108 protein-coding genes and 5 tRNA genes (1 of these 113 running past the window's edge) are annotated in these 115,343 nt (G+C 40.4%); 44 read left to right on the forward strand and 69 right to left on the reverse strand.

Annotation, left to right across the window (positions count from 1 at the left end; genetic code table 11):
* Nucleotides 1-73: 73 nt before the first annotated feature.
* The 4 genes from MKS91_RS00005 (at nucleotide 74) to MKS91_RS00020 (ending at nucleotide 5,342) form a co-directional block, all read left to right on the forward strand.
* Nucleotides 74-793 carry a leucine-rich repeat domain-containing protein gene (locus tag MKS91_RS00005; protein WP_272880527.1) on the forward strand — a complete coding sequence of 240 codons (720 nt, stop codon included), beginning with the start codon at nucleotides 74-76 and terminating at the stop codon, nucleotides 791-793.
* 249 nt (nucleotides 794-1,042) lie between these two features.
* Entirely contained in the window at nucleotides 1,043-2,689 is a 1,647-nt protein-coding gene (locus MKS91_RS00010) for a leucine-rich repeat domain-containing protein (protein ID WP_258568798.1), read from the forward strand.
* A gap of 275 nt (nucleotides 2,690-2,964) precedes the next feature.
* Nucleotides 2,965-3,813 (forward strand): leucine-rich repeat domain-containing protein, encoded by an 849-nt coding sequence (locus MKS91_RS00015; protein WP_258568799.1) that lies wholly within the window; start codon nucleotides 2,965-2,967, stop codon nucleotides 3,811-3,813.
* 80 nt (nucleotides 3,814-3,893) lie between these two features.
* Nucleotides 3,894-5,342 (forward strand): leucine-rich repeat domain-containing protein, encoded by a 1,449-nt coding sequence (locus MKS91_RS00020; protein ID WP_258568800.1) that lies wholly within the window; start codon nucleotides 3,894-3,896, stop codon nucleotides 5,340-5,342.
* Nucleotides 5,343-5,805: 463 nt separating this feature from the next.
* On the opposite strand, the gene MKS91_RS00025 is transcribed toward MKS91_RS00020, so the two are convergent.
* The 4 genes from MKS91_RS00025 to tilS all read right to left on the reverse strand — a co-directional run bounded on the left by MKS91_RS00025 (nucleotide 5,806) and on the right by tilS (nucleotide 10,014).
* On the reverse strand, nucleotides 5,806-6,168 hold the full coding sequence (locus MKS91_RS00025) for a hypothetical protein (RefSeq protein WP_258568801.1): 363 nt from the start codon (nucleotides 6,166-6,168) through the stop codon (nucleotides 5,806-5,808).
* Nucleotides 6,169-6,356: 188 nt separating this feature from the next.
* Nucleotides 6,357-7,721 (reverse strand): hypothetical protein, encoded by a 1,365-nt coding sequence (locus tag MKS91_RS00030; RefSeq protein ID WP_258568802.1) that lies wholly within the window; start codon nucleotides 7,719-7,721, stop codon nucleotides 6,357-6,359.
* A complete protein-coding gene (locus MKS91_RS00035) occupies nucleotides 7,714-8,403 on the reverse strand; it encodes a hypothetical protein (protein ID WP_258568803.1) in 690 nt (229 codons plus the stop codon). The genes MKS91_RS00030 and MKS91_RS00035 overlap by 8 nt, the downstream gene beginning before the upstream one ends.
* A gap of 429 nt (nucleotides 8,404-8,832) precedes the next feature.
* A complete protein-coding gene (gene tilS, locus MKS91_RS00040; RefSeq protein WP_258568804.1) occupies nucleotides 8,833-10,014 on the reverse strand; it encodes a tRNA lysidine(34) synthetase TilS in 1,182 nt (393 codons plus the stop codon).
* A gap of 187 nt (nucleotides 10,015-10,201) precedes the next feature.
* Here tilS and MKS91_RS00045 point away from each other — a divergent pair, with 187 nt between their 5' ends.
* Complete coding sequence (locus MKS91_RS00045) at nucleotides 10,202-11,389, forward strand: MFS transporter (RefSeq protein ID WP_258568805.1); 1,188 nt, start codon at nucleotides 10,202-10,204, stop codon at nucleotides 11,387-11,389.
* 65 nt (nucleotides 11,390-11,454) lie between these two features.
* On the opposite strand, the gene MKS91_RS00050 is transcribed toward MKS91_RS00045, so the two are convergent.
* From MKS91_RS00050 to mutM, 4 genes are read right to left on the reverse strand one after another with little or no spacing between them, the layout of a single operon-like run.
* Entirely contained in the window at nucleotides 11,455-11,874 is a 420-nt protein-coding gene (locus MKS91_RS00050) for a protein-export chaperone SecB (protein WP_258568806.1), read from the reverse strand.
* Nucleotides 11,875-11,889: 15 nt separating this feature from the next.
* A complete protein-coding gene (grxC, locus tag MKS91_RS00055) occupies nucleotides 11,890-12,141 on the reverse strand; it encodes a glutaredoxin 3 (RefSeq protein WP_258568807.1) in 252 nt (83 codons plus the stop codon).
* Nucleotides 12,134-12,547 (reverse strand): rhodanese-like domain-containing protein, encoded by a 414-nt coding sequence (locus tag MKS91_RS00060; RefSeq protein ID WP_258568808.1) that lies wholly within the window; start codon nucleotides 12,545-12,547, stop codon nucleotides 12,134-12,136. Before MKS91_RS00060 ends, grxC begins: the two co-directional genes overlap by 8 nt.
* Nucleotides 12,548-12,578: 31 nt before the next feature.
* Nucleotides 12,579-13,394 (reverse strand): bifunctional DNA-formamidopyrimidine glycosylase/DNA-(apurinic or apyrimidinic site) lyase, encoded by an 816-nt coding sequence (gene mutM, locus MKS91_RS00065; protein WP_258568809.1) that lies wholly within the window; start codon nucleotides 13,392-13,394, stop codon nucleotides 12,579-12,581.
* Between the two features lie 113 nt (nucleotides 13,395-13,507).
* On the opposite strand from mutM, the gene MKS91_RS00070 reads away from it, so the two are divergent.
* The 3 genes from MKS91_RS00070 to MKS91_RS00080 all read left to right on the forward strand — a co-directional run bounded on the left by MKS91_RS00070 (nucleotide 13,508) and on the right by MKS91_RS00080 (nucleotide 16,303).
* The gene (locus MKS91_RS00070) at nucleotides 13,508-15,265 is read left to right on the forward strand and encodes a hypothetical protein (protein WP_258568810.1); all 1,758 of its coding nucleotides are present in this window, start codon (nucleotides 13,508-13,510) and stop codon (nucleotides 15,263-15,265) included.
* Nucleotides 15,266-15,277: 12 nt separating this feature from the next.
* Nucleotides 15,278-15,772, forward strand: coding sequence for a hypothetical protein (locus MKS91_RS00075; protein ID WP_258568811.1), 495 nt, complete (start codon nucleotides 15,278-15,280; stop codon nucleotides 15,770-15,772).
* 162 nt (nucleotides 15,773-15,934) lie between these two features.
* Nucleotides 15,935-16,303: a hypothetical protein gene (locus MKS91_RS00080; RefSeq protein WP_258568812.1), complete on the forward strand. Its 369-nt coding sequence runs from the start codon at nucleotides 15,935-15,937 to the stop codon at nucleotides 16,301-16,303.
* 75 nt (nucleotides 16,304-16,378) lie between these two features.
* On the opposite strand, the gene csrA is transcribed toward MKS91_RS00080, so the two are convergent.
* From csrA to rpmI, 11 genes are all read right to left on the reverse strand, one after another.
* Complete coding sequence (gene csrA, locus MKS91_RS00085) at nucleotides 16,379-16,585, reverse strand: carbon storage regulator CsrA (RefSeq protein WP_258568813.1); 207 nt, start codon at nucleotides 16,583-16,585, stop codon at nucleotides 16,379-16,381.
* Between the two features lie 92 nt (nucleotides 16,586-16,677).
* Complete coding sequence (locus MKS91_RS00090; protein ID WP_258568814.1) at nucleotides 16,678-17,376, reverse strand: amino acid kinase family protein; 699 nt, start codon at nucleotides 17,374-17,376, stop codon at nucleotides 16,678-16,680.
* The gene (gene alaS, locus MKS91_RS00095; RefSeq protein WP_258568815.1) at nucleotides 17,376-19,934 is read right to left on the reverse strand and encodes an alanine--tRNA ligase; all 2,559 of its coding nucleotides are present in this window, start codon (nucleotides 19,932-19,934) and stop codon (nucleotides 17,376-17,378) included. The genes MKS91_RS00090 and alaS overlap by 1 nt, the downstream gene beginning before the upstream one ends.
* A gap of 62 nt (nucleotides 19,935-19,996) precedes the next feature.
* Nucleotides 19,997-20,932 carry an N-acetylmuramoyl-L-alanine amidase family protein gene (locus MKS91_RS00100; RefSeq protein ID WP_258568816.1) on the reverse strand — a complete coding sequence of 312 codons (936 nt, stop codon included), beginning with the start codon at nucleotides 20,930-20,932 and terminating at the stop codon, nucleotides 19,997-19,999.
* A complete protein-coding gene (locus MKS91_RS00105) occupies nucleotides 20,929-21,825 on the reverse strand; it encodes a hypothetical protein (protein ID WP_258568817.1) in 897 nt (298 codons plus the stop codon). The genes MKS91_RS00100 and MKS91_RS00105 overlap by 4 nt, the downstream gene beginning before the upstream one ends.
* A 14-nt stretch (nucleotides 21,826-21,839) precedes the next feature.
* Nucleotides 21,840-21,913: transfer RNA gene (locus MKS91_RS00110), tRNA-Pro, on the reverse strand.
* A gap of 72 nt (nucleotides 21,914-21,985) precedes the next feature.
* Entirely contained in the window at nucleotides 21,986-22,339 is a 354-nt protein-coding gene (locus tag MKS91_RS00115; protein WP_258568818.1) for an integration host factor subunit alpha, read from the reverse strand.
* 149 nt (nucleotides 22,340-22,488) lie between these two features.
* Nucleotides 22,489-24,807, reverse strand: coding sequence for a phenylalanine--tRNA ligase subunit beta (gene pheT, locus MKS91_RS00120; protein ID WP_258568819.1), 2,319 nt, complete (start codon nucleotides 24,805-24,807; stop codon nucleotides 22,489-22,491).
* A 1-nt stretch (nucleotide 24,808) separates the two neighbouring features.
* Nucleotides 24,809-25,792: a phenylalanine--tRNA ligase subunit alpha gene (gene pheS, locus MKS91_RS00125; protein ID WP_258568820.1), complete on the reverse strand. Its 984-nt coding sequence runs from the start codon at nucleotides 25,790-25,792 to the stop codon at nucleotides 24,809-24,811.
* 2 nt (nucleotides 25,793-25,794) lie between these two features.
* Entirely contained in the window at nucleotides 25,795-26,157 is a 363-nt protein-coding gene (gene rplT / locus MKS91_RS00130) for a 50S ribosomal protein L20 (protein ID WP_258568821.1), read from the reverse strand.
* 8 nt (nucleotides 26,158-26,165) lie between these two features.
* Nucleotides 26,166-26,396 carry a 50S ribosomal protein L35 gene (gene rpmI, locus MKS91_RS00135; protein WP_258568822.1) on the reverse strand — a complete coding sequence of 77 codons (231 nt, stop codon included), beginning with the start codon at nucleotides 26,394-26,396 and terminating at the stop codon, nucleotides 26,166-26,168.
* Between the two features lie 445 nt (nucleotides 26,397-26,841).
* On the opposite strand from rpmI, the gene MKS91_RS00140 reads away from it, so the two are divergent.
* Complete coding sequence (locus MKS91_RS00140) at nucleotides 26,842-27,153, forward strand: hypothetical protein (protein WP_258568823.1); 312 nt, start codon at nucleotides 26,842-26,844, stop codon at nucleotides 27,151-27,153.
* Nucleotides 27,154-27,188: 35 nt separating this feature from the next.
* Here the strand turns inward: MKS91_RS00140 and MKS91_RS00145 are convergent, their stop codons facing one another.
* The 7 genes from MKS91_RS00145 to MKS91_RS00175 all read right to left on the reverse strand — a co-directional run bounded on the left by MKS91_RS00145 (nucleotide 27,189) and on the right by MKS91_RS00175 (nucleotide 31,578).
* A complete protein-coding gene (locus MKS91_RS00145; protein ID WP_258568824.1) occupies nucleotides 27,189-27,563 on the reverse strand; it encodes a MazG nucleotide pyrophosphohydrolase domain-containing protein in 375 nt (124 codons plus the stop codon).
* A gap of 6 nt (nucleotides 27,564-27,569) precedes the next feature.
* On the reverse strand, nucleotides 27,570-28,091 hold the full coding sequence (infC, locus tag MKS91_RS00150) for a translation initiation factor IF-3 (protein ID WP_258568825.1): 522 nt from the start codon (nucleotides 28,089-28,091) through the stop codon (nucleotides 27,570-27,572).
* Between the two features lie 10 nt (nucleotides 28,092-28,101).
* Nucleotides 28,102-29,949 carry a threonine--tRNA ligase gene (gene thrS, locus MKS91_RS00155; RefSeq protein WP_258568826.1) on the reverse strand — a complete coding sequence of 616 codons (1,848 nt, stop codon included), beginning with the start codon at nucleotides 29,947-29,949 and terminating at the stop codon, nucleotides 28,102-28,104.
* Between the two features lie 27 nt (nucleotides 29,950-29,976).
* Nucleotides 29,977-30,048 (reverse strand) — tRNA-Val (locus tag MKS91_RS00160).
* A gap of 43 nt (nucleotides 30,049-30,091) precedes the next feature.
* Nucleotides 30,092-30,673, reverse strand: a complete 582-nt coding sequence (locus MKS91_RS00165; protein WP_258568827.1) for a hypothetical protein — start codon at nucleotides 30,671-30,673, stop codon at nucleotides 30,092-30,094.
* Nucleotides 30,658-31,194: an ABC transporter ATP-binding protein gene (locus tag MKS91_RS00170; protein ID WP_258568828.1), complete on the reverse strand. Its 537-nt coding sequence runs from the start codon at nucleotides 31,192-31,194 to the stop codon at nucleotides 30,658-30,660. The genes MKS91_RS00165 and MKS91_RS00170 overlap by 16 nt, the downstream gene beginning before the upstream one ends.
* A gap of 42 nt (nucleotides 31,195-31,236) precedes the next feature.
* Complete coding sequence (locus MKS91_RS00175; protein WP_258568829.1) at nucleotides 31,237-31,578, reverse strand: hypothetical protein; 342 nt, start codon at nucleotides 31,576-31,578, stop codon at nucleotides 31,237-31,239.
* Between the two features lie 170 nt (nucleotides 31,579-31,748).
* Here MKS91_RS00175 and MKS91_RS00180 point away from each other — a divergent pair, with 170 nt between their 5' ends.
* Complete coding sequence (locus MKS91_RS00180; protein WP_258568830.1) at nucleotides 31,749-31,892, forward strand: hypothetical protein; 144 nt, start codon at nucleotides 31,749-31,751, stop codon at nucleotides 31,890-31,892.
* A 66-nt stretch (nucleotides 31,893-31,958) separates the two neighbouring features.
* On the opposite strand, the gene MKS91_RS00185 is transcribed toward MKS91_RS00180, so the two are convergent.
* Entirely contained in the window at nucleotides 31,959-32,750 is a 792-nt protein-coding gene (locus MKS91_RS00185; RefSeq protein ID WP_258568831.1) for a hypothetical protein, read from the reverse strand.
* Between the two features lie 51 nt (nucleotides 32,751-32,801).
* Entirely contained in the window at nucleotides 32,802-33,761 is a 960-nt protein-coding gene (locus MKS91_RS00190) for a hypothetical protein (protein ID WP_258568832.1), read from the reverse strand.
* A gap of 441 nt (nucleotides 33,762-34,202) precedes the next feature.
* Between MKS91_RS00190 and MKS91_RS00195 the strand changes: the two genes are divergently transcribed.
* From MKS91_RS00195 to MKS91_RS00215, 5 genes are all read left to right on the forward strand, one after another.
* Nucleotides 34,203-39,434 carry a DEAD/DEAH box helicase gene (locus MKS91_RS00195; protein WP_258568833.1) on the forward strand — a complete coding sequence of 1,744 codons (5,232 nt, stop codon included), beginning with the start codon at nucleotides 34,203-34,205 and terminating at the stop codon, nucleotides 39,432-39,434.
* A gap of 63 nt (nucleotides 39,435-39,497) precedes the next feature.
* Nucleotides 39,498-40,829, forward strand: coding sequence for a hypothetical protein (locus MKS91_RS00200; protein ID WP_258568834.1), 1,332 nt, complete (start codon nucleotides 39,498-39,500; stop codon nucleotides 40,827-40,829).
* 166 nt (nucleotides 40,830-40,995) lie between these two features.
* A complete protein-coding gene (locus tag MKS91_RS00205; RefSeq protein ID WP_258568835.1) occupies nucleotides 40,996-41,682 on the forward strand; it encodes a hypothetical protein in 687 nt (228 codons plus the stop codon).
* 85 nt (nucleotides 41,683-41,767) lie between these two features.
* Nucleotides 41,768-42,160: a hypothetical protein gene (locus tag MKS91_RS00210; protein WP_258568836.1), complete on the forward strand. Its 393-nt coding sequence runs from the start codon at nucleotides 41,768-41,770 to the stop codon at nucleotides 42,158-42,160.
* Complete coding sequence (locus MKS91_RS00215) at nucleotides 42,157-43,104, forward strand: hypothetical protein (RefSeq protein ID WP_258568837.1); 948 nt, start codon at nucleotides 42,157-42,159, stop codon at nucleotides 43,102-43,104. The genes MKS91_RS00210 and MKS91_RS00215 overlap by 4 nt, the downstream gene beginning before the upstream one ends.
* A gap of 216 nt (nucleotides 43,105-43,320) precedes the next feature.
* Here the strand turns inward: MKS91_RS00215 and MKS91_RS00220 are convergent, their stop codons facing one another.
* The 7 genes from MKS91_RS00220 to MKS91_RS00250 form a co-directional block, all read right to left on the reverse strand.
* A complete protein-coding gene (locus tag MKS91_RS00220) occupies nucleotides 43,321-44,712 on the reverse strand; it encodes a DUF4116 domain-containing protein (protein WP_258568838.1) in 1,392 nt (463 codons plus the stop codon).
* 103 nt (nucleotides 44,713-44,815) lie between these two features.
* Nucleotides 44,816-44,905 (reverse strand) — tRNA-Ser (locus tag MKS91_RS00225).
* 159 nt (nucleotides 44,906-45,064) lie between these two features.
* On the reverse strand, nucleotides 45,065-46,156 hold the full coding sequence (locus MKS91_RS00230) for a ribonucleotide-diphosphate reductase subunit beta (RefSeq protein ID WP_258568839.1): 1,092 nt from the start codon (nucleotides 46,154-46,156) through the stop codon (nucleotides 45,065-45,067).
* Between the two features lie 19 nt (nucleotides 46,157-46,175).
* Complete coding sequence (locus MKS91_RS00235) at nucleotides 46,176-49,010, reverse strand: ribonucleoside-diphosphate reductase subunit alpha (protein WP_425248419.1); 2,835 nt, start codon at nucleotides 49,008-49,010, stop codon at nucleotides 46,176-46,178.
* Nucleotides 49,011-49,846: 836 nt separating this feature from the next.
* Nucleotides 49,847-50,332 carry a hypothetical protein gene (locus MKS91_RS00240; protein ID WP_258568841.1) on the reverse strand — a complete coding sequence of 162 codons (486 nt, stop codon included), beginning with the start codon at nucleotides 50,330-50,332 and terminating at the stop codon, nucleotides 49,847-49,849.
* A gap of 95 nt (nucleotides 50,333-50,427) precedes the next feature.
* Nucleotides 50,428-51,147, reverse strand: a complete 720-nt coding sequence (locus tag MKS91_RS00245; RefSeq protein ID WP_258568842.1) for a pseudouridine synthase — start codon at nucleotides 51,145-51,147, stop codon at nucleotides 50,428-50,430.
* Nucleotides 51,148-51,215: 68 nt separating this feature from the next.
* Nucleotides 51,216-52,061, reverse strand: coding sequence for an alpha/beta hydrolase (locus tag MKS91_RS00250; protein WP_258568843.1), 846 nt, complete (start codon nucleotides 52,059-52,061; stop codon nucleotides 51,216-51,218).
* A 102-nt stretch (nucleotides 52,062-52,163) separates the two neighbouring features.
* On the opposite strand from MKS91_RS00250, the gene MKS91_RS00255 reads away from it, so the two are divergent.
* The gene (locus MKS91_RS00255; RefSeq protein WP_258568844.1) at nucleotides 52,164-52,700 is read left to right on the forward strand and encodes an inner membrane-spanning protein YciB; all 537 of its coding nucleotides are present in this window, start codon (nucleotides 52,164-52,166) and stop codon (nucleotides 52,698-52,700) included.
* Nucleotides 52,687-52,956 (forward strand): BolA/IbaG family iron-sulfur metabolism protein, encoded by a 270-nt coding sequence (locus MKS91_RS05340; protein ID WP_425248416.1) that lies wholly within the window; start codon nucleotides 52,687-52,689, stop codon nucleotides 52,954-52,956. The genes MKS91_RS00255 and MKS91_RS05340 overlap by 14 nt, the downstream gene beginning before the upstream one ends.
* Here MKS91_RS05340 and MKS91_RS00260 read toward each other — a convergent pair.
* Both MKS91_RS00260 and MKS91_RS00265 read right to left on the reverse strand, forming a co-directional pair.
* On the reverse strand, nucleotides 52,903-54,585 hold the full coding sequence (locus MKS91_RS00260; RefSeq protein WP_258568845.1) for a hypothetical protein: 1,683 nt from the start codon (nucleotides 54,583-54,585) through the stop codon (nucleotides 52,903-52,905). The two genes, MKS91_RS05340 and MKS91_RS00260, sit on opposite strands and share 54 nt — an antisense overlap.
* 79 nt (nucleotides 54,586-54,664) lie before the next feature.
* Nucleotides 54,665-55,033, reverse strand: a complete 369-nt coding sequence (locus tag MKS91_RS00265; RefSeq protein WP_258568846.1) for a VOC family protein — start codon at nucleotides 55,031-55,033, stop codon at nucleotides 54,665-54,667.
* 109 nt (nucleotides 55,034-55,142) lie between these two features.
* Here MKS91_RS00265 and MKS91_RS00270 point away from each other — a divergent pair.
* Nucleotides 55,143-55,218, forward strand: a tRNA-Glu gene (locus tag MKS91_RS00270).
* On the opposite strand, the gene MKS91_RS00275 is transcribed toward MKS91_RS00270, so the two are convergent.
* Nucleotides 55,206-55,676 carry a glutathione peroxidase gene (locus tag MKS91_RS00275; RefSeq protein ID WP_258568847.1) on the reverse strand — a complete coding sequence of 157 codons (471 nt, stop codon included), beginning with the start codon at nucleotides 55,674-55,676 and terminating at the stop codon, nucleotides 55,206-55,208. The genes MKS91_RS00270 and MKS91_RS00275 overlap by 13 nt on opposite strands.
* Before the next feature lies 1 nt (nucleotide 55,677).
* Nucleotides 55,678-56,127, reverse strand: a complete 450-nt coding sequence (locus MKS91_RS00280) for a SixA phosphatase family protein (RefSeq protein ID WP_258568848.1) — start codon at nucleotides 56,125-56,127, stop codon at nucleotides 55,678-55,680.
* A gap of 115 nt (nucleotides 56,128-56,242) precedes the next feature.
* On the opposite strand from MKS91_RS00280, the gene MKS91_RS00285 reads away from it, so the two are divergent.
* Nucleotides 56,243-56,497, forward strand: a complete 255-nt coding sequence (locus tag MKS91_RS00285) for an ankyrin repeat domain-containing protein (protein WP_258568849.1) — start codon at nucleotides 56,243-56,245, stop codon at nucleotides 56,495-56,497.
* A gap of 216 nt (nucleotides 56,498-56,713) precedes the next feature.
* Here MKS91_RS00285 and rsmG read toward each other — a convergent pair whose 3' ends face one another.
* The 11 genes from rsmG to ccsA (MKS91_RS00340) all read right to left on the reverse strand — a co-directional run bounded on the left by rsmG (nucleotide 56,714) and on the right by ccsA (MKS91_RS00340) (nucleotide 69,729).
* Nucleotides 56,714-57,301 carry a 16S rRNA (guanine(527)-N(7))-methyltransferase RsmG gene (gene rsmG / locus MKS91_RS00290; protein WP_258568850.1) on the reverse strand — a complete coding sequence of 196 codons (588 nt, stop codon included), beginning with the start codon at nucleotides 57,299-57,301 and terminating at the stop codon, nucleotides 56,714-56,716.
* Nucleotides 57,298-57,834, reverse strand: coding sequence for a 16S rRNA (guanine(966)-N(2))-methyltransferase RsmD (gene rsmD / locus MKS91_RS00295; protein ID WP_258568851.1), 537 nt, complete (start codon nucleotides 57,832-57,834; stop codon nucleotides 57,298-57,300). Before rsmD ends, rsmG begins: the two co-directional genes overlap by 4 nt.
* Nucleotides 57,835-57,985: 151 nt before the next feature.
* A complete protein-coding gene (locus MKS91_RS00300) occupies nucleotides 57,986-59,518 on the reverse strand; it encodes a leucine-rich repeat domain-containing protein (protein ID WP_258568852.1) in 1,533 nt (510 codons plus the stop codon).
* Nucleotides 59,519-60,059: 541 nt separating this feature from the next.
* On the reverse strand, nucleotides 60,060-61,454 hold the full coding sequence (locus MKS91_RS00305; RefSeq protein WP_258568853.1) for a leucine-rich repeat domain-containing protein: 1,395 nt from the start codon (nucleotides 61,452-61,454) through the stop codon (nucleotides 60,060-60,062).
* A gap of 132 nt (nucleotides 61,455-61,586) precedes the next feature.
* Complete coding sequence (locus tag MKS91_RS00310) at nucleotides 61,587-62,855, reverse strand: leucine-rich repeat domain-containing protein (protein WP_258568854.1); 1,269 nt, start codon at nucleotides 62,853-62,855, stop codon at nucleotides 61,587-61,589.
* A gap of 147 nt (nucleotides 62,856-63,002) precedes the next feature.
* Nucleotides 63,003-64,517, reverse strand: coding sequence for a leucine-rich repeat domain-containing protein (locus MKS91_RS00315; RefSeq protein WP_258568855.1), 1,515 nt, complete (start codon nucleotides 64,515-64,517; stop codon nucleotides 63,003-63,005).
* 882 nt (nucleotides 64,518-65,399) lie between these two features.
* Nucleotides 65,400-66,440 (reverse strand): leucine-rich repeat domain-containing protein, encoded by a 1,041-nt coding sequence (locus MKS91_RS00320; RefSeq protein WP_258568856.1) that lies wholly within the window; start codon nucleotides 66,438-66,440, stop codon nucleotides 65,400-65,402.
* Between the two features lie 69 nt (nucleotides 66,441-66,509).
* The gene (locus MKS91_RS00325) at nucleotides 66,510-66,998 is read right to left on the reverse strand and encodes a TlpA family protein disulfide reductase (protein ID WP_258568857.1); all 489 of its coding nucleotides are present in this window, start codon (nucleotides 66,996-66,998) and stop codon (nucleotides 66,510-66,512) included.
* Nucleotides 66,995-68,701: a cytochrome c biogenesis protein CcsA gene (ccsA, locus tag MKS91_RS00330; protein ID WP_258568858.1), complete on the reverse strand. Its 1,707-nt coding sequence runs from the start codon at nucleotides 68,699-68,701 to the stop codon at nucleotides 66,995-66,997. The genes MKS91_RS00325 and ccsA (MKS91_RS00330) overlap by 4 nt, the downstream gene beginning before the upstream one ends.
* A complete protein-coding gene (locus MKS91_RS00335) occupies nucleotides 68,658-69,053 on the reverse strand; it encodes a cytochrome c maturation protein CcmE (RefSeq protein ID WP_258568859.1) in 396 nt (131 codons plus the stop codon). Before MKS91_RS00335 ends, ccsA (MKS91_RS00330) begins: the two co-directional genes overlap by 44 nt.
* Nucleotides 69,034-69,729, reverse strand: a complete 696-nt coding sequence (gene ccsA / locus MKS91_RS00340) for a cytochrome c biogenesis protein CcsA (protein ID WP_336604796.1) — start codon at nucleotides 69,727-69,729, stop codon at nucleotides 69,034-69,036. The genes MKS91_RS00335 and ccsA (MKS91_RS00340) overlap by 20 nt, the downstream gene beginning before the upstream one ends.
* A gap of 242 nt (nucleotides 69,730-69,971) precedes the next feature.
* On the opposite strand from ccsA (MKS91_RS00340), the gene rpsU reads away from it, so the two are divergent.
* The 4 genes from rpsU to rpoD (MKS91_RS00360) all read left to right on the forward strand — a co-directional run bounded on the left by rpsU (nucleotide 69,972) and on the right by rpoD (MKS91_RS00360) (nucleotide 75,445).
* Entirely contained in the window at nucleotides 69,972-70,241 is a 270-nt protein-coding gene (gene rpsU / locus MKS91_RS00345; RefSeq protein ID WP_258568861.1) for a 30S ribosomal protein S21, read from the forward strand.
* A gap of 6 nt (nucleotides 70,242-70,247) precedes the next feature.
* A complete protein-coding gene (dnaG, locus tag MKS91_RS00350) occupies nucleotides 70,248-71,918 on the forward strand; it encodes a DNA primase (RefSeq protein WP_258568862.1) in 1,671 nt (556 codons plus the stop codon).
* 33 nt (nucleotides 71,919-71,951) lie between these two features.
* The gene (rpoD, locus tag MKS91_RS00355) at nucleotides 71,952-73,607 is read left to right on the forward strand and encodes an RNA polymerase sigma factor RpoD (protein ID WP_258568863.1); all 1,656 of its coding nucleotides are present in this window, start codon (nucleotides 71,952-71,954) and stop codon (nucleotides 73,605-73,607) included.
* A gap of 158 nt (nucleotides 73,608-73,765) precedes the next feature.
* Nucleotides 73,766-75,445, forward strand: a complete 1,680-nt coding sequence (gene rpoD / locus MKS91_RS00360; protein WP_258568864.1) for an RNA polymerase sigma factor RpoD — start codon at nucleotides 73,766-73,768, stop codon at nucleotides 75,443-75,445.
* Between the two features lie 36 nt (nucleotides 75,446-75,481).
* On the opposite strand, the gene MKS91_RS00365 is transcribed toward rpoD (MKS91_RS00360), so the two are convergent.
* Nucleotides 75,482-76,093 carry a hypothetical protein gene (locus MKS91_RS00365; RefSeq protein ID WP_258568865.1) on the reverse strand — a complete coding sequence of 204 codons (612 nt, stop codon included), beginning with the start codon at nucleotides 76,091-76,093 and terminating at the stop codon, nucleotides 75,482-75,484.
* A 288-nt stretch (nucleotides 76,094-76,381) separates the two neighbouring features.
* On the opposite strand from MKS91_RS00365, the gene MKS91_RS00370 reads away from it, so the two are divergent.
* The 4 genes from MKS91_RS00370 (at nucleotide 76,382) to MKS91_RS00385 (ending at nucleotide 80,566) form a co-directional block, all read left to right on the forward strand.
* Nucleotides 76,382-76,465: transfer RNA gene (locus MKS91_RS00370), tRNA-Leu, on the forward strand.
* Nucleotides 76,466-76,505: 40 nt separating this feature from the next.
* The gene (secD, locus tag MKS91_RS00375; RefSeq protein WP_258568866.1) at nucleotides 76,506-79,160 is read left to right on the forward strand and encodes a protein translocase subunit SecD; all 2,655 of its coding nucleotides are present in this window, start codon (nucleotides 76,506-76,508) and stop codon (nucleotides 79,158-79,160) included.
* Nucleotides 79,157-79,903, forward strand: a complete 747-nt coding sequence (locus tag MKS91_RS00380) for an inositol monophosphatase family protein (RefSeq protein ID WP_258568867.1) — start codon at nucleotides 79,157-79,159, stop codon at nucleotides 79,901-79,903. The genes secD and MKS91_RS00380 overlap by 4 nt, the downstream gene beginning before the upstream one ends.
* Before the next feature lie 3 nt (nucleotides 79,904-79,906).
* The gene (locus MKS91_RS00385; RefSeq protein ID WP_258568868.1) at nucleotides 79,907-80,566 is read left to right on the forward strand and encodes an RNA methyltransferase; all 660 of its coding nucleotides are present in this window, start codon (nucleotides 79,907-79,909) and stop codon (nucleotides 80,564-80,566) included.
* A gap of 90 nt (nucleotides 80,567-80,656) precedes the next feature.
* Here MKS91_RS00385 and MKS91_RS05345 read toward each other — a convergent pair whose 3' ends face one another.
* Together MKS91_RS05345 and MKS91_RS00390 are read right to left on the reverse strand one after the other, a co-directional pair.
* Nucleotides 80,657-80,800: a hypothetical protein gene (locus tag MKS91_RS05345; RefSeq protein ID WP_425248417.1), complete on the reverse strand. Its 144-nt coding sequence runs from the start codon at nucleotides 80,798-80,800 to the stop codon at nucleotides 80,657-80,659.
* The gene (locus MKS91_RS00390) at nucleotides 80,801-81,004 is read right to left on the reverse strand and encodes an ankyrin repeat domain-containing protein (RefSeq protein ID WP_258568869.1); all 204 of its coding nucleotides are present in this window, start codon (nucleotides 81,002-81,004) and stop codon (nucleotides 80,801-80,803) included.
* Between the two features lie 250 nt (nucleotides 81,005-81,254).
* On the opposite strand from MKS91_RS00390, the gene MKS91_RS00395 reads away from it, so the two are divergent.
* Entirely contained in the window at nucleotides 81,255-82,334 is a 1,080-nt protein-coding gene (locus MKS91_RS00395; RefSeq protein ID WP_258568870.1) for a cysteine desulfurase family protein, read from the forward strand.
* A gap of 72 nt (nucleotides 82,335-82,406) precedes the next feature.
* On the forward strand, nucleotides 82,407-84,251 hold the full coding sequence (locus MKS91_RS00400; protein WP_258568871.1) for a hypothetical protein: 1,845 nt from the start codon (nucleotides 82,407-82,409) through the stop codon (nucleotides 84,249-84,251).
* Here MKS91_RS00400 and MKS91_RS00405 read toward each other — a convergent pair whose 3' ends face one another.
* A complete protein-coding gene (locus tag MKS91_RS00405; protein ID WP_258568872.1) occupies nucleotides 84,252-84,668 on the reverse strand; it encodes a hypothetical protein in 417 nt (138 codons plus the stop codon). It lies immediately after the preceding gene.
* A 4-nt stretch (nucleotides 84,669-84,672) separates the two neighbouring features.
* Complete coding sequence (locus tag MKS91_RS00410; protein ID WP_258569128.1) at nucleotides 84,673-85,716, reverse strand: rod shape-determining protein; 1,044 nt, start codon at nucleotides 85,714-85,716, stop codon at nucleotides 84,673-84,675.
* A gap of 131 nt (nucleotides 85,717-85,847) precedes the next feature.
* Between MKS91_RS00410 and MKS91_RS00415 the strand changes: the two genes are divergently transcribed.
* From MKS91_RS00415 to MKS91_RS00445, 7 genes are all read left to right on the forward strand, one after another.
* Entirely contained in the window at nucleotides 85,848-86,174 is a 327-nt protein-coding gene (locus MKS91_RS00415; protein WP_258568873.1) for an aspartyl/glutamyl-tRNA amidotransferase subunit C, read from the forward strand.
* Nucleotides 86,167-87,636, forward strand: a complete 1,470-nt coding sequence (gene gatA, locus MKS91_RS00420; RefSeq protein WP_258568874.1) for an Asp-tRNA(Asn)/Glu-tRNA(Gln) amidotransferase subunit GatA — start codon at nucleotides 86,167-86,169, stop codon at nucleotides 87,634-87,636. Before MKS91_RS00415 ends, gatA begins: the two co-directional genes overlap by 8 nt.
* Nucleotides 87,637-87,647: 11 nt before the next feature.
* Nucleotides 87,648-89,069, forward strand: coding sequence for an Asp-tRNA(Asn)/Glu-tRNA(Gln) amidotransferase subunit GatB (gene gatB / locus MKS91_RS00425; protein ID WP_258568875.1), 1,422 nt, complete (start codon nucleotides 87,648-87,650; stop codon nucleotides 89,067-89,069).
* The gene (locus MKS91_RS00430) at nucleotides 89,062-90,321 is read left to right on the forward strand and encodes an MFS transporter (protein ID WP_258568876.1); all 1,260 of its coding nucleotides are present in this window, start codon (nucleotides 89,062-89,064) and stop codon (nucleotides 90,319-90,321) included. The genes gatB and MKS91_RS00430 overlap by 8 nt, the downstream gene beginning before the upstream one ends.
* Nucleotides 90,314-91,567, forward strand: a complete 1,254-nt coding sequence (locus tag MKS91_RS00435; RefSeq protein ID WP_258568877.1) for an MFS transporter — start codon at nucleotides 90,314-90,316, stop codon at nucleotides 91,565-91,567. Before MKS91_RS00430 ends, MKS91_RS00435 begins: the two co-directional genes overlap by 8 nt.
* Nucleotides 91,560-92,879 (forward strand): tRNA (N6-isopentenyl adenosine(37)-C2)-methylthiotransferase MiaB, encoded by a 1,320-nt coding sequence (gene miaB, locus MKS91_RS00440; protein WP_258568878.1) that lies wholly within the window; start codon nucleotides 91,560-91,562, stop codon nucleotides 92,877-92,879. Before MKS91_RS00435 ends, miaB begins: the two co-directional genes overlap by 8 nt.
* Nucleotides 92,880-92,941: 62 nt before the next feature.
* A complete protein-coding gene (locus tag MKS91_RS00445; protein ID WP_258568879.1) occupies nucleotides 92,942-93,832 on the forward strand; it encodes a hypothetical protein in 891 nt (296 codons plus the stop codon).
* On the opposite strand, the gene MKS91_RS00450 is transcribed toward MKS91_RS00445, so the two are convergent.
* The 7 genes from MKS91_RS00450 to MKS91_RS00480 all read right to left on the reverse strand — a co-directional run bounded on the left by MKS91_RS00450 (nucleotide 93,829) and on the right by MKS91_RS00480 (nucleotide 98,322).
* Nucleotides 93,829-94,623, reverse strand: coding sequence for a hypothetical protein (locus MKS91_RS00450; RefSeq protein WP_258568880.1), 795 nt, complete (start codon nucleotides 94,621-94,623; stop codon nucleotides 93,829-93,831). The genes MKS91_RS00445 and MKS91_RS00450 overlap by 4 nt on opposite strands.
* Nucleotides 94,623-95,249: a dTMP kinase gene (gene tmk, locus MKS91_RS00455; RefSeq protein ID WP_258568881.1), complete on the reverse strand. Its 627-nt coding sequence runs from the start codon at nucleotides 95,247-95,249 to the stop codon at nucleotides 94,623-94,625. Before tmk ends, MKS91_RS00450 begins: the two co-directional genes overlap by 1 nt.
* 25 nt (nucleotides 95,250-95,274) lie before the next feature.
* Nucleotides 95,275-95,520 carry an acyl carrier protein gene (locus MKS91_RS00460; protein ID WP_258568882.1) on the reverse strand — a complete coding sequence of 82 codons (246 nt, stop codon included), beginning with the start codon at nucleotides 95,518-95,520 and terminating at the stop codon, nucleotides 95,275-95,277.
* Between the two features lie 64 nt (nucleotides 95,521-95,584).
* Complete coding sequence (locus MKS91_RS00465; RefSeq protein WP_258568883.1) at nucleotides 95,585-96,472, reverse strand: hypothetical protein; 888 nt, start codon at nucleotides 96,470-96,472, stop codon at nucleotides 95,585-95,587.
* Nucleotides 96,465-96,647: a 50S ribosomal protein L32 gene (rpmF, locus tag MKS91_RS00470; protein ID WP_258568884.1), complete on the reverse strand. Its 183-nt coding sequence runs from the start codon at nucleotides 96,645-96,647 to the stop codon at nucleotides 96,465-96,467. The genes MKS91_RS00465 and rpmF overlap by 8 nt, the downstream gene beginning before the upstream one ends.
* Nucleotides 96,648-96,728: 81 nt before the next feature.
* On the reverse strand, nucleotides 96,729-97,382 hold the full coding sequence (locus tag MKS91_RS00475; RefSeq protein WP_258568885.1) for an HAD family hydrolase: 654 nt from the start codon (nucleotides 97,380-97,382) through the stop codon (nucleotides 96,729-96,731).
* Nucleotides 97,383-97,440: 58 nt separating this feature from the next.
* On the reverse strand, nucleotides 97,441-98,322 hold the full coding sequence (locus MKS91_RS00480; protein ID WP_258568886.1) for a pseudouridine synthase: 882 nt from the start codon (nucleotides 98,320-98,322) through the stop codon (nucleotides 97,441-97,443).
* A 250-nt stretch (nucleotides 98,323-98,572) separates the two neighbouring features.
* On the opposite strand from MKS91_RS00480, the gene MKS91_RS00485 reads away from it, so the two are divergent.
* The gene (locus MKS91_RS00485; RefSeq protein WP_258568887.1) at nucleotides 98,573-100,450 is read left to right on the forward strand and encodes an Rne/Rng family ribonuclease; all 1,878 of its coding nucleotides are present in this window, start codon (nucleotides 98,573-98,575) and stop codon (nucleotides 100,448-100,450) included.
* Here the strand turns inward: MKS91_RS00485 and tsaE are convergent.
* Both tsaE and orn read right to left on the reverse strand, forming a co-directional pair.
* Nucleotides 100,447-100,872: a tRNA (adenosine(37)-N6)-threonylcarbamoyltransferase complex ATPase subunit type 1 TsaE gene (gene tsaE / locus MKS91_RS00490; RefSeq protein WP_258568888.1), complete on the reverse strand. Its 426-nt coding sequence runs from the start codon at nucleotides 100,870-100,872 to the stop codon at nucleotides 100,447-100,449. The genes MKS91_RS00485 and tsaE overlap by 4 nt on opposite strands.
* A complete protein-coding gene (gene orn / locus MKS91_RS00495; RefSeq protein WP_258568889.1) occupies nucleotides 100,869-101,408 on the reverse strand; it encodes an oligoribonuclease in 540 nt (179 codons plus the stop codon). Before orn ends, tsaE begins: the two co-directional genes overlap by 4 nt.
* 81 nt (nucleotides 101,409-101,489) lie before the next feature.
* Between orn and rsfS the strand changes: the two genes are divergently transcribed.
* From rsfS to MKS91_RS00510, 3 genes are read left to right on the forward strand one after another with little or no spacing between them, the layout of a single operon-like run.
* Nucleotides 101,490-101,795 (forward strand): ribosome silencing factor, encoded by a 306-nt coding sequence (gene rsfS, locus MKS91_RS00500; protein ID WP_258568890.1) that lies wholly within the window; start codon nucleotides 101,490-101,492, stop codon nucleotides 101,793-101,795.
* A complete protein-coding gene (locus MKS91_RS00505; RefSeq protein WP_258568891.1) occupies nucleotides 101,792-102,250 on the forward strand; it encodes a 23S rRNA (pseudouridine(1915)-N(3))-methyltransferase RlmH in 459 nt (152 codons plus the stop codon). Before rsfS ends, MKS91_RS00505 begins: the two co-directional genes overlap by 4 nt.
* Nucleotides 102,250-103,941, forward strand: coding sequence for a penicillin-binding transpeptidase domain-containing protein (locus MKS91_RS00510; RefSeq protein ID WP_258568892.1), 1,692 nt, complete (start codon nucleotides 102,250-102,252; stop codon nucleotides 103,939-103,941). Before MKS91_RS00505 ends, MKS91_RS00510 begins: the two co-directional genes overlap by 1 nt.
* On the opposite strand, the gene MKS91_RS00515 is transcribed toward MKS91_RS00510, so the two are convergent.
* A complete protein-coding gene (locus MKS91_RS00515; RefSeq protein WP_258568893.1) occupies nucleotides 103,938-104,522 on the reverse strand; it encodes a hypothetical protein in 585 nt (194 codons plus the stop codon). The two genes, MKS91_RS00510 and MKS91_RS00515, sit on opposite strands and share 4 nt — an antisense overlap.
* Nucleotides 104,523-104,672: 150 nt before the next feature.
* Here MKS91_RS00515 and rodA point away from each other — a divergent pair, with 150 nt between their 5' ends.
* From rodA to MKS91_RS00530, 3 genes are read left to right on the forward strand one after another with little or no spacing between them, the layout of a single operon-like run.
* Complete coding sequence (gene rodA, locus MKS91_RS00520; RefSeq protein WP_258568894.1) at nucleotides 104,673-105,761, forward strand: rod shape-determining protein RodA; 1,089 nt, start codon at nucleotides 104,673-104,675, stop codon at nucleotides 105,759-105,761.
* 3 nt (nucleotides 105,762-105,764) lie between these two features.
* Nucleotides 105,765-106,784, forward strand: coding sequence for a lytic murein transglycosylase (locus tag MKS91_RS00525; RefSeq protein WP_258568895.1), 1,020 nt, complete (start codon nucleotides 105,765-105,767; stop codon nucleotides 106,782-106,784).
* The gene (locus MKS91_RS00530; protein ID WP_258568896.1) at nucleotides 106,747-108,459 is read left to right on the forward strand and encodes a tetratricopeptide repeat protein; all 1,713 of its coding nucleotides are present in this window, start codon (nucleotides 106,747-106,749) and stop codon (nucleotides 108,457-108,459) included. Before MKS91_RS00525 ends, MKS91_RS00530 begins: the two co-directional genes overlap by 38 nt.
* Here the strand turns inward: MKS91_RS00530 and MKS91_RS00535 are convergent.
* Both MKS91_RS00535 and rnr read right to left on the reverse strand, forming a co-directional pair.
* Nucleotides 108,425-109,663 (reverse strand): hypothetical protein, encoded by a 1,239-nt coding sequence (locus MKS91_RS00535; protein ID WP_258568897.1) that lies wholly within the window; start codon nucleotides 109,661-109,663, stop codon nucleotides 108,425-108,427. The genes MKS91_RS00530 and MKS91_RS00535 overlap by 35 nt on opposite strands.
* Before the next feature lie 64 nt (nucleotides 109,664-109,727).
* Nucleotides 109,728-111,818 (reverse strand): ribonuclease R, encoded by a 2,091-nt coding sequence (rnr, locus tag MKS91_RS00540; RefSeq protein ID WP_258568898.1) that lies wholly within the window; start codon nucleotides 111,816-111,818, stop codon nucleotides 109,728-109,730.
* Nucleotides 111,819-111,910: 92 nt separating this feature from the next.
* Here rnr and MKS91_RS00545 point away from each other — a divergent pair, with 92 nt between their 5' ends.
* A complete protein-coding gene (locus MKS91_RS00545) occupies nucleotides 111,911-113,293 on the forward strand; it encodes a leucyl aminopeptidase (protein WP_258568899.1) in 1,383 nt (460 codons plus the stop codon).
* A 74-nt stretch (nucleotides 113,294-113,367) separates the two neighbouring features.
* On the opposite strand, the gene MKS91_RS00550 is transcribed toward MKS91_RS00545, so the two are convergent.
* Entirely contained in the window at nucleotides 113,368-114,816 is a 1,449-nt protein-coding gene (locus tag MKS91_RS00550; protein ID WP_258568900.1) for a hypothetical protein, read from the reverse strand.
* A gap of 84 nt (nucleotides 114,817-114,900) precedes the next feature.
* A protein-coding gene (locus MKS91_RS00555) for an ankyrin repeat domain-containing protein (protein WP_258568901.1) crosses the window boundary here: on the reverse strand, nucleotides 114,901-115,343 show its final stretch. It continues 511 nt past the right edge of the window; 443 of the gene's 954 nt are visible here — the last part of the coding sequence; its start codon lies off the right edge, out of view; it ends in the stop codon at nucleotides 114,901-114,903.

A 115,343-nucleotide genomic window follows, 5' to 3' on the forward strand; every position in this document is an offset into this window, starting at 1 on the left:
ATCTAGATTTGATTGTTTGTAAACTTCTATACAACATGTTGCTGTAATTGCATCATATATAATGATATAGGTTATGCCTGCATTTACAATAAGAGAAGGTCATCTAGAAAAATGTACTTTATTCGAAGGAGAGTCGCATGTGGAAATCCCAAATAGTGTGACGAGTATTGGAGATTCTGCTTTTTATGGCTGCATACGGCTAACTCAAGTTACGATTCCAGATAGTGTGACGAGTATTGATAAGGGGGCATTTAAGTGCTGCTCTTGGTTAAATGCACTAACATTATCTGGACAGGATCCTTTGCCTTCAGTAAAGCAAATGTTTTATATATGGGATATTGATACAGATGACTTTGTCGCGCCAACAGAAGAATATGATATTTTGCCATTGGCAGGGCTAAGCTTTAAAATGCGTATTCTTGCAATGGCTTTAAGTGAGTATTCAGCTAAAAACAATACTAATAGAAGGGTTAAGAGCTATGCTAAAGGGTTCTGTGCACCCCTTCTTTTGATACATAAGAGATCTTGTCTAACGAAGACTCCCTCAAATAAAAGCAATGAATCCTCTGAAGCAGAAGGTGTTGTGACTTTATCTAGCTTACCTTATATGCCTCCTGAAATGTGGTTGTTTATTGCAAAATTTTATTTTAGACGCTACGGTCTAGACGAGCTAGATTTAGGCTATGGGGTTGAGGGGGGAGCAGGTCCGATAAGCCAATATCAGGATCATATGACTAAACTTGATGCTCTGGGGTATGAAAATACTCTGCATTCTCTTAAATCATCTCAATGAAATAGAATACCTACAGTCTGCGAGTCTCCTACACTCTCATCTTATGCTGACAGCTTATGTAGGTATTATTTAGTGCTTCAAAGTAGTTGATCGAATTAGGCCGGAGTTGTGTGGATTTATTAAGTAAATACCAGGGTGGACGAAGAGGTTTTTAACCCTAAAGTGTAATAAAGTTTAGATATCGCATTTTGAGGGGGAATTGACTATAGTAATTGTATTGGGAAAAAATTTAAAAAACGGAGAAAAGTAATGACTATGTTTAATATTAATGAAGATGGTTTGCTAATAAAATGCACTTTAGAAGAGGGCGAAACAAGTGTTATTATTCCAGATAGTGTGACGAGTATTGGTGATGAGGCATTTAAGGAGTGCACAGGCTTAACATCAGTTACTATCCCAGATAGTGTGACAAGTATTGGTGAGAGGGCATTTGATGGTTGCACAGGCTTAACATCAGTTACTATCCCAGATAGTGTGACGCGTATTGGTGATGAGGTATTTTGGGGGTGCTCAGGGTTAACTTCAGTAGTGATCCCAAGTAGTGTGACAAGTATTGGTAAGGAGGCATTTGCTGACTGCGCAAGGTTAACTCAAGTCACTATCCCGGATAGTGTGACGAGTATTGGTAGAAGTGCATTTTATAGATGCAGAAGTTTAACTCAAATTACTATACCAGATAGTGTGGCGAGTATTGGTAATATGGCATTTTATGACTGCAGAGGCTTAACATCTGTTACTATCCCAAATAGTGTGAGGAGTATTGGTTGGTCGGCATTTATGTACTGCAGAGGCTTAATATCTGTGACTATCTTGAAGGGTGTGACGAGTATTGGTGAGAGGGCGTTTAATTTCTGCACAGGCTTAACTCAAGTTACGATTCCTGATAGTGTGAGGAGTATTGGTAATGGTGCCTTTGCGACCTGCGCAGACTTAACATCTGTTACTATCCCAGGTAGTGTGACGAGTATTGGTGAGAGGGCATTTTTGGGGTGCGGACGCTTAACTCAATTCACGATTCCAGATAGTGTGACAAGTATTGGTGAGAGGGCATTTTTGGCGTGCGGACGCTTAACTCAATTCACGATTCCAGATAGTGTGACAAGTATTGGTTTTTCGGCATTTAGAGGCTGCAAAAGTTTAGCATCAATTGTGATTCCAGAGGGTGTGACAAGTATTGGAGATGAGGCATTTAATGGCTGCACAGGCTTAACATCCGTAGATATCCCAGATAGTGTGACGAGTATTGGTAAAGGAGCCTTTGTGGGCTGCTCTCAGTTAAAAGCATTAACATTGTCTGGACAGGCTCCTTTGTCTTCAGTAAAAGAAATGTTTTATATATTGGATTATGTGGATGAAGAATATGTCGCGCCAACAGAATATGTCGCGCCAACAGAAGAAGATGATATTTGGCCATTGGCAGGGCTAAGCTTTACAAGGCGTATTCTTGAAATAGATTTAAATGTGGGTTCAGCTAGAAATAATACTAATAGAAGGATTAAGAGCTATGCTAAAGGGTTCTGTGCACTCCTTCTTTTGATAAATAAGAGATCATCTAGTCTAACGAAGACTCCCTCAAATGAAAGCAATGAATCCTCTGAAGTAGCAGGCGCTACCTCAAATAAAAGCAATGAATCCTCTGAAGCAGAAGGTGTTGTGACTTTATCTAGCTTACCTTATATGCCTCCTGAAATGTGGTTGTTTATTGCAAAATTTTATTTTAGACGCTACCGTCTAGAGCTGAAGCTTGAAACAACAAAGCCTGGTCTAGACGAGCTAGATTTAGGCTATGGGGTTGAGGGGGGAGCAGGTCCGATAAGCCAATATCAGGATCATATGACTAAACTTGATGCTCTGGGGTATGAAAATACTTTGCATTCTCTTAAATCATCTCAATGAAATAGAATACCTACAGTCGAGTCTCCTACACTCTCATCTTATGCTGACAGCTTATGTAGGTATTATTTAGTGCTTCAAAGTAGTTGATCGAATTAGGCGGGAGTTGTGTGGATTTATTAAGTAAATAGCAGGATGGACGAAGAGGGTTTTAACCCTAAAGTATAATAAAGTTTAGATATCGCATTTTGAGGAGGAATTGACTATAGCAATTGTATTGGGAAAAAATTTAAAAAACGGAGAAAAGTAATGACTATGTTTAGTATTAATGAAAATGGTTGCTAGTAAAGTGCACTTTAGAAGAAGGAGAAATATCCGTTACGATTCCAGAAAGTGTGACGAGTATTGGCACCTATGCATTTTATGACTGCAAAAGTTTAACATCTGTTATTATTCCAGATAGTGTGACGAGCATTGGTAATTGGGCATTTGATGGCTGCTCAAGTTTAGAGTCCATTGTTATTCCAAATAGTGTGACGAGTATTGGTGATGGTGCATTTAGGGGTTGTACTAATATTAGAGCAATACAAATTGCTGCTGGGCTTGACCTTTCTCGATTAAGGAGGGTATTACCAAGTGTTACTGAATTTCAAGTTGAGCCAAGAGTTACACGAGAGGAGTTATACCTTGATCTAGGACACTCTTCTAAAAGCATTAAGGGCAAAGGAACCATGCAATTTGCTAAACTATTGTTTCTTTGTGGCGAAAGGATAGCTAGAATTAATGGTGCTGAAGAAATATCCTCTCCTATGTCCACTAAAGGTACGTGGGGCATGCAAAGAGTATTTGCTAAATTATTTGGTGTGAGATCAGTAGCTAAACTTCCTACATTACCTCCTGAGATATGGCTTGAAATAATGAGTTGGGTCTATATTGAACCTGTGCCTAAAAAAGTAAAACCTATTAGTTCTGATGCCTTGCTGCTTACAGATGATGAGAGAAAGAGGGTAGATCAATATAAACAGTCATTTAAAATGGTTGATAGCGAAGATGCACAAGTTAGCTTAGAAAAAACAAAAGATATATCTATTGACTCAGTGATTATCCTTGGTGCTATAGCATTTGCTATCTCTGCTCTTGCATATCACTACATGATGGACGAAGAGGGTTTTAACCCTAAAGTGTAATAAAGTTTAGATATAGCATTTTGAGGAGGAATTGACTATAGTAATTGTATTGGGCAAAATTTAAAAAATGGAGAAAAATAATGGCTATGTTTAATGTGAACGAAGCTGGGTTGCTAATAACGTGTACTTTAGAAGAATGGGAAACTGACGTAGTTATCCCAAATAATGTGACCAGTATTGGTGATGAGGCATTTAAGGAGTGCACAGGCTTAACATCAGTTACTATCCCAGATAGTGTGACAAGTATTGGTGAGAGGGCATTTAAGGGCTGCACAGGCTTAACATCAGTTACTATTCCAGATAGTGTGACGAGTATTGGTTATGAAGTATTTAGGGGGTGTAGAGGCTTAACATCTGTTACTATCCCAGATAGTGTGACGCGTATTGGTTATATGGCATTTTTTGAGTGCTCAGGCTTAACTCAAGTCACGATTCCAGATAGTGTAAAGACTATTGGTGATGCGGCATTTGGGGGGTGCGCAGGTTTAACCTCAGTTACTATCCCAGAGAGTGTGACGAGTATTGGTGATGACGCATTTTGGAATTGCTCAGGCTTAACATCCGTTACTATTCCAGATAGTGTGACGAGTATTGGTAAGGAGGCCTTTCAGGGCTGCTCAGGCTTAACTCAGATTACGATTCCAGATAGTGTGACGAGTATTGGTAGTTGGGCATTTAGGGGGTGCACTGGCTTAACATCCGTTACTATCCCAAATAGTGTGACGAGTATTGAATATAGTACTTTTGAGGGCTGCTCAGGCTTAACATCAGTTACTATCCCAGGTAGTGTGACCAGTATTGGTGCTGGGGCATTTAATGGCTGCACAGGCTTAACATCCGCTATTATTCCAGATAGCGTGACAAGTATTGGTGATGGTGCATTTTTAGGCTGCACAGGCTTAACATCAGTTACTATTCCAGATAGTGTGACGAGTATTGAGGGAGCGGCATTTGCTCGCTGCGAAGGCTTAACATCCGTTACTATCCCAAATAGTGTGACGAGTATTGAATATAGTACTTTTGAGGGCTGCACAGGTATTACAGAGTTAACGATTGCAAAAGATGTAAGCATTGATGGTTATGCATTTGAATACTGCATAAGTCTTAAGGAAGTACGCATTACTGATGGATTGGATTTATATCAATTAAGACGGGCATTGCCAGGATTGAATCCTTTAGTGACACGGGAGAAAATATATTTTCATGGGGGATCTCCGAAAGCTATTCGAGCTAAAGAAGTAATGCACAGAGGTTTTGCTAAGTTGATTCACCTTTGCTTTGAAAGACTATTCAGTTTGAGTAAGGCTATAGAAGATCCTAATGAAGAAATGCTCCTTTTTTTACCTGTAGAGCTTCAGAGCTACATTTTGAGTTGGGTCTATGAGGTGTATGTAAGCAAAGAAGAAGCGCTTTTGGACTCTGATTCATTGATGCTTACACCAGCTGAGACTGCTCGGGTTAATGACTATAATAGACATAAAGAACTCTATTCAAGTTTTGTTCAATCTGCAGCATCATCTATACTATAACGGGATGATCAGAGGATATTTCCCTCACAAACAATATCGCCGGTAATATAAATTACTGGCGATATCAGGCATGGCTGCACACTCTTTCTAAATTATTAGATATTAGAATTTAACGATGCTACCTGAGTTACCTCCTGAGCTATGGTTCTATATACTCATAATCACAAGCACCCTATGGTTAAATGATCGAGGTGTCATCACATCACATTTTGGACAAATTAGCACCGTGACTTTTATAAACCCTAAACTAAAGGCTGTCATTGCATTGCCAACCACTCCTAAAGAATGGAAATTAAAGGTAAATGCTATGAGTGTTGGTACTATGCTATTTAAGGGATAACATTTGGTAGGCCAAAATAAATTGTCTTTATGTTTTTATAGATTATAGTTTTCCAAACTTTTTTTGATCGAACGTCTTCTGAGGCATCATCTTCAGGTATCCTATTATCAGCAGACATATGGTTTAACAAAACAATATACAGGTAGATCCTGGAGTCGCCTCTTTTGGATGCGATTCCAATCTTCTAAAATATTTAGATTTTCTTCTGAGGCTTTTTCCAGAACTCTGTAAACTATCCCACAATACTGATCGCTCATCACGTAACTCAAGTTTCTGGATGCCTGATAAGATTTCTTGCATACTTTCCACACAATCAAAATAACGGTTAGCTGCAGTGCATGTAAACTCCTGTAAATAATTAATCTTAACACAAGAATCTTCTTTGTTACTGAAAAACAATGATATTTTAAATATTGCACCTATATTTTGAGTTATATATAGCTTGGTGTTATCACCAGCCCCTAAGAGCTTTAGCCTGCTAACCATTAATTATTATAGTTAAAACCCTACTCTTGATCTTGACACTTTCACACTGGATCTTATCGACACTTCTTGCTCTTAAGACCACCTTCCAGTTCAGTACCTTAATGTAAATCACTATCTTGCTGAATTCTTAGGGATAGCATATTCACTCCATGCACCTATAAGACATGGAGCTGAACTTAATAAACGCACTATTTACTTGTACGATCCCTCTTAATTTCAGGACCTTCTTCCTCAGAACCTTGTTCTAATATAGCATCATCTTGATCACCATGCTCAGAGGGTACTTGGTTTAATATACTAAAACTAGCCATATCTGATTTAGCCCCTGCACCTGAATATTGCGTTATAAGGTCTTGATGATATCCAAATATGCTAATTCCACATAGGCTTATAGCTTCTCCTGGCACGCTTGGATATGTTAACGATTTTTCTATCAGGCTTGGATATGATGACAATAATGCCTCTCCTTCAGCAGACCTAACCAAGCGAGTGAACACGGATTGTTTTTGACATTGTGCATATAGCGACAACCCTGATGAAATCAAATAGTTTAAACCCTCAGGTGTAATCTTTTCTACCAAGCTTGGAGATTGTAGTAGCAACTGCCTGCCTTGTAGTGATTTAGCCAACAGATACAATGCTGAATACCCTAATGCTAATGGGCTAATATGATTTAAGCTTTCAGCACTAATCTTCTCAACCAATCCCGGAAACTGTAATAATAACTGCCGGCCTTCTGTACTCCCAGCCAACCAAAATAGTGCTGAAAATCCTTGCCTAGACCCTGATCGGATAATATGGTTTAAGCTTTCAGCGCTAATCTTCTCAACCAATCCTTCAAATTTTAATAATAACTCCCGGCCTTCTGTACTAATAGCCAACCAAAATAGTACTGAATCTCCTTGATTAGACCCTGATTGGATAATCTGGTTTAAACTTTCAGGAGTAATCTTATCAACCAATCCTGGACACTTTAATAATAACTCCCGGCCTTCTGTACTTCTAGCCAACCAATATAATGCTGAAGTTTCTTGATTAGACCCTGATTGGATAATATGGTTTAAACTTTCAGGAGTAATCTTATCAACCAATCCTGGACACTTTAATAATAACTCCCGGCCTTCTGTACTTCTAGCCAACCAATATAATGCTGACGATCCTGGATACTTTAATAATAACTCCGGGCCTTCATCACTTCTAGCCAACCAATATGACCAATATAATGCTGAAGTTTCTTGATTAGGTCCTGATGGGATAATCTGGTTTAAACTTTCAGGAGTAATCTTCTCAACCAATCCTGGATACTTTAATAATAACTTCCGGCCTTCATCACTTCTAGCCAACCAATATAATGCTGAAGTTTCTTGATTAGACCCTGATTGGATAATCTGGTTTAAACTTTCAGGAGTAATCTTATCAACCAATCCTGGACACTTTAATAATAACTCCCGGCCTTCTGTGCTTCTAGCCAACCAATATAATGCTGACGATCCTTGCTTAGGCCCTGATGGGATAATCTGGTTTAAGCTTTCAGCGCTAATCTTCTTAACCAATCCCGGAAACTTTGATAATAACTGCCGGCCTTGCTACATGCCCTGCCAACCAATATAGTGCTGACTCTCCTTGCTTAGGCCCTGATGGGATAAGATAGTTTAAGCTTTCAGCGCTAATCATCTCAACCAATTTTGCATCACTCACCAGTTTTTGTGCTACGTTGCCTTCATGAGCCTTAAGTAAATAATGTAGTAAAGGCGTTTCTTGATAAAAAGGACAAGCTTCTTGGATAATTGCCTCACCAAAAACATTACCGTCATTAAACATTGATAGGTCATAATTGTCATTTAATACAATTGATGCAATAACACTATATCCTGTGCTAAATCCTTTGCTAAGTTTATATTTAACAACACTGCTCACATCATCAAATACGGTTTGATCTTTTAATAATAACTCTGCCATAATATCAATGTCATAACGAGTAAAATCAAGCTTGCGAAGCAACTCAGCATTGGTGGATATTATATGTGAAAATATGACTGTTGCTTTATTGTTAATACGAATAATGGATGTAAGACTATAGCTTGTTTCCTCGAAGAACTTTTTTAAACTATCTTCCTCCCCTTCTTTAATCGCAGTAGCAATTGCCAAATGAATATTAGCAATCACTGCATAGAGATCATGATTAAATACAACCTTTTCCTCAGAAATATTTTTTCCCGCATCTGTAATAGACACAAGGGCTCCCTTCTCCGATACCTGGCAAAGATAGTTTCCTAACTCAACAGGCTACACTAATCCATCAATATTACACGGGGAATGACAAATTGGCTCATACGATATTGCGCATGTAATACGATCTACATCTTCTATATAATCTAATAGTGTTTTTTTCATTTTATCCTCAAGCATAAAGGCAACTTAAATTAATTCTACCCCACTTATCCTTAAAGTCAAACTAATTCAACACCTTATAGCACATCTGCTATCAGCAGGAATATGATAAAACAGAGACAACTCACGCCTAGATTTTGTAGCTATTTTTCCTAATCATTACCTTATGAGATATTGATGACACCACCATACGTTCCTATTCCTGCACTTTGTGTTTCAATAGGAACCACAAGTACACTCTTGTAGATAATGAATCTTAATATTGAATGGCTGCTACTGAATAAAGAACCGCCATTCCTTAGGAGGAACCCAGGATATAGATGCATCCTCAAAAATAGGGATCTCATTAACCAAAGGAATATGCTGTCGCAGCCATGCGGGGATCCCTAGCTGCTGAAACTTCTTTTTATACCGCCCTACTTTCCGCATCTTTTTAATAGATAATTTTTTACCTAAAGGATTGATGATCCGCCCGTGCTGGGGAATGATGACTTCGTGTTCAGATGACTCCAAATCAGCCATGACTGCGGGCAAGGCGATGATCACTGCAAAATCTCGGTAGCGTAAGATACTAAAACCATTGATAATATCTGATGGATATTTGTCTTGGTTGGCATGGATTAAACTGTGTAGTAATGACGCCACTCTGTCATGTGACACGGCACCTAACTGCTTTAGCCAATGATAAAACAGCTCTTGCTGTAATGCAGCTGAATGTTCTTTTAACTGGGCTACGTTTAAGATGTGAGGCTCTGGGGTCAGGGTTTTTAATGATTGTATGAGTAGCTCATCATAAGCAGATAACTGACGCTTGATGTGCGCCTGGGTTGTAAGAAACCCTGTCTCATGTTGTAAATGGGATAATGCAGATCGAATCGCATTGCGACTAAATTGTACGTTGGTGTTGCTAGAATCCTCTACCCATTGAATATTATGCTTTAGTGCATAGGCGTGTATCTGTTGTTGTGATACCGTTAATAAGGGCCTACCAACTTGATACCCATAAAGATAGGAATGTTCTGTCATGCACTTAAGGCCAGTAATCCCTGTCCCTCTTAAAGCCCGAAACATAAAAGTTTCTTTTTGGTCATCGAAATGGTGCGCCGTGAGCAATAAATCATCTTTGTCCATCAACTGAAATATTGCTTGGTAGCGCCTCTCTCTTGCGGTTTCTTCAATGGCTCTTTTGGCATCACATTGAATGGTTAAAACTTGAGCCGCCAACCCATAATTTTTTGCGGCTTCTAAAACATGCCTTCCCCAGGATTCAGAGTCTTTATGAAGATTGTGGTCAACATAAACCACATTAGCTGTTTCTAGCCCCTGATCTTTAGCCCGATGGGCATAAGCATGCATTAACACCATAGAATCAACCCCACCACTCACTGCAAGCCATAATTGCTTGTGAGGATTGCGGCGCTGAAAGCTATCAAGTAATGCTGTAATTTGATCCACTGCGGCTAAACCTTTTTGTTATTGATAATAAGACTAATTTATAGCTTTTGTCAAATATCTGTACGGCAAATATGCATATTGAGATTATATTTAAGTCTGTATCGTCAACAAGCCATAAAATACTGGCAATTATGTCCATATTAATATATTTTAGAGTGCTGCATTTATTTTATGTTAAGGATATATCGTGAGAGAATGGAAACCGTTACCCAGTGCAACTAAAAAAAGCTTATTATCGACAGCCTTTCTAACATTCTCTTGCCTCCTTGGCATAGACATCCACACGCCCTCATTACCCAGTATGGTCACATTTTTCCAGACAAACAATGACATGCTGCAATATGCCATCACACTTTTTGTATTTGGCGCAGGCCTTGGGATCTTTGTTTGGGGACCTGAAGCAGATCGATATGGCCGGAAGCCTATTATCACACTTGGCGCCAGTATTGTTATCTTATCCGCTATAGCAGCGACAACAACCACGTCCATTCATATATTTTTATTTTTAAGGTTATTACAAGGGATTGGTAGTGGTGCTTTGATGTGTTTATGCCGAGTGATCGCAGCAGACCTACTTAACCGAAAACAGCTCGCAAATATCGGGGCATCTGTTGGCTTGATCACTGGCATGGCGCCTATGCTTGCCCCCATAATTGGCGGCTATATCGAAGAGCACATCGGTTGGCATGGTTCCTTCATCGCCTATGCTTTCTTCTGTAGCATCGGTCTATGGGTGTTTTTGATCAACTATGAAGAATCGCTTAAAGAAAAGGTTGTCAACACCCACATTATCCAAAATTATATGCAGATATTCCGTAAGAAAAATTTTCTATTTTTAGCGCTGTTGCAAGGCGTCATTCTTAGCGTACTCAACTGCTACGCAGTCGTTGCGCCCTTCTTAGTACAAAATGAAATTGGACTGTCACCTGTTTGGTTTGGATGGCTCTGTGGATTATGTTCTGTATCACAACTCACCTCTAAAATTTGTTCACCCTCATTTATTCGCCGTTTTGGCGCATACCGGGTACACCGTATCGGGTGGGTACTGCTCCTAAGTTCTGCCCTACTCTTAATGTCCCGAACACAGGTTCCTGGGCATAATATTGCGCTATTTATTGGAAGTATTGCCCTGGCCTTTTTTAGCATCCATATGATCATCCCCTTTCTCTTCACTGAAGCCATGTCATTGTCTGCATCAGGAAAAGGTATTCTCGGTGCTGGATTCTCATCAACAGCCATGTTAATTAGTGCGCTTGTTAGTAAATCAATTTCAGCCATTCCCTATGAGGGATCTGGCTTATTGGCAAGTTGCTATTTTGTGCTCGCAATGATTGGCTTACTCATGTCTCGATCTCTAAAACCTGCTGAAGAGTAGATATCTATTATTCTTCTCCAATAAAAAAGCGGCCATGATGGCCGCTTTTTATATCAGGCAAAAAACTATGCTTTACCTTCTTTTGCTGCACGGTATCTTGCATCAAAATCTACTGGAGACAAATGTAATGGTGGGAATCCTGCACTGGATACCATCGCGGATACTTTCTCACGAGCATAAGGATAAATGATACTTGGGCAGAAACTTTCAGTAATTTGCTCTAACTCTTTATCATCATAACCTGTAACGTTGAAAACGCCTGTATGAACAGACTTAAGCTTAAAGATTTCTTTATCTTTAATGCTTACCGCAACATTGATCAACAAATTAACGACTCTCTTACCGTCTACTTCTGCAGTTTGAACATCTAAGTCTAAATTAGCAGAAGGCTGCCACTCATCTTTTAACAAGTGAACTGGTGTTGTTGCGCTAAAACTAGATTCAGTTGCCCAAATGCTTTCAATTAAAAATTCTTTATTAGCCATGTATTGCTCCTTAGATTATCTGTCAGTTAATATTTCGCTCAGCTTTCCTGAATCGACAATAGATTTCAAATCATCATACCCGCCAATTAACTTGTCTTCAACAAAAATTTGCGGTAATGTCCGCATTCCCGTTTTCTGCACCAATGCCATAATGGCTTCCTGGTCAGACTTTAAGTCTATTTCTTCAAAATCCAATCCTAAAGATCCCAACAGTCGCTTTGCCATACCGCAATATGGGCAATAATCTTTTGTATATATTTTAATCATCAAAAACTCTCCAAACACAATATTTAGCTATTTTACTCGCATTTTCTACAAGGCCTCCTGCCAACCAATATGCTTTTTGAGTACCCTGAACCCTTTGAAAATAACGATAGGACTGTTTCCCATCATTACAATAACAAAAGACAGGATACTTTTTTTCAATTTCCATCAGAAAAGCATCTGTATCAATATCTGTAATGTCAATTCTTTTTGCACCTTTAATATGACAATCCAAATACTCTTCTTCACTCTGGAATGAATAGATTTGAAGTCGCTTACGCATCACTGCAGGAACATCTTTTGGCGATAATGCGCCGGTTTGAGACTTAGAAAATTCAAGCAAATGCAGACTGACCACCACTAATAATGGCAACCATAATGCCCAATAATCGATAACATTGACCCACATAACTGTCTACACGTTTTATTAATGAGTATAACTAACTTTGGCAGTGTTCACAATAAAATGTTGAACGGCCTGTAATTTTCACATTTTGAATGGAAGAGCCGCACGCCTGACAACCCTTACCTTCTAAACCATATACATTCAGTGACTGTTGAAAATAACCAAGGCTATTGTTTGCGGTGCGATAGTCTTTCAATGTTGTCCCACCTTCAGAAATCGCCTGGTTCAGTACTTTTTTGATCATGGCAACCAGTTTTAAGCACTCATTCTTATTGATCACTTTTGCCTGTTTAAGCGGCGATATTCCTGCTAAAAATAGTGCTTCACAGGCATATATATTACCCACACCAACAACACACCGCTGATCCATAATTAACGCTTTAATGGTTGTTCGGCGATCACGACAATGTTGATATAAATAATCACTGCTAAAGGCATCCGACAATGGCTCTACCCCATAATGTGCCAAATAGTCCTGGTAGTTTGAATGCCATGACACCATACCAAACCTTCTAGGATCATGGTACACAAGCTTTTTACCATTAGATAAATGAATCTCCATATGATCATGCTTAACCCGCTGATAGGTATGATCTTTAATCAACAACTTCCCTGTCATTCCCAAATGAATCAATACATCACAATTGGTTTTAACCACGATATACTTAGCACGCCTAAATACCATTTGAATGACACTGCCCTCCAATCTATCAGACAAATCCGTTTGAATAGGCTGTCTAAGTTTTAGGCAATGGGTATGAACGCCTAGAATCTTCAATCCAACGACCTCTTGAATTCCATCAACAACTGTTTGTACCTCTGGAAGCTCCGGCATATCAACCCTTATCATGTAAATTCTATAGATTATATAAAGATTGAGCGAGTATGCAAGAATATCTCATTTTTACTTGTACTGGGATTGTATATTGTTTATAACAAAAGCCTCTAAAGCAATGATTAAAAATGAAAAAACCAAGACACCAAGCAACAACTGCTAGCCAATCAAACAATACGCTGTATCACTTTATTCAGCGTCACCCAGGTGGCGCATTTCGTCCATCTGCTTCATCAACGGGTGCTGGACTCATGATACATGATCTAGATCTCCCCAAAAGCAAAGCCCCCTTTTCTTTTTCTGCCAAACTTCTTCCTGCCGTCAGCATCATTGAGCACCATATTAGTGTTTTTAGCAATACTGAGATCAAAAACGGCCAGACAAGTGAGTATCATTATACAGCCATTCTTGCTGACGAACACCATCAATACAGACTTCATGTTTATTTCAACAAATTAGATCAAACTTGTTGTACGCTATTATCTTATGAAGGGAAAACCCTCCCTATCGATGAGCCAGCCTTTCAAGAAAGTGCTGCAGCGCTTGCCTATACTTACACCACAAACCTCATGAGCGCTGTTCGTTCAGGGCAACAGCATTGCTTTCAAGATTTAGAACAACAATTAAATGATCAGCTAATCGAGCTAGAGGCACTTGAAATAGTGTGTGAAACAAGTCAATCTGCCTGGTTGTCCAAAGCGTCTTCTTTGCTTAAGCACCTTGAGAGCCAAAGTGCTTGTAAGCTCTTCCCTGATTGCTTTAACAAATATATAAGCCTTTTAAACTCACTAAGCTCGTCTATTACATTATTAAATTTTGAAGCACCATTGCCAGTAGATGAAGCAGCCGACGAAGCAACAACATCAGAAAGCGCTGCTGTGAGTAAACCAAGCACCCCAATCGCTGTACCAACTGCACAAATTGATAAACTCAGAGTATTAAGCGCTGAAATAAAAAAAGCTCTCCATACGATGGAAACACAGCTATCAAAAAAGACAGTAGCAGAGCTCATTGAGATGTTTTCTAAGATCGATGGCCTTATCCACTCGGCTGAAATCATTGCTGAAGATGAAACCATTTCAAAACATGCCCCTACCTTAAGCTTTAGCATTTTTACCCATCGTCAAAAGTGCAACATGATTAGAATGACGCTTGAAGCCAAAACCCTAAGATCTACTCACTATAAAGAAGCAAGACGGATTAGTTCTTCTTATTTCAATGAAAGGGATTTGTTCAATATTACCCGAGACCGTATGGCAAACTGCGATGCTGAAGCTTTAGCCTTCGTATTACACCATTACCCAATATCACTAAGTGCAATTCTCATAAAAAAGAAAGCGCCTATTGCTTTCTATATGAAAAAAGCACAGGACTCTCCAGAAATGGCCAAGCGCATTGAGTCTTGTCTCGAACTCTTAGTAGCTCATGGCTACGATGTTACTTTAAGCGAACAAGATGGCATACCGCACTGTCACTTAATTATTGCAGACCCCAGCCATTCCCTTAGAGGCACTGTACTAAAATTAGTCACACACAATCAAAAAGCCTACTTGGCACACAAACTAACCGTCTTGCAAGGCAAAAAAGGAAAACCTGCGTCTTTAGCAAAATATATTTCTTTCTATCAGTTGCCACCAATAAAAACATCCAAGCATGAACAAAGACAACTTAACAATTTACATACTTGCATTACTGATAATCTTCAGATAAAGGTCGATCCAAGTGTTAAAGAAGAGGTTGAACAAGACCCAACGATTGTTGCATTAATCAATGAGCACCAAAAACTCAATGCTGAGTATTTCCGAAGTGTGCCAGAAAAAACAAGAATGCAGTTAAACCGTGCACTAAAAGAGCAAATAGAAGATCAAAAAATATCTTTCAAATAAATGGATGCCAAAATGTATCGGGACTATGTGATCGATTCTTATAAGCACTTCAATAAAACGATACCGCTGGCTATAGATATTACAAAGCTAAATAAGACAATAAGTACATCCGGACAATTAACTCGCGTTCAGGCTGCAAGGCTTAACAAACGTGCAGCATCCTTGCAGAAAGCGATTTCAGATGCAAATACCACGTTTGGGATGCTTGCTCTAGAAAAATATTGTGATCTGCTAACAGCTGACATACCAGCAAGCGAGTGCAAGCTCACGCAAGATATGGAAAGAATGCACAGCCATCTTGACAATTCCTGTAGTGCACTTCAAGATTTAGCATCTTGTTTGGAGGACTTTTCTTCTGCTGCTAAACTTTTGTGTCCAGAATCCCCAAACCCAATCGACAGTGACGACCTAAGAGACCCTCTAGAAGGAATACCTCAAGAGGCAATTCGCGATAATTTATCAAATGGACTCTCACCACTAGAAGGAATCATCAAACTTCTTCGCTAAATGCAGCTATCTAATGTCTCAAAATAGCAAGTTAACACTTTATAGACGACTGACTAAAGTGTATCGGGGGTTGTTAACTTATCAACCCTGATGACTGAGTATATTTTGTGATTGGCGGCTGTTATTAATGAGATTATAATATTAAAAACAAAGAGGAAAATCATGAATGCTTTTAGAAACTTCACAAAAAATGAATACTTATTAACTGGAATCTTATTTCCTATCTCAGTAGCTATCGGCTTGGTGAATCTCAACTTCGATACTGCAACACCATTTCTGATATTCATTCTGTGCGCACTCTATGCAACCAATATGATATCATCCATAATCTTTAATGGTATTCAAACCACTGCAAGAGTTGCATTCAAAAGGCTGTTCTTATTCATTCAGATCAGTGCTTTAGTCGGCATAGCATTGTATATCCCTAATGCACCTTATGACTCAACACTTATATATGCTTATAGCGCTTTCATCTTTGTGTTTTACACCTTCTTACAGGATGACATCAGCGCTGAAGAACTAGCCAAATAAATCTACTTTGATAGATATATTTAACGTATAAAAAAGGGGCAATATTTGCCCCTTTAATATTGATAACTATTTGAACTAGTCGTCCAAAACATCAGGCGCTTCACCAGTCGCATCTTCATCACCGAACTTAATCCGGTTATAAATTTCTTCTCGATGTACACTGACATCTTTAGGCGCGTCAATACCAATACGGACTTGGTGACCTTTAACACTCAAGACAGTAATGGTGACATCATCACCAATTTTAAGAGACTCACCTACTTTTCTTGTTAATATTAACATTTTCTTCTCCTACGTTCATCCTATACCTAAATAGTCCACAACCAGTATTATAATACAAAAAATCATTTTGTCATCTTTTTTTTGCAAAAAAATCAATTATTTTCGAAGATTTCTTCTATCATGCCGATCACCGTCCCTGAGGAATACCGGTTCCAATGCCCAAATGATAATGATAAACTGTGACGCTGGGCCATTAATATCGCCGATCGGCTCATTGGTGCTTCATCTTTGGTGATTAATGAAAGCAGCGAGTCATACGAAATTTTACGACAAGCCATGCCTTCCCCATTATAAATATATGGAATATTCGAATAGATGTGACACGGAACTTTTAGTGCAATGGCTAAAGCCACAGCTGTATCATCGGAAGATCCTCGATGCAAAATTGCCAATTGGCCATTGGGGCCTACAGCATGAAATCCTGGTACGATAACCACTTTGTTAACAGATAAGTTATTTATAATCATACTAGGATCAATCCGATCAATAAAACCACCGTGAGAACTTGTGCTTTGAATCCCTAGATCCTCATAACCGATGATAACGGAGTCACGGCCCGACAGTTTCAGCATTTTTTGCATCAAGCTGCAAGAGAACATTTCGCCTAACGCAATCAGCTCGTTTTTTTCTAAACCATCTGGAAATCTATCACTGGCCTGGTATAAGCAGTTTGTCATATCGCCTTGAGCTGAAAGAACAATAACCATAGGGACATCTGGAAGGTTGCTACAAATATCACGTATATTGTTTAATGACTGTAGAGAGCTACCACCGTATTTCCTTACGTGCATTACAAGCCTTGCAATATCTTTAAAAGCTCGTCAGCATGAATACTGGTTGCCTCAAGAACCCCTTGGGCCATCTTAGGGTTACCGCCTCCTTTTCCAGAATAACGCTCTGATAGCGCTTTAAAGATCTTATTTGCAGGATACTTCACCCCAACACCACCAACAAGAAGTGTACATCCTTGATCTGAAGGCGCCTGCAATACAATCACTGCATGATTCACGGATGATTTAATTAAGTCATGCAACATACGCAATGTTTTACCTGAAGCACCAGATACGACCTGAGCAATCAACTTTTCTTCACCATCAATATCCACTGCCGCTTGTATCCATTGGGAGACCTGGCTTTTAAAATACTCTTTTTCAGATGCTTCAACTTTCTTACGCAATTGCTTATTCTCTTGTAATAACTGATCTACTTTATGAGAAATCGCGACTACGTCACATTTCAGTGATTGTGCCATGGCAATTTCTGCTGCTTTTTGACTCTGAACTTCTTTAAAGGCACAAGCCCCGGTCAAAGCCTCTAGACGCCTAACACCCGATGCAATGCCTGTTTCTGACACAATCATCAGCAATCCAATCTCGCCGGTTGCCTTAACATGCGTTCCGCCACACAGTTCTGCAGAAAACGCACCAAACCGAACAACTCTAACAGGGTCTTCATACTTTTCATCAAACAATGCCATAATATCCATTTTTTTCGCATCAGCCAAACTGACCCATTCACAAACCTGAGCATGATTCAATCGAATTTGCTCATTAACAATTCTTTCAACAGATTGAATATCCCCTAGGGTCATTGGCTGATTATGGGTAAAATCAAATCGCAACCGCTCATGATTCACCAACGATCCCTTTTGAACCACATGCTTTCCCAAGACCTCACGTAGCGCCTCATGGATTAAATGGGTCGCACTATGATTTAACATGGTATCCTGACGCCTGGTATCTACCTCTAGTGATACCTGTTCTCCAACATTAAAAGAGCCCTGTTCCACATGACCAAAATGTAAAATTGTTTGCCCTATTTTTTGGGTATCCAACACCTTAAAGGCCCCTGATTGTGTTTGAATGTTTCCACAATCTCCAACTTGGCCACCACCTTCTGGGTAGAAAGGTGTTTTTTCAACAACCACCACACCAGTATCACCTTCTTGCAATGTATGAATTTCAGCATTGTCTTTCAAAAGGTGCACAATCATTGATGCGTCACTAGCATGTAGATGACCTGTAAATTCAGTTGTATAAGGCAGTTTGATGTCAGGAGTCTGAACTGAGAAATTATGACTGGCCCTTGAACGGTCTTTTTGTCGAAGCATTTCGGCATGATACCCCTCTTCATCCAACTTTAATTGATATTTTTTTGCCAAATCTTTCGCAATATCCAATGGAAAACCATAGGTGTCATACATCATAAAGGCTGTCTTGCCATCAATGTCAATTTTTTGGGAAATGTTTTTTTCTAGTATCTTCATCCCCTGCTCTATCGTGCTGTGGAATCGCAACTCTTCGTCCTTAATCACTTGGACAATAACATCTTGGTGCTCATGAATACCTGGGTATGCTGCTCCCATAACCTTTGCGACGCTATCAACCAATTGATGGAAGAAGGGTTTCGTAACTCCTTGCCGATAAGCAAACCCCATTGCGCGACGAATAATACGCCTTAATACATAGCCCCGTCCCTCATTACTTGGATAAACTTGGTCTAATATTAAAAAGACTGTTGCTCGAATGTGATCTGCGATCACACGAGAAGATACGGTATCAATTGTCATTGATTGCTGGCTCAACTGGCCAATAATTTCAGTAAACAAATCACTATCATAATTGTTGTAAACGGATTGTAATACCGCACATAGCCTTTCAAGGCCCATCCCCGTATCTAGCCCCATAGATTCTAATTCAACTTTACGACCATCTGGCAACATTTCATATTGCATGAATACCAAATTCCAAATCTCAGTATACCGGTCACCATCTTCATCTGGAGATCCTGGAGGCCCACCTGCAACACTATCTCCGTGATCATAAAATATTTCTGTGCATGGTCCACATGGTCCAACATCACCCATAGACCAAAAATTATCTTTTTCACCGCAGGATATCACTCGATCACTTGGTATCCCAATCACAGACTCCCAGATCTTTCTGGCTTCATGATCATCATGATATACTGTCACCCAAAGTTTATCTTTAGGAATGTTATAATGCTCTGTCATCAGCTCCCAAGCTTCCTGAATAGCAACAGACTTGTTAGCACCCTTAAACACAAAGTTCCCTAACATCTCAAAGAATGTATGGTGACGCGCCGTTAAACCCACTTGCTCTAAATCATTATGCTTCCCACCAGCCCGTATGCACTTTTGAGATGAAACGACCTTCAACGACTCTGGTTGCCGCACGCCAAGAAAGTAATCTTTAAATGGCACCATGCCTGCATTGGTAAACAATAACGTCTGGTCACCTGCCGGCACAAGCGATGCAGAATCAACCGGCTGATAGCCTTTTGATGCAAAGTATTTGATAAAGGTTTCACGAATCTGGTTACTGTTCATCAACTAATCTCTAAATTAAATCATTTGCCCTAGCATAGTTTATTTCTAATTACAACGCAATATCAATCCACTGCGCCTGCATGGATCAAACCCTCTTTCTGATAAATAAATGCTTTTAATGCACCCGCTATATCTTTTGCCAACCGCATTTGATACGCCTCATCTGCCAATTTTTCCGCCTCTTCTCGATTTGAAATAAAACCAAGCTCCATTAACAAGGACGGTGTATACGGTGACCTTAAAACCACAAAGGGCTCCGGTTTTGGAGCTTGAGTATGTAAATCATAGCGCTCCTGAAAACACTGGAGAAATGCTATTGCCAACGCTTGAGCCTCCTCTATCACCACACTTTTCTGACTGACATCTTCTTTTGCAAGCAAGCCTTGACTCTGGCTTGACCCTTGACTGTTATCAATATAATAAACCCCCATACCTTTAGGCTGACTATCCAAGTAAGCATCAGCATGGATGGATAAGAAGTAATCTGGCTTTTGCGCTATAGCCATTTTCAAACGATCATATTTATCCAAATAACGATCAACTTCACGCGTTAAGCTTGCATGCAGGCCCGGAATACTATTTAAACAATCTGCCACCAATTTGGCATAGGCCAACACCAAGTCTTTTTCTAAAAGACCATCTTTTGAAATGGCACCGGGATCTTTCCCTCCATGGCCCGGATCTAATAAAATATGGATTTGTGATTTCTTCTCTTCTTTACCGTAGTAATCAACGACCAACCTGTCGCTATCTTGACGAACCAAATATCTTGTGCCAGGCCGTAGCAACCACATACAATCCGCGTCAGTACAATCTGCCAAATAACTATATTGTCGCACTCTTGGCTGCTCCATTAGCGTTAAAGGCTGACTACTTTTTACTATCAGGATATTCCCAATATGTTGCACCACCACATCTGACTCTACATCCTGAAAGACATATTGTTCATGTGCCATTGAGGTCATAGCCAAAAGGATTAAAACCAAATAAGCAATCATCTTTTCACCTGCTGACAACACGGCAAATCATCCCCACACTGACGAATACCATTAACTGCACCATCAAAAAACAACACCGGCATCATATTCCATGAAGAATAAACCAATAGCTTACTAGAGATTGCTTTGGTGAAAGAGGCTGCAAACACACACGATAAACTTAAAATATCCCATAAACCCACATCATATGCATGCTTAGATAGCAACTTAATTTTATCATAACTTCTAACACTATTACCCAATGCCACGGCAACAATGGGAAAGTACAAAAAACGCCGGAACAAATACAACGGCTGATAAATCCCGCCATATTGATTCACCAAACTTACCATACTTAAAGTTACTGCTAACATCTTAAAATGGCACGTAACCAATGTGATAAGCATCATGCTGAACAGCACAACAAGATCTTGATGACCATATTCACTGACTTTCAATGATATATTTGAAAAATCTCCAACAGCCCAACCTTGCATACCATCTGTACATCGTTTCACATCCGCCAAAGCATTTAAAAACACATACATCGCGTAAACAATTGGCAACCGGTTCAAGACAAAACTGTAATATGAATCTTGAGAAAAACCCAACAACAAAAATGAAAAACTCTTGGTCACAAACCCTACCAACGCGGTTAATGCGCACAGCACAACATGCATCACACTGTACGCATCACCGGCTATTTTTTGCTCAATATTGAAGATGTTCTGAATTTTTTTCGTATTTCTATAAACTGAATGGATGCTGGTTAAAAAAACTGACAGGGTTGCTACCCAAGCCAATGACAATGAATATGGATAGAAGTACAGCTTACTATAGGCCAACACCGATAGCATTTCCATGCCTGCAATAATCATTGCAAACACCACACGCACCATCCAATGGAATTCCATAGTTTCCCCTTATATCGGGACGACTGGATTCGAACCAGCGACCTCTTGCGCCCCATGCAAGCGCGCTACCAAGCTGCGCCACGCCCCGAAAAACCTCAAACATATATGGATTCTAAATCATACATCACGAAATGTCCATCATGATGTCACATGATCAATTTTAAGATACTTCGCCAATCTCTTCAGCTTCAAGAGACTCAATCTGCTCCTGAATAAGACTCTTCAGCTTATTACCCGCCTTAAAGGTCACAACGCGGCGAGCAGAAACAACACACTCTTCAAGTGTCTTAGGATTTCTTCCCGGACGCGGCTCTTTATCGATAAGCTTAAAATTACCAAAACTAGAAATCTTAACTTCCTCTCCTCTAGCTAAAGAGTTTACAATTAGTGAAAATAAGGATTCTACAAATTGCTCACTTTCAATTCTGGTTAGTCCCATCTGCGACGACACTTCTTCTGTTAATATCGCTCTTGTTAGTGTTTTCTGTACTTTCGTATCGTTTGAGGTACTCATTATCATCTCCAGTAAAACGTATAAAAAATATACAAGAGTTATAACAAAAAAGCATTATAAATTCAAGACTAATATGACACTTAGATGGAATTTTCAGGCGTAAAACATATTAGCCATCATCGCAGATACTAACACACCAAAACGGACTATTAAGATTGAGTATAATTATCCAACAAACCTCTAATCACCAACATTGACTTTTCAACACTTTTATCCGAAAGTGTTTTTTCACTTGATTGAAAACCAATACGCCAAGTGATATTGACTGCGTCGCTACTCTGAGAATAAATATCTTGTAGCACGATAGTCTTTAAGTATGGAATATCTGCTGAGACAATATCGTTCTGCATATCTCCTGCCTTAACGTCTAATCCAACCGTTATCGTCACATCACGACTCACAGCAGGATACTTTGATGGTATGCGAATGGGGTTCTGTTGACCGGAAGCCAGCCTATCTAAATGCAAGACCATTAAACCAGTATCTGGCAATGACAATACTTGACAAACATTGGGGTTCAACATCCCAATTGTGCCAAGAACCACACCTTCAGAAACAATATTGGCTGACTGCTTCGGATGCAAAGCACCATCACTGCACTCTTGCAGCAAGAATTGATGAATGCCATATGCGGAGAGTGCCGTTCTTGCTAGTGACTGCATGGTATAGTAGTCCACACACTCATCATGGTGCCCATAGCCATGATTGACCTGACCAATACAGATAGCACCCAAACTGGTGGGCTCAGAAATCTCATCTTTCAGGCTTGAAAAGGTTTCACCAACCTCGAAGAGCTTCATGTCCGTAATTTGCCTTTGGTAATTGTGCTGTGCGGCCAAAATAAGACTTTGCCATATATGGGTTCGCATATAATTATATTCAGCATGAATGGGATTTCTTAGAACAACGGGGACACCCTCTCCTTGAAAAATATTAATTAATTGCTCCGATACAAAGCTAAATTGAACAACTTCTTGATAACCTGCCTGTACCATGGCTTGCTTGCACTGCATTGTTGTATCTCTAGACAAAGGGGCTGGGTTTAACTCTGAATGCATTGGTTCTAATGCAATATTATTATATCCGTACAACCTCGCTACTTCCTCGATGATGTCAACATCCATTGACACATCATAACGATATGATGGAACGCTAACCTTCCAATTGGCACTAACATCCATCCCCAGTCTTTGCAATATATCCTGAACCTCATCCTCACGAATTGTGGTGCCCAAATAACGGTTGATTTTATCCACTGAAATGCTGACAGACACCAATTCTGCATCAAGCTTATAGCTTTGATAGGCTGTAAACGAAGCCCCTGCATAACGCTCAAGCAATTTCGCTGCATAAGCCAGTGCCGTTTGGTTCAAATCTATAGACACACCTCTCTCATAGCGGTAAGATGCATCGCTATTTAACTGGCAGTTGCGCAATGATTTTGCGATATATCTTGGAAAAAATACCGCCGACTCTAATTGAATCGTGTCACTATCTGGCAACATTCTAGAGTCCATCCCCCCCATGATGCCAGCAAGCGCCTGTGGCCCCTTTTGATCACAGACCATTAGATCCCAGGCTTTTGGCTTATAGTCCTCATCATTTAACAATTTCAGTGACTGTTCCCCACCCTGGGTTACAGACAAAGGGCCGTCTAAATATCTTTGATCAAAAGCGTGCATTGGCTGACCAATTTCTAACATCACATAGTTTAGAATATCTACCACCACATGATTCAACCCCATTCCTGCCTGTCGCAATCGATTAATCATATATAATGGTGGTGATGCCGTTCGATCCAATGTACCTGTCATGGCATCATAACCGCTGACACCATCCGCCATCCTACCCAATAACTCTGAACTTTTAACAACTAGGCCCAAATCAATACCAGAAGGGTAAGACGATAGTGTTGCTTTCTGAGAGGCTGCTAAATCTCGCGCAATGCCATAGACACTCAAACAGTCACCTCTATTGGGTGTCACATCAATATCGAGCAACCGAGCATCATGCTCAAGAACATCAATCAATCTTTGACCAGCTGATAAATCTTCTTTCACATGATAAATGCCTTTTCCCCCTTCTTCAACAAGCCCAATTTCTTGTAAAGAACAGATCATGCCTTCTGAATCAACCCCGCGTAACTTAACCGGCTTTAATATCATACCAGGCAATGTGCTTCCAACTGGTGCCACAATCACAAGCCTTGCACTTGGAACTGTAGGACATCCACATACGATAGACAATACCTCACCACCAATATCTACTTTACAGAGGTTTAATTTATCAGCATTTGGATGCTTTTCAACTTGCAATACCTCACCAATCACTAGCTTAGGGTCAATATACAAATCATCAATCACTTCTGTTTCGAATCCAGAATCAGACAACATTGAGGCCAACTGCTCAGTGGTTGCATCAATCTGACAATAAGATTGTAACCATTTAGGGGAAATAGTAAGGGACATATTAAAACTGCTCTAAAAATTCAACATGGTTCTCATATAGAACCCTAAGGTCATTAATGCCATATTTCATCATGGCCAAACGATCAATACCAATACCAAAAGCAAAACCCTGAAACGTCTCAGTATCAATTCCCGCTTCAGACAACACATTAGGATGCACCATGCCACATCCAGCCAACTCTAACCACTTGTCTCCCCATACAATATCCAGCTCTGCAGAAGGTTCTGTAAAAGGGAAAAAGGATGGGCGAAAACGATAATCTAACGGCTTACCCAAATACGCCTCACAAAACTTTAGCAGTAGCCACTTGAGTTGGGAAAAGTTACATCCTGGCTCAACAACCAAACATTCCAATTGATTAAACATAGGCGAATGCGTCGGGTCATGATCACAACGGTACACTCGACCTGGTGTTGCAATTCTCAACGGTGGTTCCTGACGATTCAGAATATGCACTTGTACAGTGGATGTATGGGTTCTTAACAATCGCTCCGAATCTTTTAAATAGAACGTATCATGCATCGTCCTTGCCGGATGATCTTCAGGAAAGTTAAGTGCTGTAAAATTATGATAGTCATCTTCAATATGAGGTCCAGACTCAATAACAAACCCCATCGTTTGCAAAATAGCCACCATTTCTTGGTATGCAATTGTGAGTGGATGTAGTGATCCTGGTTTTCTTACTTTACTTGCAGCAGTAATATCAACGCCTTTCCCCAAAAGCTTGTTCACTGCGATTTTCTCAGCTCTTGCATAACCTTCTTGTATGAGAGCATTTAATGCCATTCTTACATCATTCAGCGCTTTACCTTGAGATTTCTTGTCTTCAGGAGGTAGCTTTGCCAATGACTGATATTGCTGAGAAATCTGACTTTTCTTACCCAGATAAAATGATTTAAGCTGATCAACCTCATGGGCGATCAGCTTATCGTTCGCTTCTAGATCTGCTAATGCTGACTGACAGGCTTTAACAGATGCATCCATTGCTATTCCTTATCTAGCGCTTGCTGAGCCTGAGAAACCAATTCGGCGAAAGCGTCTGGATTGAAAATAGCCATATCACTTAAGATCTTGCGATCCAACTCAATTCCAGCAATTTTAAGACCATGCATGAAGCGACTGTAGCTCAAGCCTGCCAACCTAGTTGCAGCGTTTATCCTTGCAATCCACAACTGTCTCATTTCCCTTTTGCGCTGACGTCTGTCTCTGTAAGCATACTGTCCAGCTTTAATCACTGCCTGCTTGGCAACACGATAGACACGACTTCTAGCACCGTAATAACCTTTGGCTTTTTTAAGAACCTTTTTGTGACGCTGATTTGCGACAACGCCGCGTTTTACTCTTGACATATCCTACCTCATTTTTTCTTGATAACAGAAACAACTTTTTTCTTTAACATACGCACAACTCGCAGAACGTTACTTGCGCTCACAAATCCAGACTGACATCTCAAACGACGCTTACTATCCTGACTGTTTTTTGTCAAGATGTGACTGCGCCCTGATCGTCTTCTCTTGATCAACGTACCCGCACTGTTTGCACGAAAACGCTTAACTGCGCCTTTGTTGGTTTTTGCTTTCGTAGCCATATATACAACCCTTCGGTAATTTTACACATAATCTATGATGTTAGCGCCTCATTGTCAAGGCTTATTGCTAATTATTTACAAATGAATCACTTATTTATCTTCACCTCGGAAGCATCATCGTCCCAACTACCAGATAGCTATATAGCATCTTGAGCAACCTGTGTCATGCTAGTACAAATGAACCACATAAAAGAAAAACATGAGCACGGAATGGCACCTTGTCCTTACAGCGCACCCCCAAAACAGAATCTATTGAGCATTAAAACCAAATGATTCTTCCAAATTAATTATTAGCACTATAACAATATGTATTAATTAAGGAGCTAAAAATACCAAGAGAAAGAAACTACGAGCAAATGCAGATGCATACGCACGCTTCCTGGAGAAGCGCACTCAGCTATCAAAAGAAACCCCCAGTAGCCTTGAAAGCAAAGCTGAGCACTTAATGGATGCCCCGCCGCCACCAGAAGATAAACATGACTTTGTAATTGTAAACGACACAACTGTAGAAGCAGGCTCTAATGTCAATCCTAAATTTTTTCAAAGAGTCACTCAAGCTGCCAGCAACCTGCTTTCATATTTTAGCCGCAATCGGGGGACATACTTATCACCTACAACCTACGAAGATCTGGGTAACGAAAGCTACACTCGCTCGGATGAGCCTGATAGTAATAGTAAACAAGAACCGCCCCAGCCAAATGTGACAAGAACAGCAATAACTACCGAACAAGGCGGTCACTTGGTCAAGAAACCATAGTCAGAAAAAGCTACTTCCCTGCTCCCATGAAGTGATTACCCCACGGCTTTCTTTGCCTGCTTCCAGAGCACTAACATTTGATCAAGCGACTGGCCCTCCAGGCTTGCCAAATCCTTGTCTCTTGCAATAGATTTTAGTGCCCCCATGCGCTTCTCAAACTTGTCCAATGATAAGCTCAGCGATTCATCAATACTATATCCCTGGTGGTAACACAAAGCCATTGCTGCATGCATTAAATCACCAATTTCCTCTTGTTGTCGCTCTACTGACTCATTTTGAGATATGGCATCCAACACCTCTTGGCATTCATCTTGAATCTGCTGAATAACATCTTCAACCGTTGGGTAAGAAAATCCAAAACCTCGAGCATCATGCTCTGCAGTCACCAAACGCATGATCACATCAGACATAATCGACTACTTCTTTTTCAAAAAGTAGACCGTAGCCTGCCGCATATCAACCTTTGGTTCAGACTCTGCTTTTGCGTGCTCTTTTAAATCTTCAACCACGCGGCCCACAATTTCAGGGGTTGCAACTTTTTGACTCTGATCACGCCTGAAACGGAAACGTATTGTTACTTTCACACGGTGCCCAATGTTTAACAGCTGGATAATCTTTCTAACTTTGATCTGGTAGTCATTGTCCCCAGTAGAGGTATTGATCTTAACCTCTTTATCCTTCTTAACAACAGCACTGCCACCACCCTTTGCTTTCTTTTTCTTTTCGTACTGAAAGCGGTTGTAATCTAACGCTTTGCACACGGGTGGCTGTCCATTTGGATCCACTTCTACCAATGACAACCCGACACCTTCTGCATGCTCTCTGGCTTTAGCGACATCAATAACGCCATGTTGGTTCCCTTCATGGTCAATATAGCGGACCTGGCCACTTTTATCACCTCGTATCTGCCTGCCTAATTTAAATTTTACACCTGCCATGCTATGCTTTTTACCCCCTTTGGATCATCTCTACAAACTGCTCTAAAGTAATGCCATCAAATTTATCACCTTGACCGCCTCTAACACTAATTGTCTTTTCACTAGCCTCTTTGTCACCTACAATAATCATGTAAGGCACCTTAGCCAATGTATGTTCTCTAATTTTATAACCAATCTTTTCTGATCGTACATCTCTTTGAATCCGTATTCCAGCCTTTTTGAGCGCTTTGTATACGGTCTCAACATACCCAGCTTGTTTGTCACTAATCCCTGCAACAACAGCTTGAACTGGTGCCAACCAAATAGGCAGCCAGCCTCCAGTATTTTCAATCACAATCCCAAAGAACCGCTCTAAGGACCCTAAGATCGCACGATGCAACATCACAGGAGCTGCTTTTTCACCAGCCTGGTTGATATAGCTCGCCCCCAAACGCTCAGGCATTGAGAAATCAAGCTGCACAGTACCACACTGCCAAACACGCCCAAGTGAATCATTCAAGTTGAACTCTAACTTAGGCCCATAAAATGCACCTTCACCAGCTGATAACTCCCAAGGTAGTCCACTTTGGTTCAAAATCTTTTCTAAAACAGATTCTGCATGATCCCATATGTCATCTGACCCCACACGCTTCTCAGGCCTGGTTGACAAGCGAATTTTGATATCATCAAAACCAAAATGCTTATAAATTGCCATGGCTTGTTCAATGAACCCCATCACTTCTGATTCAATTTGCTCTTCTGTACAGAAAATATGCCCATCGTCTTGCACAAATGCACGCAAACGCATCAGCCCTTGCAAAGTTCCCGAGGGCTCATAGCGATGGCATACCCCAAACTCTGCCATTCGATACGGCAAATCTCTATAGCTTCTTAACTTATCGTTAAAAACCTGAATATGACCTGGGCAATTCATGGGTTTAATCGCATAGTGACGCTTATCGCTTTCAACCCCAAACATATTCTCTTGGAACTTATCCCAGTGACCCGATTTTTCCCATAAAGAGCAGTCAATTAACATTGGCGTATTAACTTCTTGATAGTCTTGCTCTAAATAATAATCTCTCACATAACGAATGATTGCCTGATAAGCCTGCCAACCTTTAGGATGCCAGAACACCATGCCTGGTGCCTCAGGCTGAAAATGGAATAAGTCTGCTTGCTCTGCAATCTTCTTATGATTTCTCTTCTCACGCTCTTCAAGCTGTGTTAAATGCTTCTCCAAATCTTCTTGTGTCGCCCATGCAGTGCCATAAACTCTCTGAAGCATTGGATTGTTTGAGTCCCCTCTCCAGTAAGCACCTGCTGACTTCAATAACTTAAATGCCCCCAATTTGCCCGTTGTTGGCACGTGCGGGCCTCGGCATAGGTCTTTAAAACCACCTTGATTGTAAATCGTTAACATCTCCCCTTCAGGAATGTCACGAATAATCTCTGCTTTATATTTCTCACCAATAGACTCAAAATAGGCAATTGCATCATCACGAGAAATCTCTTCACGTTCTAAAGAAAAGTTTTTCTTCACCAACTGGCGCATCTTTTTTTCAATCGATGGAAAAGTGTCTGGTGTTAAAACCGTATCATCTGCAAAAGCGAAGTCATAGTAAAAGCCTTCTGAAATAACAGGACCGATAGTAATCTGGACATCGGGATAAAGCTCTTTAACAGCCATCGCTAAAAGATGCGCCGTAGAATGGCGGATAATATCAACGCCTGCTTCATCTGATGGAAAAACTGGCTCGATATCACCAGTGACATGTCGATTCAAATCAACCAACTCACCATTACATCTTGCTGCAATGGCTTTTTTTGCAACCTTTTTATCTTGCGCCTTCAAACGCTCAAATACTGTTTCCTGCACTATTCTGTCTCTTTACTTAAAGGATCGTAGGCGCGAGTGGGATCGAACCACCGACCACCACCATGTCAAGGTGGTGCTCTACCACTGAGCTACGCGCCTAAATTTCTTGAATATTATCACCATTATTACCTATAAGCAACCATTACTCTCTGATCTCCCCCACTTTAAAGCATAAATCATACAAGTATGCACCCAATGTATACTGCAAGATCCAAACTCCAAATAACAATTTTACCATCACAAGCTGCCCCATCAGTGCCATGCTTGCAAACACCATCCAAGGATACAATAATGGTAATAACATTAAATACACCACCAAAACCCCAGCCCCTTGAGACACCAAACTCGTCACGCAATGCAGCAAAAATCCCATAATATCCAACACAACCCAACAAACCAACAGTGATACCCATGATGTATTAGATGATAATATAAAAGCCAGTGGCATATTTAGCACCAAGCTCATCATCACATAAGACTTTGTCAAAAGAGCATAATAGTCTTCATGCTTCCCAACCAATCTTAACCAACCAGGCAACATATACGCATGATACCAACGGTTAGCTACCAAGGCGATCCACGGCAAATAACCCCACACCTTTTGGTCCTGCTGACTGATTTGTTGCACAATCAGCATAAACATCGCTACCATCATTAAAAATGCCAGTATTGATGGTAAATAAAACCTTACCCGACTTAATTCTAACCTTAAGAGCTTAAACATACTTCTTGATCATATCGCCACAACTCTGCATGAGAACTATACACCACGGCTCCCCCGCGCTCCAAATACTGCTCTAACAGCGAACATAGAACCGCAACGCCCTCTTGATCCAATCCATTAAACGGTTCATCTAATAACCACAAACGAGCACGACTGCAGCAAAGACGCATCAAACTCAACTTTTGAGCCTGCCCCTTCGATAACTCCTCTACGGGTTTATCTAAGCAATGATCCAACCAGTTAAGTCTAACACCCTCTTTTTCAGATAGCATCTGATAATAGTTAACCTGACTTGCCACAGTCAAGCCATACAACAATAAAGGCGTTGCTGAAATATAGCAAGCCTCAACATCGACCCTGACATCAGGCACCTTAATCTCTTGTGCTAAAATCCTGAGAACCGTGGTTTTACCACTACCATTCAAACCTGATAGCCATAGAATTTGGCCACTATTTATATTGATATCCACCAAGTTTTGGTCGTGATAAGGATGCTGAGGGATGTTTTTAATAGTAAGCATAACGTCTCAATCATGCCATGATCACCCATTTCCTGCAAGAGATTATGGACCTCGAGTAACTATCACTGTTGCTAGTGGCCCCGTAACACCGAATTCGTTTGCCAAATCAGCAAAACTTTGGGCCTCTTCAAACTTATTCACGCTTTTCTTAATCAGAGCAAGATTGTCTTTATTCACGGCAATCTCTCCATCAAATACATCTTTTGAGAATGTTATACTATGCTCAGTAGTCTCTACCTTATTGAAAATCGTTAACATAAAATCTTTTAACACGGATCCTTGAAGTGCCTGACCATCAACGTGTTGATGTAACTGTACTGATACATCTTGACTATCTAATAGCCTGTTGGTGATTCTTGCCACCTCAAGATGGATTGAAAGCATACGGCGTTGCTACACTACTTAAAAATGAAGGTATTTGTGATATAACGCACAAAGAATTAGCAGATGTAATAGGTTTACGTAAAGAAAATAGTGGGCATGGCCATTTGTTTCCCAATGAAGAACTTAGACAGAGAATATTAGTTAGCACTGTAGACATACCCAAAACTAGCATGTGGAATGCACGACAGCTATTGTGTCCAGATACGCAAGGTAATGATAATTGGAATATTCGAGTTAGCCAATATCTCTGTCAGTCAGACAAAATGTCAGAAGATGAGTTTAATGAATCTAGACCCATCTTAGACGTTGTATAGTCATTAAGCATGAGATAAAATATCTATTGCTAATAGGATCTCTCATCCAGTAACCTAAGATGATTATTAGGGCTTAGGTGATGATTCTTTTTCAGCAGCCATTTCTTTTGGAGGATTCATTGTATGACCAGCACCATATTTATTTTCTCTATTGACATTCTCAGCATGAACAGGAGAAATAATAGATGAAGTACGATTCAAATGTTTCTGCTCTTTATCTCTTTTAAATGAAAATATACTGCGCATTGTTTCTAGCAGCGCTCTAAAAAAGTTTTGAATCGGGTTACTTGACTTTTTCATCATACCACTTGCAGCATTATTAGCTAACTCTAGTGCCATGACAATTTCTCTTTTCTGATTGTCTGTTAATGCGCTAATAGCCTCTTCATCAAACTCAAAGTTGTCATTTAATAGCGTGTCACCATCCGGAGTTGCAACAATACTTTTCCCTACTTCTGCTGTATGATTGTCATGTAACAAAGGTTCTAATATCTCATCATAATATACAAAGTAATCATTCATCCCATCGAATTCTTTTTCTGATACCGTCAAGTAGTTATTTACATCACTGATTGTTTGTTTCATTTTCCCTTGTGCTTGTAACACTGCTCCAGTTAAATCTTCACTACTCATAGACGAATATTGTCCTTCAAGCTTGTTAAGCTCGTATGGTTTTGCTGTCTTGATTAACCTAGCAGATGTATCATAGGCACGATCTGCAGTTTCTACCACTTTTGATAATACTTCTGTTTGCTTGTGAGCTGATAGTAAAAGCTTACAGAGGTCTTCTAAATTCAATTTGTCTAGGTGGCTTTCCTTCACTTCTTCTGGCAGTGGAGCGTCTTCAGATGTTCCCATTTCACGAAATGTCTTTAATATTGGATCCTCTTCAGGCGCTTCAGAGACACCTTATTCGCGAAATATATCATTGGGATCTTCAAGATCAATACCACCTAACACGTCAACTATACCAAGATCTTTAAGAACATCATATGTTTCATCGTCATCAACTGTGTCTGTTGCACTCATAATGTCCAAAAGCCCTTCTTGTTTTAAATTAAGCTGATCAATAGTATGAGCAATTTTCCCCTGCATGATTTCTGACATGTTCTCAGATAAATCATAAGCCTCCTCAGACTTTCCACCCATCGATGTATTTAACTGATCTAGAATGTTACTTAAACGATCGTTTTCGCGATACAAGTCTATAATATGATCCCTAATTTTTCCTTGATCTTGCGGTGGCAAAGATAAGAGAAAAAATGTTTTGTTAAATATTCCTTTAGGTCCAGTTAAAGGTTCAAACATAGACTTATATTCCTTACACTTTTGTTCTACTTCTTTTACTGGCTCCTCTAGTATTGCTAAATTACCCCTCATTGTTGAGTTAACCTCCTCGGTTATCTCTATCATGTCCTTTGCTATGGCGATTTCTTTTTCAAGCTCTCTATCCGTTGGTTCATCAGCCACTAGTTCCCCTAGCTCTAATTCTAACTTCTCTAGTTCTAATTCTAACTCCTCAAGTTCCTTATTTGCTTCCTCATCACCAAGCTCTGTTGTCACCATGCGCTTTAAATCAGATTGTGTCACGAGTTTAAACGGCAGCGAATCATCAATACCCAGCTCTGCTTCTAGGCTTTCTTGACCTAATGCTTCTTCTGTAACATCTTGCGCTGGACCTAGTGGTCTTGCCAATACTTCGCTGATTTGATTCTCTTTAAAACTCGCCTCGTTGCTCAATCTAGTGCTATATAGATACTCTAGCAAGCTGCTCTTATTGTTTAAGTTATTGGTTTCTTGAACGATCTCTTTTTGTGCTGTTTCTAAATCAGCGTAAAGTCTCTGTAAATCAGCAAGCTGTTCTTTCAAACCCTCTGTTCGCTTTGCCGCATCATCATTAATATACTTTACTTTTTATTGCTATTTCCAAAATTGGTCACCTTGGTTATAGCTTGTATGTTTTTTTTGACAGATTTATTCAAATAGTTTTCAATAAAGGCCTTTTACTCATATTCATACACATCTCATATATCATTGTAACCCGCTGCACAAGCATCGTTGCTAGCCTAAAAATGCAGCATTAATATAGTACACTCACTAATGCTCAGTTCCCGTCACAACCATTTGGGTCTTAACCCAGCTTCTTATGTCATGAATGCCTAACAGTTATAATTTATACGTCACTTTAATATTATGTTTTTGTTTGTTTTTGTTTGTTTTTGTTTGTTTTTATTCGTCAAGTGTTGTGGTTGCTTGCTGAAAGCCTGTGAAAGTGCTACGGTGAGTTATAATGAATAGTAATAGGATAGCATGATGCACTACCATATATTTGAAAATAAAGATGAGTCTTATGAGCAATTAATTGAGCAGTTACAATCCATTAATGATCCATGTGATTATTCTTATATGAGAGATCGAATCATGATACTTCTCACTAAGGGAAAAAGCTTTCAATATAATAGGCCGATACAATTACAACAAATCATTGCATTTTATAAAGCTATATCCAATAACCCAGACGAGATACTATCCGCGATACTCAGCCTTGCTACCGGAACAGGAAAAACACATACCTTTTCATTAATGTTGTACCTTTTGGTTGCAGAACCTAAGGACAATCCAGGCCTGCGGGATAAACTTAGACAGAAAAAAGGATTCATTATTGTTCCAACACTGGCCATTCTTAAAAAGTCTCTTGATGACTGGAATGAGAGGATGGTGTCGTATGCAACCATCCTAAATACAGAACCAGTACGTGCTGTGAGCATCAATGATATTATAGCTCAGAAATATAAGCCAAGTTTACTCTCCACAAAAGTCATTTTAGCCTGTCAGCAAGGGATGGCACGTATGGTTAGAGAAGAAAGCGATGGCTCTAAAAAGAAAACATTTTTAACCAATTGGTCAAAAGACTGCAGTCTTACCGCTGTTTACGATGAAGCACATAGCTCCTTTCGAGCAGATCCAGCTGATTTCTTAATACAGAATTTACATTTTAAGCAATTGATATTATCGTCAGCAACGGCCAGTTATCCATGTGGTGCAATCACCAGTGTCAAAGATGAAGCCGCAAAAGTATCTAAGGTTGTCTCACTACCCCATTTGCCGCTACCAACCGCTATACAGTACAAGTTATTGGTCCCTGCCGTATTCAGCCATGTAGAAATGCCTGTGAAAAAGTCGGCTGATACTAAAATAAGGATTTCTCACAGCAGTGGTGACTACGAGCAAGACGCGCTACAAAAGCTGTTACATCAGCCGGACTATTTCCGCGCCATTACAGAAGTATACGCTAAAGGTAAAAATAGATATAATCATCACTGGTTTGGCCAAACCGCAATGATCTTGGTTCCTGGTGTTGCGCTTGCCAAAGCATTATGTACCCATTTAAATGAGGCTTATGTAGAATTTAACTGGAAGGATCACCCTGCGCTAAAAAGCGACGCTATCACTCAGTTTGCTATGCCCTATACTTCAGATAGTACACCTGAAGAACGTCATGTTATGCTTGAGGCTATACGAAATAATCACTCCCGTATTATAGTGGGTGTGAAGGCAGCCGCAGTTGGACTGGATGCGCCCCCTATTAGTGTTGTATTTAACTGTACACCATCTGCTGTGGAAGGGGGTATTCTACAAAGTCTGGGGCGGGGAGTGAGACCATGTTCGGGTAAGACACATCAGGATTATGTGCAATTTAACTACCTAAAAACCCAGAAAAGTGTTACGGATATTGATGAAATAACAGGAGCGCTGGATACTGAGGCCAATACACTTGGTGTGGAAGATCCGACACAACTCACTCAGAATGACACTCCAGCTGACTACCAACCTAAGGAGAGAATAGCGCCTTACCATATGTCTTATCAACCAAACTCTTCCTTAACAGAAAAGTGCGAATCTTTGATCAAACGATCCAAGGCAGCAGGTGTAGATGAAGAATATACCCTATCGATACTAGATGAGATGGCGATAGACATCATGAAAAGATTCCCAGATCTAGGGATCAAAAAAACCTCTTCAAAAAAGAAAACTTCTGCTCACGCTTCTTCCAGTCAAGACGCAGGCCCTGCTGAAGAAACAAACCGAACAATAGCTAGTGTTAGCAATACACTGAGTCATATTGAGGCGCTGCTTAAAAAAACAAGCACCTCAGGGGCAGGAAAGAAAACAGCCAAAGTGACATCATATATCACTATGTCAGAAGAAAACCTGATACACCGTCTCTTGCAAAGAATGCAAGTTCTCCAACAGAATCTTGGCACCGAGCATATACAAGCGATACCTGAATCACCCTCAATAGATGACTTAATCACATCACTCACTGCTCTATATGCTAATGTTTTAACGCAAGAAGAAGCACTCAAAGTCCGTTTAACCACTCAAAATGAGCCGGCAGCATTTATGGCAGACATCAAAGGCAATCTCATAAGGCTTTTGCAGGAGCCATTGACAGATGACTCCATTAAAGTCTGTTTTGCCGAAGGGGTTAAATTTAATATTTATCAACTTGAATCAGCCCTCCTCCAAACCTTTAGCATTGACAAGCTAACAGAAGCATCGGTACCATGCTATGCTAGGTTATTAAAAGAGGCGACATTAAACCATTGCTCTTTGCTAAGGTCATCTTGGGAAACCAATCAGTCACTAATAGTCAAAGACCACAAGCTTGCTGCTAAATTATATGTTACTCTCCTCATCTTTAAGCCAGAATATTGCACTAGCTTTCTGGAGGCTTATAGCCGCCCCATCACCCTGCGAGGACAAAAAAAATCTCAGAACAGAGAGGTAGATTCAAAAACTGAAATGTCGCTAGCATTAGTCCCTGATCGCACAATCAAAGATTTGGCTAGATTCTACTATGAAACGTCTACAAACTTATTCCCCGATGCTATTAAAAAAATTCATACATCCTTACAATCTATATCTCCAAGTGAACGTTTTGCCAATAAACTATATCAATTAAAGCATTACATGGTTTGTGATCATCTGTTCCATTGGAAGGATGCTATCACTAGAAAAGCTACAAGTTCTGTGAATTATAAAACTAAAACTGAATATGTAGCCTGGCTAAAAAAACATTCGATCCCCGTTCAAGCAATCACAGAGCAATTTAGAAGCGGGGGCCTGGGAACCATTATCGTGTTAATGAGTGAACCAAATCTTGACTTTGAAAAAGCGGCTGGTTATTTCAAGGAAGTGCTAGAGTCCATTCCTGAGCAAGATTTTGTTATGGCCTCCCCAATATCCTCTGCTAATGATTTTTTAGGCCGCACGGGTTCTGATAGCAGTGCACCAGAACTGTATATTAGGGATGCTGCATATATGTCTACTATCTCTGATCCAAATATTGTTGTGGGTCTAAGAGTTGCTTCGATTTTTAGACACATCATGATTACTGGTTTTAATAGTAACTATCTTCTTTTGCAGAAATTCTTAGAATTTTGGGCCCAGCAACAGGCGACTAGCACTCACCCAATATTTAAAAATTCTATTTCAATCTCAGATAATGCGCATACTTTATTTGTTAGATCCGTTGCAACAGTCAATCCACTAGAAAACCCTTACTTTTTAAAGCTGGCTCCAGACTATCATCAATATATGAAAGATGGGTTGCCAACACCTATATTGCTAGCTGTTATGCTAGCACATGCTTCTGCTGATACATTGAAACCCTTTATTCAACAAGCCCCATCACTTGCTGACTACCTAAAGAAACCTGAAGATATCATTTTTCCAGAAGGAATACAGCCGGTTGGTACTTTCGGTGCGCATAGTCGTTTAAACTCGCCTATTGATGCTTTTTGGGTAAAACCTAACACACTGGGATCCACTGAATCAGAAACACTCAAGATGTTAGATAATATATATCGAGTTTTTCAAGCTATCTCCCCTGGGCAACATGACAAAACAGTATCTCCCCTCCACCTGTGTGTCAATTTCCCACTTTCTGAGGCCTTGAGCAGGATATCCCTTTTAATTGAAGCAGGATGCCCTACCAATATACAATGCGGAAAGGGCAAGCGAGATTTCTTCATGCTGTTACTCGAGAAACATAGCTATAGCCATTTACCCATAGAGAGTCTCAACCCTATCTTGCCCTATCTTACGAAAAATCTACTAGACGCATGGGGCTGGTCAATTTTTCACTATATTGCACGCTACTCTTATCTTGTACTTCCCAAATATTCAAAGAAGATGTGGGATCTTGAGTCTTTAAAACCCTTATACAGTATTGAATCATCAAGAAAGGCGGCCCTTGTAGGATCAGAGTCTAAAACCCCTGTAGAAATATTAATGTCTAATGGTGAAGATATGCACGAAACTCATTTTAAAAAGGTAACTAAACCTATATTGAAATTATTTGTTAATTTAGGAATGCATCTTGGCGGAGATGGCAAAATATTAGACCTCTATGGACTACGGCACGCATCATCAGAAAAGACCAGAGCCACCCTTGCACAAGAAGGCTGGACAAACGAATCCGCTATTGCAGAGTTTGAATTTATGCAGATAACAGATTTACTAGCTAAGCAGAGTCAAGATCCTACCAATAATACTTTAGTTGAAAGCACGCCTCAGGCTGAATTGAATCACACCCTTTCTGCTGACCTGGACTTTTTAGACACACTACCTATAGCAGTAACTGAAACTGAAATGCTGGCTGAAAATAGTATGTTTTCTGCATCTTTGATAGGAATGAAACCTAATGATCCAAATGATGATAATGGCTTACAACCATCAGTACCAATTTCTTATGGACATAGCGAAAAGGATTTCAATGCAAGACGAAGGCTCTCTACTAATATGCATGCAGAAGAGTTAACTGCCAGTACAAGCATCTCTCCCAAGGCTGTAGCTATTGCTTCGGACGCTGAATCATATGATGGGCTACCTATGGCTTTCTCCGACCCAAAGGCCAAAGAAGCACGTTCTGAAGGTTCAGCACCTTCACGTCCAGAAAGACAAGTTCGGCCGTCTGATCTTAGCACCGCCAAACACCTATCATCTGGTGCTAGTATACTAGGATCTGATCACATTGAGCCTGTTAGCCAATCGGAAGGAAAAGCTAAGGCCAAGTCTGCAGGTGCTATTGCTGTTAATCACGATGATGATTTAGAGGTCGTCATCGTGCAGAAAAGCCCCACCTCTGCTCATAAGGACAAATTACCACAAAAACAAGAAGATGATCATCAATCAGCAAGCATAGAAGTCATAGATGATTCCGACAGTGAAATCATTGATCTAACGATAAATAATAGCAAAGAATCCTCTATTATTATCAGTGAAAATGTTGATGATGGTGAGTGTGTCGTTATTGAGCCTGTTGTTAAAAATACAAAGCGTAAAGAAGCACCATCGGAAGGTTCCGCCTCTCCTTCTGCGAAAAGAGAGAAGCGTCATGACAGCACAGCAATAGCTGATGATTCTCAGAGTACGCCATTGGTTCATTCAAGCATGTTCGCATCACTAAATTTATTAGCGCTTGCGGCTGCAAGTCAAAAAGATGTCAACATAACTAGAGTAATTGGTACTCTTTAGATCTAGCTTTTAGAAAAAATTATATTATATACTAAGAAGCATAGATCAAAGGAATAACTGATAATGGGAACATTTACTCAAGCTGATTATGATGCTCTGTATAGCGCATTGCTTGCCAATACTGCGCCTGAGTTTTTAGATCTCAGTGACCGGGGTATCAATGACAATTTTGTCCGATATATATTTAATACACTGCGATATAATACATCGGTAAAGCGTGTCAATTTGGCCAATAATATCATCACGAATCGAGGTATAAATTACATTTATATCTACTTAACAACAAACAATTCCCCTATTGAAACAGACTTAGTAGAAATTGATTTATCCGGAAACAGCCGCGTAACAGATAATGACAAGTTGGCACTTATTCAAGAACAAGTTTTAAACAATATAGTCACTACAGTCACGAGCACGACCCTGACAGAGACACTCTCTACGTTAACATCCACAACGACTACCTCTATTCTGAATGCAATCACTGCTGCTATCACTGTTGATCAAACACTGCCTCCAAGTACTGAACCTAATCCTTTAGTAACGACAACCATACCCGAAGAAGTTAGTCAATATTTAACCGATTATAGTAATATAACCGCTGCAGAAGAGTCTACCGTTACGACTTTAAGTACTGTCACTTATGCATCGGCAGTGACACTCATGACAACAAGCTCTGAATATAGCACTCAAGCTGATTTGAGCACGCAAAATTCAAGTTATTCCAATCATTCTTACCAAGTCTATAAGGTGGATTCATCTGACCCATCAAAAGATCTTCCCCATTGGATTTTGAGTTTAATTGTCATTGGCTGTATGTTGGTTGCGATAGGAACCTTTTGGTATTGTAAGCGTCGCAGCGCAAATAACAAGCAAGATCCCCTCCCCCTGAGTAGGGTCTCGCCTCATAAATCCAACACCATAACAAACATACATAACCCCCTATATCATTCAAGCCATACAATCACTCCCTTGAATTCTGAAGGCAATTTTGGGGATACAGCTACTTCAGAAAGCCCCTATTACACAGCACCCAATACTGCAGAGGCACAACGAATATTACTGTCTCGGGTCAATCCCCAGCATGCGCACTATGAATATGCTGCTGCCGGGCTCAATATGGATGAAAGCCCCTATTATACAGCACCCAATACTGCAGAGGCACAACGAATATTACTGTCTCGGGTCAATCCCCAGCATGCGCACTATGAATATGCTTCTGCCTGGTTAAATAAGGGTGAAGAGACATATTATTCGGCACCTAATGTCACAGACGCAGCAGGTAGTGATCATGCTAATGCTGGCCAAGCCATTATATACGCAGTTCCTCTTGTAGATGAAAATCAAGTAGAGACTTTTGACGGCTTTAATCAGCCCGGTGCTGAGGCAAATGCTTAACCAACTTAGATAACGGACTGTTTGTATTATTGTAGCAATACTTTTCTAGTCATGAGCGTATGATGTTTTTAAATTCATCAATATCACAATCGCATGCCGCCACAGGTGACTAGGAATTGACGCTGTCTCGTGCTATCATACATATGTTGTTGTAATGGATCACCCAATGAATATCTTAAAGCCTGCCCTAGTTCTCCTATCATTATCAAACCTAGTAGCTGCCATGCCTACAGGATTATATCTTGGTGCTACTGGCCACCATAGTAGTAGTGATGTAGAACATACTGTTACTGAATCCGATGCGGTAGAGACCATTGTACGTGGGCATGCAGGCCTTAAAGGGTTCGGACTTGGTTTTAATACAGGGTATCGATACATTTTAAAAGATAAGTATATCATGGGTATCGATTTTGCGGTATTAAAAGCAAACGCCGACTATATTGGTACAAATACAGATGTGGATACGGGTAATGGCACTAGTACAGAGCAGTCTAAGCTAACACTAGAATTAAATTACGCACTGTACCCAATGGCAAGCATTGGTTATCTCTCATCAGATAAGACAGCGATTAGCTTTAAGGCAGGGTATGGTCTTGAGAATTGGAAGACGGCTTATACAAAGGCTACCACTCCCTATCTCACTGAGCCTGATAATCATATCAAAGGCCCTGTTGTTGCAGCAGAAGTACTTACGCAGGTAAAAGATAAGGTCTACTTAAGCCTCTCCTCTTCACTGAGTTTTCTCGATAAAACGGTGACCTCTACAGATACTGAAACATCTTCATGTACACTCTGTATTAAACCTGAAACATTTAGCAGTGCTTTAAGCTTACAATACGTTCCAAAAGGTTAGCCAGGTTTCATTAAGCTCGATTGTAGGGTTTTGACTTTTATTGTTAAAATGGTATATTTATCCGAAATAGTATCGGAAAACATAGATGACACAAACTTATAATATACTTAAATACGCAACCATATCAGCCCTCTCTACATACATCGCATTGACCTTGCTGGTGGTTGTTACCGTACCATTTTCACAGCCATTGGTTGCATACACCATTGGGTTTTACGGCCTTGTTGCTGCTGTTACATCGGTATATTCAACATACCAACTGGCAATTAGTTTAAAGCTGCCTAAGAGGTTCTCAAAAATCATGGCTTTGCCTGCAGTACTACTTGGAAGTATCATTCTATACCCAATTATATTCTTTGTTAGAGCATTAAAAGGCAAGTGGTTCCCCAAACAAAATGATATTAAAAAACCTAGCTTAAGGATGAAGCATACAGAAAGTGAGTTGGATGAATCATTAAAGAATAACAAAACATCATGATTTTATCTCCTGGTAATGGGATGTGTGTAGATGAAGATAGAGCGTATAATAATTTTTATACACGCTATGGTCCTGCAGCATTTGGACTCCCGCTGTTTTCACTTGAGGATACGGCGGAAGATCTTGCGAACTATATTGAGTTTATGGCCGAAAAAGCCAGTAATAAAATTAAAATTTATGGTATCTCAATGGGTGGTGCATCACTGGTACAGGCACTCAGAAAATTACATGACCGAAACTCAAAGGCCTTAGAAAAGATCCACCGCATGGCTGTGGTGAATACATTTAGGTCTTTAGAAAGCACCATTGCAGCTCACCTACATAAGAATGAAGCGCTAAGATTTTTCGTTTATAACATGATTATGTTACCTCAACTAATGTTGACTATGCACTGTAGCATGAATATATTAAGCTATGTCACTGCAGTCACTCTAGGGTTAACCCTTTTTCAACTTTTTTGTACACTAGGAGTAATAGTTTGTACACGAGGAGCAGTGGAGATTATTCATGATTTGACTAAAAATAGTGTTGGCAAAGACGGTCATAAGCGTTTGCTTCACCAAGTGATACTTTGTTCTGCAGCCATCCTACTATCCAGTACAGGGCCCCTTTCACTGTATATGCTAATGGTTGTCTTTCTTCCGGTCTGCACAGTGGATTTTCTATCTATTGAAACTGTGAGCCACATCATCGCATTCTTGGTTGATGCAACACAAGACATTCGTGAATCACATAATGTATTGGTTGACTCTAACTACAAATGGTACCATGCTAGCCAAGAGAAATATGATGAGGTAATTCCCGCCAGTGCGCAACTTATTTCAGAGGAAATGCGCCGTGATAATGTTGCCATTCACAGCACCGAAAAATCGTGGAACAAACCAATGATACATATGAACTGGGAGGGAGATGATACATTTATAAATGACCTCCCTCCAGTTTAATAAGTAAAGATGCTAACAGATGATAAAGGTATTCGCCGGAAGCATATGCCTTCCATTTTCTGAGTTATTTCACTGCAAGCGACTCATTGGCAGTTACCAACGTCTGTATGATTTATGATTCAAGGTATTGGTATTCTACAAACAGCCATTCATACCTAAAGAGCACTCCCTTCCCCCAAAGATAATGGTTCAATACTTAGGAGTACCAGGGCCTGATTAATCAGGCCTGTTCGTTTCTGGTTGTACGATATCCGAACCATTTAGATTACTGCTAGGTGGCAATGCTTCTGTATGTAAACTGATCGCCAAGCATATCGTGGTATGATGGTCTAGATAATTCTCGACCTGAGGGAAGTCAACATACAATGATTTGACAAAGTCAATATGGCCCTTCAAGACTTCAGGCAAACAATTAAAGGCCTCGATGTTTTTTGTTAAAGCCATTTTAATCATTTCTAATTCGTTTGAGTAAGGGAATATTGACTCTAAAGTATAGCTGCTAAATGCCTCTCGAATAACGCTCAAGTTGCGTTGCATTTCGGTACCAACGTACCGATATAAAAACCCATTTGATTGAACAGCCATAAGTGCTCTTGCTTCAGTGATACTTTCAGAAAGGACATACTGTATTGCTCCAGGGTCTTGCTGCATGGCTGCATCAATAACATCATCATCCCTTCTAAGAGCAGAAGGTAAATACTCTATAGACGATCCTACCTCTGCCACCAATGCCAACGCATTTGGCTTATGGGATAACAGTGCCTGAGAAGCATATAGTAGCGCTGCACTATCCTCTTGGGTCGCAGCAAAAACAACGTCCCTATCATTCTTTAAAGTATCTGAAGCCAGTTCCAATAAATTGCCATCCCTTGCTACCACAGTAAGCATAAGGTTCTTATTGTTGGTCAACTCTGCAGTGAGTCCTTCTGATAAATGCATGAGCACCTTTGGGTGTATCCGAACTAAAGGTAGTGCAAGTTCTCGACTGGATCTTTGTTCATCAGTGGCATACGCCATAGCCCTAACATCACTTTGAACTGCCACTTGGGTCAATGATGATCGATAGTCTTGGTTAATATCTTTTAGTGCATTTGGCAACACTTCTAACAGGCACTGTGCCTCTAAAAAGTCGAGATTTTGGATGATGGTGAGGGGGTTTTGGGCATAAAGTAGTTCCACTAAATTCGCATCATCAAGATCGTCCTGGTGATCCTCTAAATGATCTAGCACGTTTAGACCATCTTGAGTCACTAGTGTATGGTCCACAAAATCATCAATCATTTGTTGTGACCGAATAAAATGCCAATAATAGCGCTCTGCACTTGTAATTACGTTACTGATGTCATCATCAATCATCGTTTTAATCTGTTGGTCATCAGCATATTGATGGCAAATAATACGCCATAACATGTTGTGACGACAAAAACGCTGCCAGCGTTTAGATACAAGCTGTAGCTTGATAAGGTCCGTCCACTTGAATTCATTAGACTCAACCCGTTTAATGAGAATATGCAAAAATATTTCTTCGGGAAGCTTATCAATCAAGCTCATTTCTGGCATGACTGGTTTTATTTTTAGTGCACTGTCTTCTTGCTTTGGTGGTTTCATGTATATCTCATATTTTTATAGCAATGAATCTTAGCACAACCATACTAGAAGGGAATGGAAAGATAGCGTTTCTTGAAATATAATTAAAAATCAATTAAGGTGATGGCGGAGAGAGAGGGATTCGAACCCTCGATGAGCATAAGCCCATACTCCCTTAGCAGGGGAGCGCCTTCAGCCACTCGGCCACCTCTCCAAATATTGGCTATATTAGCACTATAATATCCATCGTTCAATGATAAAAAGATAAAATTGGCTTTATGATCATATGCCTTAAAGCGTTATATTTATAATATAGATATTTTATATAAATAAAAAAGGGAGGGCCATGCCCTCCCCTCCTGCAATGATGATCTTAAGACTCATCATCCCAATCAAGTGCACTACCAGTTTGGTATTCAGTCACTCTGGTCTCAAAGAAGTTCTTTTCTTTCTTGAGATCGATCAACTCACTCATCCATGGGAATGGATTTGAGGCGCCAGGCCATTCTTCATCCAATCCGATCTGTTTTAAGCGACGGTTTCCAATATATTGGAGATAGTCCTTAAACATCTCTTTGTTTAACCCTAGGATAGGACGAGGCATGGTGTCTTCTGCATAAGCATACTCTAGTGCCACCCCTTCTTTGATGATTTCGCGTATCTCAGCTTGGAATTCTTCAGTCCAAAGCTCAGGGCATTCTTTGATGATCTGATTGACCAAGTCGACACCAAAGTTTAAGTGTAGAGACTCATCTCTGAAGATATATTGAATCTGCTCACAAGCCCCCGGCATTAGATTACGGCGACCTAAAGACAGCACTTGCACAAAACCGACATAGAAGAATATCCCTTCAAAGACCAAGTAAAATGCGATGAGATCACGAAGCAACTTTTGATCATTTTCTAAAGTTCCTGTTGAGAACTTGGGATCAGAGAGTATACGCGTAAACTTAACCGACCAGTTGGCTTTATCCGCCATGGACTTAATCTCTCGGTACATATTAAAGATCTTCGCTTCATCCAAGCCTAGTGACTGCACGATATATGAATATGACTCCATATGTACTGCTTCTTCAAAAGCCTGCCTTAACAAGAACAAACGGCACTCAGGACTGGTAATGTTGCTATATATCCCTAACACCAAGTTGTTGGCTACTAGTGAATCAGCGGTACTTAGAAAGCCCAAGGTGCGCTCTAAAATACCACGCTCATCATCTGTTAAGGTTGGCCATTGGGCAATATCACGTACCATACCGACATCATAAGGGAACCATGAGTTTTTACAGGTTGTTCGGTAAAATTCCCAAGCCCAATCATGCACAATTGGGAATAACTGGTTGACATCGTCAGCACCCTCGCTATCTTGAGCATGCTTATGGCTATTGATAATCCGACTATCTTTCACGCCCTTGCGACGTGTCCCTAATTTAATGTCTTCTAGACCTGCTGTTGTTTGTGTGTTCATATTTTCTCCTATGATAAAATTACTGACAAGATTCACAATCGGGGTTGTCTATTGAACAAAACTCTGCATCAGTTGCAGGCTTTTCTTCTCTAGTTACCTTGTTTAACTTGCCATCATGAATGGTTGATTTTTCCCCGTCAGATGCTCCGACAGTTCTAAGATAATACGTTGTTTTCAATCCTAGCTTCCAAGCAAGCTTATAAATACTGTCCAGCTTCTTACCAGAAACGCCAGCAACGTATAGGTTTAATGATTGACTTTGATCAATCCACTTTTGTCGACGTGATGCACATTTAATTAACCACGAAGGATCTACTTCAAATGCTGTTTTGAAGGTTTCACGGATATTTAAAGGAATCCGCTCAATCTGCTGAATACTACCATTATAGTACTTTAGCTCTTTCACCATAACATCATCCCATAAGCCTTCTGCTTTTAAGGCTTTAACCAAATGACTATTAACGACTGTAAACTCACCTGAAAGTGTAGATTTTACAGCAAGGTTCATATACATCGGTTCAATAGACTGTGAGACATTTGATATATTCGCAATCGTTGCTGTTGGTGCAATTGCCATCACATTCGAGTTACGCATACCATATTGCTTAAGCTTCTGTCGAATTTCTGCCCAGTCTAATTGACTCGACTGGTCCATTCCTAGGTGAGCTGTCTCATCTTTTGGAAACATCTTGGCACGATTATCTTGCAGTAGCTTAATTGAATCGATGGGCAAGATGCCTTGATCCCATAGTGAGCCTTTATAAGATGGGTATGCCCCTCTTTCTTTAGCCAATTCAATTGATGCATCAATGGCATAGTAACTAATATACTCCATGAGCTCATCTGAAAATGAAACCGCCTCTTCTGAGTCATATGGAATCTTAAGTTGGTATAAAGCATCTTGAAAGCCCATCATGCCCAGCCCAACAGGTCTATGTCTCATGTTAGAGTTTTTAGCTTCATCAACTGAGTAGAAGTTAAGCTCAATCACATTATCCAACATTCTAACAGCTGTTTTAATGGTTTTCTTGAGCTTAGTATAATCAACTTTACCGGCTTTTGTAATATGCGCATCCAAGTTAATACTACCAAGATTACATACTGCAATTTCCTCAGGACTTGTGTTTAATGTAATCTCCGTACACAAGTTAGAAGAGTTAATATGCCCAACGTGTTGTTGTGGATTACGGATGTTACTTGGGCACTTAAAGGTTACCCATGGGTGCCCTGTTTCATAAAGCATTGTTAACATCTTGCGCCATAAATGTGTTGCTTCAACAGTCTTAGATAAGATTTTACCCTCTCGAGCCATTTCTTCATATTTAAGATAATGCTGCTCAAATTCTGCACCAAACGTATGCGGTAAGTTAGGCACATCATCAGGAGAAAATAGTGTCCAATTCCCCTTCTCGTGCACTCGCTTCATAAATAAATCAGGAATCCAGTTGGCTGTATTCATATCGTGAGTACGGCGACGCTCATCTCCGGAGTTCTTTCTTAAATCTAAGAAGTCAAAAATGTCTAAGTGCCATGTCTCAATGTAAGCGCACACAGCTCCCTTACGTTTACCACCTTGGTTCACTGCAGTCGCAGTTGCATCAGCGATATTTAAAAATGGCACAACACCTGAAGAACGCCCATTGGTTCCCTTAATCCATGAGCTATTTGCTCTAACTTTAGTCCAGGATGTACCAATACCGCCTGCAAACTTTGAGATCAGTGCCATCTTATAGTAATGCTCGAAAATAGAAGGCAGATCATCTTCGACACTCATCAAGAAGCAGCTTGATAGCTGAGATCGTACAGTACCTGAGTTAAACAATGTTGGCGTTGCACACATGTATGTGAGACGAGAAATTAAGTGATAGTACTCAACTGCTTTTTTCTCTTTATGGTTCTTTTCATTTAGCGCCAGACCCATTGCCACTCTCATAAAGAATATCTGAGGTAACTCCATACGTGTGTCTTGGTGATGAATAAAGTAGCGATCATAAAGCGTTTGTAGACTGAAAAAGGACAATAAATGGTCTCGTGAACAATCCATTGCTTTCATCAACACATCAAAATTGTACTCAAGTAACTTTGAATCCAAATAACCATATTCAACTCCTTTATGAATATATTGGGACAATAGTTTACTATAATCAAAATGTGGGTCCTTTAACTGAATGGCTTTACCCTGAAAGAGTGTCAAAGCCTCTTCACACAAACGGTGCTTTAGCAGCCTGGCCGCAAAAAATGAATAATCCGGATTTTTCTCTACCATAGGACGCGTTACCATAATCAACGCTAAGTTTAGGTCATGGTACGATATGCCATCATATAAGTTCTTATAGGCTTCGTCCATAATCTCTACTGGGTTGACGTCTTTTAGTCCTTTTGCCAAAAGTTTCAAGAAATGTAACAGCCCCTCTTTATCCAGATCTTTGAAACTACCATCTAGTGCCTTTATTCGAATAGAAGGGACGAATTCACTGGCCTGAGACTGCCTTGATTGGCTGCGTTTTTCTCGATATAGAATGTAGGCATGGGCAACGTCATGTTCCCCTGTAAGCATTAATGATTTTTCAACACAGTTTTGAATAGACTCAATATGAATAACACCGCCGTTAGGACACACTTCCTGTATTACCTGTAATGTTTGGTAAGTCACATGGGTAACTTTCTCGTCCAACTCATTTGCATGAACATCCGACGCTAACATGGCTTTTCTAACAACAGATTCAATTCGAGAACGAGAAAAGTCAACAGCATCACCATTTCTCTTGATGACGACATAGGCATCTTGCTTAAAGCCTGCCAATTCTTCAGATTGATCCCCTGTTGCTGCAAGCATCAATGACTTTTCTTGCATGAGATTAAAAATACGCTGCTGGTCTCTTTGGTGAAATGGCTGCTGACTAATCGGGTTGATCAAACGCTTCCCTTCCATAGTAATATCATGTGCTAGTGATCGAATATCAAAACAATGTTGGTCAATTGTCAGTAGCAAATAATCAGTGGGTATCAAGTGCTGACTGGGATACGTTGCCAGTGGGGCTCGATTACAAAAATACAATAAGACATTGTATATAAAATCATGACTCTGGCTGTAGCCCTCATCATTCAGCATACCTTTTAAGGCATCCAAAGCATTCGCCAATATTTTTTTATTCTGATTATCACACGCATCCAATGCACAGGTCACCTGCAACCTAAGATTGGTGATTGCAGCGTTGTCTCCTTTTGGAAGGCTGGCTAACAAATACTCTGGTAATACCGCTAATTTTTCTGATACGTCCGTATCTACTGTCATATTAAATCCTCAACATATAGTTAAAACAAAACCCATAAACACAAGATATTGTGTCGCGAAGCATTTAGCAAGTTCCATATTGCTTTATATTTGCTTTTAGCGAATAAACATATTGTTGCGATTCATTAATAATCCTCTCACTTAAAACAACCATTGTTTCACGGTTTCTCCTGAGATCTTTCAAGCACTTATCAACATCTGCCTTCAAAGAGTCCTTTTAAACGTTGAAAAAAGTAACATTTAATTTTTAGCATAATTATCAAGCTACTACACTGTTCATTTTTTAAACAGTAGTGCTAATTGTGCTTTATTTTATTAAACTTTTTTTTGTGAAACGGAAGTTATCCACAGAGTTATCCACAGTTTGTGTGCATATCTTTTTTAAAGCGATTTTGTCACTTATTTTGATTGACTTTAGTGCTGATATCTTGTATTCGCTGACGAACTTCTTTCTGCAATGCACTATCAGAATGAATCAATAACAAATAACCATATTCCTCAAGCGCCCTTTCCTCCTGCTGATTCATCAATAGTGCTTCCGCATAAATTTGACGAATCATGTGATCATCAGGATGAACCTTCAGCCACGCATCCATTCTATCCTGAATATTACCAATAAAACCATACTGCCTATGATCAATCATTAGATCAAGTTGTAATAAAGCATCCATATTTGGGTCCAATAGCAAACCCAACTTGCAATAATCTTTCGCTTCCAAATACGCTTTATCTGACCAGGCAAGCTTTGATAGCAAGAAACAAGCACCTGGATTTGTTTGACACTTTATTGATAATTGCTGCTTCACTGAGACTGCGCCTTTATTATAAAGGATCTCTGGACACCCAAGTAGGATATAGCCTGAAATTACCATCATCCACATGAATACAAAGCATACATAGTTTTTTTTATGACCTTGCCAGCAAAGTACATAGCGAAATATTAGAGAGACAAGCCCCCCTATGGCCAATAGAACGGTCATTGGGTAAGATGATTTTTAAGCCATTGGTAATCAATTTTCTGAAACTTTCCTTGCCCCAGCTGCTTCTCAAGCTTAATTGGTCCAAACCTAATACGAATCAACCGGCTCACCTGAACACCCATTTCTTCCATTAACCGTCTCACCATTCTATTACGACCCTCTAGTAACGTCATCCGATACCACGCATTTCTACCTTTGGTCGCTTTTCCATGAGAGGCAATGCTCTTTACCCGTGCCATGCCTTCTTTTAAGGCGACTCCTTTTTTTAGCTGTCTAATTTGAACGTCTGTTAAAAAATCACTCACACGAACCAAGTACTCCCGCTGAAAACCACGAGATGGATGTGCTAAAGTATTGGCAAGAGTGCCATTGGTGGTTGCAAGAAGCAAGCCTGACGTATTAATATCCAAACGTCCAACAAGAACCCATTTTCCAGCAGATAATGGCGGTAATAGCTCAAAAACTGATCTTTGGCCATTTTGCGATACTCTGGAGCATGCATAGCCAGTAGGTTTGTGTAACGCAATTATTTGAGTATCTACTTGTGATGGATAGACACGACGCCCTTCCACCATGATATTTTCGCTACCCTGAACAATTTGCCCAACTTCTGCAACCTTATTATCAACCAATACCTGCTGTTCTTGAACCAACTTTTCTGCTTTTCTTCGCGAAATATCAATTTGCTTTGCCAACCATACATGTATTCTCACCATTACCTCCCCGTTATTGTCTTTTTGCTTACATTGCTAACAATGTATATAATTATCATATAATAACATAGTTATTTGAAATCATCTAGCAAGCGCTGAATATTTTCTAGAAGAAATCTTGGATTGTCTAATGTCACTGCATGATAAGCCTTAGGTATTTCAAGTAATGACATCCCCATTGTCTTTGCAAGCCCTAATGCAGCATTGCTGGCAAAAGGTGACAATTCACCATACCAATATTGAGCTGTAGGTAACACTTGTTTGACTTGCTCTATATCATTATCAAGGACTTCCCTTTGGTGAAACAACGGATCAAACTGCCAGGTATACCCATTATCTGTTTTTACGACTGACTGCTGCCCTACCCATGCTAAGAGCTCCGCATCCTTTACTGGTTGATGCGGCAGTGGCTTAAAGTGCTTAAGAGCTTCCTTTAGTGTTGTGTATACCGGCTTTTGATATAAACGCGAACTGGGAGGCTTGCTTTCTAATGCGACATCAAATGGTGTATCCACCATAACAACCTGTTGTATCTCTACATTTGCAGCAACCAAAGCAGCAACCGCACCACCATAACTATGCCCAATCAGAATAATAGGACCTTGGCCATATATTTCCAATAACTCTTGCACCTCACACGCATGCTGATGAAGTGAATATGGCGGGTGGTGACTACTTCGACCATGGCCACTTAAGCTAATTGACAGCACCCTACCAACATGTAACTTCGAAGCAATATGTTGCCACCACACATTGTTGGCAATAGCGCCATGGATAAACACAATCGTCACACAATCACTATACGACCAGTAATGTGCATGTACGGAGCGCTGATTGATATTTACCCAAACACTTTTTGGCGGATTTTTTTCAGTATCGTCAATCCATGACATCACATTTCCTAGCATTTTAGCCATGGTAACTGAGATCAACTCATTAGTCTATGTTAACATGAATTAGAGATTTTTTTTTCACTCATATTATGCCATACTAGTTAAGATTTATAATTTGGAAGCAATATGAAGCAATCATATGATTTCATAACACTATTTTTATTTTTTGCATGTTACTATTTATATGGACTTATGATTGCCACTGGGGTTTTGGTTGCTGGAACCGTTGTGACGACCATCGTCAGTTACGCCCAAAAACCTCAACCCCTTAAAGCATATACCAGCCCACTTCTCATTATTTTTCTGGGATCTCTGACGCTTCTTACAAAAAATCCTTTATTTTTAGTATGGAAACCAACCATTATGTATCTGGCTACCTCAGGTGCTGTCCTTACTGGCCGGATATTCTACCAAACCAGTTTGATTGAGCGATCTTTGAAATTGGTAAACATCTGCGTCCAGGACTACCCATGGAAAAACCTTGACTACGGCTTGGCTCTCCTGTTTTCATTACTGGCTATTGCAAATTTATTTGTTTACAAAACTTTTGGCCTAGATATCTGGGTACAATATAAAATTTATAGCTTATTAGGCATCATGACAATCTTGATGCCTATTTTTATCCATATTGAATCAAAAGTTGTCAAACATGAAGCCTCTTAATCTTGATGAACTTACATCAATCATCCAAACAAAACTTTGCTTAAAATTCGTTAGCATTAGTGATGACAGCCACAAACACAAAAACCACCAACCCTACCAGCATGGAAATGCGTATTTAAATATCACTATTTCAAATTGCTCGAATTTGCCCCGAATACAACTACACCGAAAGATTAAGTCATTGGCACTAAAGCACTGCAATCTAACTATCCATGCTATTTCTATTAAAACTGGTTGCAAATTCAATAATGGTTGATGACAACCTCCTCGGGAGACTAGGGAGTGATGGCAGATTGTGAAAACTTAAATAGTTTTTAAAATTAACAGACGCTACTCTATTATTTGCAGCCTCATTAAAGACATTATAAGCCCTATAGGGCACATAAGCTGCAATGGCAATATGGCAAAAGGCATAAAATACATTAAGGTGTGCCAAAATAGAGACCCCTAATGCCCATAAGTATACAAACTCAGAAAGGGCCAACCCCCAGTCAAAAACCAGTGCAATTATCCGATACTTGCTATTTAAGGCATGAGAGATCATTTTTTTACATAAGAAAAATCTTGTAGCAATAAATGGAAACAATACCGCTTGAAGTCCAATAGCAAGAGGAATAAGCATCGAGTTAAAAAACAGCCCTAGTTCCGTTACTGCTATATCTAATATCGCATTGCCAATTAAAATGATGCGCTCTGAGAATTTTAACAGCAATAATAGCGCTACTACTCCTATAGAAAGTGACAGAAGCACAGGAACGCCCATTAATAACGCACTATTTGTTATCAAAACCGAGATTCCCGCCATCAACCAATAGAAATCAAATTTTCCTATTTTATCCTTCAGCTCATCAAAGCGGATATAACTTAAATAATTTTTTTTATAAATATTCATTAAAGCAGATACGCCATAAGGCAATTCTTTGTCTAGCTTTTCCGCCACACCATTCATATATATTTTAAAAAAATAGCCTGAGAATATCTTTAAGATCCCATAAAAGGGCTCATCCGCTCCTTCTAAGACGGGGTTTCTTTTATCTTCATAGCGTATTCTCTCCGAATAACTCAGGACTTGATTTGGTGGGATGATGCCAACAAAAATCCTGAAAGGCAGTGTTTGCATAAGGTATTGAAAATATAATGAGCAATGAATAATACCTTGCGGCAATGTGTTCATAGAAACAACAACGTCTCTACTTAATTTATAGTATTCAAGAGCCTTTGCAACAGCCAAGCTCTTTAATGCACGATTCACATCCTTATTGCCCAAACAGGCTCTAAGAGTAATTGCCTTAAACGCCGTTTTATCATCACCACTGATGCCATTTTCAGTACCATCGTATACCCGAACTTCAATGACCTCATCTTCAGCCATTCGGAAAAAATGTGACTCAGGTCTTACCATTATCTGAGACATAACAGGATACTGTGCTAAAAAATCAAAATTTATATGACAGATATTCCAGCCATATTGAGACAGCATCTTAATTTCATCATGCTGATCTTGTTGCATGGTGTCGCTTAAATAAGCGAATGCATTATCATGTGATGATGATCCTGAGTGCGTGAGTCGTACAACCTTTTCTGAGAAGGCATCAATCGCTTTCATCCAAGCACCAGGTATTGCCGATGGAGAATAAGCTTGAGCGATTCGGTCACCTTTCAGTTTTATATAATACCCCTCAACTTTATTTAAAGGAAACCCCTCAAGTGCTGAAAGGTCCTGCTTTTTTTCAAGCTTTGATCTAGCACCAAAATATCTGTCTCCCTCTTTATCGGTAACAGTTTCCTCTTCTAACTGATAGATTATTTTGGGCAAGCAACGAAGTAGTGCAGCATTTAGCGCTTTACGCTCATCAATACTTGCAGATACTTTATCATCCATCATATTATCACTCTATAACCCATCATATTATTCCATCATTATACCTTAAATCATCAACCAAACACAAGTATCCGGCATAAAACTATTCTTCTTCTATATGCGCTATGTTAGGTAAAATAAATTGATAGTACGACAACTCAATATAATTATTTTCAGCATCATAAAAACTCATCATGTGAGCATTATTAGTCTGACGTAACGTTGGCTTTATTTCTGTATTTATGAACAGGTGCTGACAGATTGCATCAAAATCTTTTCGTTCGCTATACTGGATAGCAACCTGCTGGTTTCGCCCCCCTGCTGTAGAAACAAGCTCAATATGATCTTCCCCCACTTGAAGCAATAGCGCAATTTCTGATTCATCAACAACCTCTGCCAACAGTGTTGATTGATAATAAGCACTCATCTTAGCCAAATTTGAAACCTGAAGACGAATAAACGTATCATGCATTATAATCTCGAAATAGTTAGTCATCTATTGTAACACAAACCCAACAAAATAATCTTACTTTTTTCTTGCAAACGGACCGTTTTTACGGCATTATCTGTTTAATCTGAATGTCCCCTTCGTCTAGAGGCCTAGGACACCGCCCTTTCACGGCGGCAACAGGGGTTCGAATCCCCTAGGGGACGCCACTCATCTTCTTTTCAATTTCATCGATGATCGTGTCTATTTTAGTCATTGGTGCAAAACGAATAATCCGTTCCTCATTTGGACAGATCAAGAACTTGGTATAATTCCACATAATTCTTTCCTGACCAAACCACCCTTTTGCTTCTTTTTTCAAATATGCAAATAGTGGATGGGTACATTCTCCATTGACACCAACCACAGGTGATACAAAAAAAGATAACTTTTGCACCTGGCACCATGACTGCATTTGCGCATCGTCTTTTGATTGTTGATTGAATTGATCACTGGGAAATGCCATAACCTGACAAAGATTATCTGGGTGAGAATGCAATACCTCAAGGTCTTTTAACTGTGGGGAAAAACCACACTGGTCTGCTATATTCACAACAAGGATAAAGCTACCTTGATACTTCTCCAATGTTCCAAACGATTGACTAATTGGTATATCATATACAGACATCTCACTCACCCCGTGTGATCAATTGATACGTTCCACCATCAATGATGACTCCCTCGCCTGCTTTAAAGCCATGCTCTATGGTATGATCCCCCACCAATACCTGAAGTAGCGGCAACATCACTGGCTCATGAGTAATCACTAAAACAGCTTGCTTATTTTCTACAATCGGCATCAAAAACCGTTTGATATCTATTATATGGCGCTCTGAAGGTGTACTACTAACATAAAGCGTCTCTTCTATTTGAGGCATTAAATTGGTTAGTATTATTCCTGTTTGCTGGGCCCTTTCTGCAGGTGATGTGATAAGAAGATCCCAATTCATTGCTAACTCTTGAGCCATTTTATGCATCGCTTGAATACCTTCAGCCGTAAGCGGTCTTGCCATTTCATCACCAACACTTTCTGCTTTACCATGTCGAAATAAACCAATCATCGATCTTTCCTCATCCATTACAGTAAACTACCACCTTTTATCCTGCTCGACAATATAGCGAGATAGATAACATTTGATCAATTAGATTATGTAAGCTAGGATATATTTCATAGCTAAAGCAGGAATAAAAAGCATGGAACACTCACCTCAGGAAGATAGCTCACTCAATTTAGCAGCATACGATGACAACAAAGCAGTCACTCTAGCACTGATACAAGCAGGTGCTAATGTTAATCAAGCAAGAATAGATGCTGGCAAAACTCCACCAGATATCGCTGAAGAATGTGGCCACAAAGATGTTGTTAACATGCAAGCAGTTACAGGTGAAACACCTAACTTAGGACAAGAGACGCCGGTTCGATGGTCCTACCCTCCTTATTTCAAATAACAAAAACGCTGTACTTTTGCCTTTCCTTCCGGAGTCAAATCATTAGTGCTCGTTGCGTTAGATAATGCTTGGTGCATGTTCAATCCCATTTTTATATGAGTTACACAAATTTTACCAAATAACCACCACACTGCCAATGCAAAAACACCTTTAAGCATATGTTTTTTCAGCCTTTCAAAATCGCCATCTTAACTGTAAAACTCATTTAAACATTAACTACTTATTTTCTTTATAGCACAACCAATGCTCACGATCGGACTCTGGCACACTAAGCGCTATCATCTTAGCACCAGCAGTATCTGGACAGTGACGACCAACATATAATATATAAACGTTAGGGTTTAAATGCTTAGTTAGTGACATCACTACTTCCGGGTCAGCCACAGCTCTTGCTGTCACTGCATCTACTTCTGCTAAAGGAAGCTGCTCTACCCTATTATGGTAAACAGTCACATTATTAAGACCTAAGTGCTGTACTAGTGCCCGGAGATAAGCCACCTTCTTGCCATTTGAATCCACTAAGTGATACTGTTTATCTGGGTTCATAATAGCCAAAGGAATACCGGGAAACCCTGCACCAGTCCCCACATCAAGAATCACATGACTCTCTTTAAAATATGGATCAGCCGATAAGGCATCCAACACATGATAAATCTCCTGATCTCTCTTTTTCTTAAGTCTTGTTAAATTATGCTTTTGGTTCCATTCTCCTAAAAAATCCAGCATGCTATCTAATTGCTCAATTTGATTATCGTGATAAGGAATTCCCATGGCTTCGATATGTTGTTTTAAAAAATGATTCATAACTCTCTCTTGTATAGATGCATCCAGACCTGCCCAACACGCTTACACTTTATCTGGGAAAAACCTTCAATATCTTCTAACATTGTTCCAGACTCTATATAAAGCAATCCACCAACTGCCAAAACCTGACGATTTATTAACCACTGAATACTCTGCTGTCTTAATGCCTCATCCCCAAAAGGAGGATCCATAAAACAGACATCAAACGTTTCATCAATATCACATGGTATAGAATGACACATCACCCTAATATTCACGTCACCTAGCTTACTGGCTGCCTTATTAATATATTGGCATGATAACTGATTTTGTTCGATACACAAAATAGATTTCGCCCCTTCAGACACAGCCTCGAAAGCCAATATACCAGAGCCAGAAAACAAATCGAGACACTTTTTCCCATCAAGATTCATCCGCAACCAATCAAACAATATTTTTCTAACTCTAGATCCAGTAGGTCTAATGCCTACATCATCTAGAAACGCGACTTGGCGGTTTCTATACTGACCACTTTGAATACGGACGCTTCCCATTGAATAACACTCATTTTATGATTCTATTAATGTAACAAGTTCAACAGCCAACTACAAGAAAACTTCACGCTCTCATAAAACCAGTAGACAAAAACTACAGACTGCATCATAAATGCTTCACCTGAGGATTGTCTCTTTCCTTTGATTGACTTTAGGCAATCCCTAGCCCAGAGGTTATTGGAATACTTGCGATCCTTACTGGAAAAATTTTTTGCTTTTCTGTATCAATAGCACACTCTAACGCCTTAGTCCCAGATAATTGAAAAATTTCTCCACCAACATCTTTAGCGTGAATAGCTGGCCCACCTTTATCATCAAGGCGATTCATACAAAGTAAAAATGTATGCATCAATTTCCTAAGCTGCGTCATGGGGTAGCCAAAAGGCAAATCAATCATGCTCTTCACATGGTGTTGCAGTATGACAAGAGCCACACCATTAGGTCTTAATGCAGATAAAGACCGATACAACTCTAGCTGCGAAAACCAAGAAAACACCTCTAAAGGGTATTTGTTGATATCAGATAGATGACTCACTGGTTGCGATATCTTTTCTGCTAGCTGATTTATAGTTTTAGATATAAAGAAGCTCTGTAAGGCTCTGCAGCCCATAAATACCAGATTACCCATACTTGTTACACTATCAGGGAGTGTCACCGAGGTTAAGCCTGTACAGCCCCTAAAAGCATAATCTTCAATACTCGTTACATTATTTGGTATTGTTGTAGTTATTAAGCCAATGCAGCCATTAAATGCGCTTCTTTTAATGGTCTGTAAGCCATTAGGAACCTTTATATGGGTTAAGCTTCTACAACCTGAAAATGCTTCTGCCCCAATCAACCCTACAGTATCTGGGATAGTCATAGTTGTCAATCTGATGCAGTCGTAAAATGCCGAATCACCAATACTTGTTACACTATTTGGGATCGTGACTTGAGTTAAGCCTACACAGAACATAAACACCCTACTTCTGATAATCGTTAAACAAGCTGGTAGCGCAATAGATCTTAAGTTTGTGCAGCCCGCAAATACATCATTACCAATATCCGTCACACTATCTGGAATGGTCACAAAGGTTAAGACCCTAAAGCCTCTAAATGAACTATCCTCAATACTCGTCACACCAGCAGGTATTTCCAATCTCCTTAAATTGGTGCATCCTGAAAATGCCGTAGCACTAATAGCTTTTTTAGCATGACCTCTAGTTCTTACGGTTGCTAATAGCGGCCCTTCTCCTGTCACAACAACTGAAGTTAAACTTTTGCAATCATTAAATGCTCCCTCACCAATACTGCTAATACTATTAGAAAGTGTCACTGTTTCCAATCCGCCACATCCCTCAAACGCTCCCTCAGCAATATATTGTAAACCATATGGGAGAAAAATAGATTTTAAACTTCTGCAGCCCATAAAAGCCCTTGCACCTATTTTCATTACACCAGTAAAGGGTAATTTTTTTAAACTTTCACAACCGTAAAATGCACCCGCACCTATACTCGTTAACCCTGATGTAGCAACAACATACTCTAAACTTTGACATCCCCAAAATGCTTCAGGATCAATAACTGTTATACGACCTGGAATTGTCACCCATTTTAAACTTCTGCATGATTCGAATGCACGCGATCCAATCTTAGTGACGCTGTCTGGAATCACCACACTTTCATCATTTGGATATAAATTCACACTCTTTAAAAAATTTTTATGTATGTTAAACTTTGGCATTATGTTTTTTTAATAATTAAATTCATAACAAAAAGATTTCTTTTTGTCAAAACATAATTACTTATCCTCTAACAATCTCTCTACATCATCACCTAATCAATATTCAGTTGATCTTGCATAGTAAAACCACCCAACTATAAACTATTAAAACAGGCACCTACGGTTAATCTAAGTCGCTGATACTCCTGAGCCCGTAACCGTTAAACTACTATTGATAAACGTACTATCACCGATACCGGTTACACTATCTTAGCCCGCTGCTCTCTTAAGCTCTTTTACCTCACCTTTTTCAATGACGATTGTCCCAACAACAGAATGACCATCAATACTTTTAATCTCTCTCTCTTTCAAGTCTCATAGCTAACATCATATTAATTGAATTGTTTAATCCTGCAGGAAACTTTATCTGTAATCAAGGATAATTTAAACAAACCGCTTAAGCATTTCATCTGTTGGCGCGAGATATTCCTCTACATCATCACCCCATGCATCAAACATTTCCTTAGCCATCTAGTTGTACTGAAGATGATACTGCTGTATGTTGAACAAAACCTGAATAGAGTTCTTTAAGTTCATTATATTTTATAACCCCGGCAATCTCATCTGCTGTAAGCATCAATAAATTAGATCTCAGGGGGGCTACTCTTTCGCCTACATACTCCTTATAGACCAAATTCATAATAGATAACACCATCTCCTCTGGCAATACGTCCGTGTTTCCCTCAGGATCAATCATTCTTGAGAATCTTTTCAAGCAAAGGAATATCAGCGTAACAAAGCCTCTGTGCATTGCTTCCTTAGCTCGAATAACTTTTGGAGCGCCACCTGGCTGAAAATATATTTTATCCCTTGTCACGGAAGGATTCTCTCTTGGAAATGCCCGTCTTAATTTAAATAAATCCAATCCAGCAGCAATGTGTACTTCACCAAGACTTGTGCATTGGTAAAATCCATCCTCACCAATTGTCACCCATTTTGCAATCGCTAATTCTGTAAGACCCGTGCAGCCATTAAATGCACCCCAGCCAATATATACATCTTCTGAAATTTCTAAAGCAGTAATACCTGTGCAGTTTTTAAATACCTCAATACTAATTTCCACCTCTTCTGGAATCGTTACCTTTGTAATGCCTGTGCAGCCCCCAAATGCTTCTGAACCGATCCTCCCTCCTTCTGAAATCGTTAACTGTGTAATACCTGTGCAGCGCAAAAATGCACGCGCACCAATTGTTACCCCTTCTGCAATTGTTAAATGCCTTACACCCGTGCAGTCAGCAAATGCACCATAACCAATACGCGTCACACTATCTGGAATCGTTAACTCTGTAATACCTGTGCAGCCCTGAAATGCATGATCACCAATTGTCACCCCTTCTGGAATTGCTAATTCTGTAAGACCCGTGCAGCCATAAAATGCATGATAACCAACTACCCCCCCTTCTGCAATCGTTAGCTGTGTAATACCCGTGCAGCCATAAAATGCACGATCACCAATAGTCTCCCCTTCTGCAATCGTTAGCTGTGTAATACCCTTGCAGCCCCTAAATGCATGATGACCAACTACCACCCCTTCTGCAATTGTTAAATGTCTTACACCCGTGCAGCCATGAAATGCCCCATAACCAATACTCGTCACACTATCTGGTATCGTAATCGATGCTAAGCCTGTGCACCCCTTAAATACCTCCTCACCAATACTTATCACACCATCTGGAATCACAACAATCGGGTCATGACCATAGTATCTCTCTAAAAAACCATTGCGGATTTTAAAGCTCTTGTAACGATCATACGACTTTTTTAATGCTCTTATATGGGCTTTTATATCAATATTTACAATCAATAATAAAAATACCGCAAAAAGCGCAATCATTGCAATCCACAACACGTAAGACATATACTACTTCCCATTTATTATAATTTATTAATTAGCAGTTCTTCAGAAATAAATCAAGCCTTCCCCCGAACATTATTGAATTTTATAAACTACCTTCAATAAGGTTTAGTACTATGATTGAGGATATCCCTGCTATAATGAGTTTGGCTTAGAGGGAACAAATCTTTCATACAATCCCTTAAGGTCATTATATGCTTCAACTGCTTCTCTCTCATTCTCTCTCAGCATCAATGAATCTGAATCTAGACGTGCTGCTTTTTCAGGCAAACAATCAATACTTACAAAAAACATAATATACCGGAGCAATTCAGGAGGCAATTCAGGCAAGATAGCTTTACCTTCCCCATGCATTGTATGTATCCTTTCCGCGCAGAGTAACACCAGGTTAGCAAAACCTATTTGCATCACTCCTCTAAACCTAGGACAAGCAGGAGTTCCCCCTATTCCAAAATATATTTTCTCCCGTGTCACTGTAGGATTTACTCCTGGCAATGCCAATCTTAATCGAGATATATTCAATCCAGTAGCAATCTGTACTTCATTAAGACTTGTGCAGCCCCCAAATGCACGATCACCAATAGTCACCCCTTCTGGAACCGTTAACGCTGTAATACCTGTGCAGCCATAAAATGCACTCACACCAATAGTCCCCCCTTCAGGAATTATTAACTGTTTAATACCCGTGCAGTAAGAAAATGCACCATAACCAATTTCCACCCCTTCTGGAATCGTTACCTGTGTGATGCCACGGCAGTTCCCAAATGCACACCTACCAATTGTCACCTCTTCTGGAATCGCTAATTCTGCAAGATTCGTGCAGCCATAAAATGCATTTCGACCAACTATCGCCCCTTGTGGAATCGTTAACTCTGTAATACCTGTGCAGCCATGAAATGCCCCATAACCAATACTCGTCACACTATCTGGTATCGTAATCGATGCTAAGCCTGTGCACCCCTTAAATACCTCCTCACCAATACTTATCACCCCTTTTGCAATCGTCAGCTCTGTAATACCTGTGCAGCCATAAAATGCAGCCTGACCAATGGTTACCCCTTCTTCAATCTTTAACTCTGTGATTCCTGTGCAGCCTGTAAATGCATATCTACCGACTATCGCCCCTTCTGGGATCGTTAAATATGAAATACCTGTGCAGTCCAGAAATGCAGCCTGACCAATTGTTACCCCCTCTGGAATCGTTAACTGTGTAATACCTCTGCAGCCCCTAAATACTTCAGCACCAATACTTGTCACATCCACAAGGTCATCTTTTGTAATCCTAAAGGCAATACTTTCTTGGCCAGCTACTGGCTCATACGATTTTAATTCACCACCCTCAATGATTAAATGTCCAACAACGGAAGAACCATCAATACTTTTAATCTCTTTTTCTTGTTTCATAGCTATCTCATATCAATTAATTTACTTAATTTTATAGAAATCTTATATTTCATCAAGATTTTTTTAATTTAAATAAACGGCTTAAGCACTTCATCTGCTGGCGCGAGATATTCCTCTACATCATCACCCCACTCATCAAACATTTCCTTAGCCATCTAGTTGTACTGTAGATGATGCTGCTGAAGATTGAACAAAATTTGAATAGGAGGCTTTAAATGTATTATATTCTATAATCCGAGCAGTCTCATCTGCTGTAAGCATCAATGAATAAGATTCCAGGGGAGCTACTCTTTCGCCTACATACTCCTTGTAAACCCAACTCAAAATATGCCTCTGAATCTCTACAGGTAAGAAAGGGAGCATTTCTGCATTAGGATCTTCCACAGCCTTACTCAAACTGTATAATCTTTCAAAGCAAAGGTGGACCAACTTAGCAAAACCTCTGTGCATTGGCTCCTTAGCTCGAATAACTTTTGGAGCGCCACCTGGCTGAAAATATAATTTATCCCTTGTCACGGAAGGATTTACTCCTGGTAATGCCCGTCTTAATTGAAACAAATCCAATCGAGCAGCTAATTTTATAGCAGTAATATTTCTGCAGCCATAAAATGCCTCAGCACCAATACGCGTCACACTTTCTGGAATCGTAATTTGAGTTAAGCCTGAGCAATACCAAAATGCCCCAGAACCAATACTCGTCACACTATCTGGAATAGTAACTGATGTTAAGCCTGAGCAATTCCAAAATGCGTTATCACCAATGCTCGTCACACTATCTGGAATAATAACGGATGCTAAGCCTGAGCACCCCCAAAATGCCGAAGGAACAATACTCGTCACACTACCTGAAATAATAACGGATGTTAAGCCTGAGCAATCCTGAAATGCCAAAGGACCAATACTCGTCACACTATCTGGAATAATAATAGATGTTAAGCCTGTGCATCTATAAAATGCCCTTTTACCAATACTCATCACACTCTCTGGGATAGTAACTGATGCTAAGCCTGTGCAGTCACTAAAGGCATAACTACCAATACTCGTCACACTATTTGGGATCGTAACGGATGTTAAGCCTTCGCAGCGAGCAAATGCCGCTCCCTCAATACTCGTCACACTATCTGGAATAGTAACTGATGTTAAGCCTGTGCAGCGAAAAAATACTTCATAACCAATACTCGTCACACTTTCTGGGATGGTAACAGATGTTAAGCCTGAGCAGCCCTGAAATGCATAACCACCAATACTCGTCACACTATCTGGAATAGTAACTGATGTTAAGCCTGAGCAGCCCTGAAATGCCCAACTACCAATACTCGTCACACCCTCTGGAATCACAATTGATGCTAAACTTGTGCAGCCTCTAAATGCCGAAAAACCAATGCTTGTCACACTATTTGGGATAGTGACTGATGTTAAGCCTGTGCAGTCCTGAAATGCCCCAGCACCAATACTCGTCACATTATTGGGTATTTTAACATGCGCACGTTTAAGATGAGTCCAATTATACTGTTGTAATTCACCCATATCACTAATCTCAAATTCTGGCCGATAAAAGAGATAGGTAATAAAATAAGCTATGTTCTCATAAATAATGTGGCAGTATAAAAGCAATTGGCCGAGAAGGCTTGTGGATAAACTAAAGAATTTATTTTTTTTCACGATCTTCGCATGGTTATTCATTAAATAAATTATAACTAAAAAAGGAATATAAATCACGTGATTTATAGCACAACTTCGACAGCCACGCCTGCCGCTATAGTAACTTAAAATCCTTCCACCTAAGGGTCATTATTTCCTACTAGCCCTACAAGAACTATACGCCCTGTCTCTGCATTTGTTGATAGTTTATCGGCTAAATAAATAACTTAAGCACTCCACCTAGCGCTTGCCAGCATTCTTAACATAACCAAACATGCAGAATAACGATATATTTCCAAATTTTTTATCATAAGGACAGATATGTTAGAACTAGGGCAAAACCGAGCAATAAGTTAAATATAAAACCTTCGCATAATCCATGTAAAACACTGAACAATAGACTTTTTTAAAACCTATGACACTGTGTAATAATAGTGTTATGGCAATAAATATGAAAATAAAAGCAATTATCGCTAGTTTGTTATTAGTGCTATCGCCACACATTATAGCAAGAGCGCAAACAAATAGAATATCATTAACAACCTTCGTTGAGATATTACTATTGTCAGTGGGTCTTTAACAATTAGCGTAACTAAAAATATGGTTCGTCAAGATAAATATAACAGCCAAGGCTCAGATCTTGTATTTCAGCCTAAGAGCAAAAACTCAGCAATTAACCTACCACTAAGAATCTGGAAGTGTCTCTACAACATCTAATTATATTGCAACAATTGAAAAAGAACTGCGTCAGAAGCATGACAAAATTACAATCCATGTCAAAAAGATTAAGCAACACCCTCTTATTGTAAATGCAGGCATAACCTATATCATTATATATGATGCAATTACAGCAACATGTTGTATAGAAGTTTACAAACAATCAAATCTAGATAGGCCTTGAATTCACGCATCTTGCCTGTCTTTTATTATTGTTAAGCTAAGTGTATGCATAGTTGTTTTTTTAACGCCTGCTTCTAAAAGTCCTTGCTTTTCATCAATGACATAACGCTGACTTTCATATACTCTAAAATCAAATATATGACAAAGCAGATCCGATGCTTCAATAGGTGGGACCATGTCCACTTCTGCTGGAATCAGCCGGTTCTTAAGTGCTTCAACATAATAGATTTTACTCAGCCTCTCCATACAAAGCAAAAATGTTTTAACATGTTCCTTCGTTAATCCAACATAGCGCAAATTATCAATACTCATTACTTCTTTTGGTCTAACATGTTTCATAATTAAGAACATATTTTTTACACTCTTATCCATCAACTTATAAGTTTCTAGTTCTTTCAGATAAGAGAGCACAGAGTCTTTATAAGAGACAATCTCACTCGGTGCTAAATGCTTTTTACCAGTGAGAGCAGCCAATGTTTTATTTGGCACAGATATTGATAGATCATTTAAGGCTGTGCAGCCATCAAATGCCCCCTCTCCAATACTCGTCACACTATCTGGAATAATAACGGATGCTAAGCCTGAGCACTCAAAAAATGCCTCATCACCAATACTCGTCACACTATTTGGGATCGTAACGGATGTTAAGCCTGAGCAGAGTGCAAATGCCCAGTCACCAATATTGGTCACACTATTTGGGATGGTAACTGATGTTAAGCCTGAGCAGCCATAAAATGCATAACGACTAATACTTGTCACACTATTCGGGATCGTAACGGATGTTAAGCCTGTGCACCCCTTAAATGCCTGTTTACCAATACTCATCACACTATTTGGAATCGTTAACTCTGTAATACCTGTGCAGCCCCAAAATGCACCCTCACCAATACTCGTCACACCCTCAAGGTCATCTTCTGGAATCCTAAAGGCCACCTCATCTTGGCCCGCTACGCTCCTAAACGCTATTACTTCACCTTTTTCAATGACGATTGCCCCAACAGCTGAATGACCATCAATACTTTTAATCTTTCTTTCTTGTCTCATAGCTGATTTCATATTAATTAAGTTGGTTAACTATAATTTCTTTATGATATTATGTCAAAAATTCATACGTTAGGTTAAACTCTTAAGTGTATTATCAAGCGCTTTACCATCATCTCGAATATAACCAAAATGACCAACCAATGTGCCTGATTTATCATATACGAATGTCTCTGGGGTATAAGTGGCATCTAGTGCATCCCATAATTGATTCTCATCATCTGCGAGAACATGATTAAAAGGGTTCCCATGAACATTAAAGAATGGTTTGATTTTTGAGAGTGATTGTTTGTGTAATACCATAACCATCTTAATATTTGGGTACTTTTGTCGTATCTTTTTCCACATGGGGTACTCTAGTAAGCAATAGCCACATGTTGAACGGAAGAAAGTGATAACGCCTCCATCTTGTAGTACTGTTTCATTCATGTTTGAACCTGCCATCGACTCAAGTGAAAAACTAGGAAGGTATTTGGCATCCGTCGCTCCATTAGCCACCATCCAATATGCAAGGACCATAACCAATATAATCCCCCCAAGCCCTAATCCAATTTTTCTCACACCTTTCTCCTTTTGATAAAACCAAGCGCCATTAGCATGGCACATCCCCAAATCCAACGAACACCATACTGATGATATATACGCATTGACCAACCATCCTCTACTTCAGCTGACATCACCACATAGCTTTCCTTAAACCAACTTATTCGGGTATCTGATATTGCAATAGCCATGTCGTTTAGAGGAAAATACCGAATAGCAGGATAATAATATGTCCCGGCTATATTCAACGTTGCTTTTTTTTCTAAATACGTAGGAGATTTTGTACTTTCAACTGACTCCATTACAACCGTATCTCCCATCAGAGTCAAAGAATCACCCATTTTAATCACAATGTCTTCATAGGAAGTTAAATGGCCATTGATTAACATCAGCAATACCATTAAAACAAATGCCATATGTGATAGATTCCAATGCTTGCTACGATAGTATGTATATAACACAAGAGCACCTGCCCCAATGGCTATAGCCAACAGTAAATGATCAGACAGCATATATGCCACCAGCATCAATACAACACCGAGACCCATTGCAGTTCGGCTTACCGACAAATAGCTAACCAATCCATAAAACACCACAAACACCATTGGTAACATCACCTTTGTGAAAAAGACTTCAGAGAGTACCAAAGGAGGAAGATTAAACAGTGACAGCATCCAAGGCAATAGCAATGTTGCGCTAAGAAAGAGTGTTATCCCTACTGCCAACAAACAGTTTAATCGAATGGCGAAGGCCTCTTGTGATCTCAGTGGGATATGGCGATACATATGATACAGCACCATGCCCATAATCAAAAGCCAATAGGCTCCAAGCCCATAAAATACGGGAGGGCTTTCGGCAAAACTATGCACCGATGCCAACATACCCCCTCTCACCATCATGGTTGAAAAGATGGTTGCCATAAAACCCATTAATGACAATATATATATCCATCTTTTTTGCTTTGCTATGACTGCATGATATAGGCCTAACTGCATTATCCAAGGTAATAACGAAGCATTCTCAACAGGGTCCCATCCCCAATAGCCGCCCCAACCTAAGATTCTATATGCCCACCAACTCCCCAAAACAATAGCCATCGTTAATATAACCAGTGAAGCGCTTAAAATACGCTTTAACAGCGCTTCATTATCTATACTCTTATCGCATGATAATACATATAAAAATGGGACAATTGAGGCCACATAACCGAGATATAACATCGGTGGATGAATCATCATACCAATATCTTGTAATAATGGATTTAAGCCTTGCGAGGGCATGACTGTCGTCGAGTGAGTAAAAGGATTGCTTGAGAGTAGCAATACTGTCAATAATCCTCCAATCACAAAAGCATAACGTTTCAGATCAATCAATGATCGATGGCAGATAACGGCATAAAAAACCCAGGTGCTCATTGCCGCCATAAACAACAATAGGGAGCCACTATGACCTGCATATACTGCAGCAACCCTATAGTAAAAAGGCAATTGCCCATGACTGTGCTGAACCACATAGTCTATTGAGAGATCTTGTATGACAAACGCTAAGACCAATATACTTAATGATAAAATTAGCGTCGCCCAATGCGCGTAAAATGCCCGATATTTAACCTGTTCATTGGTAGAAAAAATAGGCACCATGAGCACATAGGACAATACCAATATAATCTGACCTATCTCACTGAGCACCATTCTTTCCTTTTGGACGGTAATATTCATCATGCTTAGCCATGACCTGCTTTGCATGAAACACTTGATTGTCATAATACCCAACTACCACAGCATCCTGGCCCTCTTTAAACATAGTGGGTAATGCACCAATATACTGAACATCAATATCAATCTTATCATCAGCGACCTTAAAAGCGTAGACCCCCTGATGTTGAGCCAGTGACCCTGAAACAACGACACCCCCCATATACACCTGTGAATCTGGCCGTGTTACCACTTCAGATGGCGTCATATATAAATGCATGCCTTCAGAAACAGCATCTAACATGAGCCAACCGGCTACCAGCATACCAGACATGATTACCAGTACCTGGCGCATTCGCTTATAATGATACAGGTTCATGACCAGACCTATGCAATACACTACGGGCAATAAACGATGTGACAATCAGTGCTGAAAGAACAATTGTCATTAACAATGGCCACAGCATGTCCCAAGGCATGGTATTATCAGATAAACGTAGCAATGTGGACCCTTGGTGTAATGATTGCCACCAGGTGACTGAGTAGTGAATCAATGGAATATCTACAACGCCAATCAACGATACAATCATTAAGACTTGCTTAGATACCAGGTGTTTCTGACTGGCACGGTCGACTGCGATGTATGCCAAATATAAAAAAAACAGCATCAAAAAAGAGGTTAATCGAGCATCCCACACCCACCATGTCCCCCAAGTATAGTAACCCCAAACTGAGCCAGTCATGAGGGCTAGTGCACAACAAGTAGCACCCATTTTTGCAGATGCTGATGCAATCCAATCTGCTACTTTGATGCGTAAGACCCAATGCATGATGCTGCAGCCTGCTACCACCAGATATAACAACAATGCGCCTATGGCCATTGGAACATGTAGGTAGATTAAACGGAAAACTTCACCTTGGGTTTCATCAGCTGGCACAAACCAACAAATCCATGATGTAATAAAAATTGTCATTAGCGTCATGATGGGTAAACCATATCTAACAATCTTTTGACATATTGGTATATAATGTTTTGGTGAAAAAATAGCAATCATGGCTTAATCATAACGTATTGACCGTACTGCTGCCAGAAAATAATTCATAGCCAACTCCCTGCCTCTATAACGGGTTTACCACTGGGAGAGTGATGTTGGCTGCATGGGCCCAAAAAGGAGGTGCTTTTAAATGCGTTTGAAAGAAGCAAAACAAAAACTAACTTTTAATATAAAAAATGCTTGCGATTCATTAAATAAGTGGTAACATAGACGTAAGTTTTTATGAAAAGGTTTTATAATCAATGGCAACAATAGATGTATCAAAAGCAGGAAATCCACTTGCTGCTCTAAAAAAGCTAAAGCGTACTCTTGATAAACAAGGTGGTAGCGCAACAGCAAAATTCTCTGATAGACATGTCAAGCCGACTGAAAAACGTCGAAAGAGAAAAATTGCTGCTCGTAAACGTGAAGAGAAGAAAAAGATTAACGATGCTAAGAACTTGCTATCCACAACACGCCGCTATCGTAACCTTTCTGTAAAACAGATCTTAAAGAAAATCTACGGCGCTTAATACGCAATGTCAAAAACTTCGTCACATGCGACATCGGTCATTGATGGTGTTGACATTGCGGAAGAAATATCAAAATTTGTCAAACTCAAACCCAGTAAAAACGAATTATTGGGTTTATGTCCCTTTCACACAGAAGACACCCCTTCTTTCTATGTCAACCCTCAGAAAAGGTTGTTTTACTGCTTTGGCTGCCAAGCAGGTGGTAATGTCATCAACTTTAGAGCAAAAATACAAGGATTAAGTAATGCTGATGCAATAGAGGCGTTGGGTAAAGACTATAACATCAAACTCTCTGGGTCATTTATAGACCATCAGTCGCACTATCAAGTATTAGAGACCGCCCTGCATCTTTATCAAAATACCTTAAAACAAAGCATAGAAGCGCAAAATTATCTCCAAAGTAGAGATCTTACAGCAGGCTCGATTCAAGCGTTTAAGATTGGTTATGCTCCTAATGGGTGGCAAAACCTGGCTGGTTTGAAGCAGATCAATAGCAAGCATGCCAAAGAACTGGGGCTAATTATTGATAATGCAAAAGGTGGATATGACAGGTTTAGGCATCGGATCATGTTTCCCATATACACTCACCATGGCAGCTTGGTAGGCTTTGGCGGGCGATCTCTTGGTGATGAAAAACCCAAATACATTAACTCCTCTGAAAGTGCTCTATACAATAAAAGCCGAATATTGTTTGGTCTAAATCAAGCACTCCAAAATCAGCAAAAACAGTTAATTTTGGTAGAAGGCTATATGGACGTTATTAGCCTTCATCAAGCAGGCTTTACTGGCGCAGTTGCCTCTTTAGGTACCGCATTTACAGCATCACACTTCCAGCTTGCTGCTAAGTATGCCGAGAGCATTGTCTTTTGCTTTGATGGTGACGAAGCCGGGCAAAAAGCGGCAGATAAAACGTTCCATACCATCTTGCCTCTGGTACGTGACCAAATTAGCTGCTATTTCTTAACCATGCCTCGTGGTGAAGACCCTGATAGCTTTATTAAGAACAATGGCATTGAGGCATTTAGAGCAAAACTCACAGCAGCAAGACCTTTTTCAACCCACTTATTAGAACACTACCCACTATCCAGCAACCCATCGCTTGAAGAGAAGGCTCAGCAATATGACCATTTGCAAAAACTTTTAAACCACATGCCTAACTCTATTTTAAAGCGGCTAATTATAGAACAAATCCCCCAGCTTTCAAACAACCATAAGCCTATAAGGGCCTCAAAATCCTCTGAGAAACCTAATCATAACATGAGGTTTATTGAGCTTGCATTCTCCTACCCTGAGCTAATCATCTCCCAAAAAGATTCTTTAAAGCAGTATCTAGCCATCTTACCCTCCACTGTTCAACTGGCAATCCAACGGGTTTTATCAAACCCTCAAACTTCACTTGCAGGGTTTTTAACTGAAGAAAACATTTCCTTTACTCAAAACACTCATGCTGTGAACCAGGCTCATGATATGACTGAGCAAATGGCACTTCATGAAATATCTGGCTTACTGACACATTATCAAATGATTGCCGTAGAACAAAAGATTCAAGAGCATATGGCCATGATCGAACAAAATATCAACGCCAAAGAATCGAGTGAAATTCTACAAAAACTTCTTATCGTTAAGCATGGCTTAATAAAAAAGAAATCATTACTGGCAAAATCAGAAGATTTGTGATAATATTCATATAGAAAAAAACAATATCATTATATGAGTATAGATAAAAAATCAATTACCCCTAAAGCGAGATTGGTACCAGCTGAAAAAAGCGACGATACCGTCTGGCAGTACCTTCACTCAATGGGCCAAGTTCCTTTGCTAACGAAAGAATCTGAAATTACCATAGCAAAAGAAATAGAGACGGCAACCAACAAGGTTATGTTAGCATTAAGTCAGTTCCCCTTTGTTACAACTAGAATTCTAGCCATATATGACGAAATCGTTGATGAAGATTGTGATACAAAAAGTGACTTGTCGTACTTAATAAGTGGCTTGAATATTTATCCGGAACAGTACAGCACGGAGATTAATGAAGAAGAAGAAGCTGAAGAGTTGCTTATTGATCCTGACTCTGAAGCACTTAATGAAGACAGTAACGATGATATAGAAGAAGAAAGCGAATCACCTCCCCCATTTTTCGTTGAACTGAATACAGAGACGGTACATGAGTGTATGACGGCAATTAGGGAAAGCCATACTGCTTTAACTAAAGCCATGGAACAGAAAAAATCTCCTGCGATTATTAACCAGAAAAAAAACGATCTTTCGCAAACATTTATAAAGATAAAATTCTCCGGCAGAATTATCAGACATGCCATCAACCAGGTAAAAGACACTCAAAAAATCATTCGAGAACTGGATCAAAAGTTATTGCAGGTATTGGCTAAAAACATCAAAGTACCCAAAAAAGTTTTTCTACCTTTTTTCAAAGGAAACGAAAGCAATTCAACCTGGTATGCTGCTTTAATTGAAGCACATCCCGAGTATGCTGCTGGCTTTGAGGCGCACCAACACACGCTAAAGAGAATCTGCAAACAATACCGTAGAATCACTCATGAATATAATGAATCTATTGGCGATATAAAAAACACCATTGCCACCATTACTCAAGGAGAAATTGCTGCCTCTAATGCAAAGAACCAAATGATCCAAGCAAACTTACGCTTGGTCATTTCACGTGCTAAAAAATATACAAACCGTGGACTACAATTCTTAGACCTGATTCAAGAAGGAAATATAGGTTTAATGAAAGCAGTTGATAAATTTGAATACCGCCGTGGATTCAAATTCTCAACTTATGCAACTTGGTGGATTAAGCAGGCAATAACCCGAGCCATTGCAGATCAAGCGAGAACCATTAGGGTCCCTGTACACATGATTGAAACCATCAATAAAATCAATCGATTTCAACAAGACAGTTTACAAAAAACAGGTCGAGAGGCAACGCTCGAAAATATTAGCAAACATATGGATCTGCCTGTTTCAAAAATTATCAGTATCCTTAAAATATCTGATCCAGTGTCCGCAGATACTCCGATAGGAGAAGACAATGATGATGGCGCATCTCGCTTAAACTTTATTGAAGATAAGTCGGATACCCCCATGGATCAATCCATGCGCACAGCACTAAATGCTACGATTACAGATATGCTGAGCCACCTTCCTGACCGAGAAGCACACGTATTAAAGATGCGCTTTGGGCTCAATATGAATAGTGACCACACATTAGAAGAAGTCGGAAAACAGTTCGACGTCACAAGAGAACGTATTCGTCAAATCGAAGCAAAAGCGCTCAGCAAACTAAAACATCCAAGTCGTTCAGACAAACTGGCCGAATTCTTAGAAGAGATTGAATCTGAAACATAAAGCCGCTATATTGTTGTTAGACATTCTTTATTACTCACTGCTTTGACTGTTTGAACAATGTATTTATTTACCGGCGCTATTGTAAAAAAATGATATTTTACTAGCCAGGGGAGATATTTCATGCTTCAATTCAGTTACATTTCAACTTCATGGGATATATGAGTAATATAGATGGGAATAAGGTAAGCGATAGCAATTACATCTTTGACAAGGAGGCAGAGCACCTCGGTGAGTCACCCTCTTTTGAAGAACAGCCGCCTGAAATTGACGACAAACAAGTACAATCTCGAGTAACTGACCGAGGCGATGACGTGGTATGGCAATATATGCATGCCATGGGTCAAATATCTTTACTTGATCGAGAAACTGAAATCAAGATTGCCAAAGAGATTGAGATTGCAACTCATAAAGTCATGTCTGCACTGAGCCGGTTTCCTTTTGTTACCGCAAATATTCTAGCCATTTATGATGAAATTATTGACGAAGAGAATGACCAGCGTAATGATATTAATTATTTAATTAGTGGCCTTTCAATGCAAGCTGAAGACAGTCAAGAAGCCCAGCCCAGGGAAGACTTACCTGAAGACTCTGATGATAACTCGCTATTTCTTGGACTGGATCTTGAAGCTGTCCATAAACATATGAATCACCTCAAGAACTGCTACCATGACCTCATTGAAGCCATGCATAATAAAGGCAGTGAAGAGGATATCTCTAAAAGAAAAACCGAGCTTTCAAAAGCCTTTACCAAAATAAAATTTTCCAATAGAGTGATTCGAAGCAGTATCCGACAAGTTAAAGAGACCCAAAGCAAAATCAAAGAACTTGATCAAAAATTACTACATATCTTGTCAAAGCAGATAAAAGTACCGAAAAAGCTATTTTTGCCTTATTTAAAGGATAATGCAGAACAAGCAAACTGGGTTGATGCCTTTCTAATTGAACATCCCAAATATCAAAATGACTTTGAAGAGCATCAACACAGTATTCAGCGTGTATACAAAGGCTACAAGCGCATTCAAAGACAATATAATGAATCCGTTACTGAGATCAAAAAAACCATCAAAGTCATCACCCAAGGAGAGCTTCAAACCAGTAAAGCCAAAGATGACATGATTCAAGCCAATCTAAGACTTGTGATCTCTCTGGCAAAGAAATACACCAACAGAGGACTGCAGTTTCTTGATTTAATTCAAGAAGGCAATATTGGCCTTATGAAAGCTGTTGACAAGTTTGAGTACCGTCGTGGGTTTAAATTTTCTACTTATGCTACCTGGTGGATCAAACAGGCGATTACAAGAGCCATTGCAGACCAGGCTAGAACCATTAGAATTCCAGTCCATATGATCGAAACAATAAATAAACTACACCGTCTCCAGCGGGAAATCATGCAAAAATCTGGTAAAGAAGCATCTCTTGAGGAATTAAGCAAACAGATGGATATCCCTGTCGACAAGATTATTAAAATCCTGAAGATCACAGAACCTGTTTCAACTGAAACACCTATTGGCGACAACAAAGAAGATGGTGGATCATTTTTAAGTGAGTTTATTGAGGACAAAACAGAATCCCCAATAGATAAATCCATGAAGTCCGCATTGAAAGAAGCCATTACCGACATGCTTGAAGGATTAACCCCGCGAGAAGCAAAGGTTCTACGTATGCGTTTTGGCATCAACATGAATACTGACCATACATTAGAGGAAGTCGGAAAACAGTTTGACGTCACCCGAGAGAGGATCAGGCAGATTGAAGCGAAAGCACTCCGAAAATTAAAGCACCCGACCCGATCCGAAAAGCTATCAACATTCTTAGACGATATCACATCTGATGATTAAAGCCCCTGGTTCAGCATAACCAGAGGCTATCAATCATCAAATTATCCTGAGAAAAACTTTGTTAGTCCGCTGCCAATGTCTTCTGTGATTTAGTTTTAGCCTCTTTCGCCCTCGAAGCTTGAGCTTCCTTAAAACCCGAAGGCCTAAAGGTGTAAAACTCAGCATAGGCTTCCTTAATGATATTTTTGACCAACACTGAAACTTGCCCGATTCTGATCTGCTGATAAAATTAGATGAGAAATCCACTGAACCAACGGCTTTACACTGAAAACCTGAAGCCAATGTTTGCTTCGGAGCCAACTTTAAATCCGCTAAGCTAGGATGTCTCTTTTCATCCTCCAAACATTGGCCAAATGTCATCTTTGTCCAGAATTGTAGCAATTCTCGTTTACTTGCCGCCAAAATCTGGGCAGCTATCAGTCCTGACGTTATACTTTCAGCAACAATCTCTTTACCCCAGATATTCTGCCACAACCACTCTAATGAGTGTGTTTCTACCACACTGCATAGATCTAATGTGAAAATCTTTAAATCGCTGTAAGATTTTTCAGACGCAGTGTCTAAAAGGTACATCCCAGTAAACTGATTAGCCACTGCTGGCATTTGGGCATTAAAGGATTTTAAATTTCCGCCTGAGAGCTCATCCACCTGACAGGCATCCGTAAATAATTTTGAATTGGGAACAGCGCCTTTCGCCTTAATCTTTGAAAAATCCCTAGGATCCTAAAAAGCATTCAGTCCCCAAGCAGGATGCTGAGAACTCTAAACATGGCCTCAAAAGACAGCACAAGAATGCATTTTGAGACGACAAACCTTGAGAGCTATCTACCAGCCATCGTGAATAACGAATCCACTCAGGAGCACCGGTAAATTTTCAATAATATCATGAAATTCCCTTGCACAATAAATATGGTTCTGATATATTTAGTTTTATTTGCCGGAGTGGCGAAATTGGTAGACGCGCTAGACTCAAAATCTTGTAGGGTTTTCCCTGTGTCGGTTCGAGTCCGACCTCCGGTAATTTAAATACTATGTTCTACCATAGCCATCGGAGAGTTGAATGCAGCAAAGAATAATCAATACAAGACTTTTTGGAATTGTTTGTGCCATCATTATCTCTTTTTTCTTTGCACTCCCAAATTTGTTTCCTGATATACCGACTATCATTATCAATAATAGTGATGCAACAGAACTACAGCGGATTGAACAACATCTACTAGAGGGCAACATCGCCCATACTTGGGCATCAACACAGCATGTACAATTTACCAGTGTTGATGAACAAATGAAGGCAAGAGATTATCTGAACAACTTCGTTGCTCCTGATACTGAGCTGACACTTAACCTTGAGAAGAATACCCCAAGCTGGCTACAGAGCTTGGGCGCTCATGCCATGAAGCTTGGACTGGATTTACAAGGGGGTATACACTTTTTATTGGAAGTTGATACATCACATATTGAAAAAAACAAAGACAATAGCACTCACCAGCAAATAAAAGACCATCTCAAAACACACAAGATTCGTTATACCGAGATGACTGAGTTGGATAGTGGCACACTTGAGATTCAATTTTTAAATGAATCTCATGCCGCAAAAGCTTTAGAGGCACTTAATGTCTATAGTGAACGCTACCATCTAGAAGAGCCGCAATCAAAAACATTATCACTCACAAAGCACAAACTAGATGATGATGCAGCAAGTTATGCCGTCAATCAAACCATCCACTCGCTTGAAAAACGAATCAATGAACTTGGTATCAGTGAAGCCACCATACAAAGACAAGGAACCCACCATATCAGCATTGACCTTCCAGGGGTCCAAGACATTGTCTATGCAAAGAAAATCATTGGGAAAACTGCAACTTTAAGATTTCAAATGGTTGCAAACCAATCGACAGGAGAACAGAGCATTCCAAATAGCGAAGGCATACCAATCCCCCTTGAGCCCAATATTGTCCTATCAGGGCAATCAATTTCATTTGCACATGCTAAGATATCAGAAGGCCAACCTCTGGTAGAAATTCGTCTTGATGGCCAAGCCGATGACTTTTATCAAACAACCACAGAGCGTGTGGGTGATCGCTTGGCAGTCATTTATAGCGAAACCCAAAATGATGCATTAATTGAGAAAGTGATCAGTGCGCCTGTGATTAAGCAGCCCTTGGCTGACAACTTTGTCATTCAAGGATCCGGTTCTATCCAAGAGGCGAAAGACCTTGCGTTACTACTGCGCTCAGGTGCTCTTGCTGCTCCTGTGAAGTTTGTTGAAGAAACAACCATTGGGCCCTCACTCGGAAATGACAATATAACCAAAGGTATTGTATCTTTGGCCGTTGGCAGTAGTATCATCTTTATCTTCATGGCTTACTATTATAGGGTATTTGGTCTAATTGCGAATATGGCCCTGGTTCTGAACATTGTGATGATTGTGGCTATTTTATCACTAATGGGGGCAACATTAACCCTTCCCGGTATTGCTGGTATTGTCTTATCGGTTGGGATGGCTGTTGATGCCAATGTCCTCATTAACGAACGTATTCGAGAGGAGCACAGTGCCGGACTTGGACTGCGCGAAGCAGTTAAAACAGGGTATGACAAAGCCCTATCTGCCATTGTTGATGCTAACATTACAACACTACTTGTTACCTTGGTTTTATTTAGCCTAGGATCAGGCGCGGTGAAAGGATTTGCCATCACAACCTGCATGGGGATCTTATCATCTATCTTTACCTCTGTTATTGTTACCCAAGCGTTTACTGATAGTTTTATAAAACTGGGCTGGATTCAAAACGTTTCATTGTCTCATGACTGGTTCAAACATGTACCTAGAATTGATTTCATGGGGCTAAGCCGACAGGCTTTTGGCTTTTCTACCGTATTGCTTATCTCTTGTTTAATGATTTTGCCATTAAAAGGCATCCACCTTGGCTTAGACTTTACTGGTGGTCAGCAGCTAACTTTAACAACAAATGATCAAACAACGGCGGAAGATGTGAGACACGCACTCTCTATTATTGGTGCAGAGCAGTCTCAAGTTCAAACCTATGGCTCTAGCCAAACGTATATGATAAAAATTGGGCACTCTGAGTCTGCTGTTTCAAGCACTGCAGAGAAACTAACCCAACTACTACCCGGAAGTAACGTGCTACAAGCTGAATTTATTGGTCCGCAGGTAGGATCATCGATGCTTACAAATAGTGTCATAGCCGTTTTGGTAGCCCTAGGGGTCACCATGTTATATGTTGCCATGCGCTTTGAGTACCGTTTTGCAATGAGTGCCATTGTCTCCCTTATTCATGATCCTATCTTAATATTGGGCATATTCTCGCTAACACAGATTGAATTTAATCTCATTGCACTGGCAGCCATGCTCACCATACTGGGATACTCCATTAACGATACGATCGTGGTCTACGACAGAGTGAGGGAAAGCTTTATGACCAGCTTAAATCTGAGTACAGAAGAAGTCATCAATGATGCTATTAACCAAACATTATCTCGAACCGTGCTCACATCTTGCTTGACACTTGCTGTTGTGATGGCACTTTACTGCTTTGGTGGTGACTATTTACACGGCTTCTCACTGTCATTAGCCATTGGAATTATTATTGGTACCTACTCATCAATCTACATTGCTGGCTCAATGGCTGTGAAACTTGGGCTAAAAAGAGATGATTTGATACAACAACCTGCTGAAACTGGAGAATTATTATGAACCACCATGCCTTACTGAATACTGCGTTTAAAGAGGTTAGGCAATGTTGCCAACACATTTTGCAAGGGTACGATCGACTAAATTCGGCCAAACCCTCAAAAGAGGATAGAGAACAATTCATTTCATCTATCGATGCCGATGTCCAGCATGTGCTGATCAGCCAACTAAAAGAATACTACCCTACGCATAAATTTGTCGCTGAAGAGCCCAGTTCTGAAGCATCGCAACAACTACCCGAGCATGACAATGTGTGGGTTATTGATCCTATTGATGGTAGCAATAACTATATGCACCACATTCCATTCTTTGCAGTCTCAATTTGTTACTACTCACAAGGTGAAGCCAAAGCAGCTTTGGTTTATGACCCTATAAATGATGAATTATTTACTGCTATCGAAGGTAAAGGCGCTCTACTTAATCAACGCAGAATATACAGCAGTCATTGTAAAGAGCTCTCAGAGGCTGTTTGTGGTATTGAAGGCCGCTCAGGGCATCACCAAAATATTGAAAGCCAGGTTAGAACAACCAGAAAGCTTGGCTGTACATCGCTGACACTATGCTACGCTGCTTGTGGTCGCTTTGACCTGAGTGTTTGTGAGAAACCTCACTTATGGGATATCGCTGCAGGACTTCTCATTGCAAAAGAGGCTGGATTGGTTCTATACAATGAGGCAAAAGAAGATTATCAATTGGATGATGCATACTTATATACCTCAACATTATCATTAAAAAAGCAAGTTTAAGCCATGCCTATTACCATTGTTCTAGAACACACGTCTCATCCTGGCAATATTGGCGCATGCGCTAGAGCCATGCACACGATGGGAATTGAGCACCTCACCTTACTCAACCCCTGCGAGATAACTGAAGAGGCTTATGTTCGTGCCCGCAGTGGTAAGGCTATTTTAGAACAAGCCACCATTATCAGCTCTGCCAAGGAGCTGGGGCACTATCATGCAATCTATGGCACCACAAGTCGCCATCGATCATTACACCTACCTGTTTACTCCTCAAGGGCAATTGGGCCCATGATAGGCCAAGAAGCACATTTAAATGTAGCGATACTCTTTGGCAATGAGACCAATGGCTTAAGTAATGAGCTTTTACACCTATGCCAAGCAATTATTGAGATACCTGCAACAAAAGGCAACTCTCTTAACTTATCTCATGCCGTCCAAATTATTTGTTATGAGCTATCACAAACACCTGTGCAAACCTCTGAGGATGTATACGCAACACTATCAGATAGGCTCAAATTCTTAGCCTGGCTAGAACAATACCACCAAGATACCGACTTTTTATTACCACATACGCTAACACGCATTCAAAACATCACCAACAAAGCCAAACTGACTCCAGAAGAGCTTAGGCTCCTTTATAGTCTTGTGTCAGCCTCAAAAAGCTAAAGTCCTGGGCGCAGGAGAAGCTCGGTAGTCTAAATATCTAAGTTACGCCTCAGTTAATACCTTTTTGAATCCCTCACGCTGATCCGTTTTTTAGAGAAAAACTTGCAATAGCTGCTTGGCGTTAGCATCAATATCTGCACCCTGCCTCACTAACTCATAAATAATATTAATGTTTGGCTTTTGAACAGCTATTTGTAAGGCCGTGATCCCCTTTTTCTTAGAGGAAATATCCAATTATGCACCATGTTCGACCAACCTCCTAACAGTATGATGATGCCCTACAGCAACAGCATACATTAATGGTATCATGTTCCCCTCTTCATTCTGATAATTGATGAAATCTACAAAATAGTTGAGATTATATGGAGAATAACTGACGTTACCAGACAACCTCCTATCATAAAGAGCATTAAACTTATCCAAAATATGCGCAACCACTTTGATGCATTGAAACCAATGGCATAATGACGCATATTGCCGCCGGTACCAATTTTTGAGAAAACTTGGTTTTCATTTAAGTAACGAATAAATTCATCAAGTGTCATACTTCTCTACTTTTGTTGTCTGACTTATATTAACTAGGATCCGGCAATCTGTTCATAGAAAGTCCAAGAACAAACCCGTCAAAAATTACATCATGGTATTGAAAACCAATAAATTTAATACTATAATGGTTTCATTTTAACCTATGATTTATTTAGATTATGCTGCATCAACCCCTTTGCATCCTGAGCTTCAGGACATGCTGCCTGATGTGTTTTTAAAAACCGGGAATGCACAATCTCAGCAAATGAATCAGATCCACCAAAAGATTATTGAGGCAAAACAAAAAATTTGTCAATACTTTCATGGCAACCCTGATCGACTCTTTATGACATCTGGTGCCACAGAATCCATCAATACTGCCCTTATTGGTGCTGCCAACTTTTATTCACGAAGTGGAAAACACCTGATCACCTTTGAAACAGAGCACCAAGCTGTTTTAAAAACATTTCATTACCTAAAGACCCAAGGGTTTGAGATTAGTATTCTACCTGTACTTCCCCATGGTGAGATTGATATCACGCGTTTAAAACAGGAGATTCGGCCTGATACGACACTCATTTCACTCAACCATCTATGTAATGAAACAGGATTGATACATAATCTAACCCCCTTACAAGCAATAAGACAAGAAACCGGGGTCATGCTTCACCTAGATGCATGCCAGAGTATTGGAAAATCTGAGCTTGATCTCAGAAAGACTCCTATAGACTTCATGAGTTTATCGGCCCATAAATCTTATGGACCACAAGGCGTTGGCGCACTGTATCTTGCGGAAAACAGGCATGTGCAGCCCATAATCCATGGAAGCCACCCAGTTAGAAGTGGGACCATATCTCATGCGCTTACCACATTAATGGGTGCATCATATGCCATAGCAAAACGAGATTATGTTACTAACCAGGAGTATATTAATCATTTAAGACAATTATTTTTGTCTCAATTATCTGTTGAATTTTATGCTCATGAACAACATGGTGCCCCCCATATTATTAACATTTGTTTTCCAAATGCCACGGCAGATGCAGTAAATCATATTCAAAAGCACATTGCGTGCCAAACCAGCTCAGCGTGCTTTAAAGGGGCCGCCTCACATGTATTGACTGCACGGAGAATACCACTACATCATATCCTGCGCAGTATTCGATTTTCTCTGGGAGTTACAACAACCGAGGATGACATATCTCAAGCTTGCAATATCATTAACCGACTCATGACCAAGTAATATCATGATCTTTCGGCTTGCAACATAAAAGTAGCACTGATAAGATCAAACCAGGTTAGGATAGAGAGCAATATGGAAATTGAAACGGTAAAAAGCAATCTGGCTAGTTATTTAGGATTTGGCTCAACTTATCAAAGTATTATTGAAGCGATTATCTATACTGTCATTAAAGATAGTACAGAGCTTAACTTAACCTCTCCTGCTAATCTTACGTTCAGTAGGAAAGATGAAACTGTTTCCTATATGAGAAATGACTCTCCTAGACCTACCCAACTAACAACCCCCATTAAAGGGATGGATCTAGCCAAGATATTAACAGAAAGTGAATTGAGTATTCTACAAAAATTTCTTGATGAAAAAATCCAAATTGTTGTTTGGAAAAAAGACCGTAGTCAATATGTTTTTCAAAACCCTACTTTAGACAAAAGCCTTCATGCTGTTGTATCAGATTTTGCAAAAACATTTAAGTTCTTACTCAGCCACTATATTTATTTCCACGCGTTATCCACTGAAGCAGAGTTTGCCCCCCAACAATATGCTCAAATTGCCTGGATCTTACGCGAAGACCCTTTACTCAATCAACAAGTATTAAAACAAGTGAGTATCCTGTCAAAATCTTCGTGTGAGCGCTCCCCCAATGCCCTTTCTGGAAAGAGAGCTTTACACAAAATAGTATGCGATGATCTTTTATGGACTTGGGAAAGCCCGATAAAGATCCACCCTGCTGCCAGCTCATACGCCACACACCTTGCATTTCAAAAAGTTGATGCAAGTATTTATAAAAACTATATCTTTTATATTCAAAGTGGCGGACATGTTCAGATGCTCATTAAACAAGGCACTGACTCTGCTCACGAATATGAAAAAATTAAAAAAAACCCGGCAACATTTCCCACACATGCACAATACCTTAATTTCAAAGGCCATACAGACACAGCTGGACAAAAAGCAGATATTAAAAAATTGATACCCAGAAGATTGCTGCGTGATCAAGAAGAGACAATGAAGGAGCTCAATGACGTTATCATACAGGCTATTAATGCAAGCGCATCATTCAAAAGAGCGCACAGTAGCACACAATCTGCCGCACTTACCCTTTATTTATTTAACAAAAACTTCAAAAGGTTTCTTGCACAGCGTCATGCAGTACAGCTAACTCACAAACTCAGCACCAACAGTGGCTGGGACCCTATCCCAGACCCCCAAGAAGCCATAGAATATATCGAGAAAACGCTGACAATTGAGGTACCATCTTTATGTAATAAGGCATTTATCTCTGAGGAGGCTGCCGGAATTTCTAGCACTTTTAGTGCATACTGGGCGCTTAAAGGTGATAGAAAAACATTTCAAATCTTACATGATGCTATTTCAAATATCATAGAAAAAGCAAAGCCTCAAAGTAACGTGACACAAGAAGATCTGGAAACAATATTGGGCACACTGCCACTAATAACATGTTTTGATGACAGTCCATCTGAAATGGTTCAAACATTAATCACCGAACTAAACGTGCTTATTACAAAGCATCAGAAAAAGCTCTATAACACATACCATGAGGGTATTGGTTTTCAGAGACATTTTGTATCAAGCCTCTCCAAAGCCATTGCCAATAGCAAAGCTAGCGGCTATTCGGTCGATATTGGCCATAGCTTATTAGACATCATTTTAAGCGTCCAACGCACAACAAAAACAGACGCCCTGTGGTGTATTTGTAGCTTGTTTACGCGAGCAAAGGCATTGACTGCTGAAGGCAAGTCTATAGCATTGGATACATATACACGGGAGAATGGATTGTTATCATGGGAGCATGCTGCACCCACCGCAAAACTCCAGCCTCCTGCAGGAGACTCTGAACATGCCTTTAATACTTTCAGATCAGCTGGAAAGCGAGTGACAATCTTACCCACGGTAAATTAACTATGTGACACACTCTGCATCTTCTACGAGTATGGTTGCGTAGAGATCGTCTGTATTATATCCTACTTGAGTAATCACACCCAATTTAATATCTGCATCACAGAGTTTATCAATCCCCGTTGTATACACCGATTGACAACGTTTTAATTGGTGATAGGGGTCTACAAAACAGAGTCCATACGTGGTATCTGATATCTTTTTAGCCAAATAGTAATAACGATTGTCAACAGCAACCGAAACCAGCATGTCCTTCGTAATCCCTGACTCACTTTTCTGCACAACGGGTACGTCAGAGCTATTATTTTCAGCCGATTTGTGCATATAGACCATTGGCCTCACTACCAATAACATCACGGAGCATACCACCATCAACAACAGTACTTTTTTACGTAGCGATAAACGACGGCGTTTAAACAATGGCCTACTCCGTTGTCAAAATATCCGTACCATACTCATGTAACATATCGATAATCTTAGCACCACCTCTTGCGACACATGTTAATGGGTCATCTGCCAACATCACAGGCAAACCTGTTTCTTCAGCGATCAAACGGTCAATATCGCGCAATAATGCGCCACCACCTGTGAGCATCAATCCGCGTTCTTCAATATCAGCAGACAGTTCAGGGGGGGCTTGCTCTAATGCTGCACGTATGGCATCAATGATACCAGCCAAAGGCTCTTGTAGTGCCTCTAAAACATGCGTACTATTGATCACAAAGCTGCATGGGACACACTCAGTCATACTTCTCCCTGAAACCTGCAGTTCTTTGATATCATCAACAGGAAAAGCTGTTCCAATGGTTCTTTTTATCTTTTCGGCAGTAATCTCACCAATGAGGCAAGCAAACTTCTTTCTCACATAACTAATAATCATCTCATCAAACTTGTCACCGCCAATGCGAACACTTTGGGCATATACAATACCATTTAATGAAATAATCGCGATCTCGGATGTACCGCCACCAATATCAACTACCATAGACCCACTGGCAGATTCAACGGGTAAGTTAGCACCAATGGCTGCTGCCATCGGCTCATCAACCAAATAGACATTCCCTGCCCCGGCACCAATAGCTGACTCTTTTATCGCCCGTCGCTCAACCTGTGTTGCACCATAAGGCACGCATATAACGACCTCTGGACGAAACCATCTAGCGGGAAATTGGGTTGGCATGACCTGTTGTAAAAAGTATTTCAGCATTTCTTCGGTCACTTGAAAATCTGCAATAACACCATGCTGTAGTGGCCGCTTAACATCCATACCCACAGGCGTCCTACCAACCATTCTTTTAGCGGCTGTACCAACAGCGCAAACTTTCTTCTCCCCAGTGTAGGCAGTTGATTTTACCGCGACAACAGATGGTTCATTTAAGAGAACGTCTCCTGTTTTTGCACAAACCAATAGGGTGTTGTATGTTCCCAAATCAACAGAATAGGTCTTCCTGGGGGTTTCCCAGGGCATGTTCCAAAATCGAAAACGTTGCATTTCCTTCTCCACTTCGATCCATCTTAACCCTAATCTATATCAAATATTGAGTTGACACAAACATTAATATGACTATTATAAAGGTACATATGTAATGGGCACTTATTATGACAGAACTGAATAGCACAGATCAAAATATATGTAATGACATGGTCACAAAAATCGCTAAACTTGCAAGACTAAGACTCACCGCCCAAGAGGCTACTGATTATCAAGAAAACTTCACGGAACTCATTAATTTGTTTCATGAACTTGACGATCTTGATATGACATTAAGCAGCACAACGAACAGGCTATTAACCAATGCTCAGGATTGCCGCTCTGATTCACCAGAGCTAACGGATATGTCTCAGCTATCCAAAGCCTCTCCACATTTTAATTCAGAGACGAAATACTTCGACGTTCCACAATTTATTGAGTACGATAATGAATAAACCGTTACACAACCATACTGTTCAGGAGTTGTCCGACTTGGTGCAATCTAAAAAAGTAACACCTACTGAACTTGTGAATACTTTTCATGAAAGAATTGAGCACTATGATCAAGATATCAATGCTTTTGTGCATACCAACAAAGAGATCTCATTACAGCAGGCCAAACTTGCTGAGGAAGCCCTTGCTTCAGGAAACAGTTCTCCTCTAACAGGAATCCCCATTGGTCACAAAGATATCTTCTGTACACACGACATGCCCACCACTTGTGGTTCTAAAGTTTTAAAAGACTTTGTTGCAACTTATGATGCGACTGTTATCACAAAAAGTCGTGAACATGGCTTGATCACATTGGGCAAACTCAATATGGATGAATTTGCCATGGGATCCACCAACCAAACCAGTGCCTGGGGTGCTGTTCAAAACCCCTGGAACCCTGAACACTGTCCTGGGGGCTCATCAGGTGGTTCCGCCGCTGCTGTTGCAGCCAGACTTGCGCCTTGCGCCACCGGCACGGATACTGGTGGGTCCATTCGCCAGCCTGCTGCATTCACGGGCATTACTGGTATCAAGCCTTCTTATGGGCGCATATCACGTTATGGCATGATTGCTTTTGCATCAAGCTTAGATCAAGCAGGCCCCATGACGCAAACTGCATATGATGCTGCCATGCTTCTTAACGCTATGTGTGGACAAGACCCTCATGACATGACAACATCTAACGTACCCTGTCCAGACTTTACAGCATCAATATCTCAACCCATAACCGGCTTAAAAATTGGTATTCCTGAAGAATATTTTGGTTCAGGTCTCGATGCTGAATGTGAAGAAAAAATACAATCTGCTATTTCTGCATTGCAAAAACTAGGAGCGGAGATTGTCCCGATCCACCTGGAAAACCTCAAGTACGCCATACCCACATATTATTTGCTAGCGCCTATTGAGTGTGCTTCAAACTTAGCTCGATTTGATGGTGTACACTATGGCTACCGTGAGGACCAAACAAACAATATTCAAGACATGTATGAGTTAAGTCGTGAAAACAGCTTTGGAGATGAAGTAAAACGTCGTATCTTAGTTGGGACATTTGCGTCATCTGGTTCATACTCTGATGAATATTATAAAAAAGCCCTGCAAGCGAAGAACATCATTCGCAATGATTATAAAAAAGCGTTTCTTGATGTCGATGTGATCTTAACCCCCACGACAACATCTACTGCATTCAATATGACCAACAACATCATGACCCCTCAACAGATGTACTTATCTGATATATATACTGTATCGGTTAATCTTGCGGGTCTTCCCGGTATCTCTTTCCCTGTTGGTTTTTCTCAAAATGGATTGCCCATCGGGGCACAGCTCATTGGAAAACGATTTTGTGAAGATACCATCCTCCGTATTACACATGCCTACCAACAAGTAACAGATTGGCATACGCAATACCCTGATAGCTTTAAATAAAGGAGCTCAACATGCAAATTGTTGCAGGCATAGAAATCCATATCCAACTACAGACAAAGACAAAAGCATTTTCTGCAAGCCCTATTGGCTTTGGCGGTTCTCCCAATGAGCGAGCATCCGCTATTGATATCGGTATGCCCGGTACGCTTCCTGTTGTGAATAAAGAAATGTTGTCTCAAGCAATCATGCTGGGCACTTGGTTAAACAGCAAGATTAATGCCCTAAATACCTTTGCTCGTAAGCACTATTTTTATCCTGACCTGCCTAAAGGTTACCAAATCACACAAGATGAAAACCCTATTCTTACCGGTGGATACTTAGAGTATGAGGTTAAGGGTGAGACAAAGCGCTGTGAGCTACACCATGCTCACTTAGAAGAAGATGCCGGAAAGTCAGTACATGGATACAAGCATGGCATCAGTGGCGTCGATTTAAATAGAGCCGGTCAACCTTTGCTAGAAATTGTAACAGAACCTTGCTTGAACAATATTGATGAAATCATTGCGTTCCTCAAAAGAATGCATAGCATTGTCACCTATCTTGGCATTTGTGATGGCAACATGCAGGAAGGTTCATTCCGTTGTGATGTCAATGTTTCTATTCGAAAAGATGAACATGCACCACTTGGAACCCGCGTTGAGCTCAAAAACATGAACTCGTTTAAATTTATCCAAAAAGCACTAGAGTTTGAAATTAGTCGCCAAACAGATCTTTTGGAAGACGGCAAGAAGATTGTTCAGGAGACTAGACAATATAACGAAAAAACAGGTAAAACCGAAAGCATGAGGGACAAAGAAACCGCTCAAGATTATCGCTATTTTAAAGACCCAGACATACCTGCTGTTTGGATTGATGATGCATTTATCGCAGAAGCTGTTGCTAGGCTTCCTGAATCACCCACTGACCGACTGGAACAGTACGTCTCATTGGGGGTACCAAAGACAGAGGCTACAATTATCGCTTACAACAAACCTATGGGAGATTATCTCGCATACTTAATCCAACAGGACCTGGATCCAAAATTAGCCAGCAACTGGCTTCTTGGCCCAGTATCTGAGCACGCCAACAAAGAAGGACTGCTTTTTAATGCCTTACCCATTTCTGCAAAAGAACTTGCTGAACTTTTAACAGCCCTACGTGACGATATCGTCTCTTCTAAAATGGCAAAAGAGGTCTTCGGCTTTATGTGGACAGAGCAGAAAAGTGCTGCTACCATTATTGAAGAGAAAGGTCTCAAACAATTGACCAATGAGGACGAGATTGCTGGAATTATTATGGACATTATCCAAAATAACCCTTCACAAGTTGACGCATATCGTAACGGCAAAGATAAACTCTTTGGATTTTTTGTTGGGCAAGCCATGAAAGCAACCAAAGGACAAGCCAATCCAGCATTACTAAACAAAATTTTAAAGGACAAGCTCAATGCTTAGACACCAAAAAAACTCATTACTGGGTGGGCTAGGCTGGTTTATTGCTTCTGCTTTTTATGGGTATCAAGCAGCCATTAAAGCCATGGTTGTGACGCTGTCAGATCAGATGATGGCGGATTATAGTATCGGGCTATCACAGTTCGCCATGGTCACCACAGCATATGCGATTGGATATGCAGCGATGCAAATCCCTGTTGGAATCGGACTTGATCACTTTTCTCTTAAAAAAATGATGACCTCGGCCATTGGAACTTTTGCTGTTTGCTGCTTTTGCCTGTCACTCACAAACCACTATCTTGTGATACTCATGCTAAGATTTATCATGGGGATTTCAGCAGCTGCGTCTGTCCTTGGCGCCTTTAAGGTATGTGCAGAATGGTTTGATAGCAATATGTTTGCAACCCTATCCGGCTTGACAGTGACTTTAGGATTCTTAACTGGTGTGTTAGGGAACAAACCTGTATTGTACCTTAGCTCAATTTACTCAATTCAAGAAATATTTTTTGGCCTTGGCATCTTTGGTATCCTCTTAGCCTTTGCTGCCTTTGTTTTTATCAAGAACTTTGAACCCATCAAAGCCAAACCCTTAAGAACAAAGCAGCTTCTCAATGACATTTCAGAAATCAGCTGCAATAAGAAAAGCTTGGTTCTTATTTTTTATGCCATGCTGGTTTACACCCCGATGCTCATTCTTAATGAAACGTATGGCGCGATTTTTTTCAAAACCTACTTTGGTTATGATGCCAACAATACTGCAGACATCCTAAGTGCGATCCTCATTACCAGTGCCATTGCTGCTCCTTTGCTGGGCTGGATTAGTGACCGCTCAGGAAAGCGGCGACCCATTATTGTTCTTGCACCTATTATTGTTTTGGTCTGCCTACTCATGATTTTATTTCGTGTTGATTTGCTTGCGGGTGATTATTCTATCCTTATAACGGCACTTCTGTGCATCGTCTTTAGCGCCATGACCTGGGGATTCCTACTATCCTACAGTGTCTTTAAAGAAACCCACTCATCCCATGTCGTCTCCACTGGCTTGGGTATGATGAATAGTATTAATATGTTAGGGGGAATTATCATCGTCCCGATTATTGGACAACTCATGGAGGCGCTCCCCAACCTGTATCCAAGCCTTACTTCACAAGACATCTACTTTTATGCCTTTTTATCACTACCTTTAATTATTCTTTCTACACTTCCCTTATTAAGGCACATTCCTGAAACCAACTGCCGGTCACTCTATGATTAAATCACACGCAAAAAAGCAATCCCCAGCTCCTATAGTTATTGGATGGATTGTCACTACCGCTGTTATTTTGTTTTATGCTTATGAGTACCTGCTGCGGCTTGCACCATCCCCTATGTATGACTACTTTGCAACCCAGTTCCATGCGACAGCATACCAAATTGGACTGATTGACAGTGCATACTATTGGGCATATATCCCCATGCAGATCCTTGTTGGCACCATTATGGATATCCTAGGTGTTAGAAAACCCATGTTCCTCGCTGTTTTGTCTTGTATTGCAGGAACTTTCTTATACAGCTTACCCCATAGTTTGACTTTAGTTCTGCTTGGTAGGATGCTCATAGGGTTCGGCTCATCATTTGGCTTTGTGGCTGTTCTTAAAACTGCCACATTGTGGCTCCCAAAAAGACTGTTCCCTCTTGCTGTGGGCATCGCAACGTCCATGGGCATGCTTGGCGCTATTTCTGGCATCTCTGGAATTAGCATATTAATTAATATATTCGATATTGAAACCACGCTACAAATCACACTTGGCATCGGTTTTGCCATCTTCGCCATTACCTATTTATGTGTATACGATAAAAAATCTAGAGCACGCCGGTCTCATACAAAAAAACGTATTAAGATTGTTGAACAAACACTGTCCAATGTTCTTTCTAATCCACAAATATGGTTAGCAGGTACAATTGGCCTTGCATTATACCTCCCTACCCAAATTTTTGGCTTATGGGGAATCCCTTATTTTGAGCATGTCCACGATATGTCACGAGCAACTGCTTTGAAAGTGTCTCCGTTAATTCTATGGGGATGGTTGGTAGGAGGTCCATTGGTTGGTATTCTTTGTGACTATGTCAAAAACAGACGCATGATCTTAATTACTGGTTCGTTTTTAACATTTTCAACACTGGCGCTGCTGCTCTACATGCCCATGACTCAGCTCAATCATATCATTCCTGCCATGTTCTTTATGGGAGTTTTTAGCTCTGTGCAAATTCTAGTTTTTGATATCGCAGCAAGCTCCTCCAAACGCTCACAAGCTGGAACTGCTGTTGCTGTCACCAATATGATTATTATGCTTGGTGGTGCAATCCAGCCATTTATTGGCAGCTTAATTGAAAGCATGTCTACCGATGGGGCGCTATTTAGTGCAGAAGGTTTCAATCATGCCTTTCTTATAATGCCCATTACTTGCTTATTGGCATTCTTTTTAACATTTTTATTAAAAGACCTTCCTAGCCATGACTAAAAAACTCTATATCGAAACCCATGGCTGTCAAATGAATGTGGCTGATTCTCAAACCATCGTAGACTCGTTAAGAGAATCATTCGATATTACGGAAACATCCAACCCTGATGAATCTGACATTATGGTTATGAATACCTGCTCAGTACGAGAAAAACCTCAAGAAAAAGTATTTTCTGAACTTGGCAGATGGCGGGCAGTAAAGGAAAAAAGGCCTGGCGTTATTATCGCTGTTGGCGGATGTGTTGCTAGCCAAGAAGGCGAAAATATTATTAAAAGAGCCCCGTATGTTGATATCATCTTTGGCCCACAAACACTGCATAGACTTCCTAAGCTCATCGCATCACATTGCCATAGCAATCAGCCTATTATTGACATCTCATTCCCAGAACATGAAAAGTTTGACCAAGCACCCAGTAGACAAAGCCGAAGCCCAGCAGCTTTTGTATCGATTATGGAAGGCTGTAGCAAATACTGCTCTTTTTGCATTGTACCCTATACTCGTGGAGACGAGTTTAGTAAAGCATTTGAGCTTGTTATCAAAGAATGTCAACTGCTTGCAAAAAAAGGTGTGAAAGAAATCAATTTCCTTGGACAAAATGTTAATGACTACCAATCAAGCTTTCAAGGCAACACCATTCGCTTGGCAGATTTAATCCAATATGTTGCTTCCTTAGACGGCATTGAGCGGATTCGCTACACCACCTCGCACCCACAGGCCTTCTCTCAAGATCTCATAGATGCTTATGAGCACGTTCCTGAACTAACCTCTCACCTACACTTACCCGTTCAAAGCGGGTCAAACAGGATACTTCGGGAAATGAAGCGAGGTTATGAAGTAGAATTATTTGAGGAACAAGTCGCGAAACTACGCGCCATTCGCCCCAATATCTGTATTTCAACTGACTTGATTATTGGCTTTCCTGGGGAGTCGCATGAAGACTTTATGGAAACAGTGTCTCTAATCAAAAGAATCAAATTTGACCACTCGTTTAGCTTCATCTACTCAAAACGCCCAGGAACACCTGCTGCTGACCTACCCGACCCTATTTCTGAAGAAGAAAAAAAAGAACGTCTCAAAATTGTACAATCACTCATTCAGGATCAAGCCGATGAAATCAGCCAGGGGATGATTGGAAAAACTGAATATGTGCTATTTGAAAATATTTCTAAAAAATCTTCTGGTGAAGTTTGTGGTCGTACTGAGAATTGCCGCTACGTTAATGCTCCAGGAGACTCTTCTTTAATTGGTAAAATTCTTCCTGTTAGGATTCTAAGTGCCAATAGGCACTTTTTAAAAGGTGTGCTCGTATAGCACCATACTTGACTTCTCAAGCTATGCATTATAATATAATGCAAAACATTTGGAGCACAAAATTGAAAATAGTATCCTCAACATTTCAAAATATATTAATTAAAACCAAAAACTTAGTTTTTGCAGCAGGCCTTCTATTAATGGTTATAGGCGCTGTGATGAATCCCTTGCAATCTATTGTCGGCATGAGCCTTCGCTCTATATCACTATATGAATTTTACTTTATCAACATCCTAACGCGAAAAAAAGCCAAGTTTCACCCTCAACTAAAAGGCTTTACAAACTTTTTCGTTCGTCTGTTGCCAGAACTTATTTGGAAATCCCTTGTGGATGCATACGAGTTAATTGGTATTGCAGTAGGCACAGTTGGGCTAATCTATATGATTCCTGGTGGCGGTATTTTAGGACTTGTCTCAATATCCAGCAGTACGATAACCGCTCCTATTGCATTGTATATGATTGGAAAATCCTATCTAGTGCTAATGATAATGCTTGCTTGCCTGTCCTCATTTTTTGATGCGCCATTATATGGATACTTGAAGTTGACACCCTTGGTGACCTCAGTAGCATTTGCAGTCGTTACAAATTATGCAGCAGGGCTCATCCTAACAGCACCCATATTCGCTGCTGCTGCTTACGCGGGATCAGTCATCCCACTATTCTACTTTGCTAAATCCGCTTTTAACAATATATCAATGACCTGGAGTAACGAGTCAACCAACAGTGACTGCCTTTACTATGGTCTAGGGACGCTTTCTATTCTCTTGCATTTACTTGAGGCTAGCTGTATGATTATTGGTCTTTCATTAGGTAGACCCCTATTCATCAGTGGTGCCAAGTTACTAACCAGCGCTATCGTTCAAGCGCCACTACTTGCTGCCACAACGCTTGCAGCTACTAACAAAGTCTCTGAAGATTTTTGCCTTAACCAAACTGTAACTAGCTCACTCTAGAGCGGGTTTTCTGGAATCAAAGTCTTTACTTTAATAAAGGTAAAGGCTATTTGATCTAGAGTGTTTGCTGTATTTAAGTTTTGAGAGTATGAGTACACACGATTTAGCGTACACAGCTCATCATAGATAGACCATAACTCTACTCTAGCGTGATTTCGTACAATGTGAGCCATTAACATGACAGCAACAGCCAGCACATCTTTCACAGCGCTGCCTGAAAAACTTTGTATCGCCTCGACAGGATCACTATTACAAAACACCTCCTGGTATAAGCGCAAACCCAGTGGCTCTGAATCGTAAGATGACAATAACGCTTGATTCATACCATAGATAGATGAAATTTCATGAAATGAGGGATGGAGCTCCCACTCTAACAAGTGATCAGGCGTATACTGCAATAACTGTGCTCTAGAACGAATAGTCGGTAACAGATGTCTTCGGTTCATCACAAACAACATAAAGCACGTTGCACCTGGTGGCTCCTCAAGTAGCTTTAAGATTGCATTTGATGCTGCAGTATTCATCTCATCGGCAGGAGATATGGCGACGACATGATAGTTTTTTGCAGGCTTACGGGACAACCTATTTTGCAGCGCTCTTATTTGATCGACTTTTATTGCATGCCCATTGGGCACTATGTGATGGGTGTCTGCAATTGAAGCCTCAATGATCTCGGCCAAGGACTGCGTCAATGACTGTCTCCCACTATCTGGAATGCCTTCAAAGATATAAGCATGGCCTAACCGACCACTTGCTTGAATATTTTTAAGACGACTCAATATACAATGCATTAGCCGGCCAACTTTTTGGTCAAAGATTCTAATAAATCCGATTTTACCTTAGAGACATCCTGAGAACCATCAATCATAATATAATGACTGCTTCGCTGTGCTCTTGCAATATAGGCATCTTGAACGCGCTCAAAGAACTCATAGCGCTCCTGCTCAATTCGATCAATACGTTCTTGTCGACTCAAAACACGACCCATTGCTATATTCACAGGGCATGTTACCAAGATTGTTATATCAGCACTTACTGACTGACATGCTACTTCAGAAAAATAGTCTAATGTTTCCTCAGGGATTCCACGACCGCCACCTTGATACGCATAACTGGCATCAACATAACGATCACTTACCACAGACGTACCCGTAGCCAATGCAGGCGCAATGACTTGACTCACATGATGTGACCGAGAAGCAAACATCAATAATAGCTCTGTAGATGCGTCAACCACATGATCTGGGTCTTTAAGTATACTTCGAATTTTTTCTGCAAGATCGGTTCCACCTGGTTCTCGAGTTAATAGGGTTTTATGCCCTATCCCCTTAAGATAAGCAATCACCTCTTTGGCAAGCGTTGTTTTTCCAACCCCTTCTATCCCTTCTAACGTAATAAAAAGACCATCTTGATTCATAGGTATATGCCATAGTAGCAGTTATTTACTGATTCATCGCAATAATATCATTGATACTATCAATGGCATTTTGTATCGTTACAATTTTCTCTGCCTGATCATCTGGGATATCAATCCCAAACTCTTGCTCAAGAGCAATAACAACCTCTACCACATCTAATGAATCAGCCCCAAGATCTTCTTGGAAAGATGCCTCAGGGACCACTTTCTCTTCATCAACACCTAGTACAGTAGCGATGATCTTTTGAACAGTTTCGTCTATATTATCCATAGTATATTCCTAACAGTTAAGTTTGGCACCATTGTATTAGATAATATGGAAACTGCCAAGAGAATTACGCAAAAATACGCTTTTTTGCATGGATAATAACATCCAAAAGAACATCTCTGAATCTATCTGTTTTACATGACCCATGCGCTTTATAAATGTAGCCGTTTAATCCTGTAAAGAGTGCAGCAGAATGTAATACTGGAACACATAAAGGATCACTACCCCATCCCTTAGCTTCTGAAATCATAGACTCAAGAAGCTTGGTCATACAATTGCCGACAAAGCCATCACATAAGACAATATCCACAGGAGATGGTAAAATATCACACCCCTCAATAAATCCCACATAATTTAGTTCAGATGCTTCTAACAAGTTTGCTGCCAGCTTGATCGTCTCAGTTCCTTTAGTTTCCTCTACCCCCACATTCATCAAGCCAATAGTTGGCTGGTCTTTCCCTGATTCTTCAACAGCCATGAATGCATTACTCACAAAATCTTCAGGTTTTGGTGATATATTGGCACCCAAATCCGTAATATAGGCTTTTTTACCCTTATATGAGTAGGATGACAGGATGGCGGGACGCCTGACACCATCACGCATCTTTAACATCAAGTATGACAATGACATTAAAGCAGCAGTATTGCCCGCACTGACTCCCACGTCTGCATCACCCGTCTGAACAAGCTCTATCATTTTCCCCATTGATGAAGATTGACGTAACTTTGCTGCTTCAGCAGCCGTCATTGACATAGTGACTGCTGACTCAACAGGAAATACGACAATATTTGACGGTTTGGTTGCAAAATACTGCGAAATAATATGCGGCACAGCAATCACTTGAAAAACAATATCAGGGCTTTCCAATGCCACAGCAATAACTGCTTGGGCCGTGGACAAGGGCGCATAATCTCCGCCCATTAAGTCCACTGCAATTTTTAACGGTTTACTCATCTGAGTTTGCGCTTGCTAAAACGCTTTTACCCTTGTAAAAACCTTCTGGCGAGACATGATGTCTGAGCACTTTTTCCCCTGTGACAGGATCAGATATAACATTTGCAAATGCCAACTTTTTAGTACGACGGCTTTTTGCTTTCGATTTCGATTTTCTGCTTTTTTGAACAGCCATTTTTGCTCCTCATTGGTTAATTTCCTGATTATAACCAACAAAGACTGACATTGCAAGAGTTAGAATCTAGAATTAAGCCGCCTATTCTTGATAAGCTGCTGCCGCAACAAACGTGAGCACATCTTCAATGCTGGAGACAGTCTCAACATCACCCGCCCATGAGGGGTCTATAGCGCTACCAATTAAAATAACTTTCATCCCTGCAGCACAACCAGCATACGCATCTGGCAAGCTATCACCTACCATCCACACATCATTTGCGGTCAATTGATGCGATGTCATGGCGTGATGCAACATAATGGGTGATGGCTTTGCTGCATACTCTTCTGCAACCCAGATAGAGTCAATGTAGCGACTCATTTGTGTCAGCTTAAGCTCCTCTTCAACAGACACTCTTGACTTATTGGTGACAATAGCAACTTGTATGCCACTTTCTTGTGATATTTTCAAGACATCCTTTGCCCGAGGAAATAGCAACGGCGGAGCCATTTGATGATAAATCCGATGGTAACACTCAATAAAACCTTCGCAATCAATCTCACCATACAATTCATACAATAGTTGCTCAAATGATAAGCCGATCTTACTTTTAATTCGAGATTTAGAAACTTTTATAAACCCCTTTTCTTTCGCTGCCTCAAAGACACAAACTGCTATCTTTTCAAAAGAGTCAATCAACGTACCATCCCAATCAAAGCAAATTAACTTCGGTGTGTTGTGTGATGCATTTGGCATATTTAAAGTCCTTTTTCTCCTTGCAATAATTTACCGCCCTTTCGCAAAAATAGCAAGCTTATAACCTTTGCAAACATGCTTTTTGAGACGCAGTCATTTCACAAGTCAACTGCAAATTATTTTCAGCAGGGAATGTCAGTGACTCTGCATGCAAAAACATACAATCTATGACCGGATTATTTGCAACGCCATAACGCCCATCACCCACAATAGGAAACCCCATACTGGCTGCATGAACCCGAATTTGATGTGTTCTTCCTGTGATGATTTCTGCCTCCAGAAGCAAATATCGTCCGTAACGTTTCTTCAATCGAAACACTGTCTTTGAAGGCTTGCCTTTAGACGAGACCACAACCTTCGCTCCCCCCTGGTCATTATTTTGCCGCAACAGTGGCTTCTCGACAACCAACACCTCACTATTTGAACGCCAAGGTCCCTCAGCCAACAATATATACTTTTTCTCAACACCTCTATCACGCCAAATAGCTTGCCATTTTGCCAAACTAGAATAATGTTTTGCTATCATCAAACAACCTGAAGTGTTTCGATCGATCCGATGAACCAAGTGTGCTTCACCAAATATATGCCGCATCACCTCAACCACCCCAAAGACATCACGCTCAGATTGATGGACACATATCCTTGGGGGCTTGTTCAGCAACCAAAAATCTTCTGACTCTTGCACAATCATATGGCGCACTTTATCTACCAATGCATCATTAGGTATTAAGCGCGACGCATCATTAATAGGGGTTGGCATGGAAAGCACATCATTTTTCACCAACCGATAACAATTATCTCGACATACTTTACCATTAACACGAATCCTTCCCTTTCTTAGCATACGATATACATGAGAATTTGGCGTTGATTTGTATATCTGAAATAAAAAATTATCCAAACGCTGACCTTCTCTCTGGTCTATTATTATTCTCTCCATTACAGCCCTCTCAAATTGGTTAAATATAACAAAATTAAAAAATTTATTGATGATAGCAGATATTTGTGATAGTTTAAAGATAAGTTATATAGCTGCAAGATACCACTCAGCTCTGGGTTAAGCAACAAAGAGGCTTAAATTCAGCTTAAGCATGAAGTTTTAAAGCAAATTACCGAGCAACCAACAGCCTGTGTCTTACTAAAGCTATACTGTTTAAAAATTTTAGGTTATTGAAATGACAAGTAAATTTATGTGCGTTAACGCGAAGCAGCCCACTGAGCCGCGTGTTGCAATCATCGAGAATCAAACCCTGCTCTCTCTTGAAACGCAGGAAAATGATTTGAATCGCTCATGTGGAAACATCTACCTTGGCACCATTACAAGCGTACAACCAGGTATCGATGCTGTCTTTGTTGATTTTGGCTCACAACGACATGGGTTCCTACCTTTCAAGGAAATTCTTCCCGAGCACTTCATTGAAACTGTTGACAAAAATGGTGAAACAACCAAAAAAGTCACAACCGGGACAAAAGTTCTTGTCCAGGTAAATCGCGAAGAAAAAAGCAATAAAGGTGCGGCATTAACGACCTTTTTAGCACTGGCAGGCGCCTATATGGTTCTTATGCCTAACAACTCTAAAAACAACGGCATCTCCAAAAAAGCTGATCAAAATGAGCGTGCAAAACTAAAAGAGGTCTTGTCTCAACTAGATATTCCTGAAGGGCTGTCAGTCATTGTACGAACTGAAGGCATTAACCGAAGCAAAGATGAACTTGCCTGGGATTTAGAATGCTTATTGCACCATTGGAAAAAAATGCAAGAAGCACTTGAAACTGCCCCCAACCCGTCCTTGATCCACCAAGAAGCTGACACACTGATTCGATCCGTAAGAGACAGGCTCAGAAAAAACATCACATCCATTGTGGTTGATCACGAGCCGACCTATTCCAAGCTCAAAGTCTTTCTAGAATTAACCAGACCAGAGTTTGCTGATCGACTAACCCTTTATACCAACAAAGTCCCCATCTTTACGCATTTTGGGGTGCAAGAAGACATTAACTCACTATTTTTAAGAAAAGTCCACTTGAAATCTGGTGGATCTATAGTGATTGATTACACTGAAGCAATGACGGTCATTGATGTCAACTCCTCCAAGTCAACCAATGCAAAAAACATTGAAGATACTGCCCTTGAAACCAACCTTGAGGCTGCAAAAGAAACCATCAAGCAATTATCGCTACGCGGTATTGGCGGCATTATTGTCATTGACTTTATTGACATGACCGCAGCAGATAGTCGTGATAAAGTTGAACAAATATTCGAAGGATACATCAACGCCGAACGTGCCAAAATGCGTTTTGAACCTATTTCTGCATTAACTGGCTGTATGTACATTTCCCGACAAAGGCCTGGGCCATCCATTACTGACCAGCACTATGTGGAGTGTAAGTCTTGTAATGGCCTTGGCTTTAACCGCTCAATACTATCTATTGCCAATACCATACTACATAAAGCCGAAGACAATTCGGTCATGGAGAAAAACAAAGACATTACCATCCAAACATCTCCTAATGTTGCATGCTATATCTTGAACGAAAAGAGAGAGCACATCAATCAAATAGAACGCATGTATCAAAACAAGATTATTATTGTTGCCAATGAGCAATATATCGATAGCAAATACACTTTTAAACGCAGCAATGGTGGCACGACACCAAGCTATGAACAAAAAGAAATTAGCGAACCTCAAACCAAGCTGCACCAATATCCAGGACAGGCACAACCGATTGTTCCGCAGGATCTCTATAAAGAACATCCTAAGCAACAAACAACAGGCAATGCCATTCAAAGGTTTATGAATATCATTTTGCCAGGAAAAGAGTCTCAACCAAAAGTGTATACTGCTGCGGAAACGAAATCTAAGCCAACAAGCCGCAATAATCAGAATCAAAACCGACGGGATGGCACCAGCCCAGGGAACATTAAACGCCCAAGACGTAGAAGTCGGTCAAATAATCGCACGAAAAGTGCATCAACCGCAAACAACAACGTGCGAAGAAACCCTAACAGCCAAAGGCATACCAAGCCTGATGCGGCAATGGTGAGCACTGATAGATTAGATGATTAAGAATATTGTATCCACGTTACTGACCTAATGGACTCGCTGAATGCAAACTGGATGAGCATGTCTGGCTCAGACATGGTTGCCACTGGCCACTCAATCAACAATATATCAGACTCTTCACAAACCATATCCCATCCAATCAAATCTAGTGAGTCTTCTTCGTCCAACCGATAAAAGTCAGCATGAGCAATGTTACACTCTTGTGTGGCGTAAGTATTTACTAGGGCGTAACTTGGGCTTGATACATGCCCCTGGTAGCCAAAGGTCTCAATAAAATACTGACAGAACGTTGTCTTACCAGCCCCCAAATCACCGGAAAGATGAATCATACATGGACCATCAAACACCCTGGCACTCTCTGCCACCATAGATGCAAAACGGTACATGTCCTCTAAATCTTGAAGAATTAGCTTTTGCTGCTTCATTCAGCACGACCCAAGCGATCTTTATAATGCCTCAACTCTTGAATAGAATCCTTAATATCATCCAATGCACGATGCGAAGAACGTTTTTCAAATGCTGGGATCCCCATACTATACGCAAACATAGCAATAGCGGTAACATCCAACATGCGGTAATGCAGGATTGATTCTAACCCAGGCATATAGCGCTTAACAAATGCTCTGTCAGTATGAATAGAGTTTCCCGCCAAATATAGTACATTCGTCGGCAGCGTTTGCGATTGTATGTACTCGATCAGCTTTTTTTCGACCTCTGCAAGACTTTTGTGGCTCTCACGAACGGCTTGACTCAAGCCTGAATTGCCATGATGCTCTATACACCAATCAGACATACCCTCAAGCACATCCTCTCCATAGTGAACCACTTCAGAAAAAGCCACACCGGAATATACCGATAAGTCTGTTGTCGTCAAAATACAAGACACCTCCAGTATCTGGTCAACCTCAACATTTAATCCTGTCATCTCTAAATCTAACCATACCCAAACTTCATTTGTCACATCGTGCCCCTTTAATAAATATTTATCGCATTCATCATAAAACTATGGCATAATAAAATCAATAGTAATCAAGCAACATATATGAACGTTAACCAAATAAAAGACCGCTTAGATGAGCTTCATGCTCAATCTATTGTTATTCTTCACACCGCAGACAAAACCATCCTGTGTGACCACATGATTTTGGCAACTGTGACCAGCCACCGGCAAATGCGATTTATTGCCAACACCTTATTAAAAGAATCTGGCGAAAAACGCCAATATACAGAAAATGCACCTGAAGAAGAATGGATGCTCATTGACCTTGGCGATATTATGATCCATATCATGACACCTGATGCCAGGATTAACATTGATCTTGAGTCACTTTGGTCAAATAGAGAATGAGCCTTACCATCATCACTTGTAGCCACCAAGGCTTCAGCTGGGCTCGAGAAGCCATTTCACTGTATGAAAAACGAATAGCACGCTTTGAAAAAATTCAGTCCATCGTCATTAAACCTCATAAAGTTCAAAGACCCATTGCAGAGATGATGCTTCTCGATATCGCCCAAATTGAATCCAAAATCCCGAAGCAGTCAACTGTTTACCTATGCCACGAGCGCGGCAAGCACTATACCAGCAATGCATTCTCAGAGTTACTCCAAAAAGATAAGATTACCGCTCCTAACATCACCTTTGTCATTGGCCCTGCTTATGGTTTGTCACCTGATATCTTAGAAAAGTATCGCCAAATATCGTTATCTCATATGACCTTACAACACGAAATGGCTCATATGCTACTTTGTGAACAGATCTACCGGTCTATCACCTTAGCACTAAACCACCCCTATCATAGATAATGCAAAAACTCAGGAATCATCGGAAGGAATCACAAATTACTTTATACCGGTTGCTGCTTATCTCCGGATTTTTTGCCCTGATATTTTGCGGGCTCACCTACCGTATCTATCGTTTACAAATTACTCAGTTTTCGCACTATGCAAAACTGGCTAAGAATAATAACAAGCAATCATTTACCCTTATGCCATATCGAGCGGATATTATAGACAGATACGCATTACCCATGGCACTTTATAGAACGACTTTTGCGCTAGACACCCAAAGCTTATCATCTGATCATTTAGCACTCTTAAAAAATATTGCTATTGCTCCTCCTTTTTCCGATAAAAGAATTTACTTATTGCCCAGTCAGTACGCCTTTTTAACAAGCACAAGTATTCATCAATACCTCTCAAGTATGACAAAAAGACACTATCCTATTGGTCACGCTTCAGCACATATTATTGGCTATGTGGGGCACGATAAAGCATCAGAATCTTGTGAGCTTCCTGATAGCAACATTCCTTTTCAGTCTGGAAAAAGTGGTATTGAAAAGCACCACAACAGCTATCTCAAAGGCCAAGCTGGCAGTAAACATAATACACTAAATGCAAAGAGAGAGATTGTTTCAGAAAACATTGCCCAACAGCCATCACGTGCAATGCCATTACAGCTGACCATTGACAGCAAATTACAAAGCTACGCCTTTGATCAATTAGCCAGCCTTACAGGCTCTGTTTTGGTGATAGACCCCCAATCAGGAGAGGTTTTAGCCGCTGCAAGCAGCCCAAGCTATAATCCGAACACCATTGACCTTAGCAGCAAAAGAGTCTCCAATACTGAGCGATCACAGAAACCAATGTTCACACGCTTCACCCAAGCTCTCTACCCTCCAGCATCCATTGTAAAACCCTTCATAGGCTTATGCGCATTAGAGGATGGCCACATCACCAGTGAAACCATCATCAATGACTCCGGATCCTTTAAACTTAATGATAAGAGTAGAGCGTTTCATAACTATAATCGAAATGGCCATGGGGAGGTCAACCTGAATAAAGCCATCCAACTATCCAATGATACCTATTTCTACCACTTAGCCCATAATATCGGTATTGATAATATTGTATCATACCTAAAACAATTTAAATTTGGAGAGAAAACCCACATAGACTTACCTTATGAAGCACAAGGTGTTCTTCCAACAAAACAGTACCGAAAAAAGCATTACAAAAAATGGTATGATGGCCAAACCATTATTTCAGGTATCGGCCAAGGAGACATCCTTGCCACGCCCTTACAGCTAGCAAGAGCTGTCATGCTTTTAGCAAATAATGGATATGACTACCCACTCCATATGACAAAAGGGTATTATTTGCCCATGCCATCATCAATGCAGTTTTCCAAGCACCACAGAGATACCATTATTGCTGCGATGGAGGATGTTGCCCTATCGGGAACCGCTCGATCCATTGGCAAAAAAACCTACACCCTCGCTGCAAAAACAGGGTCTGCGCAAGTAGCCACACTAGAGAATAAAAGCGACTATCAGCATTTACCCAAACACCAAAAGGATCACCACTTATTTGTGGGCTTTGCACCAGTTGACCACCCAAGCATTGTCATCGTTGTTGTGATAGAACACCAACACGAAGCCCTTAGAGTTGCTCAAAATATCTTAGACTGGTGCCACAAGCACAATTATATCCTCTAGCGACCCTTTGATGGGCTCGAAGATGGCGAATTCAAAGATACCAGTTTGTCCCAACCCAGTCCTACAATTGCTCGATGACTTACAGAAAGCCCTCTGGGATATGCACAAATACCTTGCAGCTCAGGAGAAACAACAGGCCGTCCTTCCTCACACAATTCAAAAATAGAACAACCTACAGCTGACGTAGCAGCATCAGACGAACTTCTATTGTCCACAAACTCTTGACAAAGAGCATCTAACTTAGCACCCAATACAGACGGGGCGATAAGCGCACCCTCAGCGACAGAAGCTTCGTCTACATTAAAACCACTAACACCTTCAATACCTTCAGAGTCTGGAAGAAGACTATCCAGACGTAGATTGGCAGCAACATCTCCAGGCACAGCTTGTTCGATTAACCGTTTTAACAAGGCATGATTCGCCAATAGATCACCTAGCTTAACTTTACTTGGGCTATTTTCCTTACCAAAAAGCTTACCAGCAACTGAAGATTTCTTATGCTTGGAGGGTTTTTTTACCGTAAGTTTACTAGCTGAACTTGGGCTGCTCTTAGGTTTTGGATTCTCATTTCTTCTCATCATTTTCTCAATTTAATTATCAACGCATTATAACCAAATCTTAGGAAAAATCATGTATTTTTTCAAAAACAGCAATAATTTTAGCATAAACAAGCACTAAATGTCTTGAAGACTGGAATATTTCCTTGTAAAATTAATCGATTAGGAGTCAAAATGTTCTCATCAAGACAAGGAAATATCGATCTAACATTGCTGGGCCTCATTACCATAGGGGTTTTTATTGGTATCATATTACTATTCAGTGCCAATCATTTTGAATGGGCACTGCCCTTAAAACAATTAACCAAAGGGAGCCTTGCGATCATCTTTTTTGGGGCTTTAGCCATGACAGATGACCGTACCATAAGAGACAGCTCTTTCCCTTTATTCATCTTTAGCTTAATTTTATTATTAATCGTCCTCTACTATGGCGATACGACAAAAGGCGCACAGCGTTGGCTAAACTTAGGGATTGTCAAGTTTGAGCCCTCAGAGCTTGTTAAAATTACGTTACCATTATCATTGGCATCTCATATTCATAAGCATGGGATACCCATTCAAGGGTGGCCTCTCATCACAGCCATTACGATGCTTCTTGTTCCCTTCTTTCTCGTCTTGAAGCAACCTGATCTAGGTACCGCGCTCATTATCCTTTTTATCGGCAGTATTACATTGTTTATTGCAGGCTTGAGCCGTAAAATTATTCTGATAACCATTATCGCAACCTTTGCCACCATTCCCATTCTTTGGCACCAACTGCATGCATACCAACAACAACGCATCATCACGCTTTTTTCTGAAAACGAGGATTTAAAGCACCATGGCTATCATATTCATCAATCAAAAATAGCCATTGGCTCCGGCGGCCTATGGGGAAAAGGCTATGGCAACGGTGAACAAGTCCAATTGGGTTATATTCCAGAGCATAAAACGGATTTTATTTTCACCGTGCTCAGTGAAGAGTTTGGTTTTTTTGGGAATATTGTTTGGCTAATGGTGATCCTATCCATTGGATTTCGAAGTATCTATTTAGGCTACAAACAACCCCAAGTATTCAATAAACTGGTTTGTATTGCGCTCGGATGTGGCTTTATGTTAAATGCATGGATTAATATGGCCATGGTCTCAGGAATCATTCCCGTTGTGGGCGTCCCTCTACCGCTATTGAGTTACGGTGGTACCAGTTTTGTTGCCACACTGGTGAGCCTTTCTATCATTTTAAAATTGGGCCACGTTAATCCTAAACGTCAACACTTATGGTGAATCATGCTCTTATTGCTATCTTTTCTAAACACCCTCATTCCACCTGCATCAGACTGCTATCTACGACCCGATATTTTAGATCCGCATACCAACAGTGACTTAAAAAGCATTAGCATGGATATTGCGCATAGCACCCACCTATCAACTCACGCCTCACAAGAGATCTTATCATGTATCTCCAATAATCAATACACTCAAAAAAGAACGACAGCTGCGCCTAAGGTCAAATCACCCTTTTGTCAGTTTAAAAAGAACCTAGTGGACCCTTACCGTATCAAAAAAGGCGCTGCGTTTTATCAAAAGCATTATACGGCTTTAAAAGCCGCAGAGGAAAAATACCATGTTGATCCATTCATTATCACAGCCATTATTGGTGCTGAGAGCAACTATGGTAGCTTTACGGGATCTCATTTAATCAAAGACGCTTTGGCCACCGTGATTGCCAATACCAAAACCGCACTGACCATTTCAACCTCTGGCGCTTCAGAAGAAGGCGTTAACTTCTACCAAATGAATCGAAAAGCCTTTTTCATTAATGAACTGAAAGCGCTCATTGAACTTGACCTTAAAAAAGTCATTGACATTAGCACAGTAAAAGGATCCTGGGACGGTGGCATTGGCCTACCACAATTTATGCCAACATCGTATCTCCAACATGCAACCTCTGAACAGGGGGCGGTACCTGACTTATTTAATGCTGACGATGCCATATTCTCAATTGCCAAATATCTGATTGATCGAGGCAATTGGAACACTGGAAAAGTTGCCATACCATATACACCCACCACAGAAGAAGCTGCTGCTTTAAAAGCACAGCACTCTATTCAAACAAACCATCATCAAGATGCACGCCATATATACCGCTTCACGTTAAATGATGATACTTCTGACTATTGGTTAACATACTCAAACTTTGATGCTATAAGAACCTACAACAGTAGGCCACATTATGTTATAAATATCTTACTTCTATCCGAGGCAATACATGACAATATCCGCGCCGCAGCTTCTTCCGATATTTAAGCGCCATCAAAATGGCCAAGTTGACGATGCGATTAGGCAATACCAAATTCTGTTCACTGAAACCGATGATACACAACTCAAAAGCCAATGCTCTGAACTCTTAGGGATTGCTTATGGGCAACTACAACAGTATCAAGCAGCCATCACTGCATTTAAACAAGCACTGTCTTACACACCAAAGGCCATTAGCATCCAAAACAATCTAGCAACCTGCTATAAAAAAACACACCAATACAAAAAAGCCTGTAAGCTCTACTTGAACATCTTAAAACATAACCCTTACCAATGTGTCACCATGAATAATCTTGCTAGCCTGTACATGACTCAAGATGACCACACAAGAGCTATAGATTACTTAAAGAAAGCCATCTGTTTACAACCAAAATATGCAGATGCCTACTTTAACCTAGGTCTGGTACTGCTCAACCGTAATAACCCTAAAGCCATCCCCTCTCTTAAAAAATCTGCCAGCCTTGGGCATGAAAAAGCACCCTACCAAATTGCATTAACCTATGAAAGCCTTGAAGAGTTAGAAAATGCCAAAACTTACTATTTACAAAGCCTTGAGCATCGCCCCAATCATGCAGATACACATCATGGCTTGGGCCGTACCTTACTGGCCCTCAATGACGATGAAGAGGCACTTCATCACTTCATTCAAGCCCAAAAAATAGACCCAACAATACCCCACTTAATGGAAAACATTGCAGCCTACTACCATGTGAAAGGCATGCATGCCAATGCCATTGAATACTGGAGCAAGGCGCCCAAAGACGAAACCAACATCATACAATTACAATACAATATTGGCGTGGCATACCATTATTCCAACCGGCATGAAGAAGCACTTGAATACTTCCAACAAGTACTCTTACAAGACCCAAATCATAAAGAATCCCATATGAATATCGCAGCCATTGCTCTCCAAAACCATCAACGGCAACATGCCATCATCCATTATAAAAAAGCCCTTGAATTGGATCCTAGCAATCAGGAAATACAATATATTCTCTCAGCGATTGAACAAACCCAACATAAGATCACGCAATCACCTAGCCACTATGTATCAAACCTTTTTGATCAATATGCCAGCTACTATGACCAGCATTTACTGGGCATGCTCAAATACCAATTACCTGAAAAAATTCAATTAGCCCTTCATGAGCAACGCTCAACAGACCCTAGCAACAGAATCATAGACCTTGGTTGCGGCACTGGGCTCATGGGACATATCCTCAAACCTTTTGCAAAAGAGCTCATTGGCGTTGACCTGTCTGCCAACATGCTGAATAAAGCACAAACAACCAATCTCTATTGCAGTTTACACCAAGAAGATTGTGTGAATTTTCTAAAGTCGCAAAGCAATATTGACATAATCATCGCCGCTGAACTGATGCCTTATATTGGCGACCTTACCCTACTGGTTCAAGCCATGCAGCACGCATTAAATCACAAAGGAATGATTATCTTCAGCATTGAAACCTCAAAGGAAGCCTCTTTTCATTTAACAGAAAACGCCCGCTTCCAACACAATGTCATCTGGGTAGAATCACTGCTTAAAAGACAACAATTCCATATTATTGAAAGCTTGCCAACCACACTGAGAACCCATCAAGGAAACCCCGTTAGTGGGCAGCTTATTACAGCCCAGCTATTGGAAGATGAGCATTATTGAGCTCCGCACTAAATTCAGCAGGTGCACCGCCATGAATAGGCGTTTCATCAAAACCATCGCTTGATACTGGTGACGAGTTAAGGCTTTTCTGGCCCTCATTGAACCGCCTCTCAAGCTCTCGACTTTGCCAAACGTTCACACCAAAAATAGCTGCTGCAGATATTGAAGCCAATGACAATCCAACAGCCAAATGTGACACTGCCACTTTAGCAGCATAAGCGTAGTAGCCCAGAAGTGCAATACCTGTTAATAATAAGACTGCAAAAAGCAATATCAAGAGGCGGTTAAACAGCAGGCTCTTAGCATTTCGTCTTGACTGAATGCGATCTTGATGCAGTAATGAATGTTGTGCAAACATGTCCCATTGAATCAAATCATAGCTCTTTGGTTCAGCAAAACCACACGCCACTGAGAGCTTTTTAGATAGCACGCTATAAGCCCCACTCACATCAATATCATGGCTATCTGATGAATCAATCATATTTTTTGCACAATCAGACCATAATGTATCTTGCTGATTTAATCCAGTAACCCGCTGTTTTAACTTTGTTAAATTAGCAAGAAAGGATTGCTTGCCATCTTGGTATTGTCCTGCTAGAGTAAGCGCCTCTGAATCTTTTGACTTTAAACTGCTTTTTAATATTTTAGCAATAAGCGCATCATGCTCGCCATAACGCATTTGTACCTCACCATTGAGCTGTTCTACTTGTTTACAGACTCCATTCAAATTCAGAGCTTGAATCAATACCAATCTATCTTCAAGCGCTGCGATTTGGCCTTCGAATAATCGTATACTTTCCCAAAATCTAAATATTGCTTCGTAAAGATCATCAACTTCCCTAGAAACATTCTGAAGAAATGTGCTATCTAGTGCGTTAAACGCTTCAAGCATTTTCGCAAGCTCCTTGGTACGAACGACACGATTCATCCATTTTTCTGCAATGAAAATCTGTAGAGCAAGAGTCTGAATGGGCAACGAGTCTTGCTCTGATTCATCGTAAAAAACCCCATCTCTGCTGTGTACCTTAAATGCTTCTGGGGTTGATAGAGCTCTCTCTAATGACATTTTCCACACCTTCACCCTTTCTTGTCTTTCTTTTTGAGATTTTCCCTTTAACAACGCTTCACACTGAGCAACTTGCTGCATCTGCGGGGAGCCTATAAGCACTTGAAAAGATTTTTCAAATAAGATGGTTTTGGCCATAATCAGTCCTTGATGTTTACCCCTCTATTTAAACACCATCCTTTGCCGCTGTCAAACACTCTAGCTAATCTACAACAAAATCAACTCGTTGTAACGCCAAATCTACCGTTGTTAACCGTACGGTTAATGATTGCCCGAGACCATAGACTTTGCCTGATGATTTCCCTTGCAATGTCATGGTGTCTGCATGATAACTATAAAACTCTTTACCCAGAGCAGAAATATGCACCAACCCTTCAATAGGGGCTTCTTTTAACGCCACAAACAATCCAAAATGGGTCACACTGACCACTTTTGCAGAATATTTTTTCCCTATAGATGGCAACATCCACTTGGCTTTTAACCAAGCCTGGGTAAACCATCCCGCCTCATCTGCGCGACGCTCATTGGTTGAGCACTGACTGGCAACCTTCTCTAGCCCTTCATCAGAACATGGCTTTTTATCCAACCATGCACCAATGGCTCGGTGAACGGTTAAATCCACATAACGACGAATGGGAGAGGTAAAATGTGTGTAATAATCGGTAGAAAGCGCAAAATGTGACACGCCATCTGCACAGTAATAAGCCTGTGACAGTGTTCTTAAGACCATCATTTCAACCGCATGGCTATCAACCTTACCCTGACATTGATCAATCACAGCTTGCAAGTCAGCTGGAGTTGGATGATCCGGCAGCTGAATCTGGTGAAATCTTAAATAATCCTGAAAGGCTTCGACTTTTTCAGAACTTGGCTCATTGTGACATCGATAGATTAAAGGCACACGCTCTTGATGCATTAACTGCCCAACAGCTGTATTCGCACATAACATACACTCCTCAATCAATTGATGCGGCCATACCCTTTCGACTTCCTGTACAGAAGATAACGTTCCTGACGTATCAAAACCAAACTTTGTTTCATGACTGCGGATGATAATGGTTCCATCTGCAATACGCCGTTCCCGTAAGCATTTTGCCAGCTGATCTAAATGACTTAATGGTTGCTGCAACCAATCTGGCGTATCCTGCTCTTTTTGAATCATCGCATGGACGTCCTCGTAGACCAAACGCGCATGTGATTTAATCACCACTCTAGCCAGCCGAGTACCCACTCGCCGCCCATTTTTGTCAATATCAACCACACATCCCATCGCCAAACGTTTTACATTAGGCAATAATGAACACGCATTATTCGACAACACTTCTGGCAACATAGGGATAACATAACCTGGCAAATACACTGAATTTGCGCGTTTTGCTGCTTCAACATCCAACTCTGTGCCCTGCTCAACATAATGTGATACATCAGCAATAGCGACATACAGGCGATAGCCTTTGTCTGTCTTCTCTGCATACACCGCATCATCATAATCTTTGGCATCAGCACCATCAATAGTCACCAACGGCAGATGTTCCCATGACTCCCGACGCTCTGACACGCGATCAATTGTGTCTTGATCAGCGCCTGTGATGGCATAATCATCTGGCCAATCATCAGATAAACTATAAACTTGCCGAGCAACCCGCCTTTCAAGGCCGTTTTCTGCAATATCTCCTAAAATATTTACAACTGTTACTTTTAAGACCCGCTTGGATGATTGCTTCTCATGACGCTTCACCAATAGTACCGTTCCCTCCTGGAAGGATTGATGCTTATCCAAAACAAGCATTTGTTTAATTCTTTGATCAAAAGGTAGGATACGCACCTTATGCTTGTGATACTTTACAACACAATACAACTGCTTTGCATCCACTGTATTAATTTTTACCAATACTGGAATTGAGCGTGAATCAACCGATTCAGGCACCCTAACCACAATCTCATCATCCGGAAAAACACCCTGAGAGTGCCGCTCTGATAATGGTAAATCGACACCATCAATTGTGATGGTGAGTAATGCATTCTTTACGATGACTTTAGCCACAACCTTTTTCGTCACACAAGCGTGGCTAACGATTTCCTGTTCCACAATCAACTGTTGATCACGAACCATAGCAGCAACCCTTTTATAAACCGCACTCTTTGCCCAAAGGGGGTCTTTTAGTGCCGCAAATAAGTCGTCAAAATGCACCGGCTGCTCGAGAGCCGCATATATTTTTTCCCGCGATGATATAGGATGTCCTTTTTTGCTCTCTTCCTCATCTTGAGCAACATCTACAATAAATTGAGTCATAATCTTTAAATCTTATCCAATAAAGGCATTGCCTTCAATGCCACGATAGCATAATATACTATATATTAATCAATTACTCAAGGAATACCCCTATGAATATGACTTTCACCAAATCTATCGCTCCAGATAAAATCATTTGCCTATATGTTAATGATAACAGCTTAGATATCCCTGAAGACCTTGACATCAGATTTGACATACCCGCATTTGAAGGATCCATGCTCTATCACAGTGATACCACATACCTTCTATTAAAACGCAAAAAAGACCAAACCCATAAAGAGCTCGGTGGTACAATCCTATCAGCCGTCGCACAACATAAAATTGATAATGCCTTAATTATTCCTCCATGTGACTGTAAAGAAAAAATTGCAGACTTCGTCCTTGGCGTCGAACTCAGCGCATACCGCTTTAACCACTATTATTCCGAGCCTAAAAATATAGCGCCTAAAGCTGTCAGCATTTATGATTGTTGTCATGCGGAAGAAGCTTATGCAACAACCCAACATATCGCAAAAGGTGTCTCTTTCTGTCGTGACTTGGTATCAGAACCTAGCAATACCCTATCACCAGAAGAGTTCAAGGACCGTATTGTCAAACAACTGCGGCCCCTAGGCGTTGAGGTCACCGTACTCGATGAAGAAGCCATCATCAAGCATGGCATGAATGCACTACATGGTGTCGCAAGAGGTTCTTCTAAACCGCCCTTCTTAGTAGCGATGCACTGGAAAGGCTCTGAAAAAGACCCTGTTGCAGTAGTTGGTAAAGGGGTTTGCTTTGATACCGGAGGCATCTCTATAAAGCCATCTGCCAATATGCACGAAATGAAATATGATATGGGCGGTGCTGGTGCTGTAACTGGACTTCTCTACACTTTGGCAGCCAGACGTGCGAAAGCCAATGTCGTTGGTATTGTTGGGTTGGTTGAGAACATGCCAGATGGTAATGCACAAAACCCAGGTGATGTTGTCAAATCTATGTCTGGACAAACCATTGAGGTATTAAACACTGATGCAGAAGGCAGATTGGTATTGGCAGACGCCCTAACCTATGTCCAACAGACGTTCAAACCAAAAGAGATTGTTGACCTTGCAACTTTAACTGGTGCGATTGTGGTCAGCTTAGGGCATGAATATGGCGGCTTATTCTGCAACAACACCCAACTTGCCCAACACCTCATCCACTCAGGTCAAGAAACCAAAGAACGTCTATGGCAGCTACCCATTGGCCCTGAGTATGATAAACAAATCGACTCCGATATCGCTGATATGCAAAACATCGGTAAACGTTGGGCAGGATCAATCACCGCAGCACAATTCATTGCTCGTTTTATTGAAAATGATACCCCATGGGCACACTTGGATATCGCTGGCATGGCCTGGGCTGAAAGCGCAACAGCATACACCCCTAAAGGTGCATCAGGTTATGGTGTGATGCTTCTCAACCACTGGGTCAGTACTTATCACGAAGACTAATTGCGGCTCTCCCGCCCAAAGGCGGGAGATTCCCTAACACATGAGCAAAGATTATCTGCACTTGCGTGCTTAAATTACTTCTCTAAGCCTTTAAAGTCCTTTGATGCAAAGATATCCCAGTGCTGGATTTTTCCGTTTACTGTGGCACAAAAACTCAAACGACTTGTTTTTTGGGAATATGGTGGAGAATATTTTAATGATAGCTGGTCAGCAATGGCTGGTGCTGCTAATTCACAATAATCATCCTGAGCCAATGTCAAACCACCAAGAACCTTGGTACTTAGAAAATATTGATTAAGGATCACTGCCCATAGCTCTAATGGCAAATTAATAAGTGAATCGTCGCCCTCTCGCCTAGCATCAATGCAAAATACTGTTTTGATAATTTCGTTAAGATTTCTTAAGAAAGAAGACTGCTTAAGTCGCTTAATCACTCTAGACTTCAAACCCAGTTTGATACATTCTTGTAAAGGCCACTCTGGTGTCACATCACTTTCTAAAACGGCTACGCAACCAGGTCTGCTAGACCAAATACTGCCATCAACCTTTAAATCGCCATGCTCAACGGTCATTGTATCCATTGGTAACCCAGCCTGCATCATTAAACCTAATGCCTTAACATCCCTTTCTTGAACCGCCGTATTGGCCAACTCGGTGCCCAATAAACCATTGAATCTATATCGCCCACATAACATTCCTGCGCCAATCAATAGTCTCAAGAAGACCAAGTGCCCGCCGCGCTTTTCCGGTTGATAATAGCCCGGCCAATACGAAAGAACACCTAAGAGCGTGTTTTCTTCACCCGGTCCTGCCTGTACCGTCGCATCAAGGTCTGCACCTCCATTTAAAAACATCTCAAGCAAATCTAGTGACTCGGCAGATAGATTTAATCTTACCTCTTCACACAAAGCAATAAAATTACTACTGTTGCTAATCAGGCTTGGGTTTGCCTTCACCATCTCTTTTGCTTCACTAAATTTAAATGGATAAGCATTGATCAACGCTAAAAAAGCACTCGTTATACCACCTTCAATCGTTACCTGTGTAACACCTGTGTTGCCGGATGCATATTGATCAATTTTTTCCCCAAACCATTCATATGACCATGCTGGCGGCGCTACAGGCATCCTCTCGGCATCCATAAGCCTTAAAGGGGTCAACTTTTTATACTTAATGCGCTGCCTCTCTTTGGCCTCAGTGAAAGCTTTTTGGGGAAAGCTTAGGTTAGTGGCAGATAACGCCAGCTCAATACCTCTCCTATTTGGCTCTAGAACATACACAGCCACATAATGCCAAGCTCTCAGGGTCACCCCTCTAATGGGGCTTTCTATAAAAAGATCGACGCCTCTAAGCAATAACAGTCGAAGTATCTCTAGTGACTCAGGTGAATAACCATGATCTCTTACACTCACACAAACAGCAATAAAAACCTCGCTGTTGTTAATTACCCCTGATTTTTGACAGATTAAGGCCTTAGCCTCACCGTACCTGCTTTGCTCAATGCATTCTAATAAATATTCCATAAACTTACCTGTTCGATTCTTCTATAATATACTGTTAATTATAACATATATCTTAATTGACACCAACATAATCTTATATTATGCTCATAATTCACGTTGAGGACGACGAATTGCCATGTCACATTCTTCAATCAAGTACACCTTCATACACTCTTGTTTAAAAACATCATTGAATACCTTCTTTTTGGCGTCATCATAATATACAAGTGATAATGCGCCAACACCACCATCCGTAGCTAGATTAAACATAAGTCTTAACTGACTCCTCACAAAAGGAAATGCCAGCTCACATACGTATTCCTCAGCACCTTCGACTAGTTTCAGACCACATACCGACCTAAGAGTTGACAACCAATAATGATTAATAATGAACGCCCAGATCTCTAATGGTAAATTAACAAGATCGCCATTCGCTCTCCTAGCATCAACACATAGTATTGTTTTAATCTGCGCTTGAATCCTACCTAACAAGGGAGATAACCTAAGCCGCTGAATCACCCTAGGTATCAATCCCAACTTGATAGATT

Origin of the sequence: Candidatus Synchoanobacter obligatus, assembly GCF_024259865.1 — a bacterium.
GTDB classification, from domain to species: Bacteria; Pseudomonadota; Gammaproteobacteria; order Comchoanobacterales; family Comchoanobacteraceae; genus Synchoanobacter; species Synchoanobacter obligatus.

Bases quoted from the DNA above. Each gene is read 5' to 3' on its own strand.
- MKS91_RS00005 (WP_272880527.1), top strand. From the start codon at position 74: ATGCCTGCATTTACAATAAGAGAAGGTCATCTAGAAAAATGTACTTTA.
- MKS91_RS00010 (WP_258568798.1), top strand. From the start codon at position 1,043: ATGACTATGTTTAATATTAATGAAGATGGTTTGCTAATAAAATGCACT.
- MKS91_RS00020 (WP_258568800.1), top strand. From the start codon at position 3,894: ATGGCTATGTTTAATGTGAACGAAGCTGGGTTGCTAATAACGTGTACT.
- MKS91_RS00025 (WP_258568801.1), bottom strand. From the start codon at position 6,168: ATGGTTAGCAGGCTAAAGCTCTTAGGGGCTGGTGATAACACCAAGCTA.
- MKS91_RS00050 (WP_258568806.1), bottom strand. From the start codon at position 11,874: ATGGCTAATAAAGAATTTTTAATTGAAAGCATTTGGGCAACTGAATCT.
- grxC (WP_258568807.1), bottom strand. From the start codon at position 12,141: ATGATTAAAATATATACAAAAGATTATTGCCCATATTGCGGTATGGCA.
- MKS91_RS00060 (WP_258568808.1), bottom strand. From the start codon at position 12,547: ATGTGGGTCAATGTTATCGATTATTGGGCATTATGGTTGCCATTATTA.
- mutM (WP_258568809.1), bottom strand. From the start codon at position 13,394: ATGATAAGGGTTGATATGCCGGAGCTTCCAGAGGTACAAACAGTTGTT.
- MKS91_RS00070 (WP_258568810.1), top strand. From the start codon at position 13,508: ATGAAAAAACCAAGACACCAAGCAACAACTGCTAGCCAATCAAACAAT.
- MKS91_RS00075 (WP_258568811.1), top strand. From the start codon at position 15,278: ATGTATCGGGACTATGTGATCGATTCTTATAAGCACTTCAATAAAACG.
- MKS91_RS00080 (WP_258568812.1), top strand. From the start codon at position 15,935: ATGAATGCTTTTAGAAACTTCACAAAAAATGAATACTTATTAACTGGA.
- csrA (WP_258568813.1), bottom strand. From the start codon at position 16,585: ATGTTAATATTAACAAGAAAAGTAGGTGAGTCTCTTAAAATTGGTGAT.
- MKS91_RS00090 (WP_258568814.1), bottom strand. From the start codon at position 17,376: ATGCACGTAAGGAAATACGGTGGTAGCTCTCTACAGTCATTAAACAAT.
- alaS (WP_258568815.1), bottom strand. From the start codon at position 19,934: ATGAACAGTAACCAGATTCGTGAAACCTTTATCAAATACTTTGCATCA.
- MKS91_RS00100 (WP_258568816.1), bottom strand. From the start codon at position 20,932: ATGATTGCTTATTTGGTTTTAATCCTTTTGGCTATGACCTCAATGGCA.
- MKS91_RS00105 (WP_258568817.1), bottom strand. From the start codon at position 21,825: ATGGAATTCCATTGGATGGTGCGTGTGGTGTTTGCAATGATTATTGCA.
- MKS91_RS00115 (WP_258568818.1), bottom strand. From the start codon at position 22,339: ATGAGTACCTCAAACGATACGAAAGTACAGAAAACACTAACAAGAGCG.
- pheT (WP_258568819.1), bottom strand. From the start codon at position 24,807: ATGTCCCTTACTATTTCCCCTAAATGGTTACAATCTTATTGTCAGATT.
- pheS (WP_258568820.1), bottom strand. From the start codon at position 25,792: ATGGATGCATCTGTTAAAGCCTGTCAGTCAGCATTAGCAGATCTAGAA.
- rplT (WP_258568821.1), bottom strand. From the start codon at position 26,157: ATGTCAAGAGTAAAACGCGGCGTTGTCGCAAATCAGCGTCACAAAAAG.
- rpmI (WP_258568822.1), bottom strand. From the start codon at position 26,396: ATGGCTACGAAAGCAAAAACCAACAAAGGCGCAGTTAAGCGTTTTCGT.
- MKS91_RS00140 (WP_258568823.1), top strand. From the start codon at position 26,842: ATGGATGCCCCGCCGCCACCAGAAGATAAACATGACTTTGTAATTGTA.
- MKS91_RS00145 (WP_258568824.1), bottom strand. From the start codon at position 27,563: ATGTCTGATGTGATCATGCGTTTGGTGACTGCAGAGCATGATGCTCGA.
- infC (WP_258568825.1), bottom strand. From the start codon at position 28,091: ATGGCAGGTGTAAAATTTAAATTAGGCAGGCAGATACGAGGTGATAAA.
- MKS91_RS00165 (WP_258568827.1), bottom strand. From the start codon at position 30,673: ATGTTTAAGCTCTTAAGGTTAGAATTAAGTCGGGTAAGGTTTTATTTA.
- MKS91_RS00170 (WP_258568828.1), bottom strand. From the start codon at position 31,194: ATGCTTACTATTAAAAACATCCCTCAGCATCCTTATCACGACCAAAAC.
- MKS91_RS00175 (WP_258568829.1), bottom strand. From the start codon at position 31,578: ATGCTTTCAATCCATCTTGAGGTGGCAAGAATCACCAACAGGCTATTA.
- MKS91_RS00180 (WP_258568830.1), top strand. From the start codon at position 31,749: ATGTGGAATGCACGACAGCTATTGTGTCCAGATACGCAAGGTAATGAT.
- MKS91_RS00185 (WP_258568831.1), bottom strand. From the start codon at position 32,750: ATGGGAACATCTGAAGACGCTCCACTGCCAGAAGAAGTGAAGGAAAGC.
- MKS91_RS00195 (WP_258568833.1), top strand. From the start codon at position 34,203: ATGATGCACTACCATATATTTGAAAATAAAGATGAGTCTTATGAGCAA.
- MKS91_RS00200 (WP_258568834.1), top strand. From the start codon at position 39,498: ATGGGAACATTTACTCAAGCTGATTATGATGCTCTGTATAGCGCATTG.
- MKS91_RS00205 (WP_258568835.1), top strand. From the start codon at position 40,996: ATGAATATCTTAAAGCCTGCCCTAGTTCTCCTATCATTATCAAACCTA.
- MKS91_RS00210 (WP_258568836.1), top strand. From the start codon at position 41,768: ATGACACAAACTTATAATATACTTAAATACGCAACCATATCAGCCCTC.
- MKS91_RS00215 (WP_258568837.1), top strand. From the start codon at position 42,157: ATGATTTTATCTCCTGGTAATGGGATGTGTGTAGATGAAGATAGAGCG.
- MKS91_RS00220 (WP_258568838.1), bottom strand. From the start codon at position 44,712: ATGAAACCACCAAAGCAAGAAGACAGTGCACTAAAAATAAAACCAGTC.
- MKS91_RS00230 (WP_258568839.1), bottom strand. From the start codon at position 46,156: ATGAACACACAAACAACAGCAGGTCTAGAAGACATTAAATTAGGGACA.
- MKS91_RS00235 (WP_425248419.1), bottom strand. From the start codon at position 49,010: ATGCAAGAAAAGTCATTGATGCTTGCAGCAACAGGGGATCAATCTGAA.
- MKS91_RS00240 (WP_258568841.1), bottom strand. From the start codon at position 50,332: ATGTGGATGATGGTAATTTCAGGCTATATCCTACTTGGGTGTCCAGAG.
- MKS91_RS00245 (WP_258568842.1), bottom strand. From the start codon at position 51,147: ATGGTGAGAATACATGTATGGTTGGCAAAGCAAATTGATATTTCGCGA.
- MKS91_RS00250 (WP_258568843.1), bottom strand. From the start codon at position 52,061: ATGGCTAAAATGCTAGGAAATGTGATGTCATGGATTGACGATACTGAA.
- MKS91_RS00255 (WP_258568844.1), top strand. From the start codon at position 52,164: ATGAAGCAATCATATGATTTCATAACACTATTTTTATTTTTTGCATGT.
- MKS91_RS05340 (WP_425248416.1), top strand. From the start codon at position 52,687: ATGAAGCCTCTTAATCTTGATGAACTTACATCAATCATCCAAACAAAA.
- MKS91_RS00260 (WP_258568845.1), bottom strand. From the start codon at position 54,585: ATGATGGATGATAAAGTATCTGCAAGTATTGATGAGCGTAAAGCGCTA.
- MKS91_RS00265 (WP_258568846.1), bottom strand. From the start codon at position 55,033: ATGCATGATACGTTTATTCGTCTTCAGGTTTCAAATTTGGCTAAGATG.
- MKS91_RS00275 (WP_258568847.1), bottom strand. From the start codon at position 55,676: ATGTCTGTATATGATATACCAATTAGTCAATCGTTTGGAACATTGGAG.
- MKS91_RS00280 (WP_258568848.1), bottom strand. From the start codon at position 56,127: ATGGATGAGGAAAGATCGATGATTGGTTTATTTCGACATGGTAAAGCA.
- MKS91_RS00285 (WP_258568849.1), top strand. From the start codon at position 56,243: ATGGAACACTCACCTCAGGAAGATAGCTCACTCAATTTAGCAGCATAC.
- rsmG (WP_258568850.1), bottom strand. From the start codon at position 57,301: ATGAATCATTTTTTAAAACAACATATCGAAGCCATGGGAATTCCTTAT.
- rsmD (WP_258568851.1), bottom strand. From the start codon at position 57,834: ATGGGAAGCGTCCGTATTCAAAGTGGTCAGTATAGAAACCGCCAAGTC.
- MKS91_RS00305 (WP_258568853.1), bottom strand. From the start codon at position 61,454: ATGTCTTACGTGTTGTGGATTGCAATGATTGCGCTTTTTGCGGTATTT.
- MKS91_RS00310 (WP_258568854.1), bottom strand. From the start codon at position 62,855: ATGAAACAAGAAAAAGAGATTAAAAGTATTGATGGTTCTTCCGTTGTT.
- MKS91_RS00320 (WP_258568856.1), bottom strand. From the start codon at position 66,440: ATGAGACAAGAAAGAAAGATTAAAAGTATTGATGGTCATTCAGCTGTT.
- ccsA (WP_258568858.1), bottom strand. From the start codon at position 68,701: ATGATGAATATTACCGTCCAAAAGGAAAGAATGGTGCTCAGTGAGATA.
- MKS91_RS00335 (WP_258568859.1), bottom strand. From the start codon at position 69,053: ATGAACCTGTATCATTATAAGCGAATGCGCCAGGTACTGGTAATCATG.
- ccsA (WP_336604796.1), bottom strand. From the start codon at position 69,729: ATGATTGCTATTTTTTCACCAAAACATTATATACCAATATGTCAAAAG.
- rpsU (WP_258568861.1), top strand. From the start codon at position 69,972: ATGGCAACAATAGATGTATCAAAAGCAGGAAATCCACTTGCTGCTCTA.
- dnaG (WP_258568862.1), top strand. From the start codon at position 70,248: ATGTCAAAAACTTCGTCACATGCGACATCGGTCATTGATGGTGTTGAC.
- rpoD (WP_258568863.1), top strand. From the start codon at position 71,952: ATGAGTATAGATAAAAAATCAATTACCCCTAAAGCGAGATTGGTACCA.
- rpoD (WP_258568864.1), top strand. From the start codon at position 73,766: ATGAGTAATATAGATGGGAATAAGGTAAGCGATAGCAATTACATCTTT.
- secD (WP_258568866.1), top strand. From the start codon at position 76,506: ATGCAGCAAAGAATAATCAATACAAGACTTTTTGGAATTGTTTGTGCC.
- MKS91_RS00380 (WP_258568867.1), top strand. From the start codon at position 79,157: ATGAACCACCATGCCTTACTGAATACTGCGTTTAAAGAGGTTAGGCAA.
- MKS91_RS00385 (WP_258568868.1), top strand. From the start codon at position 79,907: ATGCCTATTACCATTGTTCTAGAACACACGTCTCATCCTGGCAATATT.
- MKS91_RS00395 (WP_258568870.1), top strand. From the start codon at position 81,255: ATGATTTATTTAGATTATGCTGCATCAACCCCTTTGCATCCTGAGCTT.
- MKS91_RS00400 (WP_258568871.1), top strand. From the start codon at position 82,407: ATGGAAATTGAAACGGTAAAAAGCAATCTGGCTAGTTATTTAGGATTT.
- MKS91_RS00410 (WP_258569128.1), bottom strand. From the start codon at position 85,716: ATGCCCTGGGAAACCCCCAGGAAGACCTATTCTGTTGATTTGGGAACA.
- MKS91_RS00415 (WP_258568873.1), top strand. From the start codon at position 85,848: ATGACAGAACTGAATAGCACAGATCAAAATATATGTAATGACATGGTC.
- gatA (WP_258568874.1), top strand. From the start codon at position 86,167: ATGAATAAACCGTTACACAACCATACTGTTCAGGAGTTGTCCGACTTG.
- gatB (WP_258568875.1), top strand. From the start codon at position 87,648: ATGCAAATTGTTGCAGGCATAGAAATCCATATCCAACTACAGACAAAG.
- MKS91_RS00430 (WP_258568876.1), top strand. From the start codon at position 89,062: ATGCTTAGACACCAAAAAAACTCATTACTGGGTGGGCTAGGCTGGTTT.
- MKS91_RS00435 (WP_258568877.1), top strand. From the start codon at position 90,314: ATGATTAAATCACACGCAAAAAAGCAATCCCCAGCTCCTATAGTTATT.
- miaB (WP_258568878.1), top strand. From the start codon at position 91,560: ATGACTAAAAAACTCTATATCGAAACCCATGGCTGTCAAATGAATGTG.
- MKS91_RS00450 (WP_258568880.1), bottom strand. From the start codon at position 94,623: ATGCATTGTATATTGAGTCGTCTTAAAAATATTCAAGCAAGTGGTCGG.
- tmk (WP_258568881.1), bottom strand. From the start codon at position 95,249: ATGAATCAAGATGGTCTTTTTATTACGTTAGAAGGGATAGAAGGGGTT.
- MKS91_RS00460 (WP_258568882.1), bottom strand. From the start codon at position 95,520: ATGGATAATATAGACGAAACTGTTCAAAAGATCATCGCTACTGTACTA.
- MKS91_RS00465 (WP_258568883.1), bottom strand. From the start codon at position 96,472: ATGAGTAAACCGTTAAAAATTGCAGTGGACTTAATGGGCGGAGATTAT.
- rpmF (WP_258568884.1), bottom strand. From the start codon at position 96,647: ATGGCTGTTCAAAAAAGCAGAAAATCGAAATCGAAAGCAAAAAGCCGT.
- MKS91_RS00475 (WP_258568885.1), bottom strand. From the start codon at position 97,382: ATGCCAAATGCATCACACAACACACCGAAGTTAATTTGCTTTGATTGG.
- MKS91_RS00480 (WP_258568886.1), bottom strand. From the start codon at position 98,322: ATGGAGAGAATAATAATAGACCAGAGAGAAGGTCAGCGTTTGGATAAT.
- MKS91_RS00485 (WP_258568887.1), top strand. From the start codon at position 98,573: ATGTGCGTTAACGCGAAGCAGCCCACTGAGCCGCGTGTTGCAATCATC.
- tsaE (WP_258568888.1), bottom strand. From the start codon at position 100,872: ATGAAGCAGCAAAAGCTAATTCTTCAAGATTTAGAGGACATGTACCGT.
- rsfS (WP_258568890.1), top strand. From the start codon at position 101,490: ATGAACGTTAACCAAATAAAAGACCGCTTAGATGAGCTTCATGCTCAA.
- MKS91_RS00505 (WP_258568891.1), top strand. From the start codon at position 101,792: ATGAGCCTTACCATCATCACTTGTAGCCACCAAGGCTTCAGCTGGGCT.
- MKS91_RS00510 (WP_258568892.1), top strand. From the start codon at position 102,250: ATGCAAAAACTCAGGAATCATCGGAAGGAATCACAAATTACTTTATAC.
- MKS91_RS00515 (WP_258568893.1), bottom strand. From the start codon at position 104,522: ATGATGAGAAGAAATGAGAATCCAAAACCTAAGAGCAGCCCAAGTTCA.
- rodA (WP_258568894.1), top strand. From the start codon at position 104,673: ATGTTCTCATCAAGACAAGGAAATATCGATCTAACATTGCTGGGCCTC.
- MKS91_RS00525 (WP_258568895.1), top strand. From the start codon at position 105,765: ATGCTCTTATTGCTATCTTTTCTAAACACCCTCATTCCACCTGCATCA.
- MKS91_RS00530 (WP_258568896.1), top strand. From the start codon at position 106,747: ATGACAATATCCGCGCCGCAGCTTCTTCCGATATTTAAGCGCCATCAA.
- MKS91_RS00535 (WP_258568897.1), bottom strand. From the start codon at position 109,663: ATGGCCAAAACCATCTTATTTGAAAAATCTTTTCAAGTGCTTATAGGC.
- rnr (WP_258568898.1), bottom strand. From the start codon at position 111,818: ATGACTCAATTTATTGTAGATGTTGCTCAAGATGAGGAAGAGAGCAAA.
- MKS91_RS00545 (WP_258568899.1), top strand. From the start codon at position 111,911: ATGAATATGACTTTCACCAAATCTATCGCTCCAGATAAAATCATTTGC.
- MKS91_RS00550 (WP_258568900.1), bottom strand. From the start codon at position 114,816: ATGGAATATTTATTAGAATGCATTGAGCAAAGCAGGTACGGTGAGGCT.